The 115,343-nt window shown below is 34.0% G+C and carries 102 protein-coding genes, 8 tRNA genes, 1 other RNA gene and 9 pseudogenes (2 of these 120 only partly in view); 60 read left to right on the top strand and 60 right to left on the bottom strand.

Going from position 1 to position 115,343, the window contains the following annotated elements; all coding sequences use genetic code 11:
• From ACICP1_RS05410 to ACICP1_RS05365, 10 genes and pseudogenes are all read left to right on the top strand, one after another.
• On the top strand, positions 1 to 344 hold the end of the coding sequence (locus tag ACICP1_RS05410) for a carboxypeptidase (protein ID WP_010403317.1). 1,075 nt of this gene lie to the left of the window's left edge; 344 of the gene's 1,419 nt are visible here — the last part of the coding sequence; its start codon lies beyond the left edge, outside the window; the stop codon is at positions 342 to 344.
• A 20-nt stretch (positions 345 to 364) separates the two neighbouring features.
• Positions 365 to 1,432: a rod shape-determining protein gene (locus ACICP1_RS05405; RefSeq protein ID WP_264376115.1), complete on the top strand. Its 1,068-nt coding sequence runs from the start codon at positions 365 to 367 to the stop codon at positions 1,430 to 1,432.
• Positions 1,433 to 1,659: 227 nt separating this feature from the next.
• Positions 1,660 to 2,766: a tRNA 2-thiouridine(34) synthase MnmA gene (mnmA, locus tag ACICP1_RS05400; protein WP_264376559.1), complete on the top strand. Its 1,107-nt coding sequence runs from the start codon at positions 1,660 to 1,662 to the stop codon at positions 2,764 to 2,766.
• A gap of 112 nt (positions 2,767 to 2,878) precedes the next feature.
• On the top strand, positions 2,879 to 4,156 hold the full coding sequence (locus ACICP1_RS05395; protein WP_395461248.1) for a hypothetical protein: 1,278 nt from the start codon (positions 2,879 to 2,881) through the stop codon (positions 4,154 to 4,156).
• 80 nt (positions 4,157 to 4,236) lie between these two features.
• Positions 4,237 to 4,743, top strand: a complete 507-nt coding sequence (ppa, locus tag ACICP1_RS05390; protein WP_395461247.1) for an inorganic diphosphatase — start codon at positions 4,237 to 4,239, stop codon at positions 4,741 to 4,743.
• Between the two features lie 98 nt (positions 4,744 to 4,841).
• Positions 4,842 to 4,932 (top strand) — tRNA-Ser (locus tag ACICP1_RS05385).
• Between the two features lie 118 nt (positions 4,933 to 5,050).
• Positions 5,051 to 6,178, top strand: coding sequence for a SurA N-terminal domain-containing protein (locus ACICP1_RS05380; RefSeq protein WP_264377203.1), 1,128 nt, complete (start codon positions 5,051 to 5,053; stop codon positions 6,176 to 6,178).
• Positions 6,179 to 6,211: 33 nt separating this feature from the next.
• A complete protein-coding gene (locus ACICP1_RS05375; protein WP_395461246.1) occupies positions 6,212 to 6,841 on the top strand; it encodes an oxidoreductase in 630 nt (209 codons plus the stop codon).
• On the top strand, positions 6,825 to 7,376 hold the full coding sequence (locus tag ACICP1_RS05370) for a 5-formyltetrahydrofolate cyclo-ligase (protein ID WP_010403418.1): 552 nt from the start codon (positions 6,825 to 6,827) through the stop codon (positions 7,374 to 7,376). Before ACICP1_RS05375 ends, ACICP1_RS05370 begins: the two co-directional genes overlap by 17 nt.
• Positions 7,377 to 7,463: 87 nt before the next feature.
• Positions 7,464 to 8,284, top strand: a pseudogene (locus ACICP1_RS05365) (IS630 family transposase).
• Between the two features lie 25 nt (positions 8,285 to 8,309).
• Here the strand turns inward: ACICP1_RS05365 and ACICP1_RS05360 are convergent.
• Positions 8,310 to 8,429 (bottom strand): reverse transcriptase N-terminal domain-containing protein, encoded by a 120-nt coding sequence (locus ACICP1_RS05360; RefSeq protein WP_395461312.1) that lies wholly within the window; start codon positions 8,427 to 8,429, stop codon positions 8,310 to 8,312.
• A complete protein-coding gene (locus ACICP1_RS05355) occupies positions 8,404 to 8,532 on the bottom strand; it encodes a hypothetical protein (RefSeq protein ID WP_264686740.1) in 129 nt (42 codons plus the stop codon). Before ACICP1_RS05355 ends, ACICP1_RS05360 begins: the two co-directional genes overlap by 26 nt.
• Before the next feature lie 118 nt (positions 8,533 to 8,650).
• On the opposite strand from ACICP1_RS05355, the pseudogene ACICP1_RS05350 reads away from it, so the two are divergent.
• A pseudogene (locus ACICP1_RS05350) lies at positions 8,651 to 9,461 on the top strand (IS630 family transposase).
• Between the two features lie 327 nt (positions 9,462 to 9,788).
• Here the strand turns inward: ACICP1_RS05350 and petA are convergent.
• The 6 genes from petA to ACICP1_RS05320 all read right to left on the bottom strand — a co-directional run bounded on the left by petA (position 9,789) and on the right by ACICP1_RS05320 (position 15,231).
• Positions 9,789 to 10,388, bottom strand: a complete 600-nt coding sequence (petA, locus tag ACICP1_RS05345; RefSeq protein WP_006014178.1) for a ubiquinol-cytochrome c reductase iron-sulfur subunit — start codon at positions 10,386 to 10,388, stop codon at positions 9,789 to 9,791.
• 94 nt (positions 10,389 to 10,482) lie between these two features.
• Positions 10,483 to 13,185 carry a DNA topoisomerase (ATP-hydrolyzing) subunit A gene (gene gyrA / locus ACICP1_RS05340; RefSeq protein WP_395461245.1) on the bottom strand — a complete coding sequence of 901 codons (2,703 nt, stop codon included), beginning with the start codon at positions 13,183 to 13,185 and terminating at the stop codon, positions 10,483 to 10,485.
• Between the two features lie 51 nt (positions 13,186 to 13,236).
• Positions 13,237 to 13,309: transfer RNA gene (locus ACICP1_RS05335), tRNA-Val, on the bottom strand.
• Between the two features lie 64 nt (positions 13,310 to 13,373).
• Positions 13,374 to 14,240, bottom strand: coding sequence for a tetratricopeptide repeat protein (locus tag ACICP1_RS05330; RefSeq protein ID WP_265030591.1), 867 nt, complete (start codon positions 14,238 to 14,240; stop codon positions 13,374 to 13,376).
• 68 nt (positions 14,241 to 14,308) lie between these two features.
• Positions 14,309 to 14,707, bottom strand: coding sequence for a DUF1284 domain-containing protein (locus ACICP1_RS05325; RefSeq protein ID WP_064085958.1), 399 nt, complete (start codon positions 14,705 to 14,707; stop codon positions 14,309 to 14,311).
• Entirely contained in the window at positions 14,704 to 15,231 is a 528-nt protein-coding gene (locus ACICP1_RS05320) for a biotin transporter BioY (RefSeq protein WP_010403957.1), read from the bottom strand. The genes ACICP1_RS05325 and ACICP1_RS05320 overlap by 4 nt, the downstream gene beginning before the upstream one ends.
• A gap of 85 nt (positions 15,232 to 15,316) precedes the next feature.
• Between ACICP1_RS05320 and ACICP1_RS05315 the strand changes: the two genes are divergently transcribed.
• Together ACICP1_RS05315 and ACICP1_RS05310 are read left to right on the top strand one after the other, a co-directional pair.
• On the top strand, positions 15,317 to 15,907 hold the full coding sequence (locus ACICP1_RS05315; RefSeq protein ID WP_010403959.1) for a nitroreductase family protein: 591 nt from the start codon (positions 15,317 to 15,319) through the stop codon (positions 15,905 to 15,907).
• 116 nt (positions 15,908 to 16,023) lie between these two features.
• Positions 16,024 to 16,834 (top strand): annotated as a pseudogene (locus tag ACICP1_RS05310) (IS630 family transposase).
• Between the two features lie 28 nt (positions 16,835 to 16,862).
• On the opposite strand, the pseudogene ACICP1_RS05305 reads toward ACICP1_RS05310, so the two are convergent.
• From ACICP1_RS05305 to ACICP1_RS05295, 3 genes and pseudogenes are all read right to left on the bottom strand, one after another.
• Positions 16,863 to 17,743 (bottom strand): annotated as a pseudogene (locus tag ACICP1_RS05305) (IS110 family transposase); the annotation flags it as partial.
• Positions 17,744 to 17,913: 170 nt separating this feature from the next.
• On the bottom strand, positions 17,914 to 18,333 hold the full coding sequence (locus ACICP1_RS05300; protein ID WP_395461244.1) for a cellulase family glycosylhydrolase: 420 nt from the start codon (positions 18,331 to 18,333) through the stop codon (positions 17,914 to 17,916).
• A gap of 21 nt (positions 18,334 to 18,354) precedes the next feature.
• Complete coding sequence (locus ACICP1_RS05295) at positions 18,355 to 18,621, bottom strand: hypothetical protein (RefSeq protein ID WP_264377596.1); 267 nt, start codon at positions 18,619 to 18,621, stop codon at positions 18,355 to 18,357.
• A 72-nt stretch (positions 18,622 to 18,693) separates the two neighbouring features.
• On the opposite strand from ACICP1_RS05295, the gene dapF reads away from it, so the two are divergent.
• The gene (gene dapF / locus ACICP1_RS05290; protein ID WP_010403976.1) at positions 18,694 to 19,488 is read left to right on the top strand and encodes a diaminopimelate epimerase; all 795 of its coding nucleotides are present in this window, start codon (positions 18,694 to 18,696) and stop codon (positions 19,486 to 19,488) included.
• Between the two features lie 6 nt (positions 19,489 to 19,494).
• Here the strand turns inward: dapF and sucD are convergent, their stop codons facing one another.
• From sucD to hemF, 8 genes are all read right to left on the bottom strand, one after another.
• Complete coding sequence (gene sucD / locus ACICP1_RS05285; protein WP_064085491.1) at positions 19,495 to 20,376, bottom strand: succinate--CoA ligase subunit alpha; 882 nt, start codon at positions 20,374 to 20,376, stop codon at positions 19,495 to 19,497.
• Between the two features lie 3 nt (positions 20,377 to 20,379).
• On the bottom strand, positions 20,380 to 21,540 hold the full coding sequence (gene sucC / locus ACICP1_RS05280) for an ADP-forming succinate--CoA ligase subunit beta (protein ID WP_139686754.1): 1,161 nt from the start codon (positions 21,538 to 21,540) through the stop codon (positions 20,380 to 20,382).
• Positions 21,541 to 21,570: 30 nt separating this feature from the next.
• On the bottom strand, positions 21,571 to 21,771 hold the full coding sequence (gene rpsU / locus ACICP1_RS05275; protein WP_395461243.1) for a 30S ribosomal protein S21: 201 nt from the start codon (positions 21,769 to 21,771) through the stop codon (positions 21,571 to 21,573).
• A gap of 198 nt (positions 21,772 to 21,969) precedes the next feature.
• A tRNA-Pro gene (locus ACICP1_RS05270) sits at positions 21,970 to 22,043 on the bottom strand.
• A 122-nt stretch (positions 22,044 to 22,165) separates the two neighbouring features.
• The gene (locus ACICP1_RS05265) at positions 22,166 to 22,861 is read right to left on the bottom strand and encodes a 16S rRNA (uracil(1498)-N(3))-methyltransferase (protein ID WP_395461242.1); all 696 of its coding nucleotides are present in this window, start codon (positions 22,859 to 22,861) and stop codon (positions 22,166 to 22,168) included.
• A 32-nt stretch (positions 22,862 to 22,893) separates the two neighbouring features.
• Positions 22,894 to 22,965, bottom strand: a tRNA-Glu gene (locus ACICP1_RS05260).
• 68 nt (positions 22,966 to 23,033) lie between these two features.
• Positions 23,034 to 24,173 (bottom strand): hypothetical protein, encoded by a 1,140-nt coding sequence (locus ACICP1_RS05255; RefSeq protein WP_395461241.1) that lies wholly within the window; start codon positions 24,171 to 24,173, stop codon positions 23,034 to 23,036.
• An 82-nt stretch (positions 24,174 to 24,255) separates the two neighbouring features.
• Positions 24,256 to 25,080, bottom strand: coding sequence for an oxygen-dependent coproporphyrinogen oxidase (gene hemF / locus ACICP1_RS05250; RefSeq protein WP_265014939.1), 825 nt, complete (start codon positions 25,078 to 25,080; stop codon positions 24,256 to 24,258).
• Positions 25,081 to 25,239: 159 nt separating this feature from the next.
• On the opposite strand from hemF, the gene ACICP1_RS05245 reads away from it, so the two are divergent.
• The 3 genes from ACICP1_RS05245 to ACICP1_RS05235 all read left to right on the top strand — a co-directional run bounded on the left by ACICP1_RS05245 (position 25,240) and on the right by ACICP1_RS05235 (position 29,512).
• Positions 25,240 to 27,720 (top strand): response regulator, encoded by a 2,481-nt coding sequence (locus ACICP1_RS05245; RefSeq protein WP_395461240.1) that lies wholly within the window; start codon positions 25,240 to 25,242, stop codon positions 27,718 to 27,720.
• An 86-nt stretch (positions 27,721 to 27,806) separates the two neighbouring features.
• Positions 27,807 to 28,649 (top strand): ParA family protein, encoded by an 843-nt coding sequence (locus ACICP1_RS05240; RefSeq protein ID WP_395461239.1) that lies wholly within the window; start codon positions 27,807 to 27,809, stop codon positions 28,647 to 28,649.
• On the top strand, positions 28,646 to 29,512 hold the full coding sequence (locus ACICP1_RS05235; protein ID WP_395461238.1) for a ParB/RepB/Spo0J family partition protein: 867 nt from the start codon (positions 28,646 to 28,648) through the stop codon (positions 29,510 to 29,512). Before ACICP1_RS05240 ends, ACICP1_RS05235 begins: the two co-directional genes overlap by 4 nt.
• Positions 29,513 to 29,596: 84 nt before the next feature.
• Here the strand turns inward: ACICP1_RS05235 and ispD are convergent, their stop codons facing one another.
• Positions 29,597 to 30,802 carry a 2-C-methyl-D-erythritol 4-phosphate cytidylyltransferase gene (ispD, locus tag ACICP1_RS05230; RefSeq protein WP_264377591.1) on the bottom strand — a complete coding sequence of 402 codons (1,206 nt, stop codon included), beginning with the start codon at positions 30,800 to 30,802 and terminating at the stop codon, positions 29,597 to 29,599.
• A gap of 351 nt (positions 30,803 to 31,153) precedes the next feature.
• Between ispD and ACICP1_RS05225 the strand changes: the two genes are divergently transcribed.
• From ACICP1_RS05225 to ACICP1_RS05190, 8 genes are all read left to right on the top strand, one after another.
• Positions 31,154 to 31,792, top strand: coding sequence for an alpha/beta hydrolase (locus tag ACICP1_RS05225; protein WP_395461237.1), 639 nt, complete (start codon positions 31,154 to 31,156; stop codon positions 31,790 to 31,792).
• Positions 31,793 to 31,841: 49 nt separating this feature from the next.
• A complete protein-coding gene (locus ACICP1_RS05220; protein WP_264377590.1) occupies positions 31,842 to 32,915 on the top strand; it encodes an AI-2E family transporter in 1,074 nt (357 codons plus the stop codon).
• Positions 32,916 to 33,020: 105 nt separating this feature from the next.
• Complete coding sequence (locus ACICP1_RS05215; protein WP_015588224.1) at positions 33,021 to 33,656, top strand: DnaA ATPase domain-containing protein; 636 nt, start codon at positions 33,021 to 33,023, stop codon at positions 33,654 to 33,656.
• A gap of 211 nt (positions 33,657 to 33,867) precedes the next feature.
• Positions 33,868 to 34,038: a hypothetical protein gene (locus ACICP1_RS05210; RefSeq protein ID WP_264375195.1), complete on the top strand. Its 171-nt coding sequence runs from the start codon at positions 33,868 to 33,870 to the stop codon at positions 34,036 to 34,038.
• Positions 34,028 to 35,014 carry a tyrosine-type recombinase/integrase gene (locus ACICP1_RS05205; RefSeq protein WP_395461236.1) on the top strand — a complete coding sequence of 329 codons (987 nt, stop codon included), beginning with the start codon at positions 34,028 to 34,030 and terminating at the stop codon, positions 35,012 to 35,014. The genes ACICP1_RS05210 and ACICP1_RS05205 overlap by 11 nt, the downstream gene beginning before the upstream one ends.
• Positions 35,015 to 35,070: 56 nt before the next feature.
• Positions 35,071 to 35,796: a lysophospholipid acyltransferase family protein gene (locus ACICP1_RS05200; protein WP_029237643.1), complete on the top strand. Its 726-nt coding sequence runs from the start codon at positions 35,071 to 35,073 to the stop codon at positions 35,794 to 35,796.
• Between the two features lie 43 nt (positions 35,797 to 35,839).
• Complete coding sequence (rpsT, locus tag ACICP1_RS05195) at positions 35,840 to 36,109, top strand: 30S ribosomal protein S20 (RefSeq protein WP_395461235.1); 270 nt, start codon at positions 35,840 to 35,842, stop codon at positions 36,107 to 36,109.
• Positions 36,110 to 36,188: 79 nt separating this feature from the next.
• Entirely contained in the window at positions 36,189 to 37,430 is a 1,242-nt protein-coding gene (locus ACICP1_RS05190) for a citrate synthase (protein ID WP_395461234.1), read from the top strand.
• Positions 37,431 to 37,474: 44 nt separating this feature from the next.
• On the opposite strand, the gene ACICP1_RS05185 is transcribed toward ACICP1_RS05190, so the two are convergent.
• From ACICP1_RS05185 to ACICP1_RS05175, 3 genes are all read right to left on the bottom strand, one after another.
• A complete protein-coding gene (locus ACICP1_RS05185) occupies positions 37,475 to 38,635 on the bottom strand; it encodes a hypothetical protein (RefSeq protein ID WP_395461233.1) in 1,161 nt (386 codons plus the stop codon).
• Positions 38,636 to 39,041: 406 nt separating this feature from the next.
• A complete protein-coding gene (locus ACICP1_RS05180; RefSeq protein ID WP_395461232.1) occupies positions 39,042 to 39,278 on the bottom strand; it encodes a transposase in 237 nt (78 codons plus the stop codon).
• 164 nt (positions 39,279 to 39,442) lie between these two features.
• Positions 39,443 to 39,757, bottom strand: a complete 315-nt coding sequence (locus ACICP1_RS05175) for a transposase (protein WP_395461231.1) — start codon at positions 39,755 to 39,757, stop codon at positions 39,443 to 39,445.
• Positions 39,758 to 40,068: 311 nt separating this feature from the next.
• Here ACICP1_RS05175 and ACICP1_RS05170 point away from each other — a divergent pair, with 311 nt between their 5' ends.
• Positions 40,069 to 40,722 carry a glutathione S-transferase family protein gene (locus ACICP1_RS05170; protein WP_010403901.1) on the top strand — a complete coding sequence of 218 codons (654 nt, stop codon included), beginning with the start codon at positions 40,069 to 40,071 and terminating at the stop codon, positions 40,720 to 40,722.
• Here the strand turns inward: ACICP1_RS05170 and ACICP1_RS05165 are convergent.
• Positions 40,694 to 41,371 carry an O-methyltransferase gene (locus ACICP1_RS05165; protein ID WP_265030743.1) on the bottom strand — a complete coding sequence of 226 codons (678 nt, stop codon included), beginning with the start codon at positions 41,369 to 41,371 and terminating at the stop codon, positions 40,694 to 40,696. The genes ACICP1_RS05170 and ACICP1_RS05165 overlap by 29 nt on opposite strands.
• Positions 41,372 to 41,622: 251 nt before the next feature.
• Here ACICP1_RS05165 and ACICP1_RS05160 point away from each other — a divergent pair, with 251 nt between their 5' ends.
• Positions 41,623 to 41,901 (top strand): DUF2671 domain-containing protein, encoded by a 279-nt coding sequence (locus ACICP1_RS05160; protein WP_007302334.1) that lies wholly within the window; start codon positions 41,623 to 41,625, stop codon positions 41,899 to 41,901.
• 28 nt (positions 41,902 to 41,929) lie between these two features.
• Here ACICP1_RS05160 and ACICP1_RS05155 read toward each other — a convergent pair whose 3' ends face one another.
• The 3 genes from ACICP1_RS05155 to ssrS form a co-directional block, all read right to left on the bottom strand.
• Complete coding sequence (locus ACICP1_RS05155) at positions 41,930 to 42,622, bottom strand: thioredoxin domain-containing protein (protein WP_010403910.1); 693 nt, start codon at positions 42,620 to 42,622, stop codon at positions 41,930 to 41,932.
• 53 nt (positions 42,623 to 42,675) lie between these two features.
• Positions 42,676 to 43,137 carry a type II toxin-antitoxin system RatA family toxin gene (locus tag ACICP1_RS05150; protein WP_006013504.1) on the bottom strand — a complete coding sequence of 154 codons (462 nt, stop codon included), beginning with the start codon at positions 43,135 to 43,137 and terminating at the stop codon, positions 42,676 to 42,678.
• Positions 43,138 to 43,154: 17 nt separating this feature from the next.
• Positions 43,155 to 43,316: non-coding RNA, 6S RNA (gene ssrS / locus ACICP1_RS05145), on the bottom strand.
• Between the two features lie 117 nt (positions 43,317 to 43,433).
• Between ssrS and ACICP1_RS05140 the strand changes: the two genes are divergently transcribed.
• Positions 43,434 to 44,018, top strand: coding sequence for a phospholipid-binding protein MlaC (locus ACICP1_RS05140; RefSeq protein WP_395461230.1), 585 nt, complete (start codon positions 43,434 to 43,436; stop codon positions 44,016 to 44,018).
• The gene (locus ACICP1_RS05135) at positions 44,015 to 45,325 is read left to right on the top strand and encodes a bifunctional folylpolyglutamate synthase/dihydrofolate synthase (RefSeq protein WP_395461229.1); all 1,311 of its coding nucleotides are present in this window, start codon (positions 44,015 to 44,017) and stop codon (positions 45,323 to 45,325) included. Before ACICP1_RS05140 ends, ACICP1_RS05135 begins: the two co-directional genes overlap by 4 nt.
• 5 nt (positions 45,326 to 45,330) lie before the next feature.
• Here ACICP1_RS05135 and ACICP1_RS05130 read toward each other — a convergent pair whose 3' ends face one another.
• From ACICP1_RS05130 to ACICP1_RS05120, 3 genes are all read right to left on the bottom strand, one after another.
• The gene (locus ACICP1_RS05130; RefSeq protein ID WP_395461228.1) at positions 45,331 to 46,251 is read right to left on the bottom strand and encodes a molecular chaperone DnaJ; all 921 of its coding nucleotides are present in this window, start codon (positions 46,249 to 46,251) and stop codon (positions 45,331 to 45,333) included.
• An 829-nt stretch (positions 46,252 to 47,080) separates the two neighbouring features.
• A complete protein-coding gene (locus ACICP1_RS05125; RefSeq protein WP_264330879.1) occupies positions 47,081 to 47,554 on the bottom strand; it encodes a hypothetical protein in 474 nt (157 codons plus the stop codon).
• A 61-nt stretch (positions 47,555 to 47,615) separates the two neighbouring features.
• A tRNA-Leu gene (locus tag ACICP1_RS05120) sits at positions 47,616 to 47,700 on the bottom strand.
• A 62-nt stretch (positions 47,701 to 47,762) separates the two neighbouring features.
• Here ACICP1_RS05120 and tldD point away from each other — a divergent pair.
• Positions 47,763 to 49,193 (top strand): metalloprotease TldD, encoded by a 1,431-nt coding sequence (gene tldD / locus ACICP1_RS05115; protein WP_395461227.1) that lies wholly within the window; start codon positions 47,763 to 47,765, stop codon positions 49,191 to 49,193.
• 696 nt (positions 49,194 to 49,889) lie between these two features.
• Here the strand turns inward: tldD and ACICP1_RS05110 are convergent.
• Both ACICP1_RS05110 and ACICP1_RS05105 read right to left on the bottom strand, forming a co-directional pair.
• A complete protein-coding gene (locus tag ACICP1_RS05110; protein WP_264376059.1) occupies positions 49,890 to 50,213 on the bottom strand; it encodes a transposase in 324 nt (107 codons plus the stop codon).
• A gap of 193 nt (positions 50,214 to 50,406) precedes the next feature.
• Positions 50,407 to 50,703 (bottom strand): transposase, encoded by a 297-nt coding sequence (locus tag ACICP1_RS05105; RefSeq protein ID WP_395461226.1) that lies wholly within the window; start codon positions 50,701 to 50,703, stop codon positions 50,407 to 50,409.
• Between the two features lie 377 nt (positions 50,704 to 51,080).
• Here ACICP1_RS05105 and ACICP1_RS05100 point away from each other — a divergent pair, with 377 nt between their 5' ends.
• Positions 51,081 to 51,257, top strand: a complete 177-nt coding sequence (locus ACICP1_RS05100) for a hypothetical protein (RefSeq protein WP_395461225.1) — start codon at positions 51,081 to 51,083, stop codon at positions 51,255 to 51,257.
• 19 nt (positions 51,258 to 51,276) lie between these two features.
• On the opposite strand, the gene ACICP1_RS05095 is transcribed toward ACICP1_RS05100, so the two are convergent.
• On the bottom strand, positions 51,277 to 54,750 hold the full coding sequence (locus tag ACICP1_RS05095; RefSeq protein ID WP_395461224.1) for an ankyrin repeat domain-containing protein: 3,474 nt from the start codon (positions 54,748 to 54,750) through the stop codon (positions 51,277 to 51,279).
• A gap of 9 nt (positions 54,751 to 54,759) precedes the next feature.
• On the bottom strand, positions 54,760 to 55,728 hold the full coding sequence (locus ACICP1_RS05090) for a hypothetical protein (protein WP_395461223.1): 969 nt from the start codon (positions 55,726 to 55,728) through the stop codon (positions 54,760 to 54,762).
• 98 nt (positions 55,729 to 55,826) lie between these two features.
• Here ACICP1_RS05090 and priA point away from each other — a divergent pair, with 98 nt between their 5' ends.
• On the top strand, positions 55,827 to 58,181 hold the full coding sequence (gene priA, locus ACICP1_RS05085; protein ID WP_395461222.1) for a primosomal protein N': 2,355 nt from the start codon (positions 55,827 to 55,829) through the stop codon (positions 58,179 to 58,181).
• Between the two features lie 115 nt (positions 58,182 to 58,296).
• Positions 58,297 to 59,100: a hypothetical protein gene (locus ACICP1_RS05080; protein ID WP_395461221.1), complete on the top strand. Its 804-nt coding sequence runs from the start codon at positions 58,297 to 58,299 to the stop codon at positions 59,098 to 59,100.
• 158 nt (positions 59,101 to 59,258) lie between these two features.
• On the opposite strand, the gene ACICP1_RS05075 is transcribed toward ACICP1_RS05080, so the two are convergent.
• Together ACICP1_RS05075 and ACICP1_RS05070 are read right to left on the bottom strand one after the other, a co-directional pair.
• Positions 59,259 to 60,716: a hypothetical protein gene (locus tag ACICP1_RS05075; protein ID WP_395461220.1), complete on the bottom strand. Its 1,458-nt coding sequence runs from the start codon at positions 60,714 to 60,716 to the stop codon at positions 59,259 to 59,261.
• Positions 60,717 to 60,745: 29 nt separating this feature from the next.
• Entirely contained in the window at positions 60,746 to 60,928 is a 183-nt protein-coding gene (locus ACICP1_RS05070; RefSeq protein WP_213863843.1) for a hypothetical protein, read from the bottom strand.
• A 359-nt stretch (positions 60,929 to 61,287) separates the two neighbouring features.
• Between ACICP1_RS05070 and ACICP1_RS05065 the strand changes: the two are divergent.
• Positions 61,288 to 61,573 (top strand): annotated as a pseudogene (locus ACICP1_RS05065) (GIY-YIG nuclease family protein).
• A 503-nt stretch (positions 61,574 to 62,076) separates the two neighbouring features.
• Here ACICP1_RS05065 and ACICP1_RS05060 read toward each other — a convergent pair.
• The 3 genes from ACICP1_RS05060 to ruvA form a co-directional block, all read right to left on the bottom strand.
• Positions 62,077 to 63,297 carry a hypothetical protein gene (locus tag ACICP1_RS05060; protein ID WP_395461219.1) on the bottom strand — a complete coding sequence of 407 codons (1,221 nt, stop codon included), beginning with the start codon at positions 63,295 to 63,297 and terminating at the stop codon, positions 62,077 to 62,079.
• A gap of 268 nt (positions 63,298 to 63,565) precedes the next feature.
• Complete coding sequence (gene ruvB / locus ACICP1_RS05055; protein ID WP_007302374.1) at positions 63,566 to 64,555, bottom strand: Holliday junction branch migration DNA helicase RuvB; 990 nt, start codon at positions 64,553 to 64,555, stop codon at positions 63,566 to 63,568.
• The gene (gene ruvA, locus ACICP1_RS05050) at positions 64,552 to 65,124 is read right to left on the bottom strand and encodes a Holliday junction branch migration protein RuvA (protein ID WP_264682691.1); all 573 of its coding nucleotides are present in this window, start codon (positions 65,122 to 65,124) and stop codon (positions 64,552 to 64,554) included. The genes ruvB and ruvA overlap by 4 nt, the downstream gene beginning before the upstream one ends.
• A gap of 292 nt (positions 65,125 to 65,416) precedes the next feature.
• Here ruvA and ACICP1_RS05045 point away from each other — a divergent pair, with 292 nt between their 5' ends.
• Positions 65,417 to 65,941: a c-type cytochrome gene (locus ACICP1_RS05045; protein WP_264374516.1), complete on the top strand. Its 525-nt coding sequence runs from the start codon at positions 65,417 to 65,419 to the stop codon at positions 65,939 to 65,941.
• 1 nt (position 65,942) lies between these two features.
• The gene (locus ACICP1_RS05040; RefSeq protein WP_265030605.1) at positions 65,943 to 66,689 is read left to right on the top strand and encodes an alpha/beta hydrolase; all 747 of its coding nucleotides are present in this window, start codon (positions 65,943 to 65,945) and stop codon (positions 66,687 to 66,689) included.
• Positions 66,690 to 66,731: 42 nt separating this feature from the next.
• On the opposite strand, the gene ACICP1_RS05035 is transcribed toward ACICP1_RS05040, so the two are convergent.
• Both ACICP1_RS05035 and ACICP1_RS05030 read right to left on the bottom strand, forming a co-directional pair.
• Entirely contained in the window at positions 66,732 to 68,645 is a 1,914-nt protein-coding gene (locus ACICP1_RS05035; protein ID WP_395461218.1) for an ATP-dependent helicase, read from the bottom strand.
• A gap of 147 nt (positions 68,646 to 68,792) precedes the next feature.
• Positions 68,793 to 69,191, bottom strand: coding sequence for a hypothetical protein (locus ACICP1_RS05030; RefSeq protein WP_395461217.1), 399 nt, complete (start codon positions 69,189 to 69,191; stop codon positions 68,793 to 68,795).
• Positions 69,192 to 69,402: 211 nt separating this feature from the next.
• Between ACICP1_RS05030 and ACICP1_RS05025 the strand changes: the two genes are divergently transcribed.
• The 9 genes from ACICP1_RS05025 to ccmE are packed head-to-tail and all read left to right on the top strand — an operon-like array spanning position 69,403 to position 77,644.
• Entirely contained in the window at positions 69,403 to 69,990 is a 588-nt protein-coding gene (locus tag ACICP1_RS05025) for an NADH-quinone oxidoreductase subunit J (RefSeq protein WP_264682695.1), read from the top strand.
• Positions 69,981 to 70,289: an NADH-quinone oxidoreductase subunit NuoK gene (gene nuoK, locus ACICP1_RS05020; protein ID WP_010404075.1), complete on the top strand. Its 309-nt coding sequence runs from the start codon at positions 69,981 to 69,983 to the stop codon at positions 70,287 to 70,289. The genes ACICP1_RS05025 and nuoK overlap by 10 nt, the downstream gene beginning before the upstream one ends.
• A 4-nt stretch (positions 70,290 to 70,293) precedes the next feature.
• Complete coding sequence (nuoL, locus tag ACICP1_RS05015; RefSeq protein WP_395461216.1) at positions 70,294 to 72,141, top strand: NADH-quinone oxidoreductase subunit L; 1,848 nt, start codon at positions 70,294 to 70,296, stop codon at positions 72,139 to 72,141.
• A 3-nt stretch (positions 72,142 to 72,144) separates the two neighbouring features.
• The gene (locus tag ACICP1_RS05010; protein WP_395461215.1) at positions 72,145 to 73,587 is read left to right on the top strand and encodes a NuoM family protein; all 1,443 of its coding nucleotides are present in this window, start codon (positions 72,145 to 72,147) and stop codon (positions 73,585 to 73,587) included.
• Complete coding sequence (locus ACICP1_RS05005; protein WP_395461214.1) at positions 73,584 to 74,972, top strand: NADH-quinone oxidoreductase subunit N; 1,389 nt, start codon at positions 73,584 to 73,586, stop codon at positions 74,970 to 74,972. The genes ACICP1_RS05010 and ACICP1_RS05005 overlap by 4 nt, the downstream gene beginning before the upstream one ends.
• Before the next feature lie 48 nt (positions 74,973 to 75,020).
• A complete protein-coding gene (locus tag ACICP1_RS05000; RefSeq protein WP_264686779.1) occupies positions 75,021 to 76,262 on the top strand; it encodes a hypothetical protein in 1,242 nt (413 codons plus the stop codon).
• Between the two features lie 26 nt (positions 76,263 to 76,288).
• Positions 76,289 to 77,134, top strand: coding sequence for a biotin--[acetyl-CoA-carboxylase] ligase (locus ACICP1_RS04995; protein ID WP_395461213.1), 846 nt, complete (start codon positions 76,289 to 76,291; stop codon positions 77,132 to 77,134).
• Positions 77,131 to 77,268 carry a hypothetical protein gene (locus ACICP1_RS04990; protein WP_007302385.1) on the top strand — a complete coding sequence of 46 codons (138 nt, stop codon included), beginning with the start codon at positions 77,131 to 77,133 and terminating at the stop codon, positions 77,266 to 77,268. The genes ACICP1_RS04995 and ACICP1_RS04990 overlap by 4 nt, the downstream gene beginning before the upstream one ends.
• The gene (ccmE, locus tag ACICP1_RS04985) at positions 77,252 to 77,644 is read left to right on the top strand and encodes a cytochrome c maturation protein CcmE (RefSeq protein WP_395461212.1); all 393 of its coding nucleotides are present in this window, start codon (positions 77,252 to 77,254) and stop codon (positions 77,642 to 77,644) included. Before ACICP1_RS04990 ends, ccmE begins: the two co-directional genes overlap by 17 nt.
• Before the next feature lie 75 nt (positions 77,645 to 77,719).
• On the opposite strand, the gene ACICP1_RS04980 is transcribed toward ccmE, so the two are convergent.
• The 4 genes and pseudogenes from ACICP1_RS04980 to tnpA all read right to left on the bottom strand — a co-directional run bounded on the left by ACICP1_RS04980 (position 77,720) and on the right by tnpA (position 80,867).
• Positions 77,720 to 78,184: a hypothetical protein gene (locus tag ACICP1_RS04980; protein ID WP_395461211.1), complete on the bottom strand. Its 465-nt coding sequence runs from the start codon at positions 78,182 to 78,184 to the stop codon at positions 77,720 to 77,722.
• 127 nt (positions 78,185 to 78,311) lie between these two features.
• Positions 78,312 to 78,683, bottom strand: coding sequence for a hypothetical protein (locus ACICP1_RS04975; protein ID WP_395461210.1), 372 nt, complete (start codon positions 78,681 to 78,683; stop codon positions 78,312 to 78,314).
• Between the two features lie 38 nt (positions 78,684 to 78,721).
• A complete protein-coding gene (locus tag ACICP1_RS04970) occupies positions 78,722 to 80,191 on the bottom strand; it encodes an MgtE intracellular N domain protein (RefSeq protein ID WP_395461209.1) in 1,470 nt (489 codons plus the stop codon).
• A gap of 283 nt (positions 80,192 to 80,474) precedes the next feature.
• Positions 80,475 to 80,867 (bottom strand): annotated as a pseudogene (gene tnpA / locus ACICP1_RS04965) (IS200/IS605 family transposase).
• 240 nt (positions 80,868 to 81,107) lie between these two features.
• On the opposite strand from tnpA, the gene ACICP1_RS04960 reads away from it, so the two are divergent.
• Together ACICP1_RS04960 and ACICP1_RS04955 are read left to right on the top strand one after the other, a co-directional pair.
• Positions 81,108 to 86,348: a tetratricopeptide repeat protein gene (locus tag ACICP1_RS04960; protein ID WP_395461208.1), complete on the top strand. Its 5,241-nt coding sequence runs from the start codon at positions 81,108 to 81,110 to the stop codon at positions 86,346 to 86,348.
• A complete protein-coding gene (locus ACICP1_RS04955) occupies positions 86,335 to 88,959 on the top strand; it encodes a latrotoxin-related protein (protein WP_395461207.1) in 2,625 nt (874 codons plus the stop codon). The genes ACICP1_RS04960 and ACICP1_RS04955 overlap by 14 nt, the downstream gene beginning before the upstream one ends.
• A gap of 5 nt (positions 88,960 to 88,964) precedes the next feature.
• On the opposite strand, the gene ACICP1_RS04950 is transcribed toward ACICP1_RS04955, so the two are convergent.
• On the bottom strand, positions 88,965 to 89,912 hold the full coding sequence (locus ACICP1_RS04950) for an Rpn family recombination-promoting nuclease/putative transposase (RefSeq protein ID WP_010402003.1): 948 nt from the start codon (positions 89,910 to 89,912) through the stop codon (positions 88,965 to 88,967).
• 89 nt (positions 89,913 to 90,001) lie between these two features.
• Between ACICP1_RS04950 and ACICP1_RS04945 the strand changes: the two genes are divergently transcribed.
• From ACICP1_RS04945 to ACICP1_RS04935, 3 genes and pseudogenes are all read left to right on the top strand, one after another.
• A complete protein-coding gene (locus ACICP1_RS04945; protein ID WP_395461206.1) occupies positions 90,002 to 90,913 on the top strand; it encodes a helix-turn-helix domain-containing protein in 912 nt (303 codons plus the stop codon).
• 396 nt (positions 90,914 to 91,309) lie between these two features.
• Positions 91,310 to 91,543 (top strand): annotated as a pseudogene (locus ACICP1_RS04940) (ankyrin repeat domain-containing protein); the annotation flags it as partial.
• A pseudogene (locus ACICP1_RS04935) lies at positions 91,540 to 91,944 on the top strand (phage terminase large subunit family protein); the annotation flags it as partial. The pseudogenes ACICP1_RS04940 and ACICP1_RS04935, both read left to right, overlap by 4 nt.
• Before the next feature lie 29 nt (positions 91,945 to 91,973).
• On the opposite strand, the pseudogene ACICP1_RS04930 reads toward ACICP1_RS04935, so the two are convergent.
• Together ACICP1_RS04930 and ACICP1_RS04925 are read right to left on the bottom strand one after the other, a co-directional pair.
• Positions 91,974 to 92,794 (bottom strand): annotated as a pseudogene (locus tag ACICP1_RS04930) (IS630 family transposase).
• A gap of 74 nt (positions 92,795 to 92,868) precedes the next feature.
• On the bottom strand, positions 92,869 to 93,114 hold the full coding sequence (locus ACICP1_RS04925) for a transposase (protein ID WP_395461205.1): 246 nt from the start codon (positions 93,112 to 93,114) through the stop codon (positions 92,869 to 92,871).
• Positions 93,115 to 93,344: 230 nt separating this feature from the next.
• Here ACICP1_RS04925 and cutA point away from each other — a divergent pair, with 230 nt between their 5' ends.
• From cutA to ACICP1_RS04910, 3 genes are all read left to right on the top strand, one after another.
• Positions 93,345 to 93,680 carry a divalent-cation tolerance protein CutA gene (gene cutA, locus ACICP1_RS04920; protein ID WP_264682928.1) on the top strand — a complete coding sequence of 112 codons (336 nt, stop codon included), beginning with the start codon at positions 93,345 to 93,347 and terminating at the stop codon, positions 93,678 to 93,680.
• Positions 93,671 to 93,742, top strand: a tRNA-Gln gene (locus tag ACICP1_RS04915). The genes cutA and ACICP1_RS04915 overlap by 10 nt, the downstream gene beginning before the upstream one ends.
• Positions 93,743 to 93,880: 138 nt before the next feature.
• Positions 93,881 to 94,309 carry a hypothetical protein gene (locus tag ACICP1_RS04910; protein ID WP_236607905.1) on the top strand — a complete coding sequence of 143 codons (429 nt, stop codon included), beginning with the start codon at positions 93,881 to 93,883 and terminating at the stop codon, positions 94,307 to 94,309.
• Here the strand turns inward: ACICP1_RS04910 and ACICP1_RS04905 are convergent.
• The gene (locus tag ACICP1_RS04905; protein ID WP_395461204.1) at positions 94,306 to 94,596 is read right to left on the bottom strand and encodes a hypothetical protein; all 291 of its coding nucleotides are present in this window, start codon (positions 94,594 to 94,596) and stop codon (positions 94,306 to 94,308) included. The two genes, ACICP1_RS04910 and ACICP1_RS04905, sit on opposite strands and share 4 nt — an antisense overlap.
• A gap of 440 nt (positions 94,597 to 95,036) precedes the next feature.
• Positions 95,037 to 96,233, bottom strand: a complete 1,197-nt coding sequence (gene dapE / locus ACICP1_RS04900; RefSeq protein WP_395461203.1) for a succinyl-diaminopimelate desuccinylase — start codon at positions 96,231 to 96,233, stop codon at positions 95,037 to 95,039.
• A gap of 42 nt (positions 96,234 to 96,275) precedes the next feature.
• Between dapE and ACICP1_RS04895 the strand changes: the two genes are divergently transcribed.
• Positions 96,276 to 97,532, top strand: a complete 1,257-nt coding sequence (locus ACICP1_RS04895; protein WP_007302109.1) for an iron-containing alcohol dehydrogenase — start codon at positions 96,276 to 96,278, stop codon at positions 97,530 to 97,532.
• A gap of 554 nt (positions 97,533 to 98,086) precedes the next feature.
• Here the strand turns inward: ACICP1_RS04895 and ACICP1_RS04885 are convergent.
• The 6 genes from ACICP1_RS04885 to dnaE all read right to left on the bottom strand — a co-directional run bounded on the left by ACICP1_RS04885 (position 98,087) and on the right by dnaE (position 104,512).
• Positions 98,087 to 98,158, bottom strand: a tRNA-Met gene (locus ACICP1_RS04885).
• The gene (purB, locus tag ACICP1_RS04880) at positions 98,149 to 99,450 is read right to left on the bottom strand and encodes an adenylosuccinate lyase (RefSeq protein ID WP_395461202.1); all 1,302 of its coding nucleotides are present in this window, start codon (positions 99,448 to 99,450) and stop codon (positions 98,149 to 98,151) included. The genes ACICP1_RS04885 and purB overlap by 10 nt, the downstream gene beginning before the upstream one ends.
• Positions 99,451 to 99,563: 113 nt before the next feature.
• Positions 99,564 to 100,088, bottom strand: coding sequence for a 50S ribosomal protein L9 (gene rplI / locus ACICP1_RS04875; protein WP_395461201.1), 525 nt, complete (start codon positions 100,086 to 100,088; stop codon positions 99,564 to 99,566).
• A 3-nt stretch (positions 100,089 to 100,091) separates the two neighbouring features.
• Positions 100,092 to 100,370 (bottom strand): 30S ribosomal protein S18, encoded by a 279-nt coding sequence (gene rpsR / locus ACICP1_RS04870; protein WP_010402759.1) that lies wholly within the window; start codon positions 100,368 to 100,370, stop codon positions 100,092 to 100,094.
• Positions 100,370 to 101,143, bottom strand: a complete 774-nt coding sequence (gene rpsF / locus ACICP1_RS04865) for a 30S ribosomal protein S6 (protein WP_264376165.1) — start codon at positions 101,141 to 101,143, stop codon at positions 100,370 to 100,372. The genes rpsR and rpsF overlap by 1 nt, the downstream gene beginning before the upstream one ends.
• 48 nt (positions 101,144 to 101,191) lie before the next feature.
• Positions 101,192 to 104,512, bottom strand: coding sequence for a DNA polymerase III subunit alpha (dnaE, locus tag ACICP1_RS04860; protein WP_395461200.1), 3,321 nt, complete (start codon positions 104,510 to 104,512; stop codon positions 101,192 to 101,194).
• 200 nt (positions 104,513 to 104,712) lie between these two features.
• Here dnaE and ACICP1_RS04855 point away from each other — a divergent pair, with 200 nt between their 5' ends.
• Entirely contained in the window at positions 104,713 to 105,768 is a 1,056-nt protein-coding gene (locus ACICP1_RS04855; RefSeq protein WP_395461199.1) for an ankyrin repeat domain-containing protein, read from the top strand.
• Positions 105,769 to 105,973: 205 nt separating this feature from the next.
• Here ACICP1_RS04855 and ACICP1_RS04850 read toward each other — a convergent pair whose 3' ends face one another.
• Positions 105,974 to 106,942, bottom strand: coding sequence for an LD-carboxypeptidase (locus ACICP1_RS04850; protein WP_395461198.1), 969 nt, complete (start codon positions 106,940 to 106,942; stop codon positions 105,974 to 105,976).
• Positions 106,942 to 107,559: a lipoyl(octanoyl) transferase LipB gene (gene lipB / locus ACICP1_RS04845; RefSeq protein ID WP_395461197.1), complete on the bottom strand. Its 618-nt coding sequence runs from the start codon at positions 107,557 to 107,559 to the stop codon at positions 106,942 to 106,944. Before lipB ends, ACICP1_RS04850 begins: the two co-directional genes overlap by 1 nt.
• Positions 107,560 to 107,862: 303 nt before the next feature.
• Between lipB and ACICP1_RS04840 the strand changes: the two genes are divergently transcribed.
• Both ACICP1_RS04840 and ACICP1_RS04835 read left to right on the top strand, forming a co-directional pair.
• Entirely contained in the window at positions 107,863 to 109,038 is a 1,176-nt protein-coding gene (locus ACICP1_RS04840; RefSeq protein ID WP_265042034.1) for a phage portal protein, read from the top strand.
• Between the two features lie 53 nt (positions 109,039 to 109,091).
• Positions 109,092 to 109,523 (top strand): ankyrin repeat domain-containing protein, encoded by a 432-nt coding sequence (locus ACICP1_RS04835; RefSeq protein WP_395461196.1) that lies wholly within the window; start codon positions 109,092 to 109,094, stop codon positions 109,521 to 109,523.
• Between the two features lie 69 nt (positions 109,524 to 109,592).
• Here the strand turns inward: ACICP1_RS04835 and ACICP1_RS04830 are convergent, their stop codons facing one another.
• Together ACICP1_RS04830 and murJ are read right to left on the bottom strand one after the other, a co-directional pair.
• Complete coding sequence (locus ACICP1_RS04830; protein ID WP_395461195.1) at positions 109,593 to 112,073, bottom strand: AsmA-like C-terminal region-containing protein; 2,481 nt, start codon at positions 112,071 to 112,073, stop codon at positions 109,593 to 109,595.
• A gap of 354 nt (positions 112,074 to 112,427) precedes the next feature.
• A complete protein-coding gene (gene murJ, locus ACICP1_RS04825) occupies positions 112,428 to 113,924 on the bottom strand; it encodes a murein biosynthesis integral membrane protein MurJ (RefSeq protein WP_353278770.1) in 1,497 nt (498 codons plus the stop codon).
• 144 nt (positions 113,925 to 114,068) lie between these two features.
• Here murJ and ACICP1_RS04820 point away from each other — a divergent pair.
• From ACICP1_RS04820 to mnmG, 3 genes are all read left to right on the top strand, one after another.
• Positions 114,069 to 114,144, top strand: a tRNA-His gene (locus ACICP1_RS04820).
• A gap of 147 nt (positions 114,145 to 114,291) precedes the next feature.
• Positions 114,292 to 114,852 (top strand): hypothetical protein, encoded by a 561-nt coding sequence (locus ACICP1_RS04815; RefSeq protein ID WP_395461194.1) that lies wholly within the window; start codon positions 114,292 to 114,294, stop codon positions 114,850 to 114,852.
• Between the two features lie 89 nt (positions 114,853 to 114,941).
• Positions 114,942 to 115,343: the beginning of a tRNA uridine-5-carboxymethylaminomethyl(34) synthesis enzyme MnmG gene (gene mnmG, locus ACICP1_RS04810; protein ID WP_395461193.1), read on the top strand. 1,647 nt of this gene lie beyond the right edge of the window; 402 of the gene's 2,049 nt are visible here — the first part of the coding sequence; the start codon lies at positions 114,942 to 114,944; its stop codon lies off the right edge, out of view.

The following is a 115,343-nucleotide window of genomic DNA, read 5'->3' as shown; positions in this document are numbered from 1 at the left end:
TGGAAGGTATGAAGCATTACAAGATTTCAGTAAAAGCTAAAAATGAGCTAGACACTTATTTTCAAGATGAGTATTGGATAAGTGGTGTTATAGGCTACTTTCCTATTAAAGTCATAGCGTTAATCGCTGCTGTGCAGTTTTTTTCTTTCATTAAGAAAAATCATTACGAATTTTTAGATTCTATAGTAAAAGGAGATTTCAGTTTACTTATCGATTGGTTCTCTAAAAATGTATATAGTGCAAATTATGGCTTTTTGGAACAGCTAAAAAAGGTAACAGGTAGGGATTTAGATATTGAGTGCTACACTAGCTACTTATCTGAAAAGTATAATTTGTCTCAATAAATGGTTTTCTTGAGTTGTGTATGAGTTTTGTTCAGAATTTAATCAGAAATTTTTTTACTTTCAAAGGTTTATTTGCTAGCGATATTGCTATAGATCTTGGTACTGCAAATACTTTAGTTTATCAGAAAAGTCAGGGGATAGTGCTTGATGAACCCTCAGTTGTAGCAAGAGTAAAAGAAAAAGGAAGTTACGTTCCTTATGCTTTTGGCAAAAAAGCTAAGATGATGCTCGGAAAAACACCTGGAGAAATAGAAGCGATAAGGCCCTTGAAAGACGGAGTTATTGCTGATTTTAAAAGCGCGGAAGAAATGTTAAAATATTTCATACGCAGCGCAAACACAAGATTCACTGTTAATAAGCCTAATATTATCATATGTGTTCCATCTGGATCTACCCCAGTTGAAAGGCGTGCTATACAAGATGCAGCAGAAAGTGCTGGTGCAAATGAAGTATTCTTAATTGAAGAACCAATGGCTGCAGCAATTGGGGCTGGACTTCCAGTTACCGAACCTGAAGGTTCTATGATTGTTGACATAGGAGGTGGTACAACTGAAGTTGCAATTATTTCTTTAGGTGGAATTGTTTATTCACGTTCTGCCAGAGTAGGTGGCGATATTATGGATGAGGCAATAAAGTCATACATTCGTGAAAATCATAAGTTATTGATTGGCGAAACAACTGCTGAAAAAATTAAGAAAAGCGTCGGTTCAGCCAGTCTGCCAGTTGAAAACAACAAAGAGGGAATGATAATTAAAGGCAGGGATTTAGTGAGTGGTATGCCAAAAGAAATGCTTTTATCAGAATATCAAGTTGCAGAGAGCCTAATAGAGCCTGTACATCAGATAATTTCTGCTATTAGAACTGCACTGGAGAGTACTCCACCTGAACTTTCTTCTGATATAGTTGATAGAGGAATAATTTTATCTGGTGGAGGTGGGTTATTGCGCAACTTGAGTAAAGTTATTAGTGAAACAACAAAATTACCAGTTCGTGTTGCAGATGATCCACTTTGTTGTGTTGCCCTGGGTAGCGGAAAAGTACTTGAAAACATGGACTATTTTGGCCATGTTTTATTCAAGCAAGATTAAATTGTTTTTGAAGGCAGTTTATCGAATTGTTTTGATGGAATTATGTAATATAAATGAGATCCCAGTGTCACGCACCAAGTAATTTAAAGGCAACTTCCAGCAGGAAGGGGTGTCATCCCAGCGCTTGACACTGGAACTTGACTACAAATAAGTACGCTGTTTCGATGAAATTGTGTAATAGAAACTGGATTCCAGTGCTTGACACCAGGTTTGTGTTTATAAATTATATGCTAAAAGAATTTGAAATTGAACCTTTATTAAAAGATAAAGCTCCGCATCAAACTAAGGCTATTGTTGCAATGTCCGGGGGAGTTGATAGCTCCGTTGCTGCAGCACTGCTGTATAACCTTGGGTACGAAGTGATAGGTGTGACTCTTCAGCTCTATGGCAGTGATGGTAATGCGAGAAAGGGTGCATGCTGCGCTGGACAGGATATTTATGATGCCAAATACGTGGCTGAAAGTGTTGGCTTTCCCCACTATATTTTAAACTACGAGGAAATATTCAAAAAGGAAGTAATAGAGGATTTTGCAAATACCTATATGCGTGGGGAAACCCCCATACCATGTGTAAGATGTAACCAAACAGTAAAATTCCGTGATCTATTGCAAGTCACAAAAAATCTTGGTGCGGATGTGCTCGTAACAGGACATTACGTAAGAAGATTAGAAGAAAATGGTGAGGTAAAGTTGTGCAGAAGTATTGATAAAAGTAAAGATCAAAGTTATTTTTTGTTTGCTACAACTGAGGAGCAGTTAAAGCTTTTGCGATTTCCACTAGGTGAGTTCTATAAAAGTGATATAAGAAAATTAGCAAAATATTTTAGCTTACAAATCTCTGAAAAGCCGGATAGTCAAGATATATGCTTTGTTTCCGAAAGCTATAGTAAAACAATAGCTAAATTAGCTCCACAATCTGTACAGAAAGGTAAAATAGTGGATATTCATGGAAAAGTGCTAGGTGAGCACAGCGGCATAGTAAATTTTACAGTGGGCCAGAGAAGAGGCCTCTGCATTGCACACAGTGAGCCTCTTTATGTAGTAAGAATTAATACAGAAAATAATGAAGTTGTAGTAGGCCCGATCAATGCTCTAATGCAAAAAAAGATATTGGTCAAAGAGTTAAATTGGTTAGAACAACCAAAAGAAGGCATGGAAGTAACTGTGAAGCTTAGGTCATCACATGCAGGAAGCTTAGCGACAATACATTCGACTGACGAAAAAAATAAAGCCTGTGTAATTTTAAACGACGATTACTTTGGCATCAGTCCAGGTCAAGCCTGTGTAGCATATAAGGGCGAACAAGTTATAGGTGGAGGTTGGATATGCTCCTAACTTGGTGGTTTAATTTTTTAATGCAGAATGTAAACATACAATAAAATTTATTGCTGTTTTATCCTATATTCTTTATACTATAAAGGTAATTATTATATTGTGGACTAGAGGGATGGTTAAAGAAGTTGAAGAGTTAATAAAAATTGTTGGTAAGGGCAATTTACTAGAGGCCGCATTTATTCGTTTGGGCAGTTTTCAACATGCTGACTTACATCATTGCATGGATTGCAGAAATCATATAGGTCTATCCGAATTCATTAATAAAAAAGAACAAGAGCCATTAGATAAATATTTTAACTTAAAATTTAGTCTACAAGGATTGTTTTTAATTTATGTTCAAGCTTATAGAGTTCTTGCAAAAAATGCTCAGTTCAATACTCAAGAAGTAATTGATAAAATATATGCTGCAGTTGAAAGTAAAAAAATACCTACTCTTTGTGACACTTCGAAGAAACTGCTAAGGGAAATTGTAGATCAAGTAGGATTGACAGAAGATCAAAAAAAACTAAAGCTTTTTAATATTCTAGCAAATCCGAAAGGTGAAGCTCTATTTAACAATAATGATGACTTTGAGAAACAAGTACTCAATAATGTTAAAAAGTTACTCAAAATAAGCTATGCAAATGAATTTGATAAAGAGTTTAGCTTATGTAAAGAGGTAATAAATCATTATTATTCCATACATAATATAAAAGTGGATAAAGACATAGCATTACTATTTTCTAGTTATGGTATATTTTCTACATGTACTGAAAATCGAGATATTTTACCACTTAATCAATATATTAATGAGAAAGCTAAAGCAATCAATACACCACTGTATTACGATTACATTCAGAAGTTACTACAAGTATTACAAGAAATTGAGTTAACGCATAGAAATGGATTCACCAAGTATACACTTAATTATAGAGATATAAGTGCATTGGAGGAGACATTTACAGCTCAAAGAGAGCAACACAGTCAAGATTTCCTATATCCTAAAAATATCAAACGTACTCTAGAGCAACTGTTAAAAAACCAAAACAGCGATGAATTTGAACAGTTAGTAACAAGCCCTGAGAATATATACTACTCAGTGCAACAAGAAGAGAATGAATGTAGGCCAAATTTCATCCTCAGCAAGCAAAATCACAAAAATACATTCTGTAAACTTATTTTAGGTATGTTTGTATTGTCTGTTGGGTTATATGTTGCTGATTATTTCCTTATGGAGCAAAATTTGTTTAACTCAATGAGCCCACAAACTAATCTAATAATTGCTGCAGTACTGACTATTGTAGTAGTATATGCTTTATTTCAACTACTGAAATCACCTCAAGAACCGCCACATTCAACGTTCAACAGTGCAACTATTAATGGTTTTACAAATGGTCCTATGCAACCATAAACCTCTACTTATGAATGATAAATGTAGCACTTTTAAAGTGTATGCTATATAATATCTTCTCTTGAATAACGAGGTAATCCATGGATTTAAGCAAAATAACAACAAAACCAGATGAAATAAATGTAGTAATTGAAATAGGCGCAAATGCTGAACCCGTAAAGTATGAATTTAATAAAGAGCTCGGATTATTACAAGTTGACAGATTTTTGTCTACCTCAATGACTTATCCTTGCAATTATGGATTTGTACCAAATACCTGCGCAGGTGATGGTGACCCTGCGGATGTTTTGGTGCTAACTCAATTTCCTTTAGCGCCTGGAGTTTTGATATCGGTGCGTCCAGTAGGTGCATTGCTCACTAAAGATGAAAAAGGAGAGGATGAAAAAATATTAGCCGTACCTATCTCCAGTGTTGATAGCTATTATGAGAATATAAAAAACTATTCTGACTTACCTAAAAACTTACTAGATAAAATTTCTCATTTCTTTTCTCATTATAAAGATTTAGAAAAGGGAAAAACGGTGACAGTTGGAGAATGGGCTGATGTAGAAGAAGCAAAAAAAATCATTGAAAAAAGTAGAAATTAGTTTGCATTAGAGCTGCTCAGAAAAATATTGTTGTTTTTTATATTGCGGTTAAAAGCATTAGACAGGCAGTAAAGGTCTTGATATTATAGTAATAATTTGGAAGGGTGGCCGAGCGGCTGAAGGCGGCGGTTTGCTAAACCGTTATACGATTGAAAAGTCGTATCGAGGGTTCGAATCCCTCTCCTTCCGTATATTATTGTTTAGGTATTCATTACAGTAATTTCATCCTCTTTTTTAATTATTAAAAAGTTAGCTAGCGTTTATTCAGTATTTATTATAGAATTAGTTATTAGCTAAATAATTTTATATGCATAAAATACTAATTTTGATATTAATAATGCTGCCGCTTAGGTTACTTGCAACTGAGATTGAAATTGTTGCAGATGTAAATGGTGAGCCAATTTCAAATTTAGATATTGAAAAACGCGTCAATTTTATAAATTCATTGCTTGGCAATCAGAAGATTAATCAAAAAGAGGTAAAATCTCAAATTCTAAGACAGTTAATAGACGAAATTATCATTGTCAGCGAAGCACAGAAGATGAATATAGAATTGAGTAACGAGGAGTTAAATAATGCTGTCACGTTATTCTTAACTCAAAGTTTAAAACTTGAGGCTGATGAAGTTGATCAATACGTAAAAAAGCATAATATAGATCTCAATACCCTAAAAAAACAAGTAAAGTGTCAGCTACTGTGGAACAAGATTATTGAAGTAGGAATTGTGCCACTTGTCAATATCAGCGATAAAGAAGTGGACGATGTAAGAAAACAAAAAGAGAAACCTGACTACCTTATTACATTTCAGGAGTTTGTAATTCCTGATCAGAAGATGGCTGAAGATTTAATAAAACAATTACGTAGCAGTAATAATCCAGAATCTTCAATAAAGATGAGCAAAGCAACCGTTAATTTAAGTCAGCTAAAAGGTAAACTCAAGGACGTTTTGGAAGGATTAGAAATCAGTGATGTAGCAGGTCCGGTTAGTTTAAGCGAAGGTTACTCTGTTATAAAAGTCATAGATAAAGTACAGCTTAATCATACAATGCTGAAAAGTACTTTAAAACTGAAACAGGTTGTAGTTGAAGGTTCAGAAAGTTTACTCTCTAGTTTTAAGGAGCAAAAGGTCAGTTGTTTAAATTTTGACAAGTTAGCAGATGATTTCAAGTTGCCAAGCGTAAAAGAGTTTGAAATAAAAATGCGAAATTTAAATCCTGATTTACAGATTTTATTTAGTAAAACAAATATGAATGAAATAGTAGAATTAAGAGAAAATAGCACTGCAAAGTTGATGATGTTATGTGATATCAAAAATAATGCAATGGATATAGAAGCAATCAAACAGGAAATGTATCAACAAAAGATTATGATACAAAGCAACCTGTTATTGGATAATATGCGTAAAAATGCAGCTGTTAGTTATCAGTTTAATTGAAGTTAGAGAGGTTTTCTACTCCATAAAAAGTTTATGAAGAATATAATGCTCATTGGCGGTGGAGTTGGAAATGCAGTGTTATTTTCGATAGGGAAGGCATGTCTTGAAAACAATCATAAGGTTTTATATTTCGCTGGCTATAAAAAATTAAGTGATGTATTTAAACGAGCACTGATAGAACGTGCATCAAGTGCAGTAATTTGGGCATGTGAAGAAGGATTGATAGAAACAAGTAGAGATCAGGATAAATCCTTTCATGGTAATATAGTTGATGCAATAATCTCATATCAGCAAGGAAAGTTAGGTAAAATTACTATTAGTTTAAACACTATAGATAAAATCATCACTATTGGTTCTGATAAAATGATGAAAGCTATAAATGAAGCTAGAAAAACAATTTTAAAGCCATATCTAAAACCAAAACACATAGCAATATCATCAGTTAACTCTCCTATGCAGTGCATGATGAAAGAAATCTGCGCTCAATGTATTCAGCAACACATAAATAAGGAAACAGGAGAAATAAGTTTTGTTTATAGTTGCAGTAATCAAGACCAGGATATGGAGCTTGTTGACTTTGATTTTTTAAGTGAGCGCTTGAAGCAAAATAGTTTACAAGAAAAGCTCACTGCAAAATGGATAGAACATGTTCAAAGACACTAAACAGCACAAAGAGGAACTAAGGAAGCAATATAGAACCATAAGAAAAGATGTTGATGAAAGTTATTCTAGTTATGCAGCAAATTCTCTTATTAATCTCTTTAACAAAAACTTAAGTTGCGTTAAAGGTAAAACAATAGCAGCGTACATTCCAACAGACGGAGAAATTAATGTTGTGCCTTTGATGCATCATTTACTCGATTTAGGATATAAAGTAGCAATTCCTAATAAAAATAAGTTATTAAAATTTGAGGAATGGAATAAAGCAGATGAAGATATAATTCCCGACACAATCATTACCCCTATTGTTGCTTTTGATGATCATTTTAATAGGTTAGGTTTTGGCGGTGGTTGGTATGATGAAATGATAAAAAAATTACGGCCACTTGGAAAAATATTTATAGGTGTAGCCTATGAGAAGCAATATTGTAAAAATTTACCTGTAGAAAAACATGATCAAAAATTGGATATTATAATCACTGAGATGTGTGTTAGATGTAGAAGTGGATTGCTCAAAAAAGTGGATAGAAAGGAGTAGCATAGTCTCCCTCTTTCTGATAGTATAGCCCTTCTCATAATAGTCCAAAAAGAGTAAGATATGGATTGATAGTAGTGGAAGGTAAGGATGCCAGTAGCAAATAGTTATGACTTAAGAAAAAAGGTAATGGAAGCATTGGATGAAGGAGAGAGTGGAGAAACTGTTGCCAAGAGATTTAAGATCGGAAAAACAACTTTATATGAGTGGAAGAAAAGACGTGAGAAAACGGGAGATTTTCAGTCAAAAAAGCCTGGAAGCGTGGCATAAAATTACCGACTGGAATGCATTTGCCGAATTTGCAAATGAGCAAGGTGGCAAAACTCAGTCAGAGATGCTGGGGCAATATTAGTAGACAAACAATTCATCGAGCACTTAAAAATATAGGATTCACAAGAAAAAAAAGACCTACGGATATAAAGAAAGAAATGAAGAAAAGCGAGCTCAATTTTCAAAGGTTATAGCAACAAAAGAACCTAAAGAATTAGTGTATATAGATGAGTCTGGACACTGAACCTATGGTTATTGCCAGAAAGGACAGCGGTTTTATGCCCTAAAATCTGGGAAGAAAACTCAACGAATTAGCATGGTTGCAGCCTTAAGTGGAAGAAAAATAATTGCTCCGTTAACCTTTAAAGGCCACTGCAATATGGATATCTTTAATAAATGGTTTGAGCAGTTTCTGACACCGATTTTGGAACCTGGACAAACTGTTATCCTTGATAATGCTACTTTTCATAAGTCTAATAAGATTTGCTAAAGGAGTTGGTGCAGAAATTTTATATCTTCCTCCATATTCTCCAGATTTTAACAAAATTGAACATTATTGGTTTGCTATAAAAAACAGAGCTAGGAAAAACATCCCTCTATTCACATCTTTTCGTCATGCTGTTGATTCTTCTTTCTTATGACCTTTTTGGACTATTATGGGAAGGGCTATAGTAATAACCTCTGAAGATTATGCATCTTCTTGATATCATTACATTGTGAAGCTCGGTAAATTCGTTTTTGTAGCTTAAATGAAGATTTCTCAAGCTTGCGCCAAATTCCATTCATACTTAACATTTTGTTGGCTCATAACATATTCACTACTATTCACAACTTTACCTTCCAAATTACAGTGTTTACGTCTGCATATCCCAAATATTACTTTAGGCATTAGCTTCTTAAACAATCCCTCCACATAGAAGCATTTAGTGGGCCACCTTCTTAGTTATAGCTCTTTTCATAATAGTCCAAACGAGGTAAAATAAGGTTTTATAGTAGTGAAGGTAAGGATGCCAGCAGCATATAGTTATAAAAAAAGCAATGGAAGCACTAGAAGAAGGAGAAAGCAGTGAAACGGTGGCAGCAAGATTTAAAATTGGAAGAACTACGTTATGGGAGTGGCAGCAAAGAAGAAAAGAAACAGGAGATTTTCAGTCAAAAAAACTTGGAAATGGAGGTTATAATCACAAAATTACTGACTGGAATAAATTTACTGAATTTGCTAAAAAATATGGTGGTATCGGAAATGGCTAAGCTTTGGAGCAATGTTAGTATCCCAACGATCCATCGAGCTCTTAAAAAAATTGGACTCACACGCAAAAAAAGATATATGGATACAAAGAAAGAAACGAAGAAAAACGCGCTGAATTTTTGAAAATTATAGCAACAAAAGAACCTCAAAACTTAGTTTATATAGATGAGTCTGGACACCGAGTTATGGATATTGCCAGAAGGGACAGAGGTTTTATGCTCTAAAATCTGGTAAAAAAATTCAACGAATCAGTATGATTGCAGCCTTAAACGGCAGAAAAATAGTTGTTCCGTTAACATTTGAAGGCCACTGTAATATGGATATCTTTAATAAATGGTTTGAGCAGTTTCTGACACCGATTTTGAAACCTGGACAAACTGTTATCCTTGATAATGCTACTTTTCATAAGTCTAATAAGATTTGCTAAAGGAGTTGGCGCAGAAATTTTATATCTACCGCCTTATTCTCCCGATTTTAACAAAATTGAGCATCATTGGTTTGCTATAAAAAACAGAGCTAGTCCTCTATTCACATCTTTTCGTCATGCTGTTGATTCCGCTTTTCTATAAGCTTTTCGGACTATTATGAAAAGAGCTATATTAAGCTATATAACTCAAAATCTTGATAAAATGCAGAAAAGTTTTTTTAATTTCAGCTCCATCCTCGAAGAGTTAGAAAATAACTTTAAGCAAGTTAGTCAGAATTTTTCTGACGCAAAGGAACAAGTTTTAAATTTAGCTGTCAACTCTGAAAATTTGGCAGGCAAGTTTCTTAATTATCACCCGAATATGTGCATAGTATAAAATTAGCTTGATAGACTTCAAGAGCTTTGCCTATGAAGTCAGTGTGCTTCTTGAAATGCAATATACTTTTATTACTTTAATTATGAAAATCCGTTAAGCCTTCTTGCCAATTACTACAATATTTTCACTTGGAAAAAAGTAGTCAGGTATAGCCATGTTCTTTGGTGCAGGACCGCCAATTACTCGGCCTGATGTGTCATAATATGAACCGTGACAAGGGCAGAACCAACCGTTGCCGTCTTTTGTAGCGTGATCAACTGGTACACATCCAAGATGGGTGCATATTCCAATCATAATTAACCATTCATCTTTTCCTTTATATACTCTTTTTTCATCTGATTCAGGATCTCTCAAATTTTCTGCATTTATGGCTCTTGCAGCCTCAATCTCTTGTTTTGTGCGCTTGCGGATAAATACTGGCTTACCTTGCCATTTTACCTTTTTTCCTTGTCCTTCTTGAATATCAGATAGATTAACCTCAACCGTAGACATCGCTAAAACCTCAGCAGAAGGATTCATAGACTTAACCAATGGCCAAAGACCGCTTGCAGCTCCTATACCTGCCATGGCACACGTAGTTAATGTGATAAAATCTCTTCTACTCTTATTTTTGGCAAAATCTTTAACAAGAGATGTTTTTTTATTCTTCTCATTCGTCAATGATTTTTTATTTTTAGTTAACTTCTTATCCATCAATCTCTACTTGAACATAGACATATATTTTAATTTAAATATTATAGATTAATCAATAGAAATTTGCACTATTTGTTTAACCTTTGCTATACAGTTAAGAAGAAGCAGAGTTGTCAATTTCGGAAATACTATCTTCAGTGGAATCGGGATCCTCAATTTTCGCTACTGACACCACCTTTTCTCTACTCTCTGTTTTAAACAGAGTGACTCCTTGAGTGCTACGTCCTGCAATTCTGATATCATTTACTGAAATACGAATTAACTTTCCTTTATCTGTAATAAGCATGATATTATCACCCTGTTCAACTGGAAAGCTAGCAACAACATTACCGTTTCTGTCGGTAGTAAGGATATTTGTAATACCAACACCACCTCTATTTGTTACCCTATACTCGTACGCAGAAGTTCTTTTACCAAAGCCATTTTCAGTAATAGTTAATATGAACTCCTCATTCATTGCAAGTTTTAAGAACAGTTTGTTATCTATTCCTAAATCATTCAAAGTCTTTTCCAATTTAGAATCAATGGAGTTATTAATTGCAGCCCCCAGTCTTTTTGCAAGTGGAACTTTTAAGTAAAGTTCTTTTGTTTCTGTTGCTACACCTATCCCATTTAATATGGTCATAGATATCACGCTGTCATTCTTTGCAAGTTTGATACCTCTTACGCCATCTGAATTGCGACTTTTAAATTGACGCACATCACTTACAACAAATCTGATACTTTTGCCGAATCTTGTTGAAAGAAAAACATGATCAATTTCATTGCATACTTTAACTGATATTAACTTATCTCCTTCATCGAGCTTGATTGCTATTTTTCCATTGCTTGGAATATAGTGAAAATCTGCTAAAGAGTTGCGCCTTATGTTCCCATGAGCAGTAGCAAAAACTATGTTTTGATTTTCGTCATTTTCACTTGGTAATGGCATTATATTAGTTATAGTTTCACCATCGCTAAGCGGGAATATATTAACAAGTGCTCTTCCACGTGCAGTTGGCTCTGCAATAGGTAACTTATAAACTTTTAATCTATAAACTCGGCCAATATTAGAAAAGAATAAAAGGCTAGTGTGGGTATTCCCAACAAATAATTTTGTGGTTACATCCTCTTCTTTTAATCCTTGTCCTAGCTTTCCTTTTCCACCACGACGCTGAGTTCTATAATGAGAAAGCTTCACACGCTTGATATAACCATTCATAGTTACGGTTATCACCATATCCTCTTGTGGAATTAGATCTTCAGCTTCAATGTCCGTATCTGATTCCTCTATTGAAGTTTTTCGCGGCACAGTAAATCTGTTCTTTATTTCTTGTAGATTGTTTTTTATTTCTTTCATCAACTTCTCTCCTGAGCCAAGAAAAGCGATATATTCTTTTATCAGGTTGATCATTGAACTTAGCTCAGCTTCTAATTTGTCTTTTTCAAGGCCTGTTAAACGTTGCAATTTCATGTCAAGAATAGCTTTCGTTTGCAGCTCAGTTAATCTATACACTCCGTCTTTCAAAAAGCTTGTGCTGTCTGAGATTAATCCAATAATTGTGTTTATCTCAGCTGAAGTTTTCCATTCTTTATTTAAAAGTTCTCTACTTGCTTCCGCAGGATCTTTTGCACCACGGATGATTTTTATCACTTCATCTATGCTCAAGACCGCAATGTAGAGCCCTATATATATATGAGCTTTTTCCCTCGTTTTTCTTAGACGAAACTCTGTTCTCCTGATTAATACTTCTTTTCTAAAATCAATAAAAGCAGCTATAATTTCTTTCAACGACATCAAAGCAGGCCTGTTGTTGTTGAGGACTAAAGTGTTAACACTAAAACTACTTCTTAGTGGAGTTAGTCCCAATATTTGATTAAGTATAAAACTTGCTTCAGCATTTCTTCTGAGGTCAATTACTACCCTAATACCAGACTTATCAGATTCATCCCTAATTTCTGTTATGCCATCAATTCTTTTTTCTTTTACAAGCTCACCTATCTTCTCAATTAATTTTACTTTATTTATCTGGTAAGGTATTTCATCAATCACTATTGCTTGCCTATCTTGTGACAGGTCTTCCATGTGAGTCTTGCCTTGCACAACAATTGATCCACGACCCGTTGCAAATGCTGATCTTATTCCAGACTTTCCAAGAATCGTTCCCCCAGTTGGGAAATCCGGTCCTGGCATCACTTCAAGTAACTCATCCAAAGTAACTTCAGGATTATCTATATATAACATACAAGCATCTATTATTTCTCCAAGGTTGTGAGAAGGAATATTGGTTGCCATACCAACTGCAACACCGCTTGCACCATTTACCAATAGATTCGGAAATTCTGCAGGCAGTACAACAGGCTCTGTTTCATTTCCATCATAGTTTGGCCTAAAATCAACTGTATCTTCGTCAATATCATTTAGTAAAAAATGCGACACTCTGTGGAGCCTTGCTTCTGTATATCGCATTGAAGCTGGCGGATCTCCATCTATCGAACCAAAGTTACCTTGCCCATCAATAAGTGGTAAAAGAAGAGAAAAATCTTGAGCCATCCTGACCAAGGAGTCATAGATAGCCATGTCACCATGTGGGTGATATTTTCCCATTACATCCCCGACTATACGAGCTGCTTTTTTATACGGTTTACCGGCATCGAACCCAGCCCTCGACATTGCGTATAATATGCGCCTATGAACAGGTTTAAATCCATCTCGCACATCAGGTATAGCTCGACTTATGATCACACTCATTGCGTAGGAGAGATAAGAATCCTCTAGCTCTTTCACTATTGAAACTGGTACTATGTTGTCTTGCATTTTCTATACTTTGATTGAAATAATTGTAATATTAATATTCAACTAGGCTAATGGGCAATGACAGACTTGAACTGCCGACCTCCTCGGTGTAAACGAGATGCTCTACCAGCTGAGCTAATTGCCCCTCTAGATATAATTCTATAGTTCAATGTTGTTGTTGTAAACAAAAATAGCGATACAAGCAACTCTTATGGAATCGCTGGGTGCGCACTATGGAGTTGTATAAATTTTAGCCTTGCTACTACCTTGTATAAAGGTATTCTTTCACTTGCATTTTTTGACATGTTCAACAACTTTGAATAACATGCTGTGGCATTTTTAAAATCTGAGAGCTTATCTAGAATAACAGCTAAATTATAGGTATAAAAAATATTGTTTTGATCTAAAGAAATTGCTGCTTTCATATATTCTTTAGCTTTTACGTAATCCCCTTTTTTCATATAGATCAAACCTAAATTTGCTGATAAAGGGGCGCTATTTCTGAGTGTATCATACAATTTCAACATTTCACTCAATGCTAAATTAGGATCATATTGTGAGATTATCGTCAGAAAATTCTTTAATACATAAGGGTTGCTAGGATATTCTTTTAACAGTCTTGTGTAAATCTCTACAGCTTTTTTAAATTCTTTGTTAGCGTAATAGATATTCCCTAGTCCAATTAAAGCACTTTCATGATAAGGAAATTTTGCGATAATCTGATTGAGGAGAGAAGTAGCTGTTTCACTATCTCCTAACTCAAAGGAATCTTTTGCTTTTTTTAAAATAGAGTATATGTCAAAATTCTTGCCAGAATTCTGCGAAATTTTGATATTAAATTTGTCACTTTTTCTCTCGATAACATCAAGATCTTTATATTTTTTATCAGCTTTTATATGCTTGACAACACTATCAAAGACCTTCTGTATCTCCAAATTTTCACTAGCATAGGTAACAGAAGACCTCCATAAAATCACAACGCAAATTAACATGCAGACAAACATAGATCCTAGTGTTGTGGCATTGGCTGCAGCGCGTAACCAGTAAATCTTATTTATTTGAACTATACGCAACACATTACAAATTCATAAATGCTAAATTACTTATCTAATATAATAATAAAGATATTATTAATTGGCAGATACTATTTAGAATGAGTTAAAAGAGCACTTCTACAGATTCCATATGGTTGCCAATTACACTCCTCACATGCGTAGTCAAATTTCTCTAAAGACATTTTCTTTCTAATTCTTTTTACTGCTTTACTCCAGGTCAAAATCTCGCCAATTTTTATTCCTAAAATTTCCATATGCCTTCTATCTAGCTCTAAAACTTTAGCTTGTGTGGTACATTTACCTTGTTTAGTCTGGTTTGGGCAAACACTACAAATAGTGTCAAGATTATCAACTACTTCGATTTTAGTATTAGGATCACTAATTACTTTACTTGCTATCTTTTTGTAATTTTCTACAAAGCTCTGAGAATATCCATACCCTTGAAATGCAAGAGTGCACATAAAATGATGAGGACGAAACCTTATCACTTTTTCAAATACTGCAAAGCTGCTACAAGTAGAAAAATTTTTACCAAACCAGGAAGGATGAATGGTAAAACACCTACCATTATTGCTTGTTTCAGACCCACGTAAATAGTAAGCCAACTAATACCACAAATAAAGATTACGACTGTACCCGCCAGACAACTTAAAGAATTACACATAAATGATTTATATTTAGAGTTCAGTAATTCATTTACTCTGCTCATTACTACAACAGCAACTAAACAGCCAATCAAATATCCACCTGTTGGCCCGAGAAAAATGTGATAACCACCAGAAAAATTCGCAAAAACAGGCAATCCTGCTGCACCAAGTGATAGATATGTAAGCACAGAATAGAATGCTGTTCTGCGGTTAAATTTAAGCCCAATAAGCATTACTCCTAAAGTTTGCAATGTGATAGGCACAGGCTGCAATGGTATGCTTATTTGAGCCATCAAGAATAAAAGTAAAACGCAAGACAATATTTCAGCCAGTGTTGATCTGCTGCTAGATTGTGTTATAAACATACTTTCCCAATAAAAATAACTTATTAAATGTCATATATGTGTATGAGAGGTTTTGCAATTTAAATTTTGCTCATATTGTGCTACAATGAATTACTTATGCACTATTAAATTAAAAATGATGAGTAAACAAGATCTATTATCGTTGATGAAAGCAAGACACAGCGGACGTTCATACGATCCTACAAGAGCAATATCTCAGGAAGACATGGATATTTTAATGGAAGCTGTAAGGCTGACTCCCTCATGTTTTGGTGATGAACCCTGGAGATACGTAATATGCAACAAACAGAACAATCAAAGCGCATGGGAAAAGCTGCTAAATTGCCTTGATGAATCTAATCAAAAGTGGGCAAAAGATGCACAAATACTAATTATATCTCTAAGCGCTAAGAATTTCCGTAAATCTGACAAAGGTGAAAATTTTTGGGCTAATCACGATACTGGTGCAGCAAATTATGCACTTATGCTACAGGCTGCAGCTATGAACTTAATGGCTCATCAAATGGGTGGATTTGATAGAGATAAAATAGTAGAAAAATTCAACATATCCGATGATTTTAATGTAATGTCAGTGATAGCGGTTGGTTACGAAGAAGATGGCGCTGAAACAAGTAAGAAAAAAAGAAGACCAATAGAAGAAATATTTTTTTATGATGAGTGGCCAAAAACTAGTTAACTTACTTTGACCACCCCTCTCTCAATACCTTAAAAATAGGATTATCTGGTAAGTATAGCTCTTTTCATAATAGTCCAAACGAGGTAAAATAAGGTTTTATAGTAGTGAAGGTAAGGATGCCAGCAGCATATAGTTATAAAAAAAGCAATGGAAGCACTAGAAGAAGGAGAAAGCAGTGAAACGGTGGCAGCAAGATTTAAAATTGGAAGAACTACGTTATGGGAGTGGCAGCAAAGAAGAAAAGAAACAGGAGATTTTCAGTCAAAAAAACTTGGAAATGGAGGTTATAATCACAAAATTACTGACTGGAATAAATTTACTGAATTTGCTAAAAAATATGGTGGTATCGGAAATGGCTAAGCTTTGGAGCAATGTTAGTATCCCAACGATCCATCGAGCTCTTAAAAAAATTGGACTCACACGCAAAAAAAGACATATGGATACAAAGAAAGAAACGAAGAAAAACGCGCTGAATTTTTGAAAATTATAGCAACAAAAGAACCTCAAAACTTAGTTTATATAGATGAGTCTGGACACCGAGTTATGGATATTGCCAGAAGGGACAGAGGTTTTATGCTCTAAAATCTGGTAAAAAAATTCAACGAATCAGTATGATTGCAGCCTTAAACGGCAGAAAAATAGTTGTTCCGTTAACATTTGAAGGCCACTGTAATATGGATATCTTTAATAAATGGTTTGAGCAGTTTCTGACACCGATTTTGAAACCTGGACAAACTGTTATCCTTGATAATGCTACTTTTCATAAGTCTAATAAGATTTGCTAAAGGAGTTGGCGCAGAAATTTTATATCTACCGCCTTATTCTCCCGATTTTAACAAAATTGAGCATCATTGGTTTGCTATAAAAAACAGAGCTAGTCCTCTATTCACATCTTTTCGTCATGCTGTTGATTCCGCTTTTCTATAAGCTTTTCGGACTATTATGAAAAGAGCTATAGTATATCCAATCCAGGAATTTTGGTAAAATCTATACCAGTTACTCGATATAATTCTTCATGCAAAGCAAAGTTTGGTTTACTTTTTCTGTGCTTATTTTTCTCTTCACCTAACTTTTTACTCTCATCAGACTTTGTCTCAAATGTTTTATAATATTCTTAAATGCTCCTGTCACATTCTGCTACTTTTTCCTGATAAATATTATATAGCTCAAATTCTTGCTTTAATGTAAATAGGTGTTCTTTTCTATAGTTTCCTGCTAATGCTTTTGCAATAACAGATTTATCACTTTTTATTCGTCCATCTCTTAGTTCAGCCAATTTTTCAGGATTATTCTCACCATCTATTATTGCTTTAATAATTTGCATTCCAGTTACACCAGTTGTATCGCTTATAACTTTATGTAGTTGAATATTCATTTGTGTTAGCGCTTTTTGCATACGCAAAGTATGTGTAGAAGCATTTTCAATTAAATTTTTACGTTGCCGAACATAACTACGCAATACACACATTTGATCATCTGGCCTAAATGACCCTTGGAGTAACCCGTAACTGTGTAGTTGTTGAATCCATTTGCACATCTGATTTTCTCCCAGGTACATTTTTAACATGTTTTGCGTTTACCAGTTTTACTTCAAATCCGTGTGATTCAAGTACTTGAAACAAAGGAATCCAGTACACTCCTGTTGACTCCATGGCTACTGTATTAACTTTACATTTTTTCAACCATTTTGCTATGTTGTAGAGATCTTACGTAAAGCAGCTAAATTTTTGTATACGTTGTTCATCGCTTCCTTCGGGTACACATACATAATGTACAGCCGAGCCAACATCGATTCCTGCTGCATTAGATCTCTAATTTACTTTTGAACTTTGCCATTTTTAATCTCCATTATATAATAATCCATAATTGAGAAGTGCTTAAGCTTGGGACGGTTGAGTTATACATTCTTCTAATCGAGGTAGCCCAAAAGGCTCAATCAGTGGTTCGACCGTTCCTCCAAAGCCACGCTGTCCTACGGGCACTTAAGGCACCATTGCACAGTTCGGCTATAACTGCAAAAAGCTCTTCTCTACAAAATTATACATAAAATTTGCTATACACTCAGCTAGGAAGTTTCTTTTTGGTTTGACAGGTTTTATCTGTCCGGCGCTGTCCAGTATGATAGGGGTTTTTAGGTCAATTCGGCGGATGCTATATACCATGCTGCTATAAAACCTAAATAAATCTTTCTGAATTCGACTTTGTTCTACATTATGAATGGCAGAATTGTTAGTATTATAAAGCCTTTCTGGATGTGGTTCATTTAAGATATTATATCCAACAATGGCAGGATGGTCCTTAAGTTCTCTTGCAAGATCTTGCCAAAATTTTGCTGCTTGTTTTTGAAAAGCTTGATCTGACCATAAACGTAAATCATCTTTATCGTTATTATTTTGCTTCCATCTAGATCCAGGTAAGCTAAGCATCGTTAATACTACTGGTATTTTTTATTGATGAAAAGCATCTAAAACATCTTTCAGAACTTTCAGATCTTTGGAAATCAGGCCCGGATAATTGTCTGCATTGCCTAAGAGGAAGTCACGTTGCGTAGTTTCAAATTTGTCAGGAGCAAGACGAATAAAACCAATTTTGTATTCCTTTGCTGATTTGATTAAGTCACTATCAACTTTTCTATTGAAAACATTTGCTCCCTTTCTAACTCCAGTTTGCCAAAAGAGCATTTTGCTGTTCTCCGGTATTGACTTAGCACTCACATTACAGAAAACTATAGAATAGAAAACAGCTGTAATTAGAAGAAAAATTTTCACTTATGTAATTTTGCTATAATGGTAAGTAACCTAACAGACAAGATCCCGTTTGTAAAGATGCACGGTACTGGCAATAGTTTTGTTATCATAGACTCACGTTCAGCAAATAATTTAGACTGGAATTATAGACAAATTGCTGATCAAGGCAGTTGTGATCAAGTGATAATTATAACAATGTCTAATGCTGCAAACTGCTTTATGCATATCTACAATGCTGACGGTAGTCGAGCTGAAATGTGTGGAAACGCAGCACGCTGTGTTGGATATTTGATAATGTTAGAAAAAGGTACTGAATATATCACTATTGAGCTGATAAATAATCGTATCTTAGAATGTTTTAAAGTAGGTGATAAATCAATAAAGGTCAATATGGGTAAACCACTGCTTAAATGGAATGAAATTCCTCTTTCTTGTGAATGCGATCCCCTTTATCTACCTATAGAGCTTGAAATGCTGAAAGAGCCAGTTGCAGTAAATATTGGTAACCCTCATATAGTTTTTTTTGTTGATAACATAAGCGAAATACCATTGCAGAATTTAGGACCAAAGCTAGAAAATCACGAATTATTTCCTCAGAAAACAAATGTTAGTATTGCACAAATAGAAAAATCTGGAGAAATAAACTTAAGAGTTTGGGAAAGAGGAACAGGTATTACTGCTTCATGTGGTAGTGCGGCTTGTGCAGCATTTGTTGCATCTATACTTCGTAAGTGTTTGGCTACTAAACAAACTTCAGTGCATTTACCAGGAGGTCAGTTACTGATTGAGTGGTCAAAAAATATACTGATGACTGGGGATATAGGGTTTTTATGACCTAGGCTAGGCACTGACACTCATTACTTCTAACACCTTTTTACCAATCACAGCAGGGGTTTCTGCAATCGCAATCCCAGCACTGCGCATAACCTCTAACTTTGCACCAGCACTTCCGCCACTAGAGGAGATAATAGCCCCAGCGTGCCCCATACGTCTTCCTGGAGGTGCTGTTTGACCTGCTACAAAACCAACGATTGGCTTTTTAGTTTTTTCTGTTTTCACAAAATGTGATACATCCTCTTCTTCGTTTCCACCTATTTCACCAATAACTACAATACCATGAGTATCGTCATCTTTTAAAAAGAGCTCCATACAGTCAACAAACGTCATACCATGAACAGGATCCCCTCCAATTCCTATACATGTTGACTGACCAAGACCAACAGCGGTTGTTTGTGCTACCGCTTCATAAGTTAAAGTTCCAGAACGAGACATAATTCCTATATGTCCACGTCTGTGAATATGTCCTGGCATAATTCCTATTTTGCATTCTTCGGGTGTAATAACCCCTGGACAGTTTGGGCCAATCAATCGACTGTTTGAACCAGCGAGAGCGTGCTTTACCTTTACCATGTCAAGTATAGGAATGCCCTCTGTGATGCAAACTATTAATTCTATCTCTGCATCTATTGCCTCAAGTATTGCATCAGCTGCAAATTTAGCAGGTACATATATCACAGTAGCATTCACATCAGTTTTTTCTTTAGCTTCTGCTACGGTATTAAAAACTGGTAAATTAAGGTGAGTGCTTCCACCCTTGCTAGGAGTTACACCGCCAACCATTTTGGTTCCATAGCTAATTGCTTGTTCTGAATGAAATGTACCTTGTGCACCAGTAAAGCCCTGGCATATTAATCTTGTATCTTTATTTACTAAAACAGACATACTCTACTTCACCTCTTGTACTATTTTCTGTGCAGCCTCGTCAAGTTCGTCTGCAGCAATAATATTTAGCCCTGACTCTTCTAAAATTCTTTTTCCTTCTTTAAAGTTAGTGCCTGATAGTCTAACCACTAAAGGGACCTTAATATCTATTTCTTTTGCAGCTTCAACTATTCCATTTGCAATGATATCACAACGCATTATACCGCCAAATATATTAACCAAAATTCCTTGTACATTACTATCAGATAATATAATTTTAAATGCTTCAGTGACAGTTTCCTTACTTGCTCCACCACCAACATCTAGAAAGTTAGCAGGCTCTGCTCCATAGTACTTTATTATATCCATTGTTGCCATAGCAAGACCTGCACCGTTCACCATGCAACCAATATTGCCATCCATTTTGATGTAACTAAGTCCATGTTTTGAAGCTTCTATCTCTTCTTTAACTTCTTCATCATAATCACGAAGCTGCACGATTTCTGGATGACGATATAAAGCGTTGTCATCAAAATTAATTTTAGCATCAAGTGCAACAAAATCCCCGGAATTTGTTTCAACTAGTGGGTTAATTTCTATTTGGCTTGCATCAGTTGTAATAAACGCATCATATATATTTTTTGCAATATTTGTTATTCTTTCTATTTGTTCTGAATTCAAATTAAAATTATTGGCAAGTTTACTGTTATCAAGATTTGTAAAACCAGTAGCAGGGTCAATATCAAATTTCACAATTTTTGTAGGAGAATTTTTTGCCACTTCTTCAATATCCATTCCACCTTCTGAGGAAAATATAAATACTAACCTACTGAGCTTTGGATCAACTACTAGACTCAAATAGTACTCTTTTTTAATGCTTGAACCTTCCTCAATGTATACTCTTCTTACCTGCTGTCCACTAGGCCCTGTTTGATGAGTAACTAAAGTTATGCCAAGCATGTCCTTTACAAGTTGTTGAGCTTCTTTAGTTGACTTTGCTAGCTTTACGCCACCAGCCTTACCCCTACCACCTGCATGAATCTGAGCTTTAACCACAAACACGTCAGATTTTAGTTGATTTATTTGAGTTTCTACTCCTTCTGCAGATGTAGCAACAAAACCCTTTGGTACCGGGACATTAAACTTGTGTAAAATTTCCTTTGCTTGATATTCATGAATATTCATAAGATAACTAATTATTAACCTTAGTAAAAACTACCAACCATAATGCTGTCTTCTGCATTCTTGCTGATACCTCTTTTTCCTTGCTTCAGCTTTTTTTTTAGCTGTTTTCTCTGATTTCTTTTCGTGATATTTTTTTTTCATTTTGAGCCCTCTTCCTTCCTTTTGAATTATTTTTCTCAACACTGGAAGAGCTCTATCTACATCACCATAATGGACTGATACTTCAATCAAACTCTATACCTCCTTCGGTAATCACTTCAAAATCCATTTATAAATTAGAAAATTAACATTGTCAATTATTTTATAAACTTGAGCGATAGAATATGATATGCAGTGATTTATATGAAAAAAGCTTCATTCTGCTGTCAATCATTTACTTGCTGATAAAAATTGCTCTTAGGTTACAGTGCTCTTGTAATTTTTCTAATCTCGGGGCGGAGAGATTTGAACTCCCGACCCTTTGGTCCCAAACCAAATGCGCTACCAGGCTGCGCTACGCCCCGACTTCTTTACTAAGAGTATCGATAGTTCGGAAAAATGCAAGTTTCATTTATTTCTTTTAGGAAAAATATAATGCAGATTTCTTTATATAGAGTGTCAAGTTGCACTAGCCATATTAAAAAATCTAGCTATACCAATTGGTGAAGGTTAATGCAGCAACTACAGCAGTATCAACTCTCAAAATTCTTTTTCCTAGACTCAGTTTCTGACAAAATTTATTGGCAAAATCAAGTTCGCAAGATGAAAAACCACCTTCGGGGCCAACAATAATAGCAACGTTTTTCTTGCCTTTTAGAACTTTATTAGGAGGTTGTCCTTCACCTGTTTCATCACACAAAACAAAATTTTTATTCTGGGAATCGGATAATTCACAAAAATTAATAGGAAGAAAAATCTGTGGTATACTTGTCCTACCGGATTGTTCCGCAGCTTCAATTGCCTGTAATTTCGCTCTACTTAGGTTAATGTTTTTTACTACTGTACGTTCTGTTGAAATAAATTGAATGCAGGTTACTCCCATTTCAGTTGCTTGTCTTACTATGTTGCTTAAGGCGCCGCTTTTTACCAGAGCACAATACAAATATAGATTTTTTTCATGTTGTTGTTGTTTAGTGCGTTCTTTTATTATAATTTTTGTCGATTTACTTGATATATTCACTACTTCTCCTAACCATTCTCCATCCTTTCCATTAAAAAGATAGATGTTATCATGCTTCTTAAGCCGCATTACATTGTAAATATAGTGACTTTGTCGTGGATGAAGCGCCAAACTTACATTTTGTGATAAAGCTTCTTCAACATAAAGCCTAATTTTTTTCATTCAAAACTTTAGTTATTTGCATTCTGTTTGAGTGACTCTTACGGGATTTGAACCCGTGTTACCACCGTGAAAGGGTGGTGTCCTAACCACTAGACGAAAGAGTCGACTTGAATCTAACTGAGTTATATCGATTATACATATAAAGTCAATTCAATTATTTTGAATCACACAGTTAGAGTGATATATCAGTGATTTTATATCGACAGCCTCCTATTACCCCATGTTCAATGCTTACTGAACCTATCTCAGATTTAGGAGCTTTAGATCCTAAATCTAATTTTTGTTCAACTTTTGTATCTGAATCATAGCCAGAATCGTATCCAGAATCTCTACGCTCAAAATTTTGCCTTATTTCTTTTACGTTAAAGCCAGCCTTGGTCTTGATTTGCTGACTCGCTGGCTTATTAGCACTTTGCTCATTTAGTTTTACTTGCAAATTATTCACTTTATCCTTCACTAATCCATGATAAGTCCCAGAATTATCTTTTATATGTTTTGCTTGTCTTTCTGATCTCTTTTTCGATAAATCTACTTTAGCATAAATAGGCTCTGGTTGCTCTTTATGATTTAAGCTAGTGGGCTTTTTTTGCTCTGAGAAATCATCTACATCTTCATAAATAGGTTCTCCTGATATACTAGAATAACCACTATCTTTCAATGATAAATTTTCAGTAGATCTTTTATGCAAATCATATACTTCAGCATAAATGGATTCTTCCGATACGCTCAACTCTTCTAATGAGTTACTAACCTTAGCGTCATATACCTCATCATAAATGGGCTCTTTTAAAAGTAAAATATCATCATGCTCAAAAATTCTAGGAGGTTTTTTAGGTGAGTTGGCCTTAAATTTTAGCTCTACTTCCTCTTTAAGCTTGTCACAACTTTCCGTTTGTTTCAAAATCTCCAATATTTCTTTTCTTTCTTTTTTTATTAGCTCACCAAGCACTAAACAACATTTTTCTTTACGATCTTTGAGACTGTCCTTATCTCCGTACTGCATAGCTTCTGATGCTATTTTGTATTGAAGGATTACATTTCCTATACTATTATTTATTTCATTAATATTTGCTCCAGCACTAATAAGTAACGTCATTACATTATGATCAAGATTTGTTACTGCATACTCTAAAGCTCGATTTAAAGTTTGATCATTATTCAAGTCAAATGACCCCTTGTTCCTAAAAGGATTAATTCTAGAAAAGAGTTTTTCAAAGCTGTTTACTATATTATGAAGACTTAAAGCTAGCCTCACGCCTCTTATATTGCTATTTCTAGCGGATTTAATTAAAAAACTATCTACTATACCCATGATTGTACCCCTCTATATAAAAGCTCACCATTGTGGTACAATTTTAAACTATAACGATTTATTTTATATTAATAACCGCTTTTCACACCCACTTGACAAGAGGCGGCATCGACATCATAATTGCATCGGGGTTACCATTAGTCATTAAACCAAACCTTGTACCACGATCATAAAGAAGATTGAACTCCACATATCTGCCACGTTTTATCAATTGTTCTTCTCGTTGTTCTTTTGTCCAAGATTTTTGCATATGTTTGTGTATGATGTGTAAGTAAATTTCTAAAAAGGCTTCACCTACTGCTTTTGTGAACTCAAAATCATTTTTCCAGTTGCCAGAAGTTAGATTGTCATAAAAAATTCCACCAATACCACGTGGCTCTTTTCTATGTTGTAAAAAAAAGTAATCATCACATTGCTTTTTAAATTTCGGATAATATTCGATGTTGAACTCATCGCAAGTTGCTTTAATTGATTCGTGAATATACTTGCAATCTACCTCATCTTTATAAATTGGAGTAAAGTCCATTCCTCCACCAAACCATTGTTTTGAGGTATATATCAGCCTTGTGTTCATATGTGCTGCAGGGATAAGGGGAGATTGCATGTGAGACACTAAAGATATACCGCTTGCCCAAAACTCTCCATTGCTTTCACTTGCACCAGGAATTTCATTAATGGCTGAGTCTGCGAGCTTTCCGTATACTCTTGAAACGTTTACTCCAACTTTTTCAAAAATATTACCAAAGATAATTGTAGATTCACCACTTCCTCCACCTGGTCGGTTCCACTTTCTTTTTTCGATTTTTGGTTCTGTGAATGACTGTACCTCAATTGATAAGAAAGATTCGGTGATCTTGTTTCTCAGTGCGCAGAACCATTCAAATGCTTGTGTCTTTTGTTTTTCCATAATGCCTTCTGTTGGCTTATTAATATTATTGTACTCTATATTTACAGGATTTAATTAGATTGGGATAGTAACTACCCATCAAGGATGTTAATAAATCTATAATAATTAAATCAATATAGTAGAATATTTTTATATGTGCAAGGATGCCAAGCAATAATAATGAGTAAAAGATACATAGATAACAAAAAAGAGAACAGAGTTGACTTCATACTAAGAAATTATGGGATGTCAATTATTGTGATGGCAGTCATTATGTTCTTACCTCCAATAGCAATATCAGTACTCTATTTTTCTAATGTATATAGTCAGCATGTTAATATAGAGATTAATTTATTAATTAGTACTCTAATGACTCTCTTTGTGGTATATAATATAAAACGTTACAAGTATCTACTTAATATCATAGAGTTTCAAAATGCAATATTTGCAAATGCGCTGAATCATAATACAGAGTTTTGTCTCATTTTACATAAAGATGAGGGTATTATTTATGCTGATGCGAGGTTCTATGAAAGGTTTAAAGATCACATAAACGATGATGTTACGCTAGATAAAATTCTTGAAGCAGGAGATGTTTCAGAAAAAGACAGAAAATCACTCTATCATGCGTTAAGAAATAACACTTCTGTAAAAGTATGCATTTCCTTAAGCAAGAAGAGTAGAATATCTAACTTTCTTTTGCTCTCTGAACCAATACCGGATAATCCACAAATTGCTATAAATAGCAATAAGACTTTAAATTTATCATTAGCCCCAATAGCAAGACCGAATGGGTATTTTGTACTGAAGGCAACACAGGTAAACAAAGAGCAGGTATATGAAGAGTTGATAGAGAAACACAATATAGCAACTTACGTTGCAAATACAAAAGGAGGTATCTTATCTGTAAATAAAAGATTTTTAGACATGTTTGAACTAAAAAAATTGGAAAAAGGTAGCTCAATCAATGATTTTATATCTCAATCGAAGTATGACGATACAATAACCAAAAATGAAATTATGTTTTTTACTATAAGCGGTGCTCCATTTAAGGCTTATATGAGTACTGCTACATTTTGTGATAAATACAATCATAGCTATATACACGGCTTTATAACACCAACTGAATCAAATATTGTTGATTATCAACTACACCCTTGTTTTACAAATTCGTCAATTGCTATTGCACAATGCGACATAAATGGCAATTTTATAAAGAAAAATATAGCATTAGTAAAACTTGCGGGGTCAAATAATGGTTCTATCTTTGCATTGATATCAGATGGTTATCATATGAAAGTGCGTGAATATTTTTCAAGTAATAGGATAAATAATGCGTCCTTTGATGTGCAGCTCAATGGCGGTAATAACATGAAAATATATTTTAATAAGTTTCTTCATAATAAAGTGATGTTCATACTTTGTTATTTTATTGATAATACTGAACGTAAAAAACTAGAGATAAAACTTGAGCATTATCAAAAGGTGCAAGCTATAGGGCAGTTAGCAGGTGGTATTGCACATGATTTCAATAATATATTAACCGGAATAATAGGATTTTGTGATTTGCTTTTACTCCAGCACTCAGCTAGCGATCCATCTTTTGGAGATATAATACAGATACAGCAAAATGCAAAACGTGGGTCAAATTTGGTAAGACAACTGCTTGCTTTTTCAAGAAGACAGACTTTGCAGCCAAAGATTATTAATGTAAATGGTACGATAGCTAATCTTTATGAAATGATCAAAAGATTAATAGGTGAAAATATAAAATTTAATATTTATTATGGTAGCGATTTGGGTGCTGTTAGGGCTGACCAAGGACAATTAGAGCAAGTGATGCTTAACTTAGCAGTTAATGCTGGTGCTGCTATGGAAAAGGGGGGAGAGTTAACTATACGAACCTTTAATCAAAAGGTTGATTCATTAAATTCTACACCTCAGGATATGTTTTCTCCAGATAAGGAAACGATTGAACATGGGAATTATGTTGTGATTGAAGTGATTGATACTGGATGTGGAATGACGAGTGATATAATTGAAAAGGCATTTGATCCATTTTTTTCTACCAAAGATATTACTTCTGGTACAGGTCTTGGCCTCTCTACTGTATATGGCATTATTAAACAAACCGAAGGATACATCTATGTTGCTAGCAAAGTGAATCATGGAACTAAATTTAGCATATTTTTGCCCATAGTTTACATATCGGATGAAAATGATAAAGAGGAAGATAGTCAAGAAATAGAGAAACCGGTAGAGATTAAAGGTAATGGTATAATTTTATTAATTGAAGATGAAGATTCAGTAAGGGAATTTACTGCTAAGGCTCTTACAAGAAAAGGATTTAATGTAATAGAAGCGAGTATAGGCAGCGAGGCACTAGAGATCATTAGAAAAAAAAATCAACACATAGATCTAATAATCACTGATGTAATCATGCCAGAGGTGAGTGGTCCAGAAATAGTTAAAGAAACATTGATACATAGGCCAAACATCAAAGTTATTTTTATTTCTGGGTATGCAGAGGATGCTTTTTTAAAGAGCGATGAAATCAATATAGAAGACTTCCATTTTTTACCCAAACCATTTACTCTGAATGAGTTAGGAAATAAGGTTCAAAGTGTGTTACACAAGACAAAAAAAGGCAGTTTACTTTGAGCATGATTGGCAACAAAAAAATTTTTCTAATGCAAAAATTTCTTGCATATATACAATAGAGTTATTTTATACATAAGATAAAAGGCGTGAGCAAGATCATTGCAATAGTAAATCAAAAGGGTGGAGTTGGTAAAACCACAACTAGTATAAATTTATCGACAGCCTTTGCTGCTGTGGGAAAAAGTACTTTATTGGTAGATCTTGATCCCCAAGGGAATGCTAGTACAGGGCTCGGGGTTTCTTATCGTAGTAGAGAAGAAAAAAATATATACAAAATACTGCTGAGCAACGAAAGTGAATTGGTAGAGTCGGCAATTTTCAATATAAAGGAAATTCCAAATCTATCGCTGATTTCATCAGTGGTTGACTTATCAGCTGCAGAAATTGAGCTATCACAACTTGAGCAGGGAAAATTCGTACTAAAAGATACGCTAGAGAAAGTACGTAATAATTATGAGTACATAATTATCGATTGTCCTCCATCACTTGGTCTGCTTACTATCAATGCTCTGACCGCTGCTGACTCGATTATTGTTCCTCTTCAGTGTGAATTTTTCGCTCTGGAAGGATTGAGCCATTTAGTTAAGACTGTAGAGCTGATAAAAAGAAATAACCTAAACCCTTTCCTGTTAATAGAAGGAATATTGCTCACAATGTATGACAGACGCAACAAACTTAGTGAGCAGATTAAAAATGATATTTGCCAATATTTAAATGATAAAGTATATAAAACTATTATCCCCTTGTATGTGACCATTATTCCACGTAATGTACGGTTATCAGAAGCGCCTTCTCATGGAAAACCTGCTATTGTATATGATCTTAAGTGTCCTGGTGCACAAGCATATATAAGTTTGGCAAAAGAAATTTTAAAGAAACACATGAGCATCTGTAAAGAGAAAAAGCTGATAAGTGAGGGTGCAGCGTGAAGGACAATAGGCGCTTAGGTAGAGGTCTTGCTGGCCTCATAGGCGATAATTATGGTAATAAAGAAGATCGGTTACCTATTTCATTACTACACCCGAGCAAATTTCAGCCGAGAAAATATTTTGATGAGGAGTCATTAAAAGAACTTGCAGGTTCGATAGAGAAAAATGGTATAATACAACCTGTTGTGGTGCGCAAAAATCCAAATAATGAAGGTTATGAAATAGTAGCAGGGGAACGTCGTTGGCGAGCAAGTAAGGTCATAAATCTTGATAGTGTGCCGGTTATCATAAAAGATTTAAATGACAAGGAATGCTTAGAAGTATCGATAATTGAAAACATACAGAGGCAAGATATTAATCCAATAGAAGAAGGTGAGGCGTACAGAAAACTAATAGATGAATTCTCCTATACACACGAAGAATTAGCCTTAACTTTAGGTAAAAGCCGCAGTCACATAACCAATATGATACGAATGCTGTCACTCCCTAATGGAGTAAAAACAATGATCAACGAGAAAAAATTGTCTATGGGTCATGCAAGAGCATTGATTAATGTTGAAAATGCGGAAAGTATTGCAGAAAGAATAGTTTCTCAGGGCCTGAGCGTTAGACAAACTGAAAAATTGATAAAAGACTTACAACAAAATAACGACCGAAAAGAGCATAATTGTACTAAAAATCAAGATATGGCAGCATTAGAAGGAGCTATATCTTCTCAGCTTGGTTTAAAGATCAAAATTAATGACAGTAATTCTAAGGGTAAAGTCATGATACGTTATAACAACTCAAATGAATTGGATTTTATATTGAAAATTTTGAATAGAAGACTTGAATCAGCTATTAATGTCGAAAGTAGCTCATAGAAATTTCTTGACAAACCTTCCCACTTTCCTTGCAATGGAAGTGAAATGGTGGAGTTTGTCAAGTAAGTTATTTCGTTTCTACCTTCAATAAAAATTTGCACGCAATAGCACAGAAGCATACGTTGCTATTCCCTCATTTCTTCCAATAGAACCTAATTTTTCCGCTGTGGTTGCTTTGATATTTACGAATTCACCATTAATTTCTAATATTTTTGATATGAATTCCTTCATTCCTGCTTTGTAAGGCGATATTTTAGGCTCTTCACAAACTATAGTAATATCTAAATTAGACACGCTATATCCTTTTTCCTGTGCTTTTTTAGCAGCAAAGTCAAGAAAATGAGATGAATTGCAATCCTTCCATTTAGAGGAATTAGGAGGAAAATGTTCTCCTATATCGCCACATCCTAGTGCTCCGAGTATTGCATCAACGATTGCATGTATTGCAACATCACCATCGGAATGTGCCTCTATTGCCATATTATGCTCAATTTCCACACCGCAAATTTTTATAAAGCTCTTAGCATCATTTTGAATTTTAACAAATTTATGTATATCATAACCGGTTCCGACACGGAATTTTGGCTCTCCAAAGAGAAGTTTTGCCATATTGATATCCTCTTTTGTAGTTAACTTAAAATTCTTTTTCTCACCTTCAATAATCGCAACATGTTTTTTATGCTCCACCATTAGTGATGAATCATCAGTAAATTCTTTGACTGACTGATGGCACGATAATAATTCTCTGAAATTAAAAATTTGAGGGGTTTGTATGGCTCTAAGTTTTTCTCTTGAAATCGCAGATTCAACGAAATTATTACTCACCAACGATATAGTATCCTCGACTTCTATTGCTGGAACTACTCCTGTATATTGACCATTAATCATAGATTCAATCAAGTTATTTATTAGAATATTTGATACAAAAGGCCTACAAGCATCATGTATAATAACAAAATCTGGATTGATCTTTTGCAAACTCTCCAGTCCAAGTTTAACTGAACTCTGCCTGCTTTTTTCTCCACATACTGGACTCAGCAATTTAGTATCTATAGTTGATGACGTAACTTCTTTATAGAAATCTTTTTGACTTTCATTTACTACCACTCTTATGTAACTTATGTACTGATTAGCTAAGAATTTTCTAATTGTGTGAAATAAAACAGACTTACCTGCCAGTTTTATATACTGTTTAGGGATTTTGGCATTGCATCTACTGCCTACTCCTGCTGCAACTATTAATGCTGCTATCTTGTATTCCTCAAGTCTGTTAGTGTACATGCTTATCATTTTCGTTGTTAATACAAGTTATCTAGCATTTTAAAAAAGTTTGATCCAATTCTCAAAAAAGAATATTCTTTTACTAGGTGTAATATATGTTAGAGGGAAATAATGCACGTTGCTAAGTATAATAAAGAAAATGAGATACATCTTATATTTTTTCATGGAATAGGTGATAATTATAAAAATGCGTCCAGGTATATACAAGATAGATCTACATATCTCCATAGGTCTAATTTCTACACTCATGCACATAAATACCCAATTGCATTTCAAAACTATATAACTTACGCAATAGCTAGTTTCTTATTTTTAGGAATATCCATATTATCACCCGCTCTGATATTATTTACCAACCCAATGACGTCTAGGACAGCGAATTCAGCAATATTAGCAGCTTTGATTTGCACTTTTTTGTCTATATCAATACTCATGATTCCATTTATAAATAAGAATAAAAGCTTATCTCAGTCTTCGATAAAAAAAATCAATGAATTAATGGACAAGGGTGTAAAACCTGAAAACATCATACTTTTCGGCCATTCCTTTGGAGGAGCAGTTGCATCAGAAGTATTAAAATATTTTACAGACAAAAATATTAAACTTGGAGGCGTTATTTTTACTAGCACTTTCAGCTCTTTTCATAATGCAATAAAGCATTTTCCAATTCCTCAAGCAAAAATTTTAAGTGTACTGCCCTCATGCTTATTGAAAAAGATGCTTAAGGTCCTAAATTTAGATTTTGATATAGTAAGCAATATACAAAAGCTACAAAATGATAATATACCAATAGTAGTCATTAATCATGAAAGAGACACCTTAATACCATATCCTGCACAATTGGCAAAGGCAGTAGATGATCTATTGTTAAATAGAAATTCGATTAAGATCGTTAATCTGAGAGGCTTTACAGATAACCCGCATAACGGAGTTTTATCTAGTTGGCAATTGAGTGAAAATTTGGCTGATCTCATGCCTAATAAAATAATGAATAGATAGTACTTACAAAAAACTGTATATTTTTCGGTAAATTAACTATTCTAAACACATGCAAAAACGTCATATAACTATTTGTTGTGTACTGCTTTTCATAATAGGGGCATTATTTTTGATGCGTCCTATGATTGTTCCGTGTCTAATATCTGTTTTTGTTGCACATCTATTTAACCCGCTAGTAACCAAGTTTGAAAAATATAGAATACCACGTTCATGTTCTGTAGTTTTTATAATACTTACCTTATTGATAGCTTTTATATTAGTTATCACATTTGTTTTACCTATTATATATTTTCAAATTACTTTAATATTAAATTTCTTAGTGAATAAGATACCTTCATTAAAGCTTAAAGTGATTCCTTCTGTGCTAGAATTTCTTAATATAAAAACTGAAGATAGTTTATTTGATCACTTGTCTAAAAATCTAGTAGAAAATTACAGTGATTATATATCTTATTTTATAAATGCTCTTAGCATGGGCAGTAATCTTATAATTCAAGTGCTAAATTCAAGCTTTAATTTGATTTACATGGTATCATTAATAGCTATTACGCTTGTGGTGTTTTTTTATGTATTACGTGATTGGCCTGCAATTGTAGAAAAGGCTAATAAACTAATTCCCATTCTTTACAGAGAAAAAGCTGCAGGTTATTTTTCCAAAGTAGATTTCATTATATCTAATTACCTAAAGGGACAGTTAAACGTATGTATAGTCATGATGATCTTTTACTCCGTGGGCCTTAGCATAATTGGGCTGAAGCATTCTGTAGCTATTGGAATTTTATCAGGAACATTAACATTTATACCCTATATAGGGCCATTATTATACACTATTATCGGATTTTTGAGCGCCATTACTCAATTTAGTGGATGGTTTGAAAGTACTGCTGTCTTGCTATTATTTAGTGTTGGTCAATTAATAGACTCAAGCATATTAGTGCCTTTATTAATAGGAAAAAAAGTTCATATACATCCAACTATCATTATTTTAGGAGTTGTCATATGCACCTCATATTTTGGGTTTATAGGTATATTATTTTTTATTCCAATAATAGGAATGTTCATTGTATTAGTAGAATATGCAATCAATAAATATTTTGAAAGTGAGCTTTATAAAAATGGCTAATTAGTTCACGATAAAAAGAAAAAGGACCCCTGATACATTTGAGAGATGCAAGTAAATTTTTATGCAAAAATTATTATCAAAAAGTAGTAATGTAAGAGGCTTTACGTGCAATTAAATTTATTTAGCAATAATCAAGTTGATTATTGCTGGCAAAACTATATCACCTTAGACGAAAATAAGCACGTATATAACTCAATAGTTAACGATTTATCTTGGAAATGCCTGATTCTTTTTGGACCTAACAGCTCTGGAAAAACTCACCTTGCTCATATTTGGCAATCAATAAACAATGCAATTTTTATCAATGTGAATAATTTTGTAAGCGAAATTAGGTATAGCGATGCGTTTATTTTAGAGGATGTACAAAACATTAAAGATGAGGAAATGTTGTTACATTGTTATAATTATATGAAAGAAAATGATAAGAGACTGCTAATCACTTCTTCAATTTCACCAAAAAAGCTTAACTTCAAACTAAGAGATTTAAGCTCCCGAATATTGTCAACTACCAGCGTAAAAATTTTGCCTGCAAGCGAGGAATTATTAAGAATTATGCTAATAAAACGATTTTCAGATAAACAGTTAAAAATTGATTTAAAAGTGATTAATTATATTCTAGCAAGAATAGAACGTTCTTTCCACAGCATTAATAAAATTATAGAAAAAATAGATAGTGAATCCATAGGATCAAATGTAACCATTCCTTTTATTAACACTTTATTAAAAAAAAGTCCCAAGTGATTCCTTCTGCTGCAAGACATTTGTTATATATATTAAAGATTTATTAATACCCATACAATAATGAAGTTGAAATCACTATCTCTTTATGTTAAAATTATAATAAATGCTATGATGTAATAAGCATAAACAGACATAGCTAAGGGATATTTTATATGATAGTAAAACTTACTTTACAGGATGTTTTTTATAGATTTGATGTTATAATTGAAATATGGTAAAAATAAGATCAAATTTAAAAAAAAGGTTAAAACAAAGGTTTGTAGTACTTACTTTATTGATAAATGTTTTATTTATCTCATATTTTCTTATAAAAAATACAAAAAATACTTTCAATCAAATTATAGTCAAAGAAATAAATATAGGAGCTGATAATGAAAAATAAACAACCACAAAATAAAAAAGAGGATCTTTACATAACGTATTACATAGATACTTTGGTTTCCGAAAAATCCTCTACACAAAATACTTTGGAAAGTTATCGTTCAGATTTACACCAACTTGAAAAATTTTTATTAGAAGGAGGCACTACCTTAGTTGGTGCAAGTAAAGCTAATATTAAAGATTATGTAAACTTTTTACGTACACAAAAGAAATATAAAACTAGCTCTATATCAAGAAAAATATCTGCTATCAAAAATTTCTATAAGTGCCTATTTAATGATGGAATAATAGATTTTAATCCAGCACCGGCTAATGATAATGAATTAAGAAATCCAAAGGTTTCCCGTCCTTTGCCTAAGTATTTAAGTGTTCAAGAAATATTTTTGCTCATGGAAACAGTAAAAAAATCAGCAAGCGGATCGAATAAAGAGATAAGCAGTAAAAGGCTATGTGCAATTTTAGATATTCTTTACTCTTCCTGGATGCGTGTTTCTGAACTAATCAATATGAAGTTATGTGAAGTATCACATTTAGTAAACAGTAATGGTAAGGAAGGCTACATAATAATAAAGGGAAAAAGTGGCAGAGAAAGGCAAATCTTTTTTAATCAACAAGCATTGCAAAGCCTTAAAGATTATTTATCAATTCGTGACAATCTGCTCCCTAACAACAAAAAATCTGATTGGCTATTCCCAGGTGATAAACCTAATAAACCAATTACAAGGCAAAGAGTTGGTCAATTAATAAAGGAATTAGCAAGAAAGTGCGATATTGATGAAAATAAAATCTCTCCACATGTGATTAGGCATTCTCTTGCTACCCATCTACTGAATAGCGGAGCAAATATTGTGCTGATACAAAAAATTCTTGGCCATACTAATCTTTCTACAACACAAATATATACTCATATTGCTAACGAAAAGTTAAAGGACAAATTAGCTGATTCTCATCCTATTACTCAGATGATCAATAATTAAACTTATTGCTTTTAGTTTTGTAGTAAAGTTAAATTCAAATAAGTTTACGTATGTTTGTGATTGCAAGTTTATTATTTAATTTACTCCTTATATTATGGGAAGTATTCTATACTTTAATTACTCTCCCTGTAATTTTCTTTCCTGAGTGTGTAATAACCATTTTCCTTGTTTGCTCGGTGAGAGTTGTATTATTCATGTTGCGTTTATTATGTGGCATTAAATATGAAGTGAGGGGAATGGAAAACATTCCTAAGCAACCTTTTATAATTGCATCTAAACACCAATCTCCATTTGAAACATTTATTTTTATACTACTCTTTAGAAAAGCAGTTTTTATTTTAAAACGTGAATTGAAATGGATTCCATTCATTGGTTTGCATCTCATGGCATTAAAAATGATTTTTATTAACCGCTCAGATGGTATTAGTTCTGTGCGTCATATCATGAAATTAGCAAAAGTGTGTATAAAAGAAAATAGAGGCATAATAATATTTCCTGAAGGTACAAGAACAACTATAAACCAAAATATAAAATATCAATCGGGTATTGCTGCTTTATATAGCGTATTATCTGTTCCTGTGTTACCGATTGCTTTAAACACTGGTTTGTTTTGGCCAAAAAGCATACTTTCTCTGAGAAAGAATCCCGGAAAGGCGGTAATAGAAATATTACCTCCCATATATCCTGGGTTAAACAAAAATGAATTCTTGCAAAGTTTAGAAAAAATCATTGAAGAAAGAAGTAGTAGATTAATTGCAGAAAAAACTGATATTGCAAATTAACAAAAAAACTTTATAATTAAAAGAAAAGTACAGGTATTAATATATGGCAAATCATAAGAGTGCTAAAAAAATGATGAAGGTAATAGCAAAGCGTACTTTAGTAAATAAGATACGAAAAAGCAAAACTCGTACTGCTATTAGAAGATTAGTTGATATAATCAAGTCTGGTGATAAAGAGAATGTTGTCTTGGCATTTCGGAATGCTGAATCCAATTTACATAAATGTGTAAATAAAGGTGTCATTCATAGGAATACCGCTGCGCGTAAAATAAGTCGCTTAAATGCAAAAGTAAAAGCATTGATGACCGCTTAATACGGTTAATGTAAAGTTAGCTGTATTAATATATACTCTTCAGTTTGTATATTCTGTATAAAATTAAGTAGCTTAAGTGATGGATAAAAAAGCATTATTGGAACTAAGTAATGGGTCAAAAATTGATCTACCCGTATTAAATGGAACAGTAGGTCCTGGCGTGTTAAATATCAAGGATTTATATAAGAAGACAGGATTATTCACTTACGATCCAGGGTTTGTTTCTACAGCTTCATGCTCTTCTACAATTACATTCATTGATGGAGATGAAGGAGTTCTTAAATATAGGGGACATAATATAGCTGATTTGGCAGAGAATAATAATTTTACTGCTGTGATTTATTTATTGCTCTATGGTGAATTACCCAGTTCAGAGCAACACAAAAAATTTCTTCTCAAAATACAAGAATCATCCAAAGTATCAGAGCAAGTTACAAATGTAATCAAAGCATTTCCAAAAACTGCTCACCCTATGTCGATTTTAGTTGCATGTTTTGCAAATTTGTCAGCGTCTTACCATGAAATGCATGGCAACAATGTCAATGGTGAAGATTTAGATTTTGGAATTTCTGCAATAGCAAAAGTTCCTGCAATTGTTGCAATGATTTATAGACATATCAACAATCAGGAATTCATAAATGCTAATAATAAATTAAGTTATAGTGAGAATTTCTTAAATATGATATTTGGCAATGCTGTTAATAATACCCTTTTTGTAAAAGCTCTGGATAAAATATTTACTCTTCATGCTGATCATGAACAGAATGCTTCTACAGCAGCTGTCAGATTGGTAGGGTCAGCTGGTTCTAATCTATTTGCAAGCCTGTCTGCAGGAGTTGCTACACTTTGGGGTCCAGCACACGGTGGAGCTAATGAGGCAGTTATAAATATGCTAAAAGAGATAGAGCAAAGTGGAGATGTAGATAGATTCATTGAGAAAGCTAAAGATGATAAAGATCCATTTAAGCTAATGGGATTTGGACATCGTGTTTATAAAAACTATGATCCGCGCGCGCTTATATTAAAGGATGCTTGTCATGAGATTTTAAGCAAACTAGAGCAAAACAATAAATTACTTGAAATTGCAAAAAAACTTGAAGAAATAGCTTTAAAGGATGAGTATTTTATTACACGTAAGTTGTATCCAAATGTTGATTTTTACTCAGGTATAATAATGAATGCTATCGGTATCCCTTCAAGTATGTTTACACCCATTTTTGCACTTGCAAGAACCACTGGTTGGGTTGCCCAGTGGTATGAAATGGTAAACGATAAAGAAACCAAGATTTGTAGGCCAAGGCAGCTATACCTTGGCAAATAAACTTTCATTCACAATTCGTCCTCAAATAGTCTAATTTTCTTTAGCTATAAAATACAGCAAATTGATTTTTTACTAGTTGATGTCTGCTTTTTTGCAGAACATTGGTCAGGCTGTGATATAGAAGGTTGGTTAAATGTTGTTTTGGGCTTATTAAAAGAAGATCGTGCTGAAGAAGGGCCAAAGCCACTATCTTTAGCCGAAGCATCATCCCCACCTTTACCTTCACCATAGTAGTCGGGCCTAAGGAATTTGCTTGAGTTTTTAGCATGTGATTTACCTATAACTGAATTCTTAGGTGAATCACCAAAACCACTATCTGCACTTGTATCTGCACTTGGTCCATCCGTCCCTACTTTTTCTTCAGAAGGGGCAAGAGTTTGTGGTTTCATAGCTGGCACACGCGCAGGATCAATGGACAGTTTATAATCCTCATTGATTACAGAGCTCTCTATGATCTTATCCATCACACAGTAAGCAATGTCTCGGTTAAAAAAGTCTATTGCATATATTCGTCCGTCACCATATGTTGGCAGACCTCTTTCTGCAATATCATCTTTTACATCACGCAATACTTTTGTACCACCAAACACCTTATTATTAATATGATCAACTTCTTTTTCATTTAAAAACTCTATGTAATTATCATAATCAATAACAGGAGCCAAAATTGAATACTCATCTTCACTTTCTTTATGGGAAGTATGCCACATAGAATCAATTGGTAGGTGCGGTAGTGCCTTACAAATTAAATCAACAATTGCGAACTTCAGAGTTTTATTCATTTCATCCTCGGTATTTGGATTATCATCCTCGGTATTTGGAGTATCAAAACAACGGCATGTCAGAGATACTATATGCTTTACTATGTCTTTAACAAGCTTAGGATTATCAAAAATGCTTTTCTTTAGATATACATAATTTCCTTTCTCTTCTAAAAAATCCTTAGTTTTTTTAGGACCATTTTCATAACCTGTTATCCTCGATGAGAGCAAATCTACAAAAGAACGTTGCAAATTTCTATCAACACACTCCGCACCATATAGATAAGATCCCTTATCAAAGACTTCATCAATTATATTATAATCTACATACTTTTCTATCTCCTTCTCTATATCATTTGGTAGCTCCTCAAAACCTAGTTCCGATTTTTTGTCTTCTTTTTTTTTGCTCTTTAATAAGATCTGTTGCAAATCGCGCGATTTCATTGGCTAGTAAAAACTTTAGATTAGAAACCACCTCTTTCCTCATTGGCACCAAAAATTTATTACCTTCAGGCAATTTCTTTTGGTAAGAGTTAAAAGGAAAAAACTCTGTATAAAAACAATCATCACTAATAGTGTCATCAGAATGCCTTTTTTTCCTGTCATCCCAGTCTGGGATGGCTTTGTTGCATCACACTTTATGAGATGGTGATTTATGGTAAATTCATGTAACTATCTCAAATTTATCCACACCAATATCAGTGAATTTATTAAGCAAATAGCATTTAGTTCTTTTTCTCGATTTATCTCAGATTTATTCCTAAAACTAAATCCGAATATTTGCTTTAATCTTGAGAAAAACCCTTCAATATAAGATCTTTTCCCATAATTTACTTCTTTTTCCATTCTTTCATGCCATCTTCACCGTATAATTTTTTAACCTAATAGCAGCATTCCTGTCAGACATATAATCTATTTTTGAATGTTCTGCTGAATCCTTTTTTGGTAGAACTTTTGTTTTTATATCGTATTTCTTACACAATTTATAAAGTTTTTGCCTATCGTATGCCCTATCTGCATATAATGCTTTTATTTTGTGCTGAAAATTAACTTCTTCAAGCAAATCGCAAGTGGTCAGAGTAGACACCGTTACTGTATTTTACAGCTATGGCTTTTTTGTTGTTTATATTTAACATTACGTGCAATTTTCTCGTTTGCTCATAGCCACTCTGTCAGTGCTATTTTCCTTGCTGTGTGTCGTTGTATATACTAATTCCTGTACTGTCTATAGCAATTTCGATATCTTCTATATTATTTTCTGCAATCATTTATCTTAATATTAAGTTTTTTTTGATGCTTGTGAATAGCTGCAAATCTCTTCCTATTTGTTGCAAATACCCTTTTATAAACCCGACTTGTTTGTCTTAAACCAATTCTAAAGAAACTGACGATTATATGCACTAAAATCACAACTTTATCACTATAAATATAGTTGCCACCCTGCATTTTTGGACAATTCTCGTACCAATTTTCTATGGCGTCATTGATATAACAAAAAATGCTTCCTCTTTCTTGGAGAAATTTGTTATATTCATGGCAGTTACTGACTCTCATTTTTTGTGGCATATTTTTTCTTCAACAGTTAAATGGCTATTTATAATGAATTTTGTCAGTAACTGCCAGTTCTTTTCACTTGAGCGATGCAACAAAGCCATCCCAGTGTCAATCACTGAAATGACACCCTTCCGGTGGGGATTGCTCTCAGACTACAATGTTCGTACAGTTGTACTGGGATTCAAGTATAAAAATATTTGGAAATTATACAATGGACAATGGATTCTAGGAGTATATGTTAAACATAATGAAATAAGCTGGATTCCAATGTCACGTACTGGAATGACAACATATAGGTATTGGAATAACAAAAGAGGAATATTATGATTTTATATCATTTTCCTCTTTGTCCGTTTTCACGAAAAGTTAGAGCTCTTCTCAAGGAAAAAAAGCTGAGTTGTGATTTGGTATATGAAAATCCATGGGAAAAGCGGAATGAATTCATGGAGATCAATCCAATCGGACAAGTACCAGTATTAATAGATAATAACTTTGTAATAGCGGATAGTAATGCCATTTGTGAATATATAGAAGAGACTTACAATAGCGACGTCAAATTACTTGGTTCATCCACTATTATTAAGTCTAAAATACGCGCTTTAATCAATTGGTTCGATAGCAAATTTTACAATGAAGTTACTAAGTATATTATGAATGAAAAAGTAATTACTAACCGCAGCCCTGACTCTAGATTTCTTCATGCAGCTCAGAATAACCTGCCTTGCCATATGGAATACATCGAACACTTAATTAACAAGAACGTTTGGCTTGCAACCGATAAGTTCACTTTAGCCGATATTACTTTAGCATCACATATTTCTATAATAGACTACGTAAATAGTTTCCCATGGGAAAAAAGTAAGATTTTAAAAGAATGGTACTCCATTGTTAAATCAAGGCCTTGTTTTCGCGAAATATTATTAGAGAGAGTTTTTGGCTTAACTCCCCCTAGACATTACGCTGACCTTGATTTTTAACTTGCGTGAGTTTTAAAGCTACAGTCATTCCTTCGTCAGTAGGAATCAATATGGAGAAATATTTTTTTTCATCTGACAATCTATCGTTAAACTCTCTCATAGCATGCCATGACTTTTCTGATACTTCTTTTGGAGGAGATTCTAAAAATACTGTATCAAATAATAGAGTGTTATCTGCAACGATTAGCCCATCTTGTTTAATGTATGACTCTGCCCAATCTAAATACTTAGGATAACTACTTTTGTCAGCATCGATGAATATCATGTCAAATGGTGCCTTTGCTGATAATTCATTAATTTTTTCCAGTGCATCACCTTCTATTAGAGTAATTTTATCACTTAGATTAAAAACACTAAAATTTTTTTTTGCTATTCTTGAGTGTTGAGGATTATTTTCTATTGTATATATATGACCATCTTTCGGTAAAGCTTTTACCATACAAATTGACGAATAACCATATAACGTGCCAATTTCAACTATGCTTTTAACTTTATGGATTTTGATAAATAAATTTAATAATTTTCCTTCTTCAGGAGTGATTTGAATACGTTGTTTCTTATCAAGAGTACAATGTTCTTCTATTTTTTTATACTCTTTTGCAAATAAGCTTCTTATGTACAACGATTTTCTGCTAAAGTTATGACGCATTAAGTTTTATAATATAAACTAAGGAGGTTTAATCTATATAAGATTTATAAATATAACAATAGAGTTAAGAATAATAAAATTTTTTTATTTTAAGTTGTTATTTTATAAAGTAAAATTTTAAGTGACAAAGATTATTATATATTTTACTATGGTTAACTAGTATAATAACCAATTGTTATACTAGAATTAAGGGATCGTTTATTTACATCTCTCTTAAAATGTAATTTTTATAATCAATTAGAGGGGGTTATATGTCTTATAACATTGCTAACGAAGTTGAAACGTTAAGCAAGAAATCTAATAATAATGAAGGAGTGAAATTACTGCACAATCCAGCTTATCGCGAGAAGTACAAAGAACGCTTTAACGAAGCTCAGAAAAAAGTTATGGATATGGTCCAATTTTATGATGGAACGATAGTATTAATAGAGAATAAAATTGCTATGTATTATTATGCTTGGCACAGTAAAAAAAGAGAGTTTGAGCGTAAAAAGCAACAAACAGTATCAAAAAATAATGATTCAGCATAGGGTTTTTATATGGTAAGCTACAGTGTTATTACTTCACTATAGCTTTTCCATATAACTCATCTATTACATTAGTGAAGTATTCCAGCTCTCTATACCCTTCATGTTTGATTTTACCATTCTCTACATATGATTTGTCATCGTTAAGCTTGATGATGAATACAGGAGTAGCTGTGATATCAAGTTTATTAATTGCAAGTGATTTATCATTTATAATTTTGTCCATCATCTTTTTATCATTAATGCATTGGTTAAATACATCTTGCTTCAAATTGCTTAGTGCAGCAATTTTTTGTAGTATAGTTAAATCACTAAAATTAGAGTAGTTCCACGAGTCTATTGCATTAAACACAGCTTTGTTAAAATTAAAATAGTCTTCTTCTTTTTCATAGCAATAACTTAGCATTGCAGCTTTTAATCCTCTGTAATCTAGAGGAAAATGACGGAATATGTATAGCATCTTACCTGTATCTATGTACTTTTCTTTGATTTTAGGAAAAACTTTCTTATGAAAAAGAGAACAGTGATAACAAGTGAGCGAAGCATATTCTATCATTAAAATTGGTGCTTTTGGATCACCTAATAATTTATCATCAGGCAGTAGTGACAGTAGTTCTTTTGATGTTATTTCATCAGTTTTTTGAGTGTTGGGTAAGTTTTGTTCAATAGCTGCATAAGAACTAACACTTATAAAAATAAGTAAGAACAATAATCTAAAAATCATTACAATGGAAACACTTAACTTATTAAAGAATTTATGCATTTATATAAATAATGTCAAGATAACTTTTTCTCGGCAACACTTTCTACTCTGTCTTTAAATGCAGCAATTATTTTACTTTGTGTGTATTTATAAACTGAGTTTAATAAGGCGGAAAACAAATTGGATTTAAATTCAAACTTTATATAGAACTCTACCATAGTTTTACTTTCATCTATAGGAGTGAATTTCCATTCGTTGTATAAATGTTTAAATATTCCATTTGACGACACAGCTTTTATCCAACTTTTATTTGCTCCATTTGGAGAAAGAAAGGTCACTTCTGATGTGTAACTTCCTTTAATGCCATGAAAAGCTGCAAGGAGGTCCACAATCATTTGGCTATCAGTTTTTTCTTTTATATAAACAGCTTTGCACCAAGGAACAAAATCAGGATACTTCTCAACGTCAATTACAACTTGAAATATCTCATGAGATGAACAGAAAAAAACACCTTGTTCTTTATATTGGTGTAACATAAACCTAAATAATGGAAAAGGGATCCATATCTACCGTCAGTCTTAGTAGATTCCTGAGACCTAAAGTTAAGGTGGGCATCACGTACTAATTTCAATGAAATTAACAGAGGCAATTCCCTTGATCAGAAATTATCGCTCGGGAAATTTAACTTAACTCATAACGCATAGCGCAGACCCCTAAATTAATTATAGATTATTTATATAGAGTATGTCTATAGATATATTAAAACTAGCGATCATTATTTTGCCTTTGTTAAATTTTGCATTTTAAGTATCATAGCTAATAAATATATCTTATGAATCTTATTAAGTTCTTAACCATTTTTATTGTAATCTCCTCAAGTGCTTACGCGAATTGTATAGGGCACAAAACTTTTGTGCTTGCCATGAAGCAGCAAGTAGACAACACGTCTATGAAAGGGAATAGAAAAAATCTAGAACATGTACAAGAAGAACTTCTGAAAATTATTCAGAATAATGTTGACCTCAAAGGAATATCTCGATTTGTCATAGGGAAATATTGGAATTTATCTACTCAGAAAGAAAAAGAAGAGTTTCTAAAAGAATATGAAGTATATCTCGCTCACTTGTGCGCTAAAATTTTGTATAAATACATAAATAATAGTGAAATGATCATAATGAGTACAAAAGCAGTTGACGATGAAACTTGTCTGATAGGAACAAGATTTTCTTATGGTGATGAGGAATTTACAAATATTGACTTTAAAGTTACTAAAAGTGACAGTTCTTTCTTAATAAACGATGTTGTAATGAGTGGAATAAGTATTTCTATTAATCAACGTTCTCAATTTAGTGAAAAGATCGACACGAATGGCATGGCAAGTGTAATAGATGAATTAAAACGTAACAATAATTTATGATATACATGCCTCATTGGCCTAAGCCGATTGGCAGTAGGCCAAAGGATTTTTCTCTTGATCGCATAAAAAGTTTTCTAAATAAACTGGATAATCCCGAGAAAAAAATACCGCCAATAATTCACATAGCTGGCACTAATGGCAAAGGATCAACACTATCCTTTATAAGATATATAATGCAAGCAGCAGGGTATAAAGTTCATACGTACACTTCTCCACATTTAGTGAATTTTAATGAGAGAATAGTTGTTGCAGGCAATGATATCGATGATAGTGAATTACATAACTCACTGGAAGAATGCCGTATAGCAGTCGCAGAACAACCCATCACTCTATTTGAAGCCGCAACGACTGCAGCCTTCTTAGCTTTTTCTCGTCATAAAGCTGATATTACTTTAGTTGAAGTGGGTCTGGGTGGAAGGCTTGATGCAACAAATGTTATAGATAATCCGATTCTAACGATCATCACTTCCATTGCACTTGACCATACAGAATATCTTGGTCCTACCGTAGAAACCATAGCAGGTGAAAAGGCTGGAATAATGAAACCTAATGTTCCTTGCGTAATAGCACCACAAGAAAAATCTATAATGAACACGCTAGAACAACACGCAATAAACAAAAAATCTCCCTTATATAGAGGAGGATTTGAGTGGAATTGCGAAAAACAGAATAACAGAATAGTCTTTCAATCGACTATTCAATCAATAGAATTTTCTTTGCCATCTTTAAAAGGAGATCATCAAATAATCAATGCAGGAAACGCAATTGCAGCATGTAGCATTTTAAGTGGGAAGTATGGATTTAATATTGGAGAAGAGGACATTGCTTCAGGTTTACAGCGCACTTATTGGCCTGCGCGGCTAGAGTCTATAAAAGAAGGTAATTTAATTTCTTTATTACCAAAAGATTGGCAATTATTTCTAGATGGCGCGCACAACAATGATGGTGCCAGAGTGTTAGCTAAGTGGGTAAGAGACAATTTTGCTGAAGGTATCCATATGATCTTTGGTGTTACTCGTAACAGAAACGTCGCAGAGTTCTTAGAGCACTTAAAGCCATATATCAAACTACTATGCGCGATTTGTGTTAAATCTGAACCTAAAGCAACAAGTACAGATTTAATTAGAGAAGGAGCTCATAATATAGGAATCAATGCTATCGAATGTGAATCAATCAGAGATGCTATATCAAATCACATACTAAAAGCTTCTATACAAAACGTCAAAACCATACTAATCTGTGGCTCGCTATTTTTAGCCAGAGATTTGAGTATGGAGAATAGCTATCAATTAATCCAAGAACAATAAATGCACTACACAACTTGCTCTCTTCCATGAGCGTGAACACTATCGGGATTTACAATGCTGCTTGGCTTTTCGGTTGATGCTCCTATAGGTACATTTTGTTCATCACCTCTTCCTTCAGTTTTTACAAGATTTACAACTTTTCTCTCGTAGATCTCACTTGCTAAGTGTAGTAATAAACTACAACCTAGTAATGCAGCAAATCCGATGAGTATTTTACTGTTTAAGCAACTAGATTGGTACTGTAACACCAAACCTGCTACTAATAAAATAGGAGGAAGATAATTTGAAATTTGGGAAGTAAGAATTAGATATTTAAATGCTTTACTTTTGGATATTTCATCTTCTAGCTCTTCTTGATCTAAATTTTCACCTTGTTCCCGTTGAGGATTTTGCAAATCCATAGCTTTTTTAAATAAAGAAGACATCAAATAAACAGATAAGAAAAAAGTTGTAACAGATGTTATTAGAGTCGCACTAAACAAAATGCCAGGTGCATCAGTAAAATTAGCAGCCTTATATAGCTTAAACCCCAAGTAAATATACGACACTAATGACGAGATGAGCAGTAGGATATTTACCCGAGTAAAAACAGCATAATACTCTGCACGCTTATCATTCTGACCTTGCTGAATTGATTGTAAATACCTTTTCAATTCCTCAGGAATGATTAATCCCTGATTCTTTCCACTTAGTGGTTTAATATATTGCAAAAGTGCTGCTTTATTTCTGTTAAGGGCCTGTATTTTTTCATCGCTACCTCCTGGTTTATCTGGGTGACACTTTATTGATAACCTTCTATAATTTTTTGCTATTATATTAGATATTTCTAAGAAGTTACGACCTTCTACTTCTTGCACTTGAATGCCTATCTCTTTAAATAAACTTTCATTATAATCATATTCTCTCTTTCTTAGCTTATAGCCCATGTCTCCACCTCATAAATTAACTAACTATTAATACTTTATAATATATAAATTTCCAAATCATGTCAATTCTTTCATTCATGCTTATTGTATGAATTATTTCTTTCACGACTACCATGACAAGTGTATGAAAGTTATCATTTAGTGCATAATAGTGCTTCAATGTTTAGGGTTACAGTTTTCATTGGTCATTTGAGTTACTCAAATCCAATTCATGCTAGTTCTATCTATCTTGTCATTTAAGTAGCCCTTTTTGTGTAATCCCAGTACCCTCTCTTTGATGTCATCCAAGTAGCTTACACTGGCTTTCCGTAATCTCAAAAAACGTTGTGTTTTAGCATAATTTTGTGCTCAATATGCTTGTTTATATTAAAAATTTCTGGATTTCAGCATCAAATGCCGGAATATGGGTATCATTCAAGTAGCCCTTTGTTGTCATCCCAGTGCTCCGACACTGGGATCCAGGAACCAGCGTCACGCGCTGGCTCTCTAAAATTACTTTAGCTACAAATATTAAGAAATTTACTAAATAAAAAAAAGACAAAAAAACCCCCGTATAGCGAGTTTTAATAATTTAAATTGATAATGTACTAACAAGCGCGATTTGGCTGAATGTAGAAAAAATAAAAAAGACATGCGGCCGCTATAATTTTTATGTAATTTGCCAATAAATATTTGAGTTTTTTACTGAATTTTGCTGTTAAATCCGCGGAGATTAAAAACAAGGGTAAATACTCTTGCTATCATAGTAAGGGAGATGGCGTAATTTGTCAAGTTAAATAAGCTAAGTTATTAACATGTAATAATTAGGCAGCTATTGCAGATTGAATGTTCAAATGATCACTAACTTTGAGGTTTTGGTTTCATCTATTTGCGGCTGACTAATCATAGTTCGAATGAAATTGGTTGCCATAAAGGTACAACCTAGAATAAAAAAAGCAACGGAAATAAAGGGGATAATAGGAAATTCAAGAGGTAATATAGATGTAATTCCTCCTATTAAAAATGAAACATTAGATGCAATGTCGAGGCAGATCTTCATTAATTTCTCTTGCCAAGAGGTATCGAGTTGCTTATTAAGGCCACACTGCCTAAAATGATCAGTTAATGACCATATATTTAAAGCAAGCGAAAGTGCACTTAGCATAGTGCTGACAATAGTAAAATACAAGCTTAAGGAAGAAATATTTAGGGCTAATGCTGCTATGTACCCACTCAAAGAAGCAATAGATAGTGCAGTAACTAAGCGTTTTGAATAAGTTCGTATTTTTTTTCTGTAAATAAGCCCCTCTTTCTCATAACTCATAAACTTAACAGTAAATACATATTATATCATAACATTAATTGACTTGAAAATCAATACAGAGTGCCCGGGAGAAGACTTGAACTTCCACAACTTGAAAAGTTACTAGCACCTGAAGCTAGCGCGTCTACCAATTCCGCCACCCGGGCTTTTTGTGATTTACTATGTTAAAATAAAATAATATACTCAAATAGTTTTTAACTTAAAGGTAATGCCAAATCTAGATCAAATATTTTTTGCTCAGAACAATGTTAATATTAATAATGTATATAAAATAGTCAACAACGCTTTGAGCAATAGTGATGGTGGTGAGCTATTTTTAGAGTTTTGCCAATCAGAATCCCTAGTTTTTGATGATAATATATTAAAACATATGGATTTAAATATCAGAAGAGGATTTGGTCTAAGGTCTTTTTGTGAAGATAGTACGTCTTTTGTTTGCTCTTCTGAGATTAGCGAAAAAGAAATTAGTAAAGCTGCTTCCATGGTAAAAAGTTCAGCATCTTTAAGCAAAACGAATTCAGTAAACTTAAATGAGGAGGCAAAAAGCCTGTATTCAACGATTAATCCCATAAATGAAATGGACCTGAGCTCAAAGATTAAACTACTTAATGAGGTTAATGAGTATGTAAGGTCGAAGAATAATTGCGTGAAGCAGGTAAAAATAACTCTAAATGGAGAATGGCAAGTTGTACAAATAATAAAAGATGATCACAGGTTAAGCGATATTAGGCCTTTGGTACGTTTTAATGTACTAGTCATTGTAGAGAAAAATGGCCGAGCTGAGAGAGGTTCTGCAGGGCATGGTGGAAGAGACTCTTATAGTAAATTTGTTTCTGAGAAGAAGTGGAAAGAAGTTGCAAATCAAGCGTTAGAGCAAGCGCTGGTAAATCTTGAGGCAATTCCAGCTCCGGCTGGAGAGATGACAGTTGTTTTAGGTTCAGGTTGGCCAGGAATATTATTGCATGAAGCTGTAGGTCATGGACTTGAAGGTGATTTTAACCGTAAAGGAATCTCGGCATTTTCAAATTCTATGGGTAAACAAGTGGCAGCCAGTAACATTACTGTAATTGATGATGGAACTCTACCTAATTTGCGTGGTTCTATTAGCATAGACGATGAGGGTACTTTACCTGGCTATAATGTGCTTATAGAAGATGGAATTCTAAAAGGATATATGCAAGATCATATGAACGCTAAACTCATGGGTGTAAGCCCAACTGGTAATGGTAGAAGAGAAAGTTACAAAGAAGTTACCATGCCACGCATGACAAACACCTATATGTTGCCAGGAAAATATACACCAGAAGAAATAATATCCAGTGTAAAGAGAGGCCTATATGCAGTAAATTTTGGTGGTGGACAAGTTGATATAACATCAGGAAAATTTGTTTTCTCATCTTCGGAAGCTTACCTAATAAAAAATGGTAAAATTACACAACCAGTCAAAGGAGCAACGCTAATTGGTGATGGGCCAACAGTGCTAAAAAAAGTATCAATGATTGGTAATGATCTAAAGTTAGATCCTGGTGTTGGTACGTGCTCAAAAGACGGACAAAATGTGCCTGTTGGAGTTGGTCAGCCAACACTCAAGGTCGATGCAATAACTGTTGGTGGAACTGAATATGTAGATAAGGGCTAAGCGAACTCAGCTCATGCTGTACAATTATATTGTAACCATTATTCAAGTAGCTCATATAGATGCAAAAACTACTTAACAAATCTCTCTGCCTTCCTTGCTATAACGTGTATAACAATCTCACAAAAAATAATATCATAGAATTCAATAGGTGATCTTTAAAAAATCCTTAAGGAAAGTAAAATACTGTTTAAATAGGCCGATATAGATGGTTTTACGATATAATAAAATTATTATAAACAAGAACTTATAAACTCTAGCAAATGAATTTGTGAGTTTAGTGGTGTTAGGAATACCTAGCTCTTTTATGCGGATTGATATTCTTAATAACCTGCTCTAGAGATAGATTATATAATTTTGACAAGGTTCTTGGCATGTGATATTTTTCTCGAATATAGGTAATGGTATAAATGACTTTATATCTATATCCAGCTCTAGGGGAAGATCTTCAATGTTTACGTCCATCCCTGATAAAGGATATTCTATGTCCATGTGCAGCTTTGGGGGATAGTTCTACTTTGAAGATTTCTTTCACTTTTACTATTGCGACTCCCGATTGGCTTTGTTGCATCACACTTTATGAGATGGTGATTTATGGTAAATTCATGTAACTATCTCAAATTTATCCACACCAATATCAGTGAATTTATTAAGCAAATAGCATTTAGTTCTTTTTCTCGATTTATCTCAGATTTATTCCTAAACAAATACTTGCTTCAACCTTGAGAAAAATCCTTCTATATAAGATCTTTTCCCATAATGTACTTCCTTTTTCCACTCTTTTACACCATCTTGTCCATATAATTTTATTAACCTAATAGCAGCATTTCTGTCAGACATATAATCTATTTTTGAATGTTCTGCTGCATCCTTTTTTGGTAGAACTTTTGTCTTTATATCGTATTTCTTACACAATTTATAAAGTTTTTGCCTATCGTATGCCCTATCTGCATATAATGCTTTTATTTTGTGCTGAAAATTAACTTCTTCAAGCAAATCGCAAGTGGTCAGAGTAGACGCCATTACTGTATCTTGCAGCTATAGCTTTTTTACTATTCACACTTAACATAACATGTAACTTTCTTACTTGCTCGTAGCTTCGGTACTTTCTATCTGCACTGTTTTCCTTACTGTGGCCAGGAGTGTTACTGTAAATTTGTGCTATCTATGATAATTTCAATATTTTCCATGTTGCTTTTATCAATCCTGCAATCATTTATCTTAATATTAAGTTTTTTTTGATGCTTGTTAATAGCTGCAAATTTTTTCCTATTTGTTGCAAATACCCTTTTATAAACCCGACTGTTTGTCTTAAACCAATTCTAAAGAAACTGACGATTATATGCACTAAAATCACAACTTTATCACTATAAATATAGTTGCCGCCCTGCATTTTTGGACAATTCTCGTACCAATTTTCTATGGCGTCATTGATATAACAAAAAATGCTTCCTCTTTCTTGGAGAAATTTGTTATATTCATGGCAGTTACTGACTCTCATTTTTTGTGGCATATTTTTTCTTCAACAGTTAAATGGCTATTTATAATGAATTTTGTCAGTAACTGCCAGTTCTTTTCACTTGAGCGATGCAACAAAGCCATCCTATGGTCAAGCCATAGGATGACAGGAGAAGGAAACACTGGGATGAAAGCAAATGAAACCACTGGAACGTTTATTTTTGAAAGTAAGTTGCATAGTAGATGATGTCATTCCAGTACTTGATACTGGAATCCAGGAATTTTGATTCTAAATTGGGTATTGGTCTAAAATTAAAATAAACGTTTGTGATGAGATTATATGAAAAAATGGATCCCAGTCTGGGATGACACCTTTCCTTATGGACTTAAGTCACAACTGTACGAACATTGCAATATGGCACATAATAAACGTTGGCACTGGCTCCCATCCAAGACGATGTCATTCCAGCGCGTGACGCTGGAATCCAGATGAAAAAAAATAGATCCCAGTGTCGGGGCACTGGGATGACAGGAGAAGGAAATGCCGGAATGGCAGGAGAAAGAAACACTGGGATGACAGTGGAAGATTTAATTCCTTATATCAATTAGTTCTCATCCACCTTTTATGTTACATAAACTCATCACTTTTATAGAACATCTCATTAAAATCATTCAAAATTCCAAAATCTTGATTTTTAATAAATAGATGCCCATCTGCAATATAGGACTCAGCAAGAGTAAATGGTTCATCATGATGCTGTGATGCTGGCCTAACAATTTCATTGTACAAAACCATTACTTGCTCATAATTGTATCCACTACCATCATGATATTTACCACGTATAGTGTCATAAAAATTTCTTACATCATCATACGTAACTTGCAGTTCTACCTTATATTTCCCTATTTCAACAGCCTCACCCACTTTGATTTTTAAAGGATGTTGTGATTCTTCTTTCACATTATCTATAACAATTGTTTCCTCTTGCTTCTCTTCGTCTCCTCTTATCGATCTTTTACTCCTTTCTTCACTTGCAGGTTGATCTGCTGGCATTTGGTCTATATCGTTAGATTCTTCTTCTTGCATAGTAATTTTTTTGAGATAGCTAAGCATATCCTTTCCAGCTTTTTCCCAAGTTGCAGCTTCTTTTGAAAGCTCACGATAATAAGAATCATTATCGCCTTTGCTATCTATTACATCTCTTGCTAGTCCTTTCTCTTCTGCCCATGACTCAGCATGTTCAACAAGTGTCCTGCCATCTTTGCCTACAACGTCAACGTCAGCTTTGTTTTTTATTAGATATTCTATTGTATCTAACTTTCCATGCCTCACTGCATGAACTAAAGGTGTCCAACCATCATTATCCTGAGCATTAATATTCGCACCTTTTTCAACTAACTGCTCTATCATCTTCTTATTCCCAAGATCAACAGCAAGATGCAAAGGTGTTAAGCCGTAGCTATCCTGAATATCAATATCCGCATTATGCTCTATGAGATATTTAACTACTTCCATATTTTTCATGTGCATGGCAAAATGTAGTGGAGATTTACCAGAGCTAATATCACGGGTATCAACATCTATACCACGATCTATTAAGTATTTAGCAATTTCCGTATGTTTTAGCTCAATTGCATAGTGCAGCAGTGTTTGAGCTGACGTGTTTTTGATACCAAGATCTGCGCCATGCTCAATTAAACTCTTAACTATTTCCGAATTCCCTAGCTTAATAGCAGCAAGTAACGGAAAAGTATAATAACTTTTACTATTAGAATCTGCGTTATGATCTAATAGATACTTCACTATTTCTGTATTACCTGAATAAATAGCACTGTATAATGGTGTTTGGGAATAAGCATCTTGAATATTAGGATTTGCACCACGATCTATTAAGTATTTAGCTATCTCTATATTTCCAGACTCAATAGCATAGTGTAAAGGTGTCTTATAATACACATATTTAGTATTAGTTTTCTGATAATAATTGTCATGAACATTAAGATTTGCTCCATGATCAATAAGATATTTTGCTACTTCCGTATTTCCTGACTGAATGGCATAATGTAGTGGCGTTTGTCCATTATGGTCTCTTGTATCAATATATGAATTGTGTTTTAGTAGCGTTGCTACTTTGCTTAAATCTCCCAATGAAGCAGCAAAATGTAAACTAGTCGTACCTGTTACCTTATTTATCTCGTTTACTTTTCCTATAGTATTTTCTACATTATTGTCATCAATATTCACCTTTAAGAAAGGCTGTTTATTATACTTCATAACTTTTGTTGTAACAGCTTTTCCTTGTTCGTCTTCACTCGCTTTTTTAGCAGGTTGCATAGAATCTTCTCTACTGACACTTGATTTAGATTCTATCTTGGTTTTATCACCACTTACATTATGTACTGGGCTATAACCATATAGACCCTTGCCTGCACTTTGTTGGCTTGTTGAACTTTCAACACTGTTAGATTCAACAACATTATATTCCATATGTTGTTCACCACTCAGCTCAGCCTTAACCCATTGTTTAAATTCTTGATCATAACCTTTCAGCTCAGCCAAAAAATCCTCAAATAATTTATTACCTTGAGACCTATTTGCACCAGATTTAGAAAGACTCTTGAGCAAATTATCAATCATATCTGGGTGTTTATCTTCAAGAAATTTGATCACTTGTTCAGCATCCGAATGATAATGTTCCCCTTTATTACTCCAAATATTATTGCGCAATATTTCATCTGGTTTGAGACCTTTATTCTTTATTGCAATCAAGGCCTCTTTATCTCCGTGGTCATTGACATGCCGACCATCTTCTAAACTTGCCATATAGTTAGCAACCCCTTCATGCATAGCCTTAGATAAGACATCACCTGTACCATAATAGGAATTAATGATAGTTAAGGCGTGTCCCAATTCGTGTTTCAAAGTTTTACACGAGTCATCAAATTGGTCTTGTAGATAAAAATAAACATGAATTTCTGAGCCACGCCCTTGAACTGTTAAGCCAGAAGCGCCTTTATAGTTAACGTTCAACTCCTTAAGATAATTTTCGTAGTCACTCTTTGTATTAAATACGAAAACATTAACTTTATTTGGTATGTTGTGCCAAGGCTGAGAATTATTAATGCCAAATGCTGAATCAAAATCTTTTATAGTACTCTCGATGGCATTTTTTACACTACTCAATTTGCTCTGAGTTAATTCCTCATCATCATATTTTATATTTATTTGAAGCTTGTGTTCGCCAAAAGTCATAACTTCAATATCTGGCACAAGATCTGCCACAATTTTATCGCCACTTTTTACATCCATCCACTGCTTAAATTCTTTTTCAACTTCTGAGTTATTCAAAAGATGCTTGAATTTTGATATCGCTTCTACTCTATCGAAGGACATCTCAGTAAGCAATTGCTTTATGAATTGAGGATGTTTTTCTTGTAGGAATGTCACTAAGCAATCTGATATTCTATAGTCGTTAGACATACTTGCTATTTTATATGGTGTATCATGCCCAGATTCATGCATTTTATTGTATGCTTCTTTTGTATAATGCATATCGCGAGTGCTTTCTTTTTTAGCTGCATCATAGCTCCACATGAAAAGCTTCATACCGGTACGTAAAACTTCAGGTACTGTATCCATATTACCGGTAGAGTACTCAAGAAATGCATCGCTCATTTTTTCCATTAAAATTTTAGACTTTGCACAAAGTAAGCCATTTACATCTCCAACAATAAAAGTCTTTGCTATCGTGCCGTCAGCTTCGTGTGCTCTTACTGTTCCACCACCCCATAATTCTCTATGGTCCTTACCACCTGAAAGTTCCTTGATGTGAGCTTTGTAATCATCGTAATTTTTCAGCACATAAAGCTGCAATTTTACTGGACCAGAATGAACGCTTTTTTGTGAATAGAAATTATCAGACCAGGCTCCGTAAGCATCTTTTACAGTTTGTTTTATATACTCAGGGGTATAACTAGCTAATCCCCCATATTTTACTTCTATTGTAAGCTGATCGTTTATTACTATACTTTCTTTATTTGGAAATAATTTTTTAATCAAAGTTTGTGATTTATCATATTCAGAATTTGTTTTAAATTTCATATCCACCTCTTAAAAATTTTCACTATAAATAAGTCTTGAGAAAAATGCGTTAACTGTAGATTCAGCCTTTACCTTGTTTTTGCACAACTGCTGAGATAGTTGATCATCGCTGAAAAGCAGATTCTTAGTATTGAGATATTTAGCATAGCTGCCAGCAGGTATTGAGTAAAAACCGCTTTCAAGTTCAAGATAAGAGCTGCTATTCAGAACAAAAAATAAATCGCTCTGGTCAAGCAGTATGTCATAACCAGAGCTCGTGCAATGTAAGTATTCATTGCTTTCATACTCTGCTATGTAGTATTTACTTGCATCAAGATCACCATTAAGCTGTAAAATTGCTGCTGAACGTCCATTCCCAATACTATGGCCTTTTATTACTTTAAGTACTTTAATCTCATCATTTTCTATGAGTTCTCTTAACTTTTCATTCTTTTGATTTAATTCTTCCTCTTCCTTTCTTCTGTCTTCTTCTAATTTTGTTTCTTTTTCAACAAGCTCATTTTGTATTTGCAAAAACATATCTTGAATGGTTAAGCCATTTAGAAAGTAATCCAATACACTTGACACAAACGGCTGCAATTCACCATTATCTTCAAAGCTCTTTTCCTGCTTTTTGTCATATTGAGTGGGATTATAGATTGCATACAGAGGATAAAAACCATAATTCACCTCGTCGAATGATAACTCTATCGAAAATCCGCTCTGATCAAGTGGAAGTTTAGTAGCTAAATATCTACCATTATCATCTCTGACATATAGCTCATTTATACCATAGTGACCACTATATTTGTTGTAATAAATATAAAAATTCTCAGGATTAAGATTAAAGTAATCATCTAAATTGTTAAGTTTACCGAGCTTTTCACATAAGAAACTCTTGCTCTTATCTGTAAGTTTGATGCGTGTAGAGAAGTAACACCGATCTATTCGGTCACCTTTTTCTATTTCAAAGTCTAGGACTATTTTATCGCTAAACATACAGAATTTCCTCACATTTTCAATATTTATGATTATAAATTGTGTACTATGAAAAAAGCATTAAGGCTTCTCTATGTATCTAAAAACAGCGCTAACTTATGACAAAAACAGTTGACGTATTACTGCCACTTCCAATTGATCAGCTATTTTCATATGCAGTTGAGGAAGATACTGAAGTTTCAATTGGAGATTACGTAGTGGTGCCGTTTGGCAGAAAGCGTTTGATTGGAATAGTTTGGAGAGAAAGTAGCAAAAGCGATCGAGAATTAAAATTTATTGAACAAAAGGTCGATTTACCGAGCATCAGACCAAAACTGATCGAATTTGCAGAGTGGGTTGCGCAGTATAATGTAATACCTATTGGTATGCTTGCAAAAGTGATAATGGGAGGAGTGTTAAAGGTCAATCAAATAGATAAGTTAGTTTGCACTAAGCAAAAGCAAGAAATAAGCGAAATAGATTACCAATTAAACCCTGAGCAGCAAGCAGCTCGAGATAAAATAATAAGTAATTTGAATGAGTATTCAGTAACTTTACTTGACGGTGAAACCGGGTCTGGAAAAACGGAAGTTTATCTCTCTGTAATTGCACAGTTAATTAAGAATTATAGTATTTACGAACATTGTCTACCAAAAAGACGTCACTCCATCCTATGGTGTCATCCCAGTGTTTCCTTTTCCTGTACCTCCTTCTCCTGTCATCACAGCGCCTACTTTTTTTGCAATTCCAATGCTCTCTTCTCTTGTCATCCAGGTGCCCTCTTCTCTTGTCATCCCAGTGCCCCGACACTGGGATCCAGTTTTTCATATAATCTCATCACAAACGTTTATTTTAATTTAAGACCAATACCTAATTTAGAATCAAAATTCCTGGATAAACACTGGAATGACACCCTTATATTTAAGGTAAAACCCACTGTAACACTTAGCATACTGCCTTTGCCAAGCACTGGAATGACAACAGAAGGAGGTAATGCACAAGTCCTTATCCTTCTGCCAGAAATTGTCCTAACTTCACAATTGGTAAATCGTGTTCGCAGTCAGACATCTGGCAATATAGCTGAGTGGCATTCAGGACTTACTCCCAAAGCTCGCCGAAATAATTGGCTTAGTATTGCAAATGGAAGTGCGCAGATCATTATTGGGGCAAGGTCAGCACTTTTTTTACCTTATAAAAACCTAAAATTAATCATCATTGATGAAGAGCATGACTCATCCTTTAAACAAGAACAGGGGATTATATATAATGCTCGAGATATGGCCATTATCTTAGCCAAGCTCGAAAATATTTCGATTATTTTATCATCCGCCACTCCGCTACTTGAAACAATTTATCATGTTAAAAAAGGGAATTACAATCATGTAAAATTGACTAAACGATTCGGTGGTGCAGAGTTGCCACAAATAAAAGTAGTAAATAATAAGCAATGGATTTCCAATGAACTTTTCGAAGGAATAAAACAAACCATAGAGAAAAAACAGCAAGTTATGCTCTTTCTAAACCGCAGAGGATACGCACAACTTGCAGTTTGTAAAAAGTGTGGATACAAAATTTCCTGCTCAAATTGTGCTGTCTGGCTTACATACCACAAAAAGAAGAACGTCCTTTTGTGTCACCATTGTTCTTATCAATCAAAACTTCCAGAAAAATGCTCCAATTGTCAAAGTGAGCAGTCATTGCTTCTTTATGGTGTGGGAATTGAAAGGTTAGTTGAAGAAATAGTGAAATTAATACCAAATGCAAAAACTGCGATTATCAGCAGCGATCAGAAGTCGCTTGGTAGCGTCATTGACTCAGTGCTTAAGGAAGAGGTGAATATTATAATCGGTACACAAGTGATTGCCAAAGGGCATAATTTCCCTAAGTTAACTTTGGTTGGAGTGATAAATGCAGATTTAGGACTTGAAAATTCTGATCTTAGGGCAGCAGAAAAGACGTATCAATTATTGCATCAAGTTGCGGGTAGATCTGGGAGGTTCAACGAAAAAGGAACGGTAATAGTGCAAACTAATAATCCTGAAAGTTTGATAATAAAAGCATTGCAGCAGCAAAAAAGGGATTTGTTTTATGAAGTTGAACTTGAGTCAAGACGCAAAGCTAAAATGCCACCATTTAGTAGATTAATAGCGCTTATAGTTTGCGGTAAGGATCAATTTGCAACGCAGAAAGCAGCAAGTGAGATAACAAGCTTTTTGCATGATCAATGTTCAGCTACTATTCCTTCTGCGTTGTCATTCCAGTGCGTGACTAGAAAAAAAGAACTCGAAATTTTTGGCCCATCACCAGCAGCAATAAATTTCTTAAATAATAAATATCGGTATAGAGTGCTACTCAAAATACACAATAAACATAGTTTATCTATAAAGAAAAAGCTAAAATATTGGATTAAAAATTACAACTTGAATTCAAATATTGCAGTAACAATAGATGTTGATCCTGTGAGTTTTTTTTGATGTTATTTGAATTTATTTGACATTCACAGAATTAATTATATTAATTTTTTAATCAATGATTTGACTTTTATTAGAGTTTATTATATTATTGATATAACTAGAATAAGGAGATGGTATGAATGATTTAATTACGATTATTTGTAATCGACACGAGAGTCTTAAAAAAAAAATTCAAAAGTTGAAAGACTATCTTACTGATGATAGAAAAATTGTGATTGAGAAAGAGTTATTCTCAGCAGCTATTGTAGATGTAATCTCTAAAAAAGGAGATTTTATCAATGAACAAGCAGTGCAAATATACCTTATTTTGCATCACTGTATTAAACACTATAGTGCAAGGTCTAAGAAAGGAGAGATATTGTCATTTCAAAACGCAATGAATATTCTATATGAAGCAGTGCATGACTATATTACTCTTGAGGGTTTCTATAAATTGATAAATTTTCAAGATCACGATGGGAATACATTATTACACCGAGCTGTTATAAGTAATAACACTGACGCAATAGAAGTTCTTTTTCAGAAGAATGCAAATCCTTTGTTAAAGAATAAAGGAAATAAAATTCCATTAGATTTAGCTCAAGAAAATACAAGAAAAGTACTCATTAAATGTATGCAAGACCAAGCTCAATCGAAAAAAGAAATTGCTAGATGTAATAGTTTGATTGGCATTATACCTGGCGTTTTTCTTGGCATTGGACTCGGTGTTGGTGGTGCTTTAGTCCCTTCAATGACTATTATATTATGCGCACTCGCAGTATCTGCTCTTGTTGCTGGAATAGCAGTTGGACTGTCTATATATTTCCTAAGTCAAGACTATAAACAGGCTAAATTGATAGAAGGAGTTGTTGCTATTGATTCTCAATTGCATTCCGTCAAACCTGAAAAGACTGCAGATAATAAAGCAGTACTAGGATAACTGTGAGTTTTTTAACATTAGATTTCTTGCATAATCAAGTGTGATCCCAGTGTCAGCTACTTGTATAACAAGAAAGAAGGCACTGGTCTCACATGCATCTAAACGGATACATAACCTTTCATTCACAATTCGTCCTCAAATAGTCTAATTTTCTTTAGCTATAAAATACAGCAAATTGATTTTTTACTAGTTGATGTCTGCTTTTTTGCAGAACATTGGTCAGGCTGTGATATAGAAGGTTGGTTAAATGTTGTTTTGGGCTTATTAAAAGAAGATCGTGCTGAAGATCGTGCTGAAGAAGGGCCAAAGCCACTATCTTTAGCCGAAGCATCATCTCCACCTTTACCTTCACCATAGTAGTCGGGCCTAAGGAATTTGCTCGAGTTTCCAGTATGTGATTTACCTATAACTGAATTCTTAGGTGAATCACCAAAACCACTATCTGCACTTGTATCTGCACTTGGTCCATCCGTCCCTACTTTTTCTTCAGAAGGGGCAAGAGTTTGTGGTTTCATAGCTTGCACACGCGCAGGATCAATGGACAGTTTATAATCCTCATTGATTACAGAGCTCTCCATGATCTTATCCATCACACAGTAAGCAATGTCTGGGTTAGCAAAATCTATTCCGTACAATCCTTTACTATCACTATTCAATAGAGACTTCTGCGAAGTATAAGCTTCAACATTATTTAATACATCCATACCAAACATATTATTAACGTGATTCACTTCCTCTCTTGTTAAATATCTATTACCATTACTACCACTTATAATAGGAATTAAAACTGAATCTTCATCACCCCCTAAGTAAGAATTACGCACCATAAAATCAACTTGTATGTTTGCTTTACGAAACAAATCAACCACTGCAAATTTCATCATGTCATTAACTCCAATCTCGCCTTGTGGAGTATCAAAACAACGACCTGTCAAGTGTGCTTCATGCTTTACTATGTCTTTGATGAATTTAAGATCATCAAAAACGCCTTTCTTTAGATATACATAATTCCCCTTCTCTTCTAAAAAATCCTTAAATCTTTTAGGACTATTTTCATAACTTTCCATTCTCGATGAGAATGATTTTACAAAAGATTTTTTTAATTCTTGATCATCAAAGCCCTTACAGTATAAATAAGATTTTCTTTCAAAACCCACATCGTATACATTTTCATTCACATAATCTGGACCTTTAGGATGATCGTCTATAATACGTGCTATTGTAAATCGTATAAGTTCATTAGCTAGCAAATATTTTAGATTACAAACTACCTCTTTTTCAATTGGCACTGAAAACCTATGTCTGCTATTATCTGTAGTCCATTTTCCTTGATTAAAGTTAAAAGGAAAAGAGTCTGTATAAAAAAGATCATTGGCAGCCTTTTCGACAAAAACTTTTTCATCCTCATCTTCATTATCTCCACAAAACTTTCCTACTATACTCTCTCTCATATTTTTCAAGTAGTCTTTGCGCTGACCAATATTCATATCTTTATCAAATGAGAGAACAACATGATCTTTTTCTATAGTGAGATTAGTAATAGCAGTATTATCAGAAAGAAGAACACTATTAAACGCTTTTACTAATTCTCGATTTATTTTACTTTTATTAGGCATAACGCCACCTCTCTAATTAATTAACATAATTACTTACCACTCCTACTGGTGCCCTGACCACTAGATTGATTTTTCTTTCTTTCCTCTTCACGTCTAATCATGTCTCTAAAATCATCTATTTTCTTTGGATCTATTTTGCTCAGATCAACCCTTCCTCCTCCTGGAGCAGTATTATCAAATACTCTTTTGCCTGAACCATTGTTACCATGCATATCAACCTCTAAATTAAATTATTATGTAATGAGTATATTAAGAATCAATTATTAGCACAAGCAGTTTTTTAACATAAATTTTATTCACCATTTTTATACTCCTGGATTCCAGACTGGGATGACAAGAGAGGAGGTAATGGAATAACACCTTTCCTTATTGACTTAAGTCGCAACTGTACAAACATTGCAATATGGCACATCGTTGGCACTGCCTCCCATTCAAGACGGTGTCATTCCAATACTTTCTCTCTTGTCATTCAAGTAGCCTCTTTAGTATCAAAGAATAGCCTCTTTAGTGTCATCAAGTAGCTCCTTTAATGTCATTCCAGTCTGGAATTCGGTAAATTTATTTATTATATATGAAAAGTTATTATATTTATATACTTGCAAGTGAACGCAATGGGACTCTATATATAGGTATAACATCAAATTTGACTAAACGAATTTGGGAACACAAAAGCAAAGCCATCTCTGGTTTCACGTCAAAGTACAATGTTTGTAAACTAGTCTATTTTGAAAGACATAAATTTAGCAATTAGTAGAGAAAAACTCCTAAAAAGTTGGCAGAGAAAATGGAAAATAAACTTAATTGAAAAAACAAATCAAGAATGGAAAGATTTATATGATGAAATTGTATCTGGATGACAGTGTCTGAGTACACAACTTTACGAACATTGTAATATGGCGCATCGTTGGCACTGGCTTCCATTCAAGACGGTGTCATTCCAGTCTGGAATCTAGAAGAAAAATGGATCCTAAACTGGAATGACAGCTCTTTTAACTAAGTTCCTGGATCCCAGTGTCAGCTACTTGGATGACAAGAGAGGAGGTAATGGGATGACATCAAAGGAGGCACTGGAATGAAAATGAAGGGCTACCTGAATGACAGACCGGTTTTCATTCAAATTTTATTCAAGACAATGTCATTCCAGCGCGTAACGCTGGAATCCAGAAGAAAAATGGATCCTAAACTGGAATGACAGCTCTTTTAACTAAGTTCTCTGGATCCCAGACTGGGATGACATCAAAGGGGCTACTGAAATGACAAGAGAGAGCTACTTAGATGACATTCCGCCATGTCATTCCAGCACTTGATGCTGGAATCCAGATAAAAAACCAGTCTGGAATGAAAAAAAGAGAGAGAACCTTTACACACCTCTCTCTTTGACTGAAGAAGCGTGGTTTTCAACTCTTACACCATCAGTTAATCCTCCTGGCAGTTCCACAGCAGCATTAGCAGCTTTTTGCTGACTCTTAGCAGAAGGCTCTTTTATTCGTTTCGTCCCATAAGTATCCCTCTCTTTGTTATTTCTTCTAATTCTCCTGTGTTCCTTTTGCTGTGGAGCAGGTGGACAGACAGCTAATTTTGGTTTTTCATTTTTCTCTTCTTTTGCTTCTTTCTTTTCTTTATTCATTTTTTCCAGTTTTTGTACTTCACTATTTTTGTGACTTATAACAGGTTTAGGTAGAGTGTCTACTAATTTTTCTATAGGCTTTGGTAAAATAGCACGTTCTTGCTTATTCAGAGTGATTGGCATTGGAACTTGAGATGAAAAATTAAATAGGGAAATTGGTGTGATTTCATTCACTTTTGTTTCTATTTCTTGACGAACTTCTTTTGATTCTGTTTTTTCTGCTTTTTTGTCTCTTTTTTCCTCAGTTACATCTTGCTCTACTACTGCTGCTAAATCAACTGCAAAAATTTCTGCAAACATTGCAATGACTGAGCCCACGAGAAAAGTTTGAAGCTTCAATTTTAAATTTTGCAACGCTTGCAAACGTTCGAGTATTGCTATTTCTTCTTCAGGAGATAACTCACCGCTGAGTAATTTCTCCTGCAATTCTTTTATCTCTTTGTCTAGCCTTTTATCCCAACTTAAATCTAAATCTTTTTTGAAGATCTTTTTAACTAATTCCTTAAGCTTATCACGCAAAAACTTAATTATCGAAAGAAGCAGATTTTTCTCTTTCTTCTCCTTGAGCATTTTATAGACTTTCGGATCTACATTTACTTCAAAAAGATTAAAGAGGGATTCAAAGAAATTTGCGAATACCCCTTGATTATTATCAGTAAAGTAATCCTCATTATCTTGTATCTGTAGCTCTACTTGAGATAATGTTTCATCAATGCAACTCGCAGCCTGACGCTCAAGCTCTATTCTCTTGAGCTCAGCTTTCCTAGCAAGCTCCTCCATGAATCCTTTTAATTCATTGAGCTTCTGCTCTGCAGAGAGATCTTGCTCTCTGATTCGATTAATGTAGATTGAGCTACCGTCCTCTTCGTTGTTATTGATTAAAAAATTTTTCATTGCTTTTTCTCCATTAATTGAATTACTGTTTCTATAATTGTTTAGAAAACTTTTTACCATTTTATCTTAAGTCTATAAAACACAATAACTCAATCTTACAATATGAAGTATTTAATAAGTATTAATCTTAAAAAATATCAGTAACTTATTGATATTTTTACATTCATACTATATATAGGCTAGCATATATTACGTAATTTTTCAAGAACATATTCACTATAACAGAAGACTTTCTTATTTGCCTCTAAAACACCTGCAAATCATATAATAAGAGAATATTATAATGTTTAGTGTAATACTATACAATGTTATAAAATATAGTATAATACTAGCATACCACTGAATTAATGCTGAGGTATTCCCTTGCTTGATCAGTTAAAACACGTCCTCTTGGTGTGCGCTTTACGAAACTGACCTTGATTAAATAAGGTTCTACTGTTTCTTCAATATTGCCAACATCTTCAGATAGTGCAATAGATATGGTGTCAATTCCAACAGGTCCTGAGGTGTTAAACAAAAATCTCAGATAATCCATATCTAATTTATTTAGTCCCATTTTATCTATACCCAATTTTGATAGTGCAGAACCGGCAATTTCACAGGTAATTTTTTTATCATCTTTTACTTCAACAAAATCTCTTATTCTTCTGAGTAATCTCAAAGCAATTCTTGGAGTACCACGGGCGCGGCAGGCAATTTCCTGCACAGCATCCTTTTCGATTTCAGCACAAAGAACTCTTGCACCTCTTTTTATAATATCAACCAGTTCCTCAAAAGAATAAAACTCAAGATGCAGGGGAATACCAAAACGATCCCTCAGCGGTGCAGAAAGCAGTCCAAGCCGTGTTGTTGCCCCAATCAGTGTAAATGGTGGTAAATCTATTCTTAAAGTTCTGGTAGATGGGCCCTCACCTACTAGTATATCTAGGCAAAAATCTTCCATAGCAGTATATAAAACTTCCTCAATGCTACGATTTAATCTATGGATCTCATCGATAAATAGAACATCTTTTGCATTTAAAGTAGTGAGCACTGCAGCTAAGTCCCCAGCTTTACTAAGCAATGGACCAGAAGTTGCACGAAAGCTAACCCTTAACTCCTTAGAGACAATTTGTGCTAAAGTTGTTTTACCAAGCCCTGGAGGACCATAGAGCAATACGTGATCCAAAGCTTCAGCTCTCGTCTGTGCAGCATTTATAAACACTTTTAAATTTTGTATTAAATCTTTTTGCCCGACAAAATCATCAAGTTGCTCAGGCCTGATATTTAAATTACGTACATCTTCAGAGTATTCCTTACTACATGATATTGACTTCATATTGTTTTAAGCGCCATACGAATAATATCTTTAGTGTCCAAGTTTGGTGATTCATCTTCTATTTTTTTTATTGTATCATAAGCTTTTGTTCTTTCATATCCAAGATTGATCAAAGCTGAAAGAGCATCTTCACTAATTGAGTGAAAATGATTGTTATTTGTCTCTAATTTACTTACTTTGCCATTCAGCTCAGTAATAATTCGATTTATGAGTTTCAGGCCAAGTCCACTCACCTTAAGTACTAGTTTATCCTCATTTATAATTGCCAAAAACAGTTGCTCTGGAGTTAATTTGCTCAAAATTGACATTGCGGTTTTATAGCTGACACCGCTCACTTTAACTAATAAACGCAGACACTGCTGTTCTTCTTTACTTATAAAGCCATATAGCTGAGTAACGTTTTCTCTGCTATTTGCATAAGTGTCGATAAGTAATTTTACTCTACTTCCAATCGAACAAGCACTTAAAGTTTTGGCTGAAAGATATACTATGTAGCCAACATCATTCACATTCAGGATTATGTGATCGCTACACACCTCATCAACTATTCCTCTTAGATTTCCTATCATTTCTAGTACTTTATAAAATTCAGTTTAAATGCTCCTGAATCTTAGGTCAAGCAAACGAACATTATAGAAGTGGTTCCAGTTTCAATCATTGTAGACAGGTTTGCAGGAAATCTATTTGAATATATTATTCTGGACCAGTATGTGACTGGACCACGGAGTTACTTCAGCAGCAGAATTGCGGTCTATTAACTAAGTAATAGAAATTTCTATCTTTGGTAGAATAAAGGTAATTGTTTGCTGTTTGCGAAAATATTTGCATAATTTAAGTAACATTACTTGATAAGAATTAACTATGGAGCTTAATAAGATTGCAGCATCGATTTTACTTTCTGGATTAATAATTATGATAGTTAGTAATGTAGTTGATATGTTCTATAACCCAGAGGATTATAAAATTGAACACCAAACAATAGTAGCAGCCAGCAATGAGCCTCAGCAAAAGATTGAACAAGTGGCACTTGATATTGGGGAGCTCATGCAGAATGCTAGCTTTGAAAAAGGCAAGTCAGCAGCAAAAAAATGTATAGCTTGTCATAGTTTTGAGAAAGGTGGAATGAATAAAGTAGGGCCAAACTTATGGAACGTGGTTGGAAATAAAAAGGCCCATCTTAGCAGCTCATTCAATTACTCAAAAGCACTACTTGAAAAAGGTGGGAAATGGGAGTATGAGGAATTATTTGCTTTTTTAAAAAATCCAAAAGCCTACATAAAAGGTACACGTATGGCATTTGCAGGCATTTCCAATCCACAAGAGATTGCAGATCTAGTCAGCTATTTGCGTTCGATGAGCGATAGTCCGGTTGCCTTGCCAAAGTAGTATGAATTATTGTAAATTACTCGATGGAAATATAGCATATCGAAAGCTACAAGGAAAAAAAGCTTCTATAGTTTTCTTTGGTGGGTTTGCATCCAATATGGATGGAACTAAAGCAACTGCCGTTTACAAATTTTGCCAAGAAAATGATATAGCACTTGTGCTCTTTGATTATTTTGGCCATGGTAATTCAAGCGGTGATTTTGCTGATTATACAATAAGTGATTGGCAAAAAAATTGTGCTAAAGTGATAAGTGAATTAACTAGCAATAAACAAATAATTATAGGTTCAAGTATGGGAGGATGGCTGATGCTGCTCACTGCTCTTCAATTTCCAGAAAAAATTGCAGCATTAATCGGCATATCGTCTGCTCCTGATTTTACTGAAGATTTGATATTCAAGCAATTGTCAGGCAAGCAAAAAGAAGAACTAGGTTCTAAAGGTGTAATAGATTTTACTTCGGAGCATTGTGCATACAAAATAACTAAAAATCTGATCGAAGACGGTAGAAAGAACCTTCTTTTAAACAGAGAAGCAATAGATATAAACTGTCCTGTGCGCTTATTGCATAGCATTAATGATAAAGATGTTCCTTATCAAACTTCATTGAATTTAGCTGAAAAAATTAAGTCAACAGACGTTGAAGTACACTTAATAAAATCAGCAGAACACAACATGTCTGATAATCATTCACTGAAAATTTTATTTAAGACCATCAGAGAATTTTTGCCAGGAGAAATATATAATTGAAGTAATTCAGATGTGTTTGTAGTAAGGGCTGCAGTTATAGCTTCAACAGTAGGCACTACTCTTTATCACCTCAACATTTTCTCTTGGCAGTTCTTTAATAAATCGAGAAGTGCGCATTGGTTGCCACTGATTATTAATTTCCCTCCTATCTGCACATGAAATGACTAATCTTTCTTTGGCTCTGGTTATGCCGACATATGCAAGTCTTCTCTCTTCTTCTAAAGCTTTACCACTTTTATCTTCAAAAGATCTTTGATGAGGAAATAATCCTTCTTCCCAACCAGGTAAAAACACACACGGAAATTCAAGTCCTTTAGCTGCATGAAGAGTCATAACATATACAGTGTCATCGCTATTCATATTATCCACTTCCATCACCAGGCTAATGTGCTCCAAGAAGGTTATAGCGTTGTCAAAATTCTTCAAAGATGAAATGAGCTCTTTAACATTTTCTATTCGCGCTAAACCCGTCACTCCTTCACTCTCAAGCATTTCCATATATCCTGATTGATTTGCTACGATTTTAACGAATTCATGCAGTGGTTTTACGCTTACTATTTCTTCCCAAGCTTTAATTTTATTTAAAAAATCATTTAGTGAGAGTTTAATTCTTTCGGTTACTTGATCACTATTAACCAATATTTTTGCTGCCTGAAAAAAAGAAATTTTGTTATCCTGAGCAGTCGTGTATATTTTCTTTAGAGTTGTAGCTCCTATGCTTCTTTTGGGACGATTTACGATCCTTTCAAAAGCGAGATCATCATTATTATTTGTAACAAGCCTCAAATATGCAATTATATCCCTTATTTCTTGACGTTCGTAGAATTTTACGCCACTTATAATCCTATAGGGAATTGAATATTTTATAAAATACTCTTCGAGCACTCTAGTTTGAAAAGTCGCTCTTACGAGCACTGCAATGTCACTAAATCTGTATTTATTGAGCTTTAATATCTGTTCGCTTATGAACCTTGCTTCAGCTTTCCCGTCCCATAATTTTATTAGATTTACCTTTTCCCCTTCAATGTTTGTTGTCCACAACTTTTTTTCTAAGCGAGTCTTATTGTGATTGATAACATATGATGCAGTTGCAAGTATGTGGGATGTTGACCTGTAGTTACACTCCAGTTTAACGGTTTTTGCATTTTTAAAATCATCGGAAAATTTCAAAATATTTTCAACTTCTGCACCACGCCAACTGTATATCGATTGATCGTCATCTCCTACACAACAAATATTTGAGTGCTCTTTTGCAAGGTATTTTAGCCAAAGATATTGTATTGCATTTGTATCTTGATATTCATCTACCATGATATATTTAAACTTGTTTTGGTAGTAGGATAGAACCTCGGTCTTTTGATTAAAGAGTTGTATGTTATATAGCAATAAGTCACCAAAATCGACAGAGTTAAGGAATTTTAACCTTTCCTGATACTGGTGATAGACTTTGAGTGCAGTTACGTACACTGGCCTAAATGATTGAACGTCTTCCACTTCGAATGGCAGTAAACACTTCTCTTTCCATTGCTGAATAATATTCATAATGGTCTTACATTTTTCTGATAGGTAATCAGGGCTGATTTCATTCATGATGTTTTTTATTACCTGTAATTGGTCATCCACACCAATAATTGTAAAATTGGAATTTAGCCCCACGACTTCAGCATGATGACGTAGAATTTTTGCTGCAATTGCATGGAAAGTGCCAAGCCATGGTATGTTTGTGCCCGTGAGTTCAAGCACTCTTGATATCATTTCATTTGCTGCTTTGTTCGTGAATGTAACTGCTAATATTTCATCAGAATAAGCGTGACCGTTTCTAATTATGTGCGCTATTCTTGAAGTAATCGTTCTTGTTTTTCCCGTTCCTGCCCCTGCCAGTATCAAAATTGGCCCATTTAAGTTAGTTACAGCTAATTGTTGCTCTGGATTTAACAGTGAGAGATAATCGTTCATTGAAGCCCTATAGACTATAACTTCGTAAAGTTAAACCTATGATCCAAATATTGTAAAGATTTTATTGAATAGAACAGTTTAAAGAATGCTTCACTCAAGTACTACATATTTAAACGTAGGTTTTTTATCTATCTTGTTTTAGTAGCTTCAGGTGTATGTCGAGTAACAACAACTTGATTTGAGGTATTGGCTACTAGAGCTTCTGCTTGTTGGGTGGATAGGTGGAGTTTTGAATGGCTTAGGCTTACGATTCAGTTCCTTCATCTCTATTTCCTCAGCTTTAACAGGAAGTTTTTCTGGAACATAGAAGTTATGCATTTCAGGTCGTTCAGTGAGATTTTCATATGTTTCTTTCAACCAAGCTCCGATATCATATATAAACTCATATGCTTCTTCTTTAAATTCTCTCCATGATCTACCTAAACTGGCTAGTGTGTTATTGAAGTAAATTGTCACATGATCTCTTGTGGTGTATTGATAACTTTTGCCATCTAACTTGCCACTTTGCTTATCACAAGTTTTGAAGTAACCAAATATGTTATACATTTTGAGCTATGACTAACTATTAACATGCATATATTATACATTAATAAATTAAAATTATCAAGAGTGTTTGTGTGACTGAGGAAATGCTCTATATAATAATTTAAAATGGAGCTGAAGCTTGTAGTACAATGTTTTCAAACGTTTAATATAATATTGACTTTACAGCAATAATTACTTTAAGTTAGTAGCTATTGTTGCAGTTAAAGTATCAATGCCTTTTTTCTTTTATTCTTTTGCAATTCTAAGCATCTTATCTGCTGTTTGTGTAATTAGCGTAAGGAATCCTGTGCATGCAGTGTTATTTTTAATTTTCACTTTCGTTAACTCTGCAGTGCTTTTTATTCTCCTTGGAGCTGAATTCATTGCTATGATGGTGCTGATAGTATACATCGGTGCAGTTGCAGTGTTATTCCTCTTTGTAGTTATGATGCTCGATATTGACTACATAAGATTGCATCAGGGTTTTGCAAAGCATTTCACTCTTGGTGCTATATTATGTGTTGTGTTTTTTCTAATCATCAGCTTTGTAATTCGCAGTTCAGAACCGAATATAAGCAATGTTATAAACTATAATAACAATAACGTGAAAGCTATCGGTAATTTGCTCTACACTGACTACATGTACGCTTTTCATCTTTCTGGTATTCTGCTGCTTGTTGCAATTGTTGGTGCAATTGCTCTTACTTTGCAGGAAAAGAAAAAAGGAGTTAGAAAACAGAACGTGTTAAAGCAATTGACACAATCTTCATCTGTAAAATTGATTAAGGCTAAATTTGGAAAAGGAGTGGAATGGAAATAGGATTAAATCACTTTTTGATAATTGCTGCTGTTTTGTTCACTATTGGCGTGTGTGGTATTTTCATCAACCGTAAGAGCATAATCAACATACTGTTATCAATAGAAATATTATTGCTGGCGATTAACATCAATCTAGTTGCTTTTTCTGCCTTTATGAATGATATAGTTGGGCAAATTTTTGTGATGTTTGTGTTGACTGTTGCGGCAGCAGAGTCAGGAGTTGGGCTTGCAATATTGGTTGTATATTATAGAAGTCGTGGCAATATAGATGTTGAACAAGCGAACTTAATGAAAGAATGAAAGTATGATGGATATACTGAAATTAATAGTATTTTTGCCACTCTTTGGTTCGCTATTTGCAGCACTTTTTAGAAAAAGTCAGTTAGTTACAACGGCAGGAATTGGAATATCTGCAGTTTTATCTTGGTATGTTTTTCTCACCTTCTCTGAAAATTATCACTTGAGTTTATTTCCTCTATTTTCATTAAGTGTATTAAAAGTAAATTGGGCAATTAGTGTGGATGCTCTCTCATCCTTAATGCTTATTGTCATTACCACCGTTTCACTAGTAGTCCACCTCTATTCTATCGGTTATATGGAGCATGACAAAGGGAAGTCGAGGTTTTTTTCTTACCTATCGCTATTTACGTTTTGCATGATTGTGCTGGTTGTAAGCGATAATTTCGTGCAGCTTTTTTTTGGCTGGGAAGGGGTTGGCCTGTGTTCTTATTTACTCATAGGATTTTGGTTCCAAAAATATTCTGCAAATAATGCAGCAATTAAAGCATTTGTTGTGAATAGGGTAGGAGACTTTGCACTATTGATTGGGATCTTTCTCATTTATTATACATTTCACTCTTTGAAATTTACTGAAGTTTTTGACACAGCTGATCTTCTTGGCGCGCAGAACATTAGAGCATTCTGCTGTGAATTCAAAGTAACTCATATAATATGCATATTACTTTTTATTGGCTGTATGGGTAAATCTGCACAGCTTGGTTTACATGTTTGGTTGCCAGATGCAATGGAAGGGCCAACCCCTGTTTCTGCACTCATTCACGCAGCAACGATGGTAACAGCAGGTATATTTTTAGTAGCAAAATGTTCTCCATTATTTGAGCTATCAAATGTGGCACGAGAATTAATAGTTATTGTTGGGGCACTTACTGCTTTCTTTGCAGCTACGGTTGCGATTACTCAGAACGATATAAAAAAAATAATTGCTTATTCAACCTGCAGTCAACTTGGTTATATGTTCATGGCATGTGGGCTTTCTGCTTACAATGTTGCTATTTTTCATTTAATGACACACGCTTTTTTTAAAGCTCTACTATTTCTTGGTGCTGGCAATGTGATTCATGCAATGCATCATGAGCAAAACATTCAGAAAATGGGAAATTGCTGGAAGAAAATCCCTTGCACTTATACTCTCATGTGGATTGGATCTCTTGCGCTTTCTGGAATATTTCCATTTGCAGGTTTTTACTCAAAGGATTTGATAATTGAACATGCTTATAGCACGGATAGCTTTGCTTTTGTAATAAGCTTAGTTGTTGCATTCTTCACAGCGTTTTACTCTTGGAGGTTATTGCTTCTTGTGTTCCACAGCCAAAAACAAAGTAAAATTAATATACATGAGGCACCAAAGATTATGCTTATACCATTACTGATACTCGCTTTTGGATCAGTATTTTCTGGAATATGGGGAGCAAATATTTTGAACATAACTAGTAATGCGTTTTGGAAATCAAGTTTAGTGATGATTGATGAGCATGGAGTTCATAATTTCTTTATAAAACTACTGCCAACCTTAGCAAGCCTAAGTGGAATAGCACTTGCGTACCTAATTTACCAATATCAAGTAATTAGGCAAATTAAGAGTAAATTTTTACTTAAGTTTTTGCAGAATAAATGGTACTTTGATGAGGTGTATGAGTTTGTTATAATTGCACCGATAAGGTTTATATCTAGGCTTCTATGGAAGTTTGATGTTAAGGCTATTGATTCATTTGGACCAAATGGTGTTGTAAGGTTGGTTAATGAATGTTCAAAAAGTTCTATAAAGTTACAAACTGGTTATATATTTGATTATGCATTTATTATGTTTGTTACTTTAATAATCGGTGCTTTATATATTATTGGAATTAAATAGAAGGTGTTGTTACTTAGTATATTCTTGCTTCCACTGATAGGAGCGTTGATTTTATCCTCGATCAGGATTAATCATCAATCTATACACTTAAGATTCCTTGCCCTATTTTTTGCTGTACTTCCATTTTTGCTTAGCATTGTAGCTTGTATAGAATTTGATTATAACGATGCGGACTTTCAGTTTGTCAGCTATCCAGTAAGAGATATTGGAATAGGGGTGGATGGAATATCGTTGCTTTTCCTTCTGCTTACAACTTTCTTGTTTGTTATTTGTATGCTCTATAATTGCAAAATGAGTTATACGACCCTAAAAGCCTATATGGCATTATTTCTACTGCTTGAGAGTTTTGTAGTCGGTTTTTTCCTTTCACTGAATGCTATAAGCTTTTATGTGTTTTTTGAAGCTGTCTTAATACCAATGTTCTTGATTATTGGCATTTGGGGAGGGAAGCAAAGGATATATGCGACGTTTAAGTTATTTCTTTATACATTAACTGGCTCATTATTATTTCTACTGGGGTTAGTATACATCTATAGTGTTTTTGGAACGTTTAGTATACAAAAATTAGCTACATTAGTGCCAAGCCTTGATCTTGAAGTGCAGTCATTGCTGTGGATTGCATTTTTTATTTCTTTTGCAATAAAAGTACCGATGTTTCCATTTCACACTTGGCTTCCTGATGCACATGTGCAATCACCAACTTCTGGATCTGTGATTTTAGCTGGCTTGCTTATTAAAATGGGGGGATATGGATTTTTAAGATTTTCTATTCCAATGCTTCCTCAGGCAAGTTTGTATTTTTCAAATTTCGTTGTTGTGCTGAGCATTATTGCGGTGATATATGCTTCTCTAGTTGCGTTTGCTCAAGATGATATAAAGAAGTTAATAGCTTATTCTTCAATAGCACATATGGGGATCGTTACCGCTGGCCTCTTTTCATTTTGTGAGGAAGGAGTACTGGGTAGCATATTTCAAATGATTAGTCATGGCCTTATTTCTGCTGCTTTATTTTTGTGTGTTGGAATGCTATATACTCGAACTGGTACTTTGGAGATTGCAAAATATTTTGGCATAGTAAACACAATGCCAAAATTTGGTTTTATGTTCATTTTATTTTCAATGGCTTCAATAGGGCTACCTGGAACATCTGGGTTCGCAGGTGAGTTTTTGGCTATGGTTGGAATGTTTAAGAGCATAGGGTTTTTTACAGGATTTATCGCACTTGGCACTATTTTAAGCGCAGTTTATATGCTGAATTTATGTAAGCAAATAATATGGGGGGTTAGCTATTCTAAATTATTAAATAATCGCTTGGATAGCATAGAATTTTCTGTCTTAATTCTGCTTGCAGTGTTTGTTATTTTGCTTGGATTCTACCCAACCCTTGCACTGAATTATTTGAAGCCATGTATGGCAAATTTGTTAGTCAAATATAATGCGCTATGAATTATATACAGATATTGCCGGAAACGTTCTCTATTATCTCCTCGTTAGTGTTGCTACTGCTTGGAATTATATTTAACCGCCGAACTATCAACTTATTAGCACTTGGCTGCACAGTGGTAACTTTGATTATTTTAATTATTTCGGCAGAAAACAATGAAATTTTTCTCTTTAATTCGTTGTTAAAACTCAATTTATACATCAGGTCAGCCCAAGGGTTAATTCTCAGCACAGGAATTTTAATACTTTTGATGCTGAATTTATCAAAATATGACTATAAATATGAATTTTCAATACTGATTCTTTTTGCGCTATTTGGCATGATAACTTTGGTTTCAGCAAATAGTCTGATTTCTTTTTATTTAGCTTTTGAGTTGATGAGTATATCTTTGTATGTTCTTGCGAGCTTTAATAAAGATTCAGCTTATTCATGTGAAGCAGGAGTGAAATATTTTACACTTAGTGCACTATCTTCCTGCATTATGCTATATGGAATGTCGCTGCTTTATGGATATACAGGACAAGTCAATTTCTCTGAGCTCGGTTCATTCTTGCAAAACCATCAGATAACTTATGGAATAGTTTTTGGGTTAGTTTTTATCCTTATTGGTTTGTGTTTCAAGCTTGCTATTGCTCCTTTTCATATGTGGGCTCCAGATGTCTATCAAGGTGCACCTACCATAGTAACTGCGTTTTTTTCTACGGCCCCAAAAGCTGCACTTGTAACATTTTTAATTCGATTGATGAATGAAGAGTTAGTAAATGTAAAAAGTTATGTTCAGCCTATTTTCTTATACGTTTCAGCATTGTCTGTGCTTATCTCAGCTTTTGGGGCCTTGCGTCAGCAAAACTTAAAAAGGCTGTTTGCTTACAGTTCAATTGGTCACATTGGTTTTATATTTGCTTCACTTTCTATTTTTACACAAGCAGGAACAGATAGTGCCTTAATGTATTTGGTGATATATATCATCACAAGCATAGGGCTATTCTCATATCTCGTACAAATTGACGATGATGATTGTGATATTGCAAATTTATCTGGTATAGGAAAAAAGCAACCAATTTTAGCATTCCATCTTTCTATACTATTACTCTCGATGTCGGGAATACCTCCACTTGCAGGTTTTATCGCTAAATTTTTTATATTCAAAAGTTTAATAAATTCTGGCTTTATCAGCCTGTCTTTGATTCTTGTAACAGCGAGTGTGATATCATGCTACTATTATTTAAATATCATGAAAGTTATGTATTTTGATAAAGCTAGTGGTAATAAGGTTGCTTATTCTAAGGGTCTATTCATTATCACTTCAGTGGCTTCACTTATCAATCTCGTTCTTTTCTTGTACGCAGAAGATCTTTACTCATTGATTAATTCATTGACAAATTAACAATTTAGTGTTTATAATTAGTGATTAATTAATATTTTGTGGTGAAAAATGAGTAAAAGAAAAACTGTTTTGAAATTTTCAATTGCCGCTCTCTTGCTAGGAGGATCGAGCACTGTAACTGTTTTATATTTTCCTTATGTTGCTTTAGCAATTAAATTTGGTATTGTAATCTCTACAGCTCCTCTGGCAATTTTTGCCATTTCTGTAGTTGCTGCATTAGTTTCAGTAATTACATTAGCAGCATTTACTATTTCCGCCATACGCAGTAAGGGTAAATCTAATAAGGTTAGTAGCGAACCAAGAAGTAAAAATGAAGAAGAAGGAGAAAGTCTAGTACAAGAAAAAGAGCAAGCTGTGCCTATTCTTACGCCACCGTTGCTTTCGCAAGAGCCTGAAAAGTCGGTTATTCCTATTCCACAACAACCACCAGTTGATGATCCAGTGAAAGAAACAGAAACACCGCAACCTGAAAACGTTATGGTTAAAGGTGCTGATCAGCAAGCTAACCAAACAGAGGAATCGTTGCCATCATATCCAGAAACTAACTCGCCTCTGAATAGCATGAATCAATTTGAATCATTTCCTAGCTTGCCATCGATAATCATGGGTGCGCACAACAATTTGGAAGATGGTAGTAATTCCATTAAAAATTATCAAGAAAATATGTCACTTCCACCGAATCTGCCAGAGCAATCTCTAACTTCACAGCAACTTTCCCTAGCGCTTAGAGCTATATTAGATGATTCGAATTCGCTCTTGAAATTTAAGGCTGCATTTGAGGAATTTCAAAAAACAAGACAGAATAATTTACGTAGATCCAAATCACTTCCAAATCTGAATGTGATATTACCGATGAGTTTAAGTGAGGTGAAATCGAAGTGGAGAGAAACACAAGCTAGGTGGAGAGAAACACAAGCTAGTATGACAGATAGTTATATTTCTTGGGGCAGTGACTTTGAGAGCTCAATACAAGAACCAGATAGGCTACAAGCAAGTTTAGGAAGTGACAATCCATCAGTGCAGTCTTTTCAACCAAAGAAGGAGCTTTTATATGATGTAAATAAAAAAATTTTTGATAGCGTTGATTATGAAGTAAATTATACTAGACTTTCTGAGAATGCAGGGGAAGCTCCTAATTACGAACGGGAATTTCCACTTACTGAAACAAATGTTAACAGCGGTCCTGAAGCAATGCCCTATGACGTAAATGAAAATAGGGCTTCATATAGCAGTATGCAATCACCTGTATTATCAAGTTCTGCTAGCCGTGGCAACAGTTTTTCTGGATAAGAGAGTTTTTTGATACAATTAAGAAAATGATCCCTGAAACATTTGAGGGCTTTCATATTCATCATTACAAAGAAGTTTCAAGCACTAACGAAGAAGCGTTAGATTTAATTGATAAAGGAATATCAAATGAAACTGTCATTATTGCTGATAAACAAACAGAAGGTAGGGGACGCACTGGAAAAAGCTGGATTTCTCCAGAGGGTAATCTCTATGCGAGTTTGATAATTAACCAAGAAAAGGATGTCAGCAAATTGACAGAATTGACTTTTGTGACTGCTCTTGCTGTTGGAAATACTTTATTATCGTTAAATTTCTTGAATAATCAAACCCACTGCGGTGTCATTCCAATGCGTGACACTGGAATCCATACTTTTTCTTCTGGATCCCAGTGTCAAAGCACTGGGATGACAAGAGATCAATTCATAAACGATCTCAATCTTCAACATAAATGGCCAAATGACATTCTAATCGATGGCAAGAAAATAAGCGGAATATTGCTTGAAAAAAAATCCAATTCAAATTGGCTCATTATAGGAATTGGAATTAATGTCAATCATGCGCCACTTCCAGGCACAACGTGCATTAGCAATTACGGTGAATCTGTGTCTAACATGGATCTATTAAAGGAATTAATAATAAATTTTAATAAGCTAAGAAAGCAATGGCTATTTGATGGGTTTTATGCTATAAGAGAAATGTGGTTAAAAAAAGCATTCAAAATGAATGAGCAAATCAGTGTAAAGTTAGCTGACAAATTGTATGAAGGAATTTTTGCTGATATAGATAAAAGTGGTAAATTGGTGTTGCAGCAAAAGGATGGAAGCTTAATTTATTTTGATGCAGGTGAGTTATTTATTGGCAGTGCATTATGAATACATATGTAATTTTTGCTTACCTTATTAGTTTCATACTGATTGGTGGAAATTTGATTTTTACCGTTTCTTGCTATACTAAAAGTAAAAAAATTCTAGAAAGCCTGAAAGATAATAATGAAGAAGAAACATAAGCGATTACTTATAACTTCAGGAATTTTCTGCTTTTTAAGTTGTGCAGTTTTTTTTATTTTAACAACGCTCAAAGAAAATATCTCATTTTTCTATACAGTAAGTGAAGCCATAGTCTTGCCAAATAATCAAAAGCCAATCCGTGTTGGTGGAATGGTTGTTGAAAAGAGCGTGATACGGAGAGAAAGTGAAGTAGTTTTTCAGATGACAGATTTTAACAAAAGCGTTGTGGTGAAATATCAGGGAATACTTCCACCAATGTTTTCAGAAAAAAGTGGTGTTGTTGTGCAAGGTAAAATGTTTGATAATAGTACTTTTCTTGCAGATACGGTGTTTGCAAAACATGATGAGAACTATAAGCCGAAAGTCCTAAAATAGATTTCCTAATTCAGTTGTATTGAAATGGTATGTGAAAGAAAGCAACAGCCTGCTAGCAAGCTGTTACTTTCCTAACTACCACAATATATCAGAGTGAGCTGGTGCTTCCCATTCTACGTTATTATGGTCAATTATTGCTGCTTTTAATCCTTCAACTTCGCCCCTTAGGTGATCAAGTTCTTCTGCCCATGTTCTATATTCTTTATTATTATCAATAAATCCATCCTGCTGAATTAACTTATTCAAATGAGATAAACCATTAGCCAATGCTTTACTCATATCAAGAGACTCTTCTCGAAGTTGTAATATGTTGTTCACAAGTGAGGCATTTAAGTCAACAACAAACTTCTTATTTAAATCGCAGACTAACTTATCCATAACTTGATAGACGTAATGAATTGTTGCAATTTTATTTGCGATGTCCTCAAAGTTTGTGGGCTTAACTTCAACTTCTATATTGTCTATTTTTTTAAAGTTGAAAGCGCTCATTTGGTTTATTGCTTCAAAGTTATTTTCGCTTTCTTGTTTACTATTATTCATGCTAACTCCTATAAAATTAACTCAGCTACACTGGAATGGTATGTGAAAAAAGTAATAGCCCAGTGGGCTATTACTTGCTCATTTGGTGTATGTTATCTAAAATCATCTCGAGATTACGTCTTTGTATCTATAGTATATCTTCTGCCTGTGTTGGCGAGAAGTATGGCATATCTTCCTGAATTTTAGTGATGCTATTCGTTATTTCTTTTGTTTTCTCACCTATACTATCTATAATTCTTGATAATGGGTTTATTATATCATTTTCAATACTAGAACTTATACTGTCATTGTATTTGTTGATATTGTTTACCAGGTTATCATAAAAAACTTTAAATCTAACAACATTTACCATCATTTTTTCATCAATTTCTTCAGTATTGATATCTTTGGTGAGATCAACCACTTTTTGTGCTCTATCCTTAAATTCCGGAATTTTCGGTTTGTCGAATATAGGTTTGACAAAATTAGGTTTTTGAAGTTGTTGTATTTCTTCAGTCATACGGTCTCCTATAAAAAGTTAAAAAGTAAAAATTTTAATTATGCAAGTATTGACGAATCATAAGGATATATATCGCCATCTTCTGCTGTAAGAATTAGGTCATGTGCAGAATATGGCATATCGTCCTTGATTTGCTTGAGCATCTCCTGGATTTCCTTCTTGTTTTCATCTTGTTTCTCAAGATTCTCCTTGAATGCATCAAGAATAACTTTAACCTGATCTTTATTACCAATATTACCAATCACATCTTTTACTTTCTCATAAGGCAGTTTGTGAATAATATCTTTAAGCTCTTTTGCATCTACGTTATCCAAAAGTTCTTTAAACTGCTCACGAGACATATTATGAGCAAAAGCTTGAAGTTTTTCTGGGTTATTAGCTAAAGACTTAATAACCATCTGAATTTTATTAGGATCAGTTAAATCTCGAGCTACTATTGCAAGTTTCTTGTGGTCTAGCTTATTAATTAAATCATGTAATGTATCTTCTTCTAAAGTTTTTACTAAGATTGGAAGTTTATTTTTCAACGCTTCGTCCAAAATAGTGTTTATCATTTTCTCATTTGCATTTTTTATTAGTTCTACAAACTGGTCATCACTCATTGTCTCGATCGCCATCTCGAACTGATCCATTTTAAGGTGAGGGAAAATTTGTTTTACTTGATCTAGGTTAAAGTCTTTTACTAAGTTCTTAACCTGATTCTCATTTAATAAGGGGACTATTATTCCTAACTTTTTTGAATCCAATGTGTGAGTAAGGGCTTGTAATTGATGATTGGTTAAATGATCCACTAAAGCTAGAAATTGTCCATCTGTTAAGTTCTCTGCTAAAACCTGTAGTTGTTTATTTGTTAAGCTCTTTGCTAAAATCTGTAATTTTTCATTATTAAGAATATCGGTAAGAGTCTCTAACTGATTTCCTGTTAAGTTCTTAAAAAAAGTTTTGGCGAACTCATTCGATATTAGTAAACTCTTCGGTATCTTTAATGATGTTATATCTTCTATCACCTTTGCTGTATCATGGTGTGGCATACTGTATTGTAATATCTTGTTGTCAGGTGAATCGATTATGTTTCCTTCCTTATCTGAAAAATAATATTTATCGCCACTAAGATCTGATTCCTCCCATGTTAAATATTTGTACTTCAATTCTTCACCTACAAAATCATGATAACCAGTTTTATCTCTTATGCCCCAATTTAATGATAGTTTAACTAATCTATCATTGTCATATGCAAATGAATTACTGTTCTCATAATAACCAGGTTGATTATCTCGAATATATCTGTTTTGTTTTTCTTCTACGCAATACATTCCGAATCTATCAAGAAAATCGCTACAGAATTTTATAGATAATTCTAGCGTATCGTCTTCTTCGCTTAGCGATATAAGCTTGACTTTTTTCATAGATTGAGGATCTTCAATGTTAGAATACGTTTCATATCCACTAGATCCGCATGAAAATTGCTGTCCAGGTACCATCTTAAAGACATGTTTTTTTCCAATCATAAGTATTATCTAATAAATTTAATTATAGCTATTCTAGCATTTACTGATTAATTTATAATTAAATTAGCATGTATTGGAGTCATAATAACAAATATCACTAGAGAATTAGTATAAAACCCCGATAGAATAAATAGGCTGGCTTTATGGTATGTTGAAACCTATATTGGTGGAGGCAAGCGTACTTTTCGAACTCACTCTCTCGAATATTATACAAAATGAGTAAAGTGAGTAAATAAAAGAATTTAATTTGTACTTAATGACATCTCAATTCAACCACTATGGATTAAAATCCAAAGATTGAAAGAGAGCGTAGAATGCTAACTTTCGACTTACCAAATTTATCTTCTTTTTTAGAGTGATTTTCAATATGATTTTTTATCATTACAAAGTAGCCTACTAACCATAACTCAGTATCTTTTTCTCAGCTCTGGAAAGTTTTGCTGGAACTTTTTCCTTTTATTAACTGCACTAACTTACTAATACTTAAGTATGGGGGTACAGAAACGTATACATGTTGACGTAACTCTACCTCTGATAATTTCTACTTCCACATACTTCTTGTACAACTTCTTTAGTTTTCTGACCAATATCTCCAACTCATACTGGATATCGATATTTTGTTATCCACACTATGTGATATATATACAGAGTGACTGCTTTTTCTATAATATTCCACATTCTTTCAAATTTTTCACCTTAAAATTATATTCTTGAAAGGATGGTCCAGGGTTTTTCTCCCAAATTTGGGAGAATAAAGAAAAATTGAGATGATTTACAGCAAAAACGAAATTAGAACAAAGCCCTTCTACAAGGAAGCTCAAAAACTTCAACAAAATACCATAATATTCAAAAATCCTTTGTTTTTCTGATGTATCTAATTACTATATAAAAGCTTTAGGTAAGATAGGGGGTGTGTATGCTGAGGACACAACATCGAGTAAGTAATCTAAAAAAAGAGATTAATTCAGAAATCATTGATCGGTTGAAAGAGCAGCTGAATAAGCAACAAAACAGTAAATCTTTTCAATTTAAAAATAGAATAAGACGTCAATATAATCCTGATGATACTAACATTGCTAAATTGTTTCTGGCGATACGTGAGCATAGAACGGATAATCCTCAGCTAAATAAGATTAGTGAAATTGAAGGGTTACTTACTCAAGTACAAAATATTAATGATATTGATCTCAATGATGGTGGTAATACACCACTACATGTTGCTGTAAGCAAAAATCATCAAGACATTGTTGAACTTCTTTTGAATGTGTCTGGTATAGACCCAAATATTAAAAATAATCAAGGTAAAACTCCACTAGATATTGCTAAGCAACAAAATAAGGGAGAGATTATTAGGACTCTAGAAGAACATTTAAAAAAATTTTCTGATCAAGTAAAAAGACTTTCTGCACAGGAGGAGGAAGTACATGAAAAGCTAAGAAAGTTTGTTGAAGATTTTGTTTTTATTTATGAACGCTCTTTATCAGAGTACTATGAGAGACTAGAAAATCAAAGAGGAAAGCAAGGTAAATGGGCTGATTTTGTTAATATGATAATATATATAGGAAAAGGTGGAACAGAACAAGGAGAAGCGGAATCAAAAGTAATTCCTCTTATTGGAATTAACATTCTTCGAGCAACAATATCCAGCATTGGTAGTAGTTATAATAGAGCAGAGCTTAAAAAGCTGATAGATCAATTGTATATATTTAAAAAGGATCCAATCAAAGTCAGGGAAGAGTTAGTAAAATCTGGTATTGAGATTTTTCAAAGTTTTGAGAGCCAATTTATACAAGTAACAGCAGAAGGAAGTTGGCAGAGAGCAATGACAAAATTAGCAGAAGATGCTGTGAGTAGAGTGGTTGATTACTATAGAAAAAATACTGAAAAAGAGCTTTGTGCTTCCTCAATTACTGAGGGTATTATTTTTGGAGAATCAAAAAGATATAAACAAACCTACACTGGTGTTCCTCATATTAAGCTAGGACATACTTTAGAAAGTAAAAACTCGAATTCATGGAATACTGCAGAACTATTTGATAAAGCGGGATTAGTAACAATAAAGAGTGATGGTAGTGCTGATAAATACTATAGGAGAATAGATGGAAAGAGTGATACTAGCAAATATGGCTATCGTCTTCTTTTTAAATGGGAATTGGAAAGTAAAATAAAAAAATTCGCTAGAGAATACATTGAAGAAAATCCTTCTAGGGAGGAGTATAGGTATATTTTAAAGTTAGATGAGGGAAAATGGAAAGATGAATTATTGGATGAGCTTAATAAGCAAGATCCGAAGTTAGTCGAAGAGAGGTTACTAAGCAAATTCAAAGGAGAAATGGAACAGGAAGCTGAAAAAAACTTCAATGAATTAGAGGATTATATAGGTAAGAATTTTAATGAGTTATCAGGTTACATAGAAAGTAATCAAAATGAGATTAAGGGAGTCTTTGATGAATTAATGAGTCAATATCAGGAAGCCAGTAGGCAACGTCACAAGATAGCAGATTCTATTGTAGAAGGAAGGAAAGAAAGTGAAAAAAGTTTCGAGAAAATAGATAAAAAGCTTGATAAGATATATGATGCAGTTGTAGCAAGAGAGCCTATTTGGTTTAATGTGAAAAAGCCAGTAATTTTGTTTGCTGGAAGAAGGGAAGAGTTAATTGACCTACATAATAAGATACAACGTAGTTCAGAAAAAGTAACAGTAATATCACAAATAACCTCAATTAGCGGTTTAGGAGGAATAGGAAAAACTGAGTTAGCTAGACAATATGTTCAAGAATATAGTAAAGATTGTTATGACAATGTTATATGGATCAATGCTGAAAGTGAGATAGCTCTTGTTGAATCATTTACTCGATTAGCGAAGAATAAACTAAGAATTGATATAAAAGATGAGAATGGAAAAGAAAAGGATATAAAAGCTCTCATAGAAGAGGTTTATGAATTTTTCAGTAATAGTAAAAGCTTGTTTATTTTTGATGATGCCGAGAAAAGTAATTATTTGAATAAGTTTTTACCAATTCATGATTCATTACCGGGTGGTAATGGACCTTATATTTTAATTACTTCTCGTAATCGAGAGTGGGAAAGGGGGATAGAAGTTATTAATCTAAACGAATTAAAGTCAGAAGAAGCGATAGAATTTGTAAAAAAGGGCTTTAGTATAGAAGATGAATCTCAAAATGAAAAGATAAAAGCTTTGGTAGAGAAATTACAACACTTTCCTTTAGCTACACAGCAAGCAATATCATATATTGAAGATCAAAGAGTTACTAGAAAATTTGATATAGATGATTACCTAAAGGAATATGAGAAAAAAGCGAAAGATTTGCTTAATTATGAAGGATTTAGAGGAATTGATAATAACTATGCAAAAACAACTTTCACAACTTGGAAGATTACAACCGATAAGATAGCAAGCAATGAAAAGCATGGAAATTTAGCTTTAAGGATTCTTGATGTTATCTCTTATCTTGCACCTGACAATATTAGTAGAGAATTCTTTTTAGATTTGACAGGAAATAATGAAGAGGAATTAAGGTCTGCTGTTCGTTTACTTATAAAATATTCTATGGTTAATGGTGAACAAGAGCAAGGTGTGTTGAGTATTCATAAATTAGTTCAAGAAGTGACAAAAATAGCGTTAGAAGAAGAGGGTAAAAGCGAAGAAGTTATGAAAGAGACTTTCGAGCTACTCAGAGCAAGTTTTCCTTATGGTAGTGATAAATTAGAAGACTATTTAAAAAAACGAGAATTATTACCGCACTTAGAGGCATTTTTATCACGTATAGATAGTTGGTTAAAAAAGAACCCTCAAGATAAAGAAAAAATAGAAAAGGATTATCTTGAAAATTTGTTGACATGGATGAGTGATGGGTATTTTAATTTGGGTAATCCCAAAAGAGAAAAGGAGTTGCTAGAAAGGGTTTTGCCTATTTTAGAAAAGCATTACGGAGAAGATCATTTTGAAGTATTTAAAAGACTAGTAAATCTAAGCAACAGTTATCTAGTTTTAGGTGATTACCAAAGAGCAAAAGATTTGCTAGAAAGAGCTTTAAAAATTGAAAAGCAAGATTATGAAGAAGAGCGTTTTCAATTAGTTAGAACACTGGTAAATCTGAGTATCAGCTATCGAGCTTTAGATGATTATCAGACAGCGAAAGAGTTACTAGAAAGGGCCTTTCCCATTTTAGAGAATCATTATCGGGAGGATCGTTCTTCATTAGCTCAAGTACTAATAAACCTGAGTATTGCTTATGGATCTTTAGGTGATTATGAAAGAGCGAAAAAGTCAATAGAAAGAGTATTCTCTATTTTAGGTGACAATTATGAAGAAGAGCACTTTGAGTCAGCTAAAATGTTAGTAAATCTTAGTATTGCTTGTAGAGGTTTTGGTGATTATCAGACAGCAAAAGAGTTACTAGAAAGGGCACTACCTATTTTAGAAAATTATTATGGAGAAGATCATTTTCAGGTAGCTATAGCTAAAACAAATCAAGGTATCACTTATATAGCTTTAGATGATTATGGAAGAGCAGAAGAGTTGCTAGAAAGAGCTTTGCCTATTTTAGAGAATCATTATGGAGAAAATCATGTTGAAGTAGCTAAAATATTAGTAAATTTAAGTACCATCTATAGATACTTTGATGATTATCAAGGAGCAAAAGAGTTGCTAGAGAGCGCTTTACCTATTTTAGAGAAGCACTATGGGGAAGAGCATTTTGAAATAGGTATGATTCTGGAAAGTTTAGGCACTGATTATATAGCCTTAGGTGATAATCAGGAAGCAAAAGAGGTGCTAGAAAGAGCTTTATCTATTTTAGAGAAATATCATGAAAGAGATCATGTTGAAGTAAGTAAAATATTAGTAAATTTGAGTATCGCCTATAGAGGTTTAGGTGATACTCAGGGAGTAAAAAAGTTGCTAGAAAGGGCTTTACCTATTTTAGAGAAGCATTATGGAGAAAATCATTTTGCAGTAGCTATAGCCTTAGAAGATTTAGCTATTGCCGATGGAGCTTTAGGTAATGTTCAGAGAGCAAAAGATTTACTAGAAAGGGCTTCTGCAATATATCAAAGGAGTAAAGTTGAAGAATGTTTGCCGAGTACGAGTTCAGTAAGGAACAGAAGAAAAGCGAAGATTGGGGAGTGTAAACTGTCTTGGGAAGACGTAGATGAATTCAATACAGAAAAAGATGAGAAAAGAGATTTTAGTAAAATTAAAATAGATAGTAAAAAGTTTATTGACTATATAAAAGATATACCAGAAGAAAAACGTTCTCAGCTAATTGAGCTAGCAGATAAAGTGCAAGTTAAGGGTAGGTTTAGCAATTTGGTCAATAAGCTTACCAGTAATCAGAAGGTCATGAATCATTTAAATAGAGTAAAGAAAATCTCTAGCATAACTATGCATGGAATGATAGCTAAAAATATTTTAGCTGACTTTTTAACCGGAGATTATCAGGGTGTAGCAATTAATGTTGGCTTTATTGCCGGTGGTCAAGGATTTGCTAAAGTTGCTGAAGTTGCATCTCATAAAGGATTAAATTTGCTCTCAGAAGAAAAGGTACTACTTGGTAGGTCTTTAAGAGTTGCATCACCTTTTCTTGCTCGAGGTACTTCTGCCTTTATTATTTATGATTTAGTAAATCAGGTAAAAGCATTTAAAAATGGTACAGAAGGAGCATTGGTTGGCGTAGTAGGAGATAGCATTTACCTGGGAGTTGACGCTGCAGAGATTGGTATTGAAGTTGCTGAAGGTTTTGAAGTATTAGAAGGAGTTTCATCTATTACTGGACCTATTGGAGCAGGAGTTGGCACTGCAGTATTTATTTACACTGATATTTATATGGCAGTAAAGAGAGTTGATAAAATTGATGAAATTATTCACTTAACTAGAGGAGAAAAATTTATTGAAGGATTGCGTGCATTTATAGGTATGCGACCTGAACAATATGTAGAAAAGTTAATGGAAGAAAAACAACTTTATAACCAATTAGTTAAGCAAGGATTTGAGTATTTAAAGGAGTATAGTGATATTCAAAGCTATGTATTCCCTACTGGTAAAATCAGTTGTGAATTCTTGTCGTACAGTGCCACACCAAGTAAGGCAGTGTGGTGGTGCCGGATTTGGAGAGCTATGCATGAGAAGGATTAACGTTACACTTTATACTGAAGAATGCAAAGTTAAATTTAAGATAGACTTAGACAGTAAAGTACTACTTGATAAAAAAAGAACCGATATGAAATGGAGCAGAGCAAGGCCGAATAATCCAAGTGGTGGAAAATTGTTTTGTTTACCAAAAGGAGATGATGAGCCTGCTCCAAGTTATGGCTCATATTTATGTGAAAATGCGATTGGTTTATCTAATAACAAGACAGAAGGATATACTCTGATTAATTTAGGAGAAGGTGAAGATTATGCAAAAGGATTTAAGGATAGTTCGAACATATTTGTAGTGAATGATGGGTCTAAAGAATATTATGGAGGAAATAAGAATGATATCTTTGTTTTACAGGGAGATTTTATAGAAGGGTCCTTTTACGGAGAAGATGGAATTGATACCTTAGATCTGACTGAATTTGCTCAAGAAGCTGTAAGTGTGAATGTGTATTTAAATACAAATATTGGCACTATTATGTACAACAGATATGGTTATTCTGGATTTCAAATTAATTCAGTAGAAGGAGTGCTTGGTAGAAAAGCTAAGGCAGATCATATATTTAGTGCATGTGAAACTAAATTCTTGGATGGTAATGGTGGTAAGGAAGATCAACTTGATTATTTGGAAATAAAAGATAATAACTGTGTCTATGATATACAAGTAATAGTTAGAAATTACACTGAAGTAAATAATCTAGCACTCAAAGGTAACTTTAACTATATTGTACCATTTCAAAAAGGTAGTGCATCTGTTAAATTACTTGCTAATTTCGAAAATAACCATAGGTTTATATTCGACTACTTGCTTGCTGATATTCAGAGTATTGATATTAAAGATCACAATAGTATAAAGTTCGATTTTTCCTCAAAAGTTGCAAATAGTAACTTTAGTATATCTATCTCATATAACATAATGAACAATATAATCTATCAATTAAAAGACAGTGCTGAAATAAAAGTAGGTAAGGAAAGAAACTTGTATGCAATACAGAATACTAATAAAACTATTGATGAAATTATAGAAAGTTACCCAGCTATAGCAAATAAACTTAATATGACTATCGCTGTTCAAGATGGTGATGAATCTATACTTGTTGGCCGTGGGAAATTTGAGGCACTTCACAATCACCCAATCCATAACAGTCACTTAATTGGAAATGGTGGTGAGAATATATACGTAATTACTATAGCTTCAGGTGAGAAAAGATATGAACATAGTATTTCTTCTATACCAGAAGTAAACATCTATAATTTTGATGAAGGAAGTTCTATAGATACGTTAGATTTACGTAACGTGATAAAAATAATACAAGATGATTTGAAAATACATATTAATCTGCCAAGAATTTTTCAAGATGGAAATGATTTGCTAGTTAGGTTAGAAGCAGAAATGGGACAAAGTTTTTTATTAGAAGTGCTAACAGTAAGATTAAAAGACGGTTTGGATTGGTATGAAAATCTTCATATTATCTCAGATAGTGCGCCTATGAAAATAAGTTCTGAATTAGAATTAAAACCACTACCTTTGATCTTTGACAAAGATAAAGAAATTATTGTGGTAACGGGTCAAGATGTGGAGAAAGATGCTGAGCTTATCACGCCTAGAAAAGGAGGAAACAATACGTTTGTTCGTAGTAATGGTCATGATCTAATAATAACTAATGCTTTTGATTCGACTATTACTAAAGATGATTTTTGCAGTATTACACTTAGTAAATTCTATAAAACACCTAAGATGAAAACGTTATCAATAAAATTTACTGATAAAGAGATAGTATTAAAAGATCATGAGAAGGAAATAAGTGCTGCAAGATACTTGGATATTGTGAAAAGAGAGTATAAGGATCAAGTGTACGATGATGTGTTTACAGAAGTCATGTTATCTGATCAACCTCATAGACATAGGCAGCACATTAGAAACCGTAGAAGTGAGTACACAATGAGTAGTGGTACAAGACGACCATCTTCATGGATAAATGATTTATTTGGTTGGGTAAAAAGCTCTATAGGTGGGTTATTAGATTCCAAATCAAGTACTACAACTAAAAGTCCAATCTCACAAGTAGATGCAAAAATGGATGTAAATGGTACGATAATGTTACTTGATTTGCTTGTAAGAAAGTTTACGGGTAAACAATATATACCTGCAGTAGATCAATCTATACCTTTATTAGAAGCAAGAGGTTATGCACTAAATATTACACATAGATTTGAGAAAGTGTTAAATAAAACTGCTATTAAGTCAGGAATATCAGTGACAAATCTAAACTTTGATCCCATGGCAGTGCAATCAGCTATAATTGAAAAAATAATAAATGGAAAAATAACAAATAGAAGATTTTCTGAAATAGCAGAAACCCTATATTCATTTGGAAAAGAAGCATGTCCAGAATTTAAACAAACTGATAAGTTTCTAGATCATTTAAAGAGTAACTTAGAAGAAGTTTTAGCTAAGGAAGAAATTATGATACTACAGCAGAAAGTAGAAAAGCCTTCTAAAGTTTTAGGTCAGAAAGTTTCAAGGAAAGTAGAGTTATCTAAAAAGCCTGATACATTCTTAAATGGAACATCAGTAGTTAAAGGAATAAGCAGAGGGATAAATTGAGGGAACTATGAGGTCTTTTCTGCCTGTAACTGTTTGATATCATCGAAAGAAAGACCTGTAGTTTGCGATACAACGTCAATAGAGATGCCAGCTTTAAGTAGGTTCTTTGCCACCTCAATTTTGCCTTCAACCTTTCCCTCTTCCTTTCCGATTTGAATACCTCTTTCCTCGCCGATTTGAATACCTTCTTGTCTACCTTCTTGTCTACCTTCATGTTTAGCATCATCGAGTTTTTGAGCAAGGACAGCCTGTTCATCACGAATACGCTTGATCTCTTGTTCATAGGCAATAAATTCTTTTTCTGACCAGTTGAACCTATTGAGTTCTTCATATGCTCTTTTAATTATTAGATCACTTCCTATTATTCTCTCTAGCTCTTCTTCACTAGTTTCGTCTGCATATCTAAAGAAGTAGACCCATTTTTCAACTATACTTGAAAGCTGATCTTCTTTGGTTTTTGGAAATTTAGGCAACTCAATAAATATAAAGTAAAAATCTTTTAGATCATGCTCATTAGTATTTTCATCGCGAATAGTGTGCTTTGACTTATACTCAGACTTATCAGGAAATAAAATACAATCTGCTATAGCAATAAAGATAATTTCCTTAAGGTTATGGTACTGATCACCTTTATCAGCTTGTCTTGAATAAGCTTTAGCTGCGTAGTATTGTGCCCGTTTTTCGAAGCCTTTAGTTTTAGCGACCTGCATCTCAATTATGCATTGCACCCCCGTGGAATCCCTACATAATACATCAACAATGCTTTGCTTTTTAGAGGCAATATCAGGGTCTTGAATAGTACTTAAAAACTCTATATCCTGTATTGTATTTTTGCCAGTGAAATCCAGAATATCATTGAGGAAATGAATGAGGATATCTTTATTCTTCTCAGTACCAAAGATACGGCGAAATGCAACATCATTCTTCGGATCGAGAAACTTCGAAAGAGCCATGAGAAAGTAAGATAAAAAGCATTAATAATTATACACAACTCTGAAGAAATATTCAACAATTAAACGTAATGTTAACCTGTATAATATTTATGACAAACATCTCGATAAGGTATCAGATAGCACACAAAGTAAGGAACTGGAGGTTAAAGAGAGGTTATACTCAAAAAGATTTAGCGGGAAAAATCGGTACAACATATCAGGTAATACTGCAATATGAAAAAGGAACACGCAGAATTTCGATTGAAAAGTTGTATGCTATAGCAGAGATATTGTCGATTGGTATTGTAGACCTAATTCCTGTATCAAATGAAAAAATCTGTTTTGAAGATGAGGGAGAGGAAATATTAAATCTAGTAAGAAAATATAAAAAGATTAACGATAAAGAGCTACGTAAAATGTTTTGTTTACTAACCAAATTTGCTCAAGTTAGTGAAAAAAGTAGTAAAAAAGCAGAGAAAATAAAGATTGCAAAAGGTTTGGTAAAAGCAGGAGTTTCTGTTGATATTGTTGCAAAAACAATTGGTCTCTCTGCTGATGAATGCGTTGAAGAAAAAGGAGGTTCTATTTACTGCAAAATAGGAAAGAAGATAAAAGAATGGAGACTAGTGAGAGAGTATACTCAAAAAGATTTAGCAGAGAAAATGAGTACGACCCGTGACGAAATAAGCAACTATGAACAAGGGCGTGTAGCTATTCCACTGGAAAAATTATATGTAACAGCAGAAACATTATCGATTAGCATTACAGATCTGCTCATAGAAGAAGATGAGATAGTAGAAAATGAGCTACCTGATTTAATAAAAGAATACAAAAAAATTGAGAGTCAAGAACTACGTAATGCACTAATAAAATCTCTGTTTGAAAGCATACAAGTTTGCAAAGAGAAAGTGGAGAGAGTAGAAAGGATGAAAATTGCAAATAATTTAGTTAAGAAAGGAATTTCTATCAATATTATTTTAAAAACAGTAGGCATCTCTTTGGACGAAATTCAACGAGTTTAAAATAAAGAAATCAGTATATATTAATATCTTTACTCTTAGATAAAAAAATAAGCAAAAAAGATTGAGAAATTGATTTGACTTCACTCAAAAGCTATGGCTCTATGCCAATGCTGATAAAAAAACAGCAGTAAATATATAAAAACATTTTGTTATTAGTGAAGGGTAATTTTTATGAATAATAATAAGAATAAAGAAGAAATAGAATTCAGAATATTAGAAAGCAAAGGCAAAGCACTACTTGATCGTGAAATAATGGAAACGTTTCTAAGTGCAGTACATGAAAGACCACAAGCTCAAGAAATTGCTAAAAATCTGGTGAATAGCTATACGGGAGTAGGAAGGATTTTAGGTAGAGAAATGGATGACCTGAAAGTTATAGAGGGAGTAACTGATTATGCAGTAGCAATGGCAGCATATATAGGTTTAACAGCAGCCACAATAAGCAGTGCGATCATTTTTGCAACAATAACAGGAGTATTTGCACTTGTTATAGCAATAATGCTAAGTGAGATGAGCAAAAGATATATAGAAAAGGAATTTCAGAAAAAGATGTTTATGGAGCTAGAGGAGTGTAGTTCTACTGTTAATGATATTCAGATAGAACCAATTGTGAGTAGATGCAGACAATGATATACGCCAAATCTTTTTCTGAAGGTTTAAAACCAGATCCAGAGCTTAAAGTATCAGAGTGGGCGAATGAGTATCGAGTTTTAGCAGCAACTGCAGCATCAGAACCTGGTAAATGGAGAACAGAGAGAACGCCATACCTTAAAGAGATCATGGATTCACTATCTCCGTCCTCGCCAGTAGAAAAAGTAGTATTCATGAAAGGAGCTCAGATTGGAGGAACAGAAGCAGGTAACAATTGGATAGGCTATATTATCGATCAAACACCAGGGCCAATGTTAGTTGTACAGCCAACAGTTGAAATGGGAAAACGCTGGTCAAAAGGAAGATTTGCGCCATTAATAGAGAGTACTCCATGTTTAAAAAGTAAAGTAAAAGACCCAAGGTCAAGAGACTCAGGCAATATAGCCCTTCCCATAATAGTCCAAAAAGGTCATAAGAAAGAAGAATCAACAGCATGACGAAAAGATGTGAATAGAGGGATGTTTTTCCTAGCTCTGTTTTTTATAGCAAACCAATAATGTTCAATTTTGTTAAAATCTGGAGAATATGGAGGAAGATATAAAATTTCTGCACCAACTCCTTTAGCAAATCTTATTAGACTTATGAAAAGTAGCATTATCAAGGATAACAGTTTGTCCAGGTTCCAAAATCGGTGTCAGAAACTGCTCAAACCATTTATTAAAGATATCCATATTGCAGTGGCCTTTAAAGGTTAACGGAGCAATTATTTTTCTTCCACTTAAGGCTGCAACCATGCTAATTCGTTGAGTTTTCTTCCCAGATTTTAGGGCATAAAACCGCTGTCCTTTCTGGCAATAACCATAGGTTCAGTGTCCAGACTCATCTATATACACTAATTCTTTAGGTTCTTTTGTTGCTATAACCTTTGAAAATTGAGCTCGCTTTTCTTCATTTCTTTCTTTATATCCGTAGGTCTTTTTTTTCTTGTGAATCCTATATTTTTAAGTGCTCGATGAATTGTTTGTCTACTAATATTGCCCCAGCATCTCTGACTGAGTTTTGCCACCTTGCTCATTTGCAAATTCGGCAAATGCATTCCAGTCGGTAATTTTATGCCACGCTTCCAGGCTTTTTTGACTGAAAATCTCCCGTTTTCTCACGTCTTTTCTTCCACTCATATAAAGTTGTTTTTCCGATCTTAAATCTCTTGGCAACAGTTTCTCCACTCTCTCCTTCATCCAATGCTTCCATTACCTTTTTTCTTAAGTCATAACTATTTGCTACTGGCATCCTTACCTTCCACTACTATCAATCCATATCTTACTCTTTTTGGACTATTATGAGAAGGGCTATACTGACAAAATTCATTTTTGTTGCAAATACCCTTTTATAAACCCGACTGTTTGTCTTAAACCAATTCTAAAGAAACTGACGATTATATGCACTAAAATCACAACTTTATCACTATAAATATAGTTGCTGCCCTGCATTTTTGGACTATTTTCATACCAATTTTCGATAGCTTCATCGATGTAACGAAAAATATTCCCCCTTTTTTCAAGGAATTTGTTATATTCGTTTTGGTTACTGACTTTCATTTTTTGTGGCATATTTTTTCTTCAACAGTTAAATGGCTATTTATAATGAATTTTGTCAGTAACTGCCAGTTCTTTTCACTTGAGCGATGCAACAAAGCCATCCCAGACTGGGATGACAAGGGGAGAGCTACTAAATGACATCTTCAATTTCTGTGTGTCAAGCACTGAAGAGGTCTCTCCTACTTTCTCTTGATGAATAAATCTAAGTAGAGTATAGTAAAAATGCATTTATGTAGCGGTTAATGAGCAATTTAGTTTTAGTCTATATAACTTTTTCGAACTTGAAAGAGGCTAAGGCTATTTCTGAAGAATTGTTAAACGAGAAGTTAATTGTGTGTGTAAATATATTTCCTGAAGTAAATTCTCTGTATTTATGGGAAGGTAAAATTAATAGTAATTGTGAAGTAGTGGCAATTATGAAAAGTAGGAATGATCAGGCTGATAAGATTGTAGAAAAAATCGAGGCAATGCATTCTTATGATCAACCAGCCGTTGTGATAATACCCATAGGAAAAGCGAATAAATCTTTTACTAATTGGGTTAATAATGTTATTGATATAAACAATATTGGGGTGTAGCCAAGTGGTAAGGCAGCGGTTTTTGATACCGCCACGCGAAGGTTCGAATCCTTCCACCCCAGCTTTATTGAAGTGTGCGTGAAATGATATCACTTTTTTATAAATTAAGGTTATTTAATTACATACTGGGCAGCTTGAAAGATATAGTTGTCAAGCTATTTCTTTTCACTCTGTATCTTTATACATCGAGCATTATGCTTATGTTTCTCACCAATGGTTTTTGGTATACTGTAGAGTTTAGCTCTTTCAAAAATGCATTTTACCATTTGTATCAATATTTAAAATGGTATTATGAAAATAGAGATGATTTGGGTTATGGAGTTTCTATTAGAATATTAGTAGCGTTTCTTACTCCGCATTTTCTCTACAAATTATTTTCTGGCACAGGCTGGAAGTCTTTTTTCAAGGAGAAGATAGTTCAGATACTCAGCACAAGAAGAAAAATGAGTAATAAACCAAATGGCAGTAGTTATGGTTATAGTAATAAGAACAGTTACGGTAACAATAATCTTCAAGAGGCAGAACGGAAAGTGAATATGATAAAGCAGCTATTAATCCAAGATATAGATGAAGCTATAGAAAAAAGATTAAATGATATTTTTCTTGGTGAGAGGGGTAAACCTCATTAAAAGGGCTTTATCTTTTTTAGAATTGGCTGTATTTTGTTTTTTACGTATAACGAATCGCAATCAGCCAGTATACATGTTTCAACAAAATCTTGACTGAAGTCTGATAGCCAGGAAATTGCTTTACGTTTCTCTATCAAGCTTTCTGTTTTTTTACAGTTACTTGCTGCATCAATCATTGCCTGTGATATCACTGATTGCCACAGTATGCAGTACCTTTGTATATCATCTAAAGTGCTATTTGCTTCGTGATGGTAAAAAAATTCTTTGAAATTGAAGTTATTTGACATTATGTACCTCTTTAAGTTGAAAATTAGAATTTGAAGTAGTGCGAAAGTTGTCTGCTGCAATGAGTAGCCTTTATGACAGTCAGACCGGGTTTTATGTGAGCTATAAATGTTTAAGAAATTATATCTATTCAGATCTATGTGAAACCAGTGCTTCTTTTCTTGTTATCCGAGCTGGGATCCAGGTTGACAAAAGCGCTTTACAACGTTTTGTGTACAAAACACCAGTGTTGCATGACACTATTTGTTCTTATACCCTTTTTGTCTATCTTATTTTGTCACTCTGCTGAACAGATAATTTTCGCCAATAAGCTTTTTACTGAGTTTTTGTTATTGAGCTTGCACAGATCAAAGACAAGTTTTGAGTCAAAAATACCCTTAATATTATAATAAGGGGCTGGTAAAATGTGTCTAGTAAGTTTTCTTCTCTATGCAACTGCACCTCAAGCTAATAATGGACCATCAGGCGTATTACCAATTACATTGATCTGGTTTAATATTTTATTAGTGGGGTAAAAATAATTTTTTATAAACTCCTTATATATAGCTGTTAATTTATGTATATCGTCTATTGATACGCATTCATTTACCTGATGTGCGGTTTTGTTGATCATACCAAATTCAATTACTGGACAAATATCCTTAATAAACGCAGCATCAGATGTGCCACCATTTGTACTCAGCACAGCATCAATGCCGGTAATTTTATTTATCGCATCAAGCATAATATCAGTATTTCTATCAGGAATAGAGAGAAAAACGTTTCTGCTGCTCTGCATAGACAGTTTATAATCGTTAGTTACACTAGAGCATATTTCATCAATCAGCTTATATAAGCCGTCAAGCGTCTGTATGTTGTTATATCGAATATTGAAACCTGCTGCTATTGAACTAGGTATTAGATTATTAGTATTATTTCCAACGTCGATAGTAGTAATTTCGCAATGTGAAGGCTGAAAATATTTATTACCAGTATCAAAAGTGATATCTTTTATCTTACTTAGTATCGATACCATTTTATATATTGGATTATCTGCTAGATCTGGGTAGGCAACGTGCCCTTGTTTACCATGGCAAATCAATTTAAATGTTGCAGAACCTCTTCTACCTATTTTTATGGTATCACCTAATTTCTCACTACTCGTTGGTTCTCCAACTATACAAAAATCTATCTTTTTTTGCTTGCTTTTCATCCATTCCAAAACGGCCTTTGTTCCATGTTCTTCCGTGCTTTCTTCAGCGCTGGTAATCAATGCACTGATTGAACCGCTGAATCGAAACTTACCTGCAACTGAATCTACGATAGCAGCAATAAATGCGGCTATTCCACTTTTCATATCAGCTGCTCCTCTTCCATATAGCATTCCATCTCTAATTTCTGGCTTAAATGGATCAGATATCCAATCTTTTAACTCACCTGGTGGTACAACATCAACATGTCCAGCAAAACACAAGTTTGGTACTCCATTTATATATTTCGCATAAAGATTTTTAACTTTATCACCAAACTCTAAAATCTCACATTCAAAACCACTTTTCTTGAGAATGGCTGCTATATGCTCTATTGCCCCATCGTCTTTTGGTGTTATACTTTTAAAAGAAATTAATTTCTTAGTTAGTTCTACAGGGTCAATCTTCATATCAATCTTGAAATACTAACATTACCGTATTGTAAACATTCTATGCGATATTTAAAACAAATATTACAGCACACAGAACAAGTTCTTATTAGGGAAGTTGCTGATAATATCTATGAAATATGTAGACAATATGGAAATGACATTTTTCTGATTGCAGATGAAAATACAGCAAAACTTTTAAACAAAAACATACTTAATAAAGTTTCTCATTTAATTATTCCAGCCACACCTGTCATTCCAGCGCGTGACTATGATGGATCGCAGTGTCACGCTACTTGGATGACACCAAATAGACTGAACAGAGCTGCTTCTCTCCAAGCTGTAAACCTAGTTAGAAATAAAGCAAAAGATAGTGACTTAATGGTTGCATTTGGCAGTGGCACTGTTAATGATATCTGTAAGTACGCAAGCTATTTAGAAGGCAAAGACTACATATCCTTTCCAACAGCTGCTTCCATGAATGGATATAGCTCTGCAAACGCTTCAATATTAGTTGATGGATATAAAAAATCGTTCGGAGCACATCTTCCAAAGGCAATATACATTGATACCGATATAATTGCCAATGCACCACTACGCCTCACATTAAGTGGATTTGCAGATTTCATCTGCCGTTCAACAGTACAAGCCGATTGGCTATTATCTCATCTATTACTTGGCACAGAATATAATGAACTCCCCTTTAAACTTGTTCGCAATCTGGAGGAAATTTTGCTCAGAGAACACTTGGCACTTGCTAAAAAAGATAAAAGAGTAGTTTTATTACTTATGGAAGCCTTATTGATTTCAGGACTCGGAATGGTGATGTCAAAAGGCAGTTACTCTGCAAGTCAAGGAGAACATATGATAGCTCATGCAATTGAGATGGTAACACAGGATTATTCCTCCTCGTTACATGGGGAAAAAATTGCTGTGACAACGATTACCATGGCTAACTTGCAAGAGGAGATATTGTCAATACGAAACCCGATTACCAAACCGATCACTTTAGATGTAAAACATATAACTCAGTGCTTTGGTAATACCGAATTTATAAAAATTCTAAAGCAGAAGCAAATGATGCAGCAAAAAATTCAAGAGATTATTTGCAAAGAATGGAGTAATATTTCTAGTTTAATTAAGCAAAATTTACTATCTGCAAAACACCTGCAGAAAGTATTTGAAGATCTATCAATTCCGTACTTACCGGAGCATCTTAATTGGAACAAAGAGCAATATTGCAAGGTAGTCAATCTTACATTTGCAACAAGAGATAGATTCACCTTTCTTGACCTGGCTGGTTGTATAGAAAAAAGTTAGATTTTGTGTATTCGTTCAGTAGGGTAGCAAAATAAGATAGACAAAAACACAGTAACAAATGGTGTCATGCAAGTAGCTATCCAGCCTTTCTTAACAACAAAAACTTAGCATGACTTTTGTGCTCAAAAAACTTCTGGATTCCAGCATCAAGTGCTGGAATGACATGGTGAAATATTATTCAAGTAGCCTCTGTCCCAGTACCTATTCGGTGTCATTCAAGTCAACTCTTTTCTTGTCATCCCAGTGCCTAGACACTGGGATCCAGAAAACTTCACTTTAAATGAGTGCATTAGATTGTCTTTATATAGATGCCAGTGTCAGCTACTCGGATGAAATTCATTTAGTTGTCTTTTCTCATCTACCTTAACACTTTCTTGAACGGATACCATTAGCCATTCCCCTGAATAGATACAACAAATGTTGTATCTTTATCACTTCACATACATTATTCCATATACTATATGAACAACTGAAAAAAAACTTCAGTTAATTGACAATGAATCACGTTATTTTGTCAAATGCGCTGCTATCGCCAAACCATAGCTTAGCTTGAGTGGCTGAGGAGGGATTTGAACCCCCGACCAAGAGATTATGATCCTCCTGCTCTACCACTGAGCTACTCAGCCTCATTAAAAACCTTGCTATATATATGATCTACATGTTTCGTATAATACTTCAAATCAAACAAAGATTCAAGTTTTTTAGAGTTAATAACTTCAAGTAAGGATTTATCTTGTTTCAGTTCGGCCAGAAAATCACTATTGTTTTGTTTCACTTTCATTGCATTGCTCTGAACAATTTTATACGCCTCTTCCCTCGCCAAACCACTATTTACCAACTCGAGTAATACTCGTTGTGAAAAAACCAAGCCTTTTGAAGAATTTAAGTTCTTTTCAATGTTTTCCTTATTGATCACCAATTTATCTATCAAATCTGTTAATCGTACTAAAGCAAAATCCATTGCTATACAAGCATCAGGAGCAATGCATCTTTCCACAGATGAGTGCGATATATCTCGTTCGTGCCATAATGCAACATTTTCTAATGCAGGAAAAACATAGCTGCGTATTAAGCGTGAGAGCCCAGTCAAATTCTCACTTAAAATAGGATTACACTTATGCGGCATAGCAGAACTTCCCTTCTGACCAGTGGAAAAATACTCAGAAATTTCTCCAACTTCAGTTCTTTGCAAGTGACGTATTTCAACGGCAATATTCTCTATTGAACTTGCAATCACTCCTAAAACTGAAAAGAATATTGCGTGTCTATCACGAGGAATGACTTGAGACGATATGGTTTCAGGTATAAGTCCCATTTCTTTCGCTACATACTCTTCGACAAACGGATCAACATTTGAAAAATTACCTACTGCACCTGATATTTTACAAATCGAGATCTCTGTTTTCGCGCTAATTAATCTCTGATAATTGCGTTTAAATTCAGCATAAAATCTAGCAAATTTTAATCCAAGAGTTGTTGATTCTGCATGCATTCCATGACTGCGCCCAACACAAACAATATTTTTATAGTCCTCAGCTTTTTTTTTCAGTGCTGCAAGTATATTTTTTAAATTTTCGAGCAAAATATCACATGATTCTTTTAACTGAACCGCAAGGCATGTATCTAAAACGTCAGAACTTGTCATTCCATAATGAAGATAACGAACATCAACTCCCGCTTCTTCAGCAAAATATGTTAAAAAAGCTATAACATCATGTTTTACAATGGATTCAATTTCATTAATACGTTCAATATCAAATTCAATAACATCAGAGAGCTTCTGAGCAACACTATTTGGGATCACTCCTAACTCTGCTTGAGCTTCACACGCTAATTTTTCTATTTTGAGCCATATATTAAACTTATTTTTTTCTTCCCAAATGGAAGACATTTCTTTGCGGCTATAGCGTGGGATCATTAGATGATCCCTGTCTTATCTTTGAACATGCTAGACCCCAGTGTGTAACACTGGGACGACAGAAAAAAAAAGGCACTGGAATGACAAGAGTAGTTGAAATATTTTATTCACTGCTATTCGTTATTTGTATCTTCTTGTTGCTCAGATTTCTGATTTTGCAACTTTACTTGCCTCAATTCATGTGCATCTTTTTCAGATCTTACAACGTATATAGTAATTTGAACTATCACTTTACTATGTAATTCTATATTTACTTGATACTCGCCCAAATTTTTGATACTTATTCCACCAAAAGATAAACTATGATGACTTATATCATATCCTTCTTGTAATAAAGTTTTTGCAATTTCACGTGTGGTTACAGAGCCAAAAATCTTTCCATCCTCTGAAGCTTGTTTTATTAATATAATAAATTTATCATGCAGTGATGATGCAAGCACTTTTGCTGCATTTAATTTTTTGATATTTTCTTCTTCCAATAATAAACGCTGTTCCTCTAACTTTATTAAATTTTCCTTAGTGGCTTTCATCGCCTTTTTTTGTGGAAAAAGAAAATTACGTGCATAACCTGGCTTAACTTTGACAACTTCACCAAGCTTACCTAAAGTTGTTATATTTTCCTTTAAAATTATTAACATAAATTACCTAACTTTTTTAGTACAGTAAGGAGCAAGAGCTAAAAAGCGTGCTCTTATAATTGCTAAGCGCAACTTTCTTTGTTTTCTTGCGCACACACCTGTTAACCTTCTAGGTAATATTCTACCATAGTCAGAGGTGAATTTGGACAATAAATCTATATTCTTATAGTCTATGTCCTCATCTTTAGATGCAGTAAGAGGACAGACCTTAGGACGCCTAAAGCCAGTTCTGTTATTTACAGACACGTAAGAATTATTAAAACTATTTCGTCTTTTCATCATTATGCACTTTTCTCCTCAATTTGTTTATCCAGCATATAAGATTTACCTTTAAAAAACTCATTAACCCGTACAGACAAGTGGCGAATAATATTCTCATTCAGTTTTACTCTACGCTCAAATTCATCCATAATGCTTGAAGTAAAACTTATACACATCATACAGTAATGACCACTTTTCATCTTATTTATTGGGTATGCAAAATCCAATAGACCCCAATATTCATATTTTATCAATCCTGAAGCTTCAATATTTTTCAAAAGCACTTCCAGCGTTTTACTCAATTGATTTGAGTCTACTATTTTAAAACTTTTTAAAACCTCTTGAAGGGGCTTTATTAGATGTTGTGAAATATTTTCCTTAAAAGCATTTACTACATTATAGATAAATGCACTTTTAGTGTTAGCTCCTGGAAGGTCCATAAAATTTTGTTTTATTCCCGTATCACTTAGTTCATTTTTCAATTCTTTATCGATTCTTGACTTTATTTCTTTTAAATTTGAAAAATCTTCTTCCAATTCAACCCATAAAATTTTTGTCAGAGTTTCAAAAAAATCAGAGTAAACAATCAGACTTTTTTTAATACTTTCAGTACTTGCCTCTAGCTCTTGTTTTGTAACTGTGCTATGTTCTCTTTCTATGAGACCTTTAACCTCCTGAGAAATAACATCTGCTTTAATATTTTTCAACAAAATAGCCAATTCTTGGACCATTTCTTCTACTTCTTGCTGCAATAAGTTCGGTTGTGCTATAAAAGTAAATTCATAGAGATTCACTATATCTTCCTTTAATATCAATTAAACACTTTATTATATAAAACTTTTTTATATAAGCAAGTTATTTGTATTAATTTCTACGCCTTCAATCCAACTTAAGTGAGATATTTCATAAATAGCTTGGGGGGTGATTGAATATGTACCTGGCAACAAGATGCTGACTTTATGTTTTTCGAGAAGAAACTTTAGCATTATTTTGGTTTTGCCTCCATTTTTCAACACTGAATTCAACTCCTCAGCAACTTTTTGCGAGTCTGCACATACAGCAGTTAAAACTAATCCTTTCATTAGAGAAGTAACCTTTTCTGTAAATTCAGATATGTCCTTTCCTGATAGTCTCGTTGTGTTTTCTGAAATTTCAAGATCAATTATCACAAATGCTCCAGGTGAAAATAGATTCCTTTTTTCTTCTATTATTTCATTATTGTAGAATGCTATTTCAGAAACATTGTGGGGATCAGAAAGTGTTAGGATAACAAATCTTCCACGTTCTGAGGTTCTCATACGCACATTTAATATTACACCAGCAGTTTTTATCGTCTTACTCTCTCCGATAAACCCAATATTTAATTTTTTCAAGAGAGTTCTAAACTTTTCAAGTGGATGATTAGTTAAGTAAAATCCCAATGAAAATAACTCATGCTCTAATTTTTCCTCTTCATTAAAATCTTCCACGTTCTCAAGTTTTGGCTTCAGAATATCAAGATTACCAAATAAAGCAGCTTGATTTGACTGCCTATTTTTATTTGCAAAGTAAATCAATGTGTCTATTGACTCGTATAACTGCTTTCTATTTTTGTGCACACTATCGAAAGCTCCAGATTTAATTAAGCTTTCTAGCGCCCTCTTATTTATCATATGACCAGAATTTTGAATAAATTCCCATATGTCCTTATAAGGTGCATTTACTATTCCTTCTGCTGTAGCAAAACCAACATTACGCAAAGCAGCAATTCCGTAGCGTATGTGCTCACCCTCTATTGAAAATTCAGCCTTAGATTTGCTGATATCAGGCGAAAGAACAGCAACTCCACTGAATTTTGCAGCATGATAAAACAAATTCAGTTTGTCTCTATCATCAATGTTGAGATTCATCAAGGCCGTAAAAAATTCTAGCGGGTAGTTAGCCTTAAGGTAAGCTGTTTGGTAAGATATAATCGCATATGCTGCAGCGTGGGATTTATTAAATCCATAACCAGCAAATTTTGCAACAAGATCAAAAATATAACTTGCCCTGTCGTAATCAACACCGTTTTTTGTTGCTCCTTGAACAAAAAGTTCACGTTGTTTATCCATCTCTGCCTTAATTTTCTTACCCATGGCACGTCTGAGTAAATCTGCTTCTGCGAGGCTATATCCAGAGAGAATACGCGCTATTTCCATTACCTGTTCTTGGTAGATTATTACTCCGAATGTTTCTTTTAACACCTCCTCAAGCAATGGATGAATGTAATCTGGCTTTTCAAGTCCATGCTTTCTTGCAACATAAGTTGGAATGTTATCCATAGGCCCTGGGCGATAAAGAGAAATTAAAGCGATGATATCTTCAATGCAGTCTGGCTTTAGTTTGATTAAAGCTTCTCTCATTCCCGAACTTTCAAGCTGAAACACTCCGATTGAATCACCTCTTGAGAGCATTTCATAGGTTCTTTGATCAATCAAAGAAACCGAGGAAATATCAAATTTTTTTTCATCACGATTAATTAAACGACATACATGATCTATTAGTGTTAGCGTACCAAGTCCAAGAAAATCAAATTTTATTAACCCAGCTTTCTCTACATATTTCATGCTGTATTGAGTGATTGGCAGAGCCGAATTTGGATCATAATAGACGGGAGCAAAATTTTCTAATTTTTGATCGCATATTACAATTCCAGCAGCATGAGTTGAAACGTGACGATATATTCCTTCGAGCTTTAGTGATATATCAAGAAGCTTTGCAATTACCTCATCACTATCTCGTTCTTTCTGTAGGTTTTGATCAAGCTCTATCGCTTGCGATAAAGTTACAGGATTTACTGGATTAAATGGAACCATTTTAGATATTTTATCCACTTGAGAGTAAGGCATTTGCAATACTCTACCAACATCACGCAATACTGCCCTTGCTTGCAATTTTCCAAAAGTGATTATTTGAGCAACATAACCGTACTTTTTCTGAACATAATCAATAACCAGGTCCCTTTTCTCTTGGCAGAAATCGATATCAAAGTCAGGCATCGATACACGATCAGGATTTAAAAATCTTTCAAAGATCAGACCAAACTTTATTGGATCAAGATCTGTAATTTGTAAGCTCCAAGCAACAATCGATCCAGCACCAGAACCTCTTCCCGGTCCAACTGGAATGCCATTTGCTTTGCTCCAACGAATGAAATCAGAAACTATCAAAAAGTAGCCAGCGTAGTTCATCGAAGTTATTACGCTTAGTTCGTAATTCAGCCGATCGTAGTATTGTTTAAGGTCTATGTCCGTTTCATTTGCAATGCGGAATTCTAATCCTGCAACTGCCTGCTCCCTCAGTTCTTCATTCTCAGTTTTATTTTCTCGACAAGGAAATTTAGGCAAGATAGGCTGCCTGCTTCTTGGCATGTAAGAGCACCGCTTAGCTATCACTGAAGTGTTATGAATTGCTTCGGGAATGTCGCTGAACAGTTCCTCCATTTCTGCCACAGATTTGAAGTAATGCTCGGTAGTTAACTTCTTTCTGTTATTCTCCAGGGCATAACTGCCCTCTGATATGCACGTTAATATGTCATAAGCCTCATAGTCAGACTTATTTGGAAAAAACACATCATTCGTTGCAACTAGTGGTATATTGCGCTGATAAGCAAAATCTATTAAAGCTTCTTCAAGCTCTAGCTCTTTATTCAGCCCATGACGCTGCAATTCAACATATAAATGACCATCGAATGCTGAGAGCAGTCTTTTTATCGTTTCTTTATCTTGCTTCAATAACAGTTGAGCCAATATGCCGTCATATCCACCAGTTAAGGCGATTAGGCCTGAACTTAAATTTAATAGCTCATCAAAATCAACGTAAGGAATATCGCTGTTATTCTTGCACTTTTTAAAAGACTCACTCACCAAGGTGACTAAATTAGTGTACCCTTGTTCATTTTTTGCAAGTAGCAGTATTGATAAATTTTGTTCTAAGTGTCGAACGATAATATTGCATCCTATTATTAGCTGTATTCCCCTACTTGCTGCATATTCTGCAAATTCAAGTGAGCCAAATAAGTTACCTGAGTCAGTAACTGCAACTGCCGGCATTTTGTTCTGCAAACAAAGACCAATCAGCTCCTCAATTTTAACCGAACTCTCAAGCAGAGAATAAACGCTATGAACACGCAAGTGTATGAACATAAAAAACTTTAGATTAGCAATAAAAGGATAACATTAATTTGCTCGTAGGGATATGAAAAGGTCTAACACTGAAATAACACCAAAGAGGCTATTTGAATCTAATTTACTATTCACAATCCCGGTTATTAGCTTGTTTTAATTGACTTTTTATCATAATCATGTAATAATTAAACATATCGTTTAATATTGAAGGTAAAATCATGACAGGAGAATATGAATTACTGAAAAAAGTACTGAGGACGATTGAGGTTAAGGAAGGCTTAAATACAGATAATATAAAAGATAATATAATTGAGGAAATACAAGAAGAACTAAAGAAACAGGATCAAGGTCTATATCAAGAGTGGGAGAAAGATGAATTTGATGTAAATGATGCATTTGATATTCTCCTACGCAGAAATCAGAAGTTATTAATTATAGCTGCTCAGAATGGTTACACAAAGACAGTAGGGGTTTTACTCGAAGCAGGAGCAGATGTTAATGCGAAAGATATGTTGAATCGCACTGTTTTGCACTATGCTGCTTTGTGTGGTCGCAAAGAGATAGTAGAGTTTTTAATCTCAAAAGAAGCAGATGTTAATGCGAAAGATATGTTGAATAGCACTGCTTTGCACCATGCTGCTTTGTATGGTCGCAAAGAGGTAGTAGAGTTTTTAATCTCAAAAGGAGCAGATGTTAATGTGAAAGATAGTGCGAATCGCACTGCTTTGCACTATGCTGCTTTGTATGGTCACAAAAAGATAACAGAGTTTTTTTTCGGAAGAGGAGTAGATTTTGGTTTAAAAGAACCTCTTTTTTTACATAATGATGCTAAGAATGGTCTCGTAGGTATAGTAGGGATTTTATTACAAGAAGGAACAAATGTTAATGCAGTAGATTTATATGGAAAGACTCCTTTAGATTATGCTAAGAATCAAGACTTAGTAAAAGCTCTATTAGACGCAGGAGGACGTTCTTTTGTGGAAGAACATAATAATAAGGCAATGATTGTGAAAGCACGTAATAAATCAATGATTGCCGGTGGAGTAACTACATTATTAGGCACTGCCATAGCAGTGGCACTTTTTACAACTGGAACAATTACAGCTCAGTTGATACCTATAGTTATAGCAGTGGTTGCAGTTACAGCAGCAGCACTGGTAGTTGGTTGTGCTACATATGAATTACTAAAGCCTAGTACTAAAGTTGATGGAGCAGAAAAACCAATTGTCAACTCAATAAATGAACAGCAGGGAGTTACTGGCATTCCTTCATAGTAGAGCGCGTGACGCAGGTTCCTGGATCCCAGTGTCTGGGCACTGGGATGACAATGAAGGGGCTGCTTGAATAACAACGAAGGGTTATTTGGATAATAGCCGTACTTGATCTGGATTCCAGTGTCTAGGCACTGGGATGACAAGAAGGAGGGCTACTTGAATGGTTGAAGGGAAAGTGCTGGAATGAAAGGAGTGTGAGATAAAGCTACTTGTATAACTGTTGCACATCCATAAACTCCTTCTCGTTTTGAATGCTGATGATAGTGTGAGTGTTGAGAGGTAAAGGGTCATTTATATGTCCATGGCCTACTCCTTTCATTGTAAATACTGGAAAGTTAACACTTTTTGCAAACCTTTCTTTTACAATTTCAACAAGATTATCATTATAACAGTTAACAAAGTCACCGAATATTACTGCATGTACTCCATCAAAAATATGAGCTTGTTTTAGGTGATCTAGACTGCGCTCAATTGAATATGGATAAACTCTTATGTCTTCTAAAAATAGAATTTTGTTTTTTGCGTTTATTTGCCAAGCAGTTCCTATACTGTTTTCAACCAAAGTCATATTACCACCGATGATTTTAGACTCTAATCTGCCATTTTTTAGTCTAACTCCATTATTTATCATCTTTAAGTTGTCAAATCTGATAGAGTTGCGTTGGTTAAGAATTAATTCTTTTAATTTTTCAACAGAGCTTTCAGCAACAGAGTTATTTACTATCATTTCCAACATGGTGCCGTGAAGAGTTTGCCAGTCGTATTTAACTTGTAGATAAATATGTAAAGCAGTGATATCACTATAGCCTATAAGAATTTTTTTATTTTGAGCAATTCTTTCTTTTTTATCATTGGGCAGCTTTTCTAGGTAAGGAATTAGCCGAGAAGCCCCTTCTCCTCCTCTGATACACCAAATTATTTTGCTATCATCAGTGAGCGCATTAACCAAATCATTCGCTCTAAACTCATCAGAGTTAGAATAAAATGGGTTGTCATTACTGTATATTTTCTCCGAAATATGAGGATTAAAACCCAAAGTTTTTACGTATTCTCTTATAGTAGACAGATCTGATTCTTTTCCTTTCGAAGAAGGAGCAATAATATCAACTTGATTGATTGTGTGTGCAGGATTAGTGAGTAAAAGGCATAGAAAATAAAGAATAAAGGAATACATTAAAATATCTTATGAAACTCTTGCTTTAATATATCATCTAATTCGCAAAGAGAAACTTTTACTCCTAGTTTTTCCATTGATGTAACGCCGTAATCTTTTAGTCCACAAGGAATAATACCCTTATAGTGGGAAAGGTTTGGAGAGACATTAAGTGCTATGCCATGATAAGTTACCCATTTTCTCAAGCGAATGCCAAAAGCTGCTATTTTTTCTTCTACTCCGTTGTTGTTCACCCAAATGCCTATTCTATCTTCCTTAAATTCCCCAAGTATATTAAAGTGTTTTAAAACATTTATGATCCAATTACTTAGGTCTCTGATATATAGTTTTATGTCACATTTGTTTCTTTTTTTAAGATTTAGCATTAAATATATAATGCGCTGCCCTGGTCCGTGATATGTATATTTACCACCCCTACCTGTTTTATATATAGGAAATAATTTTTCAATAATGTCATCATCTGTTGCACCGATTCCTGCAGTATAAAGTGGAGGGTGCTGGAGTAGCCATACTAGCTCGTCAGATAAATTATTGTAAATTTGTTGAATTTTTGCTTCCATGAATTCTACAGCATTGTTATAATCAATAAGTTGGTTAGATATTAGCCATTCTGTCATATTCTATTTCTTTAGGTCTATCAATGTCATTCCAGTCTGGAATCCAGAAATTTGATTGTAGATAGCACACTGAACTGGTAAGCATAGCTGTTTTACGCTAAAAGGAACGTATTTGACTAAATTGTATAAAAAGATGGATCCTAGTGTCAAGCTACTTGGATGACAAATATGGGCTACTTGAATGGCACTATCGCAAACGAACTAGTGTCAGCTACTCAGATGATATCATTCTTGTAACACCAATTGATATAATTCAACTATAATTTTAATCTTTTAACAAATTTAATTTTTCAGGAGGCACATATGAATTTTAACATTTTTCAAAGAAAGAAAAGCAGTGAATACTCTGCTTTGCAACTAATGATGGAACCAAGTTGGAGTAGGCGTGATTATGTAAGTTTTGCTGAGGAAGGCTACATAAAAAATGTTATTGCCTTTCGAGCAATTAATATGATCGCAAGTGCTTCATCTTCGGTACCTTTTACTCTCTGCCAGCTTACTGACCAAGGAAAATCACAACTAAAAGCGCATCCATTACTGAAGTTACTTTATTCTCCTAATCCAATGACATCAAAATCGGAATTTATTGAAGGGATTGTGACTTATCGATTAGTTAATGGCAATTCTTATGTATTGATGATTGAGGCGCAGAATAAACCAACAGAGCTTTATCTTCTGCGCCCTGATAGGGTTGAAATTATTCCAGGGAGAAGTAACGTTCCTTATGCCTATCGTTATACCGTAAATAACAACAGTTATGACTTTAGAGTTGATAAATTAACCGGGCGTTCAACAGTACTGCATCTTAAAACCTTTAACCCTTTGAATGATTGGTATGGACTTTCACCAATTGAGGCAGCTGCATATAGTATAGATCAGCATAATCAGGCTGGTGCTTGGAATCAGGCAATGCTGCAAAATGGAGCAAGACCAAGTGGTGCAATAGTTGTAAAATCAGAAAAGGATGGAAGTGGTGGAAACTTAAGTCAAGAGCAGTACCAACGCTTAAAAGCACAGATAAATGATCATTATTCAGGTCCTGTTAACGCTGGAAGACCAATATTACTTGAAGGAGGTTTGGAGTGGAAGGAAATGAGCTTATCACCAAGGGATATGGATTTTATTGAGTCTAAACACAGCTCAGCTCGTGATATTGCACTGGCTTTTGGCGTTCCGCCGCAGTTGCTTGGCATACCAGGTGATAATACTTATAGCAATTTGATCGAAGCACGTCTTTCCCTTTGGGAACAGACGATTTTACCAACGCTAGAAAATATTATCTGTCACCTGAATTCTTGGCTAGTGCCCAAGTTTGGTAAAGATTTATGTTTGTCATATGATAAAGACGCGATAGAAATTCTAATGGAGAAAAGACAAAAGATGTGGAAATACGTGCAAAACGCAAGCTTCATGACGCTCAATGAAAAAAGAGAAGCTTTTGGCTTGCCACCGTTACCCGGTGGTGATAAGTTGAATTGATATTTATATAGTGTAGATATTTATACTAAGCTGTAATAAATAGAGGGTATTTTATGTATCAAGAACAAGAAAATTTTACTCTTCCTCATATAGAATTGTTATCGACATGCAAAGCGAATGTTAATGCAGCAGATCATAAGGGTGCTACTCCCTTACATTATGCTGCTTGCGGAAACCGCTTAGAGGAAATGAAATTATTGCTTAAAAACGGAGCGAGTGTTAATGCAGTAGATTATAATGGCGCTACTCCCTTACATTATGCTGCTTGCGGAAACCGCTTAGAGGAAATGAAATTATTGCTTAAAAACGGAGCAAATGTTAATGCAGTGGACAATTCTGGTTTTACTCCTTTGCATTTGTCTGTTTGTGAAGGCTACAGGGAGATAACACGTTTATTGCTTGGAGAGACAGAGAGTCCAAGCACAAGCTGCAGCGACGCAAGCATTGAGAATGTACAAACAATCAATCAGTTTTATCATTGGTGAGAGTAGAACATCTTTTACTAAGGTCTAACTTAAAGATAGATGGTCCCTTAAATCCTACATCTAAATGAGTTAACTATTTTTCTTGCTAACTAAGGTGTTGTAAATTTGGTCTACATCAAAACTCATCTTAGGGCACCAAATGGGGCCATCTAAGTGTGCCTCGATATAAAGAGGACTATTGTGATTTGGTAGTATGAAAAAGAGTCTGAATATAGAAGTTAAGGAGAAATTAGATAAGATTAAATTAGAAGAGATAGAACCTGATGCTTGATCGATACTAAACTGTGAACTAGTTGAACATACACCACTGTTAATACTTACTTTTCCATTAATATTTTCAAAAAGCGTACTGCCATTATATATATCAACGTAAGCAAGCTTGGAAATTTCAGGTTTATTCTTACTACTTAACAACTTAGTGATGAATGAATTAAAATCCACATTTGTAAACTCTATTTTCTGTGCTTGAAAGTTTACATTTCCTGATAAGTTACTAGCCCAATCATCAAAGCTTGTCCCTTGAGTTTTGATTTCACCACTTAAGCTTATCTTGCCATTTATGTTATTAACTCCTATAACTTCCTTGGTGTCCAAATTTGCAATAGAAAATTTTGTGTGAATTGAGCCTGCTTTTAGATAACCCTGAAAAAACATTTGTCCATGTTCTAGTATGTAACTTATCTGTTTGATAGTGATAGTGTTGTTTCTTATCACTGTATCCAAGTTAAAATCTTTTAAGACGTTTTGCCCAATTTTAAATTCTGTAGTTTTGATTTCCACGTTTGCATCAAAATCTCCTTTCTCATCTAAAAAATTAAGCTGCTTTGTTGACCATTGAATTTGATTTATTTCATTTCTTGAGTTTCTTTTTACCTCTAATAGTTTTGGTAATTTAAAGATATTTCCATTAAATTTATTACCTGTAAGGTTTACGTCTAATAAAGGCTTAGTGTATTTTTGATCCACTAATATTTTTACACTACCGGTAATGTCGAAATTTTCTCCGAATAACTTTATTTTATCTGCAACTAGCTTGTTCTCTTGTATTTTTAATGAAAAATCCAAATCTTCAATTTTTGTACCATTGAATATAGAATCTTTAACACTAGTTCTTATATTTACATCATATTTAAGATTTTTCAGCCATTGCACTTTGCTGAATAATGAATAATCATATTTATCTATATTAATGTTATGTATGCTAAATTTACTATCGATCATATTGTGTTTTTTTGTGTGATTTACCTTAATTGATCCTTGCCAAGATTCTTTGTTATTTAGCAATCTGATATCTGAAAGAGATAATATTCTAGGTGCTAAATATAGTTTAGAACTTGCTGTAAATTGACTTTTCTCTCTTTCTTGCATCTTGATAGAAGGTAAAATATGTGAGATGAACGACTCACCCTTTATCAATATATCACCATTAAATTCAGACAAGTTGCCATTGTTTGAAACTCTTCCTGATAAGCGAGATATATTATTGGTTCCAGGAAATTGAAGAAGAGTATCAACGTTTATTTCGCCATTAGCAAATTTTAGCGTAGCATGAAATTTGTCCAATATCCTGTTTTGATATTGAATATTTGAAGCTTCCATATTAAAATCCAAGCTCAGGTTCTTTGGCACAACCTCTCTAAAAGATTCTAAAAGACCCTTCATATCTGTTGTTTTGTGTGAGCCGTTTTTTAGGTCGACTTTACTAAAACTAATATTGATATTAGTATGATCACTTTTTCTATCATTTTGTATTATACCAGTGCCTTGCATGCTTTTGGACTCAATTTTTAAATCAGTTGCCGTAAACTCGCTTTCATTGAGATTGATATTGGATGATATCTCAATATTTTCGCTGGGAATCACATAAGAAAGGAAGCTAAGATTAATGATTTTTGCTAAATTGCTCACAGAACCGGAACTGTTATTGATTGTCAGTGTTAAATTACCCTGTTGATTTCTATTACCTTTAAATAGCAAATTTGCAAAATTTGAATCAACACTAATGTATACATTATTTTTTGTGACATTAACCTTTCCAGAAAAATCGTAATTGTTGTCACCAATCTGTACTTCACCAAAAAACTGCTTATTTTTTTTTATAGCAACTTCCTTGATGTTAATAGTATCGGCGTTAAAACTTATTTGGCTGTCCTTTATTAATATATCAACTATATTATCATTGGCTTTCGTATTTATAATATTAAGTAAATTTTCTTTGTTGCTTTTCATGCCCAAAAATGAGATTGACTTTGGTTGCAATGAAAATGAAAACAACGATGGCCTTATTTCAATTTTTTTTGCACTAATTAAATCTGATAATTTTTGTTCCTTGTTTTTGTTATATTGTACATATACATTGTAAATAGTAAGTTTTGGAGTAATGAGCGAAACTTCAATTTTTCCTCCAACATGTACTTTAGCATCATACGTCTTCTCTAACTCTTTTACGATATATTCTCTGTAGCCACTCCAATCCTTAAAAGTTGCAGCAACGTGCATGAGAATTAATAGCAACGAGATTGATAATATGGAGTATAAAGAAAGTTTCATAATAGACCTCTCATTCCAGCATCCCTTCTCTTCTTGTCATCCCAGTCTGGGGTCCAGGAAATTTGATTAGACATTAAGTTAATTAGCAAAAAAGTAGCTATTCTTATGTTAAAACACAGCATTTTTACATGAGAAGCTGGTCTGATGAGCACTGGGTTCCCAGTGGAAATTGCTCTCAAACCACAACACTCATACAGTTGTGTGTGTGACACTGTGATCCAGTGTGACTTAAATAAGGTTTTCCAGATTATATAATCGACAAAATTTCTGGATCCCAGTGTCAAGCACTGGGATGACAGGAATAGGTTATGGGATGAAAGGAGTGGATATTGGAATAGTAGCTGAAATGACATATTATACATATTTCAAATTATTCAAATTTCCTCTCAAAATTAGGTAAAGAGTGCTAGAATAAATAATAACACTCAAAGCTATTAAAGTTACTAAATAAACAATACGAGCTAGCCCTCTATCGAAAAACAACCCTGCTGATAAGTAATTAGAGAGATAAAGAACTATTGACATAACCAATGTTGCAGTGAGAATTTTTACAATATTTAGTAATAATGCTTGGCTAATCTTATACATCTTATTTATTGTTAAATAATTAATCAATAAAATAGAATTTATCCAAGTGGAAATGGAAGTAGCAATAGCAATTCCTATATGTTGGTATTTGTTCATTAATATGAGATTTAGTATTACATTAATTCCAAGGCACGTTAATGAGAACATAGTTGGTATTTTTAGCTTTCCCCTAGCAAAGAATGTGGGTAGCAATACTTTATTTATAATAAATGCGGGTAAAGAAAGAGAAAATGCTACTAATGTAGGAACAGTTTGCTGCACTGCATAATAATCAAATCGGCCGTAAGAAAAAAGCGTAAGTAAAATTATGTCAGGAATAATGATAAAAGCAGCAGTTATTGGCATAATTAATATTAACCCTATATTAAGGGCCTTGTTCTGTATTTTGACTATATTCTCAGTATCATTTATTCGTTTTGAAATCAGAGGAAGAAGTACTGTACCAATTGCAGTGCCAATTACTCCTTGCGGTAGTTGATTTAGTCTATCGGCATAATATATATAAGAAACTGCATTTGGTATAAAACTCGCCATGATTGTGTCAATCCATACACTTATTTGTATTACACAATTGTTGATAATTGCAGGTATCACACGTTTAAAAAATAATTTTACTTCGTTACTTAATTCTAAACTAAAAGAAAAGAAAGCCTTTAATTTGTATGCACTAAATATTATTAAAAGTAGCTGCAAAATCCCTCCAATCAGGACGGCTATAGAAAGGTTATGAGCCGGTGTTTCAATGTAAGGTAAAAACAAACTGATGATTAAACAGAGGTTCAAAATGATTGGTGAAATAGCTGTTGAAGCAAAATGCTGTTTTACTTGCAACATTCCACCAATAAGTGATGCGATTGACACGAAGATTATGTAGGGCATCATAATTTTCGACAAAGTTACAGTAAAGGTAAATTTATTTTGGTCAAATCCAGGAGTGAAGATTTTGATCATGTAAGGGAAGAAGGTTTGTGTGATAAGGCAAAAAATTACTAGAATAATAAACGTAATGGATATTACACTACTTGCGAAATTAAATGCCTTTTTATTATCATATGACTCTGCAGAGTATAATGGTATGAATGAGGTAGTAAATGCTCCCTCTGCAAAAAACGATCGAAATAAATTAGCAAAGCGAAACGAGGAAAAGAATATATCTGCAAGAGAAGTTGCACCAATAACCGTAGCAATCAATACATCTCTTATTAGCCCTAAAATTCTTGAAATAGCTGTAAAAAAACTAAATGTGAAAATACTTTTAAACATATCACGATTTCAATACGATTAACTATAATGCTAAAAGCATAAATGAAAATGTTTATTCGCTAAACTTAAAACTCTATGCAAAAGTAGGTAGCTTAAATAATTAATTGACTATTTATGCTTGTGTGTTAGAAATTTTATACCTTGGCGGGCGTAGCTCAGTTGGTAGAGCGTCAGTTTGTGGTACTGAATGTCGCCAGTTCAATCCTGGTCGCTCGCCCCACTAAAATTTTCCACTTTACATAAATATAAACATTAGATATTTTTTCACGGCCGTTAGCATTCCTTGTTGCTCTAGTATTTAGATGGCGGAGGGGAAGTTTGCGATTTAGAGTAAAAATGATGCCTATTAATTAGTGAGAGGGATTGTATGTATATTTGTTTGTTAGCTTATAGTATAGTGTCAGCACTAGGAGTATTAGCTTGTTGGTTAAGTTTTGACACTTCATCACCTTTAGCCATAGGTGGAATTGCTGGTTGTATAGCTCCAGCATTGATTGCGGTTTTTCACGTAGGATGTTTGCTATATAAGTTTTGCAAAAGAGATCCTGTTGGAGAGGATCATGGAAAAGTAGCAAATTTTTTGAGTTTGATGATATCTACAAGCGCTGCAATTGGAGTTACACTTGCTGGAAGCATAGCTGCTATTTTTCCTAATCCAAAAATAGGATTTACATTAATAAGTGGAATGATAGGGCTGATAGCACCGATTTTAGGGTTCTTTGCAACTGTAGCTATAGTGCATTGTGTAGATGAAACAGCAATTAAATCTGCAGTAAGTGCAATTTCGATTACAGATTCTACATATGTCAAAATATCTCAGGAAGAAGAAGTAGATGAATGTATTACCTTTCCGGAAGAAGAAGTTAATAAAAGTATCATTTTTCCCAAAGTTGAAAAAGTTTTTTCTGCGAGAGAGACGGCAGTTTGAGCTAAGTTAGTGTGCAATGTTGTAATCTGTAAAATTTGACATCAATCACTGATAGTTGGAATATTATAGAGTAGGAATTACTCAAGAAGATGCATAAGTACGATGTAGTGGTAGTAGGTGGCGGTCATGCCGGGTGTGAAGCAGCTACAGCTGCAGCTCGCCTTGGTGCAAACACACTACTTATAACTCACAAAATTTCAACTATAGGAGAGATGTCTTGTAATCCAGCAATTGGAGGAGTTGCAAAGGGTGTTGTAGTTAGAGAAGTAGACGCCCTTGATGGAATAATGGGGAGAGCTATCGACCGAGCAAGCATACACTCGGTCGTTTTAAATGGCAGCAGAGGCGCAGCGGTATGGGGCCCACGTGCACAGGCAGACCGAAAATTATACAAAAAAGCAATACAGGAAATTATTCTAAATTATAACAACTTGACAGTAAAAGAAGAGTCAGTTGACGATTTTCTTATAGAGAGTGACAACAACGGGGAG

Source organism: Wolbachia endosymbiont (group B) of Ablattaria laevigata, assembly GCF_964277395.1.
GTDB lineage: Bacteria > Pseudomonadota > Alphaproteobacteria > Rickettsiales > Anaplasmataceae > Wolbachia.
The sequence above is the reverse complement of the archived record's forward strand: the minus strand, read 5'-3'. Positions and strand labels throughout refer to the sequence as shown.

What these genes read in the sequence shown, in the direction of transcription:
- ACICP1_RS05245 (WP_395461240.1), top strand. Translation starts at nt 25,240, where the DNA reads ATGAGTAAAAGATACATAGATAACAAAAAAGAGAACAGAGTTGACTTC.
- petA (WP_006014178.1), bottom strand. Translation starts at nt 10,388, where the DNA reads ATGGATAAGAAGTTAACTAAAAATAAAAAATCATTGACGAATGAGAAG.
- ACICP1_RS05405 (WP_264376115.1), top strand. Translation starts at nt 365, where the DNA reads ATGAGTTTTGTTCAGAATTTAATCAGAAATTTTTTTACTTTCAAAGGT.
- ACICP1_RS05370 (WP_010403418.1), top strand. Translation starts at nt 6,825, where the DNA reads ATGTTCAAAGACACTAAACAGCACAAAGAGGAACTAAGGAAGCAATAT.
- ACICP1_RS05375 (WP_395461246.1), top strand. Translation starts at nt 6,212, where the DNA reads ATGAAGAATATAATGCTCATTGGCGGTGGAGTTGGAAATGCAGTGTTA.
- ACICP1_RS04855 (WP_395461199.1), top strand. Translation starts at nt 104,713, where the DNA reads ATGACAGGAGAATATGAATTACTGAAAAAAGTACTGAGGACGATTGAG.
- ACICP1_RS04895 (WP_007302109.1), top strand. Translation starts at nt 96,276, where the DNA reads ATGCGATATTTAAAACAAATATTACAGCACACAGAACAAGTTCTTATT.
- ACICP1_RS05300 (WP_395461244.1), bottom strand. Translation starts at nt 18,333, where the DNA reads ATGCTTAGCTTACCTGGATCTAGATGGAAGCAAAATAATAACGATAAA.
- ACICP1_RS04945 (WP_395461206.1), top strand. Translation starts at nt 90,002, where the DNA reads ATGACAAACATCTCGATAAGGTATCAGATAGCACACAAAGTAAGGAAC.
- ACICP1_RS05140 (WP_395461230.1), top strand. Translation starts at nt 43,434, where the DNA reads ATGAATCTTATTAAGTTCTTAACCATTTTTATTGTAATCTCCTCAAGT.
- priA (WP_395461222.1), top strand. Translation starts at nt 55,827, where the DNA reads ATGACAAAAACAGTTGACGTATTACTGCCACTTCCAATTGATCAGCTA.
- ACICP1_RS04950 (WP_010402003.1), bottom strand. Translation starts at nt 89,912, where the DNA reads ATGGCTCTTTCGAAGTTTCTCGATCCGAAGAATGATGTTGCATTTCGC.
- ACICP1_RS04980 (WP_395461211.1), bottom strand. Translation starts at nt 78,184, where the DNA reads ATGAATAATAGTAAACAAGAAAGCGAAAATAACTTTGAAGCAATAAAC.
- ACICP1_RS05210 (WP_264375195.1), top strand. Translation starts at nt 33,868, where the DNA reads ATGGTAAAAATAAGATCAAATTTAAAAAAAAGGTTAAAACAAAGGTTT.
- rplI (WP_395461201.1), bottom strand. Translation starts at nt 100,088, where the DNA reads ATGTTAATAATTTTAAAGGAAAATATAACAACTTTAGGTAAGCTTGGT.
- ACICP1_RS05105 (WP_395461226.1), bottom strand. Translation starts at nt 50,703, where the DNA reads ATGCCACAAAAAATGAGAGTCAGTAACTGCCATGAATATAACAAATTT.
- tldD (WP_395461227.1), top strand. Translation starts at nt 47,763, where the DNA reads ATGCCAAATCTAGATCAAATATTTTTTGCTCAGAACAATGTTAATATT.
- hemF (WP_265014939.1), bottom strand. Translation starts at nt 25,080, where the DNA reads ATGGAAAAACAAAAGACACAAGCATTTGAATGGTTCTGCGCACTGAGA.
- ACICP1_RS05080 (WP_395461221.1), top strand. Translation starts at nt 58,297, where the DNA reads ATGAATGATTTAATTACGATTATTTGTAATCGACACGAGAGTCTTAAA.
- ACICP1_RS05320 (WP_010403957.1), bottom strand. Translation starts at nt 15,231, where the DNA reads ATGTTTATAACACAATCTAGCAGCAGATCAACACTGGCTGAAATATTG.
- ACICP1_RS05040 (WP_265030605.1), top strand. Translation starts at nt 65,943, where the DNA reads ATGAATTATTGTAAATTACTCGATGGAAATATAGCATATCGAAAGCTA.
- ACICP1_RS05030 (WP_395461217.1), bottom strand. Translation starts at nt 69,191, where the DNA reads ATGTATAACATATTTGGTTACTTCAAAACTTGTGATAAGCAAAGTGGC.
- ACICP1_RS05225 (WP_395461237.1), top strand. Translation starts at nt 31,154, where the DNA reads ATGACGTCTAGGACAGCGAATTCAGCAATATTAGCAGCTTTGATTTGC.
- ACICP1_RS05060 (WP_395461219.1), bottom strand. Translation starts at nt 63,297, where the DNA reads ATGGTAAAAAGTTTTCTAAACAATTATAGAAACAGTAATTCAATTAAT.
- ACICP1_RS05150 (WP_006013504.1), bottom strand. Translation starts at nt 43,137, where the DNA reads ATGTTACACCAATATAAAGAACAAGGTGTTTTTTTCTGTTCATCTCAT.
- ACICP1_RS04905 (WP_395461204.1), bottom strand. Translation starts at nt 94,596, where the DNA reads ATGTCAAATAACTTCAATTTCAAAGAATTTTTTTACCATCACGAAGCA.
- ACICP1_RS05165 (WP_265030743.1), bottom strand. Translation starts at nt 41,371, where the DNA reads ATGCGTCATAACTTTAGCAGAAAATCGTTGTACATAAGAAGCTTATTT.
- gyrA (WP_395461245.1), bottom strand. Translation starts at nt 13,185, where the DNA reads ATGCAAGACAACATAGTACCAGTTTCAATAGTGAAAGAGCTAGAGGAT.
- ACICP1_RS05135 (WP_395461229.1), top strand. Translation starts at nt 44,015, where the DNA reads ATGATATACATGCCTCATTGGCCTAAGCCGATTGGCAGTAGGCCAAAG.
- mnmA (WP_264376559.1), top strand. Translation starts at nt 1,660, where the DNA reads ATGCTAAAAGAATTTGAAATTGAACCTTTATTAAAAGATAAAGCTCCG.
- cutA (WP_264682928.1), top strand. Translation starts at nt 93,345, where the DNA reads ATGAGCAATTTAGTTTTAGTCTATATAACTTTTTCGAACTTGAAAGAG.
- sucD (WP_064085491.1), bottom strand. Translation starts at nt 20,376, where the DNA reads ATGTCTGTTTTAGTAAATAAAGATACAAGATTAATATGCCAGGGCTTT.
- ACICP1_RS05170 (WP_010403901.1), top strand. Translation starts at nt 40,069, where the DNA reads ATGATTTTATATCATTTTCCTCTTTGTCCGTTTTCACGAAAAGTTAGA.
- ACICP1_RS05355 (WP_264686740.1), bottom strand. Translation starts at nt 8,532, where the DNA reads ATGCCTAAAGTAATATTTGGGATATGCAGACGTAAACACTGTAATTTG.
- ACICP1_RS04830 (WP_395461195.1), bottom strand. Translation starts at nt 112,073, where the DNA reads ATGAAACTTTCTTTATACTCCATATTATCAATCTCGTTGCTATTAATT.
- nuoL (WP_395461216.1), top strand. Translation starts at nt 70,294, where the DNA reads ATGATGGATATACTGAAATTAATAGTATTTTTGCCACTCTTTGGTTCG.
- ACICP1_RS05265 (WP_395461242.1), bottom strand. Translation starts at nt 22,861, where the DNA reads ATGAAAAAAATTAGGCTTTATGTTGAAGAAGCTTTATCACAAAATGTA.
- ACICP1_RS05005 (WP_395461214.1), top strand. Translation starts at nt 73,584, where the DNA reads ATGAATTATATACAGATATTGCCGGAAACGTTCTCTATTATCTCCTCG.
- ACICP1_RS04990 (WP_007302385.1), top strand. Translation starts at nt 77,131, where the DNA reads ATGAATACATATGTAATTTTTGCTTACCTTATTAGTTTCATACTGATT.
- ACICP1_RS05095 (WP_395461224.1), bottom strand. Translation starts at nt 54,750, where the DNA reads ATGAAATTTAAAACAAATTCTGAATATGATAAATCACAAACTTTGATT.
- purB (WP_395461202.1), bottom strand. Translation starts at nt 99,450, where the DNA reads ATGATCCCACGCTATAGCCGCAAAGAAATGTCTTCCATTTGGGAAGAA.
- ruvB (WP_007302374.1), bottom strand. Translation starts at nt 64,555, where the DNA reads ATGAAGTCAATATCATGTAGTAAGGAATACTCTGAAGATGTACGTAAT.
- sucC (WP_139686754.1), bottom strand. Translation starts at nt 21,540, where the DNA reads ATGAATATTCATGAATATCAAGCAAAGGAAATTTTACACAAGTTTAAT.
- ACICP1_RS05175 (WP_395461231.1), bottom strand. Translation starts at nt 39,757, where the DNA reads ATGCCACAAAAAATGAGAGTCAGTAACTGCCATGAATATAACAAATTT.
- ACICP1_RS04955 (WP_395461207.1), top strand. Translation starts at nt 86,335, where the DNA reads ATGAGAAGGATTAACGTTACACTTTATACTGAAGAATGCAAAGTTAAA.
- ACICP1_RS05395 (WP_395461248.1), top strand. Translation starts at nt 2,879, where the DNA reads ATGGTTAAAGAAGTTGAAGAGTTAATAAAAATTGTTGGTAAGGGCAAT.
- nuoK (WP_010404075.1), top strand. Translation starts at nt 69,981, where the DNA reads ATGGAAATAGGATTAAATCACTTTTTGATAATTGCTGCTGTTTTGTTC.
- ACICP1_RS05130 (WP_395461228.1), bottom strand. Translation starts at nt 46,251, where the DNA reads ATGGGCTATAAGCTAAGAAAGAGAGAATATGATTATAATGAAAGTTTA.
- ACICP1_RS05185 (WP_395461233.1), bottom strand. Translation starts at nt 38,635, where the DNA reads ATGAAATCGCGCGATTTGCAACAGATCTTATTAAAGAGCAAAAAAAAA.
- ccmE (WP_395461212.1), top strand. Translation starts at nt 77,252, where the DNA reads ATGAAGAAGAAACATAAGCGATTACTTATAACTTCAGGAATTTTCTGC.
- ACICP1_RS05035 (WP_395461218.1), bottom strand. Translation starts at nt 68,645, where the DNA reads ATGAACGATTATCTCTCACTGTTAAATCCAGAGCAACAATTAGCTGTA.
- dnaE (WP_395461200.1), bottom strand. Translation starts at nt 104,512, where the DNA reads ATGTTCATACACTTGCGTGTTCATAGCGTTTATTCTCTGCTTGAGAGT.
- ACICP1_RS05090 (WP_395461223.1), bottom strand. Translation starts at nt 55,728, where the DNA reads ATGTTTAGCGATAAAATAGTCCTAGACTTTGAAATAGAAAAAGGTGAC.
- ACICP1_RS05160 (WP_007302334.1), top strand. Translation starts at nt 41,623, where the DNA reads ATGTCTTATAACATTGCTAACGAAGTTGAAACGTTAAGCAAGAAATCT.
- ACICP1_RS04960 (WP_395461208.1), top strand. Translation starts at nt 81,108, where the DNA reads ATGCTGAGGACACAACATCGAGTAAGTAATCTAAAAAAAGAGATTAAT.
- ACICP1_RS05315 (WP_010403959.1), top strand. Translation starts at nt 15,317, where the DNA reads ATGAATTACTTATGCACTATTAAATTAAAAATGATGAGTAAACAAGAT.
- ACICP1_RS05070 (WP_213863843.1), bottom strand. Translation starts at nt 60,928, where the DNA reads ATGCATGGTAACAATGGTTCAGGCAAAAGAGTATTTGATAATACTGCT.
- ACICP1_RS05075 (WP_395461220.1), bottom strand. Translation starts at nt 60,716, where the DNA reads ATGCCTAATAAAAGTAAAATAAATCGAGAATTAGTAAAAGCGTTTAAT.
- ACICP1_RS04970 (WP_395461209.1), bottom strand. Translation starts at nt 80,191, where the DNA reads ATGATTGGAAAAAAACATGTCTTTAAGATGGTACCTGGACAGCAATTT.
- ppa (WP_395461247.1), top strand. Translation starts at nt 4,237, where the DNA reads ATGGATTTAAGCAAAATAACAACAAAACCAGATGAAATAAATGTAGTA.
- ACICP1_RS05190 (WP_395461234.1), top strand. Translation starts at nt 36,189, where the DNA reads ATGGATAAAAAAGCATTATTGGAACTAAGTAATGGGTCAAAAATTGAT.
- ispD (WP_264377591.1), bottom strand. Translation starts at nt 30,802, where the DNA reads ATGATAAGCATGTACACTAACAGACTTGAGGAATACAAGATAGCAGCA.
- ACICP1_RS04995 (WP_395461213.1), top strand. Translation starts at nt 76,289, where the DNA reads ATGATCCCTGAAACATTTGAGGGCTTTCATATTCATCATTACAAAGAA.
- ACICP1_RS05255 (WP_395461241.1), bottom strand. Translation starts at nt 24,173, where the DNA reads ATGGGTATAGTAGATAGTTTTTTAATTAAATCCGCTAGAAATAGCAAT.
- ACICP1_RS05380 (WP_264377203.1), top strand. Translation starts at nt 5,051, where the DNA reads ATGCATAAAATACTAATTTTGATATTAATAATGCTGCCGCTTAGGTTA.
- ACICP1_RS05360 (WP_395461312.1), bottom strand. Translation starts at nt 8,429, where the DNA reads ATGAATGGAATTTGGCGCAAGCTTGAGAAATCTTCATTTAAGCTACAA.
- murJ (WP_353278770.1), bottom strand. Translation starts at nt 113,924, where the DNA reads ATGTTTAAAAGTATTTTCACATTTAGTTTTTTTACAGCTATTTCAAGA.
- ACICP1_RS05110 (WP_264376059.1), bottom strand. Translation starts at nt 50,213, where the DNA reads ATGGCGTCTACTCTGACCACTTGCGATTTGCTTGAAGAAGTTAATTTT.
- ACICP1_RS05000 (WP_264686779.1), top strand. Translation starts at nt 75,021, where the DNA reads ATGAGTAAAAGAAAAACTGTTTTGAAATTTTCAATTGCCGCTCTCTTG.
- ruvA (WP_264682691.1), bottom strand. Translation starts at nt 65,124, where the DNA reads ATGATAGGAAATCTAAGAGGAATAGTTGATGAGGTGTGTAGCGATCAC.
- dapF (WP_010403976.1), top strand. Translation starts at nt 18,694, where the DNA reads ATGGTAAGTAACCTAACAGACAAGATCCCGTTTGTAAAGATGCACGGT.
- ACICP1_RS05155 (WP_010403910.1), bottom strand. Translation starts at nt 42,622, where the DNA reads ATGATTTTTAGATTATTGTTCTTACTTATTTTTATAAGTGTTAGTTCT.
- ACICP1_RS05025 (WP_264682695.1), top strand. Translation starts at nt 69,403, where the DNA reads ATGCCTTTTTTCTTTTATTCTTTTGCAATTCTAAGCATCTTATCTGCT.
- ACICP1_RS04850 (WP_395461198.1), bottom strand. Translation starts at nt 106,942, where the DNA reads ATGTATTCCTTTATTCTTTATTTTCTATGCCTTTTACTCACTAATCCT.
- ACICP1_RS04835 (WP_395461196.1), top strand. Translation starts at nt 109,092, where the DNA reads ATGTATCAAGAACAAGAAAATTTTACTCTTCCTCATATAGAATTGTTA.
- ACICP1_RS04910 (WP_236607905.1), top strand. Translation starts at nt 93,881, where the DNA reads ATGTTTCTCACCAATGGTTTTTGGTATACTGTAGAGTTTAGCTCTTTC.
- ACICP1_RS04925 (WP_395461205.1), bottom strand. Translation starts at nt 93,114, where the DNA reads ATGCCACAAAAAATGAAAGTCAGTAACCAAAACGAATATAACAAATTC.
- ACICP1_RS04840 (WP_265042034.1), top strand. Translation starts at nt 107,863, where the DNA reads ATGAATTTTAACATTTTTCAAAGAAAGAAAAGCAGTGAATACTCTGCT.
- rpsR (WP_010402759.1), bottom strand. Translation starts at nt 100,370, where the DNA reads ATGATGAAAAGACGAAATAGTTTTAATAATTCTTACGTGTCTGTAAAT.
- ACICP1_RS05220 (WP_264377590.1), top strand. Translation starts at nt 31,842, where the DNA reads ATGCAAAAACGTCATATAACTATTTGTTGTGTACTGCTTTTCATAATA.
- lipB (WP_395461197.1), bottom strand. Translation starts at nt 107,559, where the DNA reads ATGACAGAATGGCTAATATCTAACCAACTTATTGATTATAACAATGCT.
- ACICP1_RS04815 (WP_395461194.1), top strand. Translation starts at nt 114,292, where the DNA reads ATGTATATTTGTTTGTTAGCTTATAGTATAGTGTCAGCACTAGGAGTA.
- ACICP1_RS05125 (WP_264330879.1), bottom strand. Translation starts at nt 47,554, where the DNA reads ATGAGTTATGAGAAAGAGGGGCTTATTTACAGAAAAAAAATACGAACT.
- dapE (WP_395461203.1), bottom strand. Translation starts at nt 96,233, where the DNA reads ATGAAGATTGACCCTGTAGAACTAACTAAGAAATTAATTTCTTTTAAA.
- ACICP1_RS04975 (WP_395461210.1), bottom strand. Translation starts at nt 78,683, where the DNA reads ATGACTGAAGAAATACAACAACTTCAAAAACCTAATTTTGTCAAACCT.
- ACICP1_RS05205 (WP_395461236.1), top strand. Translation starts at nt 34,028, where the DNA reads ATGAAAAATAAACAACCACAAAATAAAAAAGAGGATCTTTACATAACG.
- rpsT (WP_395461235.1), top strand. Translation starts at nt 35,840, where the DNA reads ATGGCAAATCATAAGAGTGCTAAAAAAATGATGAAGGTAATAGCAAAG.
- ACICP1_RS05045 (WP_264374516.1), top strand. Translation starts at nt 65,417, where the DNA reads ATGGAGCTTAATAAGATTGCAGCATCGATTTTACTTTCTGGATTAATA.